A 115,343-nucleotide genomic window follows, 5' to 3' on the forward strand; every position below is an offset into this window, starting at 1 on the left:
CCTCTTACGGCCTATTCTGGTTGACTCTTGTTGGTCTAATAGTAATGCCTAAAATGGGCCTACCAGCAAGCCCAGCAGCATTCATGGGTTGGTACCTACTTCTATGGGGCATCTTTACAGGCTTCATGTTCATCGGTTCTCTATGCTACCCAGTAGCGAAGCAAGTAGTATTCGGTTCACTAACTATCTTGTTCTTCCTGCTTGCAGCTCGTGATTTCACTGGTAACCAACTGATCGGTACTATCGCTGGTTTCGAAGGTATCTTCTGTGGCGCTTCTGCTATCTACTTCGCAATGGCACAAGTAATCAACAACGAATACGGCCGCACAGTACTGCCAATCGGTGAGAAGAAAGCACCTCAAATGGCAACACAAGAAATCGCTGCATAATCTCGCGTTTCTTAGACATATAAAAAAAGGGTTAGCCATGGCTAACCCTTTTTTGCATTTGCTCTAAAGAAAAACAAAATCTAGAGCAACTTATCGTTCAAAAGCTGTAATTGAAAGCCTTACGCTGAAGGCTGTTCTACTGGCTTGCTATCTGCCACTTCAGCTTCTGGCGACTTACCCGTCTTACGCTTGTACTTCTCTTCCCAGTAAGTTGCACCTTTGATGCCTAGTTTTACAGGGTTGAATGTGTACTCGGTTACGCCTTTACTCTGTTGCTCCTCGTAGTCAGCCAAAGCGTTAAGCGCAGGCTTAGAGATGAAGAAGATGATCAGAATACCAACGATGTTTAACCACGCCATTAAGCCTACGCCAACGTCACCCATTGCCCATGCAAGGTTCGCTGCTTTGACCGTGCCGTAGAAAACCGCAGCGATCATGATAAGTTTAAGCGCAAACATCATCCCTGGGATTTTTATGGTGCGTCGCAGGTAAGCAATGTTCGTTTCTGCAATGTAGTAGTAAGCAAGAATTGTTGTAAATGCGAAGAAGAATAAAGCAAATGCGATGAATGGTTTACCAACACCCGGTAGTGCACTTTCAATCGCTAGCTGTGTAAATACAGGACCATTCGCGCTCACGTTTTCAGCAAGGTTTTGCACAAGGAATACACCCTCAGTCCCGCCATGTACATTGTAAGCGCCAGTAATGATGATCATGAATGCCGTAGCAGAACAAACCAGCAGTGTATCGATATAGATAGAGAATGATTGAACCAAGCCTTGCTGAGCTGGGTGATCAACACTTGCTGCTGCTGCGGCGTGGGGACCTGTACCTTGACCCGCTTCGTTTGAGTAAACACCACGTTTTACACCCCAACCAATCGCAGCGCCGAAGCCAGCCATAGGTGTGAATGCATCACCAACAATCATAGAGAACACAACAGGTACTTGGTCAATATTGAGTAGGATGATAATGAAGGCGATGATGATGTAAGCCAATGCCATGAATGGAACAACGATTTGCGTGAAGTTCGCAATACGCTTAACGCCACCAAAGATGATGAAACCAAGGATAATTGAGACAACGGTACCAGTGAAGATTTTAGCGAAGCTGAATGTACCGACAGCTGTTTCTATCATTGCACCTGAACCAAATGCAGCTTCTACCGCATTGCCAATGCTGTTTGACTGGACACCTGGGAGTAAAATACCACAAGCAAAAATCGTCGCGATTGCAAAGATCCATGCGTACCACTTCTGACCCATCGCTTTCTCGATGTAGTAAGCCGGGCCACCACGGAACTGACCTTCGTCCTCTTCTTTGTAGATTTGCGCTAGCGTTGATTCTGCAAACGCAGTCGCAGCACCAAAGAAGGCTACAACCCACATCCAGAATACTGCACCAGGACCACCGAAACCGATAGCTGCAGCAACACCTGCAATGTTGCCAGTACCTACACGGCCAGATAACGAAACAGCAAGTGCTTGGAAAGAGGAGATACCTTTAGTAGAGCTTTTACCTGATAATAATAAGCGCCACATTTCGAAAAAATGACGGATTTGTACAAATCGAGTCATGACCGAGTAGAACAAGCCTGCGCCTAAACATAGATAGATAAGCACTGGGCTCCAGATTATTCCATTCAAAAAATCAACGAATGACTGCATGAGTTTTTTCCCTGTTAGTTTTACTTGTGATTGTTTTTCGAACAACACAATACTTCACTTGTAACTCAATTGTTAAACTATTTATCTATGGGTTAAGATTACTGTGATACAAAGCAACTTCTTGGTAGTAATTGTTAATTTTTATCGCTTTTTATGATGGGGTGAGTTGATTTTTTTGATGCAACTGTATGTTTTTCTTTGTATTCATAGATGTGTTGAAAGAGTGATTGCTCTATATCTTATGTCAATCATTACTGGGTCGGGGTTGAAAGAAGCGCAATAAAATGGGTGGGTATTCTGTGACTGGCTTACATCAAAAGCTATGTGTGGTTAGTTCTTATGTTGCATTAAAGTTACGAATGAGTGCGTCGGGTTAGGACTTTTTTGATTGCTGAACAATCAAGCAATCAGGGCAAGATAGGTGAAGGTGACCGTTGTTTACTGCTATTTCTCAGCTGTACTAGGCTGCGTTCACTTTTCAAGACAAACGTCAGCCTAGTAAATGATGAATAACGATAGTGGTAATCGTGAAGGTTTTGGGAGAGGCCTAATTAGAGCTTAATCATTTTGAAGCGAATTACCGAGCAGAAGAACGGTCGGAATCAAGCTCAGAGTTTTGTTGTGATTCCCATCTAGCGACTTCAGCATCAAGCTCTGCAATCTTCTCAGCCATTAACGCATGGCAGTGATTCGCCAGTTCTCTTGCGTCACTCAGCTTGTATCCAGATACATCAATAGGCTCAAGCATTTCGGTAATCACAATGCCGTTGTTTAGTCGGTTAAAGTCGATTTTGTTGTGAGTGGTGCTCGTGCACATCGGGGTGATAGGTACACCCGCCTCAATCGCCATTCGGAAAGCGCCCGTTTTGAACGGCAATAGCCCGCGCCCTTTACTACGTGTTCCCTCTGGGTAAACCCACACAGAAAGGTCTCGTTGATGAATCGCTTCTGCCACTTGTTTGATCGTATCGCGCGCTTTCGACTTGTCTTCACGGTTGATCAGAATGTTCCCCGTGATCCAATACAGTAGGCCAAAGAAAGGCACTATCAATAAATCACGCTTACCCAAAGAAACGGTACGCGGCCTTAACATTCCTGGGTCAGTGACAAAATCCAACACGCTTTGGTGGTTGGAGATATACACGCTCTTTTCTGGTGTGGGTGCATTCTCTAGACCACGCTGCACCAGTTTTACACCAAGGATCTTCTGTAATTGGTTGAACCAACGACAAAAAAAGTACACATGCTTAGGGTTCTTGGGGCTAAACAAGCAGTAAACAAAAGCAAATAACGTGGTGAAAATAATAAACACCGTAGCCAAGATAATACGAAGAACAGAAAGCAAAATTGACTCCTTACTCACTACAAGAGTGCAGTGATTAAATAGTTTCAGGTATTTGAAGTCTTCACTCTATTTAACTGAAATGCAACAATTAACTGTGTGAGACGTCTTTTTTTAGATCTTTATATAAAACAATGACTAACAAGCAGTCTAGGAGGGGGTTACCGAGCTTACATGTGTTCACTGGTACCTGCTTCTGATGGCCAATATTGCTTATTAGGATCAGACTTGTTTACCCATTCAGGGTTTTGACGGGCTTGTACATAAAGTTGTAGGCCATTATAAGACATAAAAGCCGCAGGACCGCCAAGATGTTCGAAATAGTCAAAATAATCATCTTCAAGCGTGCATAAATGCGCTAAATCTTTGACCTTGTTCGCCAGTGCCCATTGAATCGCAAACACTGGAGCCGTTGAGCCTGCAATCGATATTTCTTCAATATTGGGGTTAAACATCGCATTAGCCTGTTCCAGTAGAATTTCTTGTTGCTCAGATTCTTGCAGCAGCACCTCATCGATGATCGCCAAACGCTTGGTATTTGAGATATTCTTATTCAGCTTTGCAATTCTCAGTGCGTAGCTAAATCTTTCTGATGACACAATATTGACCAGTTCAGACAGCAGTTCTTTGTCTACCCCTGCAGCCTTGGTGAAATAATCGATACAAGAATGGAGTGAAGCATAACGAGTGCCTTCAAACTCAAAGCCACTGGTTTCGTCGAAGGCCTCAATGGCAATGTTATCAAGCGACAAAGGCCAGCCTTGATACTCGACTCGTTGCTTGGCTATTTGATACATCTTCCAAGCGCTGCGCCCAAAGCCACCAAGTGTCGCGCCCGTAAATTCACTGTCTATCAGCTCTTGCTCTGTCCAGTTCTCACCAATACCTAAGTGCTTGGCATACTTATCAATGAGCGCATGCTTTATCTGGTCGCGCACCGCCCAAATCGAAGTTAGGTCTTTGGCATATTTCACACGCGCGCACTCTTTACACGCTGGCAGTGCTATCGGCGCATGACCAACCTTGGCAAAAAGCGAAGCGGTTTTAGGAAACTCAACTGTGTGATTAGAAGGCTCACCACAAAACCAACAGGTGTGGCGTAGGTTGAATGGGATGTCTATGTAGGGGTATTGAGTCATTGAACGTCTATCGCTGAGTGTTGAGGTTGGGAGCATTCCGGTAAAACAATTATCTCTGTTCGGGTGTCGCCTTGCATCTGGTTTGTTTCACTTTTCCACCGAGTTTGATTTTAGGCGCTTGTTATTAGAATGGGTTGGTGGAGATATGTTTATATAAAACAGCGACTAATGATGAATGTGGATGGGAGTGGCTGAACCGATATGTGCAGCTAGTAATCTTGTTAGGTCACTATTACTATGGAGTTAGACTCCTTACTCCGATAGCGCATATGTCTTCATCGATTCCTTTTTACGATAAAAATGCCCACACACTTTGCCAGCAGTACCATTCTGTTGCTTTTGAAGCTGTTCATAAAAGCTGGCAAGCTTATTGGCCTTTAGAGGGCGATAAGGTACTAGATGTTGGGGCGGGATGTGGCCGTGATGCGTTATGGATGCAAAAGGCTGGTGCGGAAGTTATCGCGATAGAACCCAGTGCGTCATTACGCGAGCTGGGCTCAGAATATACTGGGCCAGATGTTACATGGTTGGATGATTCACTCCCATCCTTGAGTCGAACTGAAAACCTTGGAATGCGTTTTGACCTGATACTAGTAAGTGCTGTGTGGATGCACCTTGCACCGTCATATCGAGAGCGAGCATTCAGAAAGTTATCTAACTTACTCGCTCCAAATGGCAAATTAGTGATTACGCTACGTCACGGAGAGTTTCATGACGACCGAGAGGGCTATGAAGTCTCGGTTGAAGAGCTTGAGCGTTTATCGAAGAACAGTGCTTTGTTGGTGCGTCATGTCGATGATAGCCAAGACACCTTGAAGCGCAGTGAGGTTTGGTGGCAAACCGTAGTGATGACCTTGCCAGATGACGGATCGGGTGACTTAAACAAGGTGCGCCACATTATTGTGAATGACAATAAGTCGGCCACATACAAATTGGCTCTGTTAAGAACCTTGCTGCGAATCGCAGATGCCCATTCAGGTGCTGTGATTGATCGAACCGATGGCAAAATATCTCTACCAGTGGGTTTGGTTGCTCTGTATTGGGTTAGGCAATTTAAGCGTCTCATTGATATCGATATAGAAGGCGTTGGGATTCAGCAAAATAGCAACACGAGTAAAGGCCTAGGCTTTGTAAAAGACGATGGCTGGAACAAACTCAAGCACCTCAGTGCCGATGATTTAGCGATAGGCACTCTGTTTATTGGTGATGAAGCCAAAGCATTGCAGAAGTTGTTTTCACAGACGATCAGCACCATTAAATCGGGTCCTGTAACCTTTATTTATCAAGGTACCAAAGAAAATAAGTTGTTTGAGATACTCCCACCTCAACAGCGACGAAAGAGTCGAGAATCACTAGTTATCGACAGTGAATTCTTAGCAAGCTTTGGTTACTTCACACTGGATGAAAGCTTATGGGAATGTTTCAGAATCTATCACTCTTGGATTGAGCCGCTAGTCGTGAATCAATGGGTGATGGAGATGCAGCGTTTTGAGTTAAATCGACAGCGCAACATATCACTTCAGACCTATCACGACTGCTTAGTCTGGATTGACCGAAATCACGACACTCGTGACGTACGTAAAAGAGTTGAGCAACTTAGATCTGAACATGCAGACATTGTCAGCGTTTGGAGTGGAAAATCGTTAAAAAATGAGTATCACGTTGATCACTGTCTGCCTTTTGCTTACTGGCCGAATAACGATAAATGGAACCTCTTTCCAACCACAAGCAAAGAGAACTTAAGTAAAAGTGACAAGGTGCCTACCGCTGAAAAACTTCGCGCGTCTAAAACTCGTATTCTCAAATGGTGGCAATTGGCGTGGAGTGATTCGGCTCATTTTGAACAGCAATTCTTTTCTGAAGCGGTTCTTTCTTTACCTAATATTCCCCAACAATGTCGAGACTTTGAAGAGGTGTTTGATGCAATGGGTCTGCAGGTACGCGGTGTGAAAAGTCGACTGCTAATCAATGAGTGGCATTGAGCGTCATGCTTACCCGCTAATTTAACCCTTTAAGTAACGGTAGAGTAAAAATGAAATACATCGGAATTGATGGCTGTAAGGCGGGTTGGATCGCTTGGATTGTCTCTGATAATCAAGCGCCAGTTTTCAAAGTAGTAAAGGCACTTGATGAGTTAGTGAGTGATCTTATCGGTTCAAAGGCGCTTATCGACATGCCGATTGGTTTTAGTGATGCGCAGGCTCCAGATCGTTTATGCGACAAAGCAGCAAGGCGTTTTCTAACCAGCAAACGTGGTTCTTCGGTGTTTCCGGTTCCGTGTCGTGAGGCGGTTTACCAAACCGATTACATCGCGGCGTGCAATGCCAATGTGCAGCAGCTTGGTAAGAAGTTCTCTAAGCAAACTTGGGGTATTGTTCCAAAAATCCGAGAGCTAGATAAACTCATCGGTGATCACCCACATTTATCGATCAGAGAGTCTCACCCTGAGGTGGTGTTTGCGGCCTTAAAAGGAGAACCGCTTACCTTTTCTAAGCGAACCCAAGAGGGCAAAAAAGAAAGGCTTTCGATTATTCAGCAAATCGCCCCGCAATGGTGTGAGGCTGTGGCGTTAGCTATCTCAAACACCAAGCGTAAAGATGTCGCGATAGATGACATTTATGACGCATTTATAATGATGCTGATTGCTTATCACGCTCCAACATTGTCGTGCTTGCCTGAGCTTTCTGAGCTTGGCGGAAAGGCGGATAAGGATAAGAATGGTCGAGTTCGCGAAATCGTTTATTGGAACAAAGTGCACTAGCGAAGTATGCGCTCTGTTAGGTGAGTGTGTTATTTTCCACTCCCTATCTTTTTACTCTTGATGTTTTTGAGCCTTGAAATGAAACGTTTAATTGTTGGTTTGCTGGTAACTTTGAGTAGTGCGGCGAGTTACGGCCAAGTAGCACCTGTGTCCCAATGGCAATGTGACATGATGAAAAAGAACAAGGTATTGAGTATCGGAGCACCTGTTGGCTGTGAGCGTCTATCCAAAGTGGACTTTGATTTCATTAACTTTAAAGGCGAAACGCAGCAGGGGAATATGATTGTGCTTGATGTTATCGCCCCTTCTGTTGAACAACTCTTTTTAGAACTTAAACAGCGTAACTTCCCACTGCATTCTGCGCGTCTAATGCGTGAGTTCAACGGTGATGATAACGCCTCGATGGAAGCGAACAACAGCAGTGCGTTTAATGCTCGGCCTATCATTGGTGGGGGAGGTTGGTCGAAGCATGCATACGGTGTGGCAATCGACATCAACCCAGTTCAAAACCCTTTCTTAGCGTTCGGTAGTAACGGAACCATCACGGTCAAGCCCTCACAATCGGCGACTAGCTATGTGAACAGAACACGTTTTCGTGCTCGCAATACCATTGAACGCCGAGGCATGGCGGAGGATGTGGTCGAGTTGTTTGCACATCATGGTTTTATGATCTGGGGAGGGGATTGGAATTCCCCAATCGATACTCAGCATTTCGAAGTGGGATCAAGGAAGTTCGTCAATCAACTGCTCTCTAAACCCAAACCAGAAGCCAAAGTATTATTTGAGCGTTACGTCGAAACTTACCGCCAATGCTTTAATAAAAATAAAGGTGAGGGTGTAGAAAAAGCTCGTGCTGTCTGTGCAAAGAAAACAGTCGGGACTTTTTAGTGCTATGTTTATTTAGAACCGTTTGTGTTTTAGCAAGTTAATCTCGCTTCAATGGTATTTTGAATCGCTAAGGTCAACGCGCATCGTTGGCCTTTATATTATCTTTTCAATTTGAACACTGAGTATCCAAAAGTTATTGAGTATCTGTTATTCAATAATTGATGAAATGATGCGATGCAAAGTCATCGGTTTGTCATTGAAAAAGTCATAGCGTAAACGTTATGTGAGAACCATTGCTGGTGGGGGAACTTCTTGCTTTTTCACCAGTATTATTAGTGAACTGATCACAACGGACTAACTAATGAAAAAGATCCCTTTGACTCTAACTCTTTTAAGTTCTCTATTTTTGTCACAATATTCTTTGGCTACAGACACCTCTCACACCACGCAAAACCCGAGTTACGAACTTGATGGTAGAGTGGTCTTAGGGCGAACTGAGAATGTGTACTTCTCTGGCGTTCAAGGACTAAAAGACGTCCCTTTCATGGGTAAAATCGACACCGGTGCAGAAACCACTTCGATGCATGCTGAAGATATTCATGTGAGAAGTCTCCATGCCGACTACAAGAATCTCAAAGATGAAGAGTTGATGGCGGCATTGGTCGAAGAGACTCGGAGCAACAGAGCTCTTCACTACAGTGATTGGGATGGCAGCCACTTTGCAAAGTATCAGGCGATCGTTTCTTTTAAGGTGCAAAACCCGCGGAATGGAGAGAAAGTAAAGGTTGAGGCCCCTTTAGAGCGTGTCAGTGTTATACGTAGCCGCACTAGCAGTAAGTCTTTGCTTCGTCCGACGGTGAAGATGTCCCTGACCATCGCTAATCAAGAACTAAAAACAGACGTTAACCTCACGGATAGAAGCCATTTCTCTGCACCTGTATTAATCGGTAAATCCTTCCTAGCCGACAACGCGTTGGTGTTCGCTGGCTATGATTATTTGCAAGAGCAAGAGAACGCAACGGTGGTTGGTCGTAAAGAGGTGGTGTCTATATCGGGCATGCCAATGAATGCGACCTTCTCTTTAAAAAACCGCTACAGCACCCTATATGCAAAAAATATTGATGTAGACAAAAAACACAGCGAAGTCACGTTTGATATCGTCGGTAACACTGGCAAGCAAAAAGAGGTGACATTACCGTTAGTTCGTATGCTAAGTGTGAGCGGAAATCAGAGGCCTCTTGTGTATGTACCAGTTCAACTCGATGAGAATACCACTAAAGATGTGCTTGTTTATTTGAGCGAGCATTCAGGCGATACTTCTCAGTTAAAGGTGGGGACGAATACCGCCAGCGAACTCTTTATGATTGATACCAATGCTGAGAATTTGCTCTCACAAGGTTCATCGAGTTTTAGCAATGTGGTTGAAGCGGGTTCCCCAATGATTATCTCACCGGAAGAGGACATCACACTTGATGGGTTCTCGCTAAAGGCTGTGGCTTCTTTTACTGTAAACACGCCTCTATTGAAGGTGGACAGCTTTGAGATTGTCGGCAAGGGTAAAGATGAATCGGTTGAGTTTTACCTAACTGACGCGAGTGGTGAACAACAGAAGGTCACAAAACCAATCATTAAAAAGCTCAAGGTGGGAGATGATACTCGCCCAGTAGTTCGTGGTGAGTTCTTGGCTTCTGGCAAGGTTCGCACACAAGAGTTTGCCATCGATGTATTGGACAGTGATGAAAAACAACCTTATTTCATTCTAGGTAAGAAAATGGCGAAAGAGGGGGTTTACGTAAACACGCGCTCTGACTATCTACTAAAAGCAGAGCCTCTGTTTAAAGTTGGGCACATTGAAGTGGTCGAAGTGTACGGCATGACATTCCCTGCCAAGCTAGACACAGGTGCTGATGTGAGCTCTATGAACGCGGTGAACATCAAGCGATTTAAGAAAGATGGCCAAGACATGGTGACCTTTACTTATCAAAATAACCAAGGAGATAAGCAAGAGTTCACCAAGCCAGTTATTGATGTGATGCGTATTAAAGCGAAGAAAGGCGAAAAGGTAAACATTCGTCCTGTCGTAGAAATGAAAGTGAAGTTAGGCGACTTAGAGAAAGAGGTGAGAGTGAACCTTCAAGACCGCTCTCGCTTTGAATACAGCATGATTCTAGGTAAGAACTTCCTGAAGCATGGCGTAGTAGTAAGTAGTGATGAAGATTACGTACTAGGGAAAATGGAATAACGGCCTAACCTATTAAAAGCGAAATAGGGATGTTCTGAACGGCCACACATTTCAGTAAAGGGATGTGTGGCTTTTTGTTATGTGGTGACTTGTTGGGTGTTTTGTATCTAACTCGTTGCTCTGTTAGTTGAGATAACTTGAACCTTTCTATTCAACAACTCTTGGGTGGAACTAAAATTCTTTTCGAAGCTTAAAATCGAGTTAGAAAGTTCAGTATTGGCAAAAGTCGAGAGCATCTCGCTTAATTCAAGCTTTGAGCCCGTGCGGTTTTGTTCTCTCTCATTAGGGTTTATCAGCACCACAGCTCTGCCCAGAAAGTCTCCCTTTTTTCCTGACTCATTCTCGCGACTGTTCTCGATCCAATTTATCGACGAGTGATTTGGTATTGGTTGGATGCTATTGGACATAGATTACTTAGACTCTTAAATCCGAGCTTTGAAACTTAGATGGCAAAGCTTCCATGGTTACATGGGCCGATAACAAGTCTTCCCAAGATTCACTTTGTGTAAGTATTTCAGCTAATGAATCTTCAAACAGCTCATAATCGAGTGACTCTGCTTGAAGCAGTCTATTCAAACATAGCTTGTGCCTGTGGTTATCTAAACTAAAAAACAGCTGATGTTCAGACCAGTGATAGTTAAATGCGACAAAAGAGCGGTAAAGATCAGGGGTTACAATTTGTAGATCAACGATCTCAGCTTCCAATTGAAGTGTCCCTGTTGTTGGGTGAAAGATTACATGTACTCTTATGTTGTCATCAAAAGCCAACCCCAATTCGTCTTCGATCAACTCTAATCTCGGTAACCCTATATGATGAGCAAATTTAAGTAAAACCTCATCTACGATTTGGCGCGCAGACATAGAAGTCATCCTTTTTTTTATTTAAGCTTGAAGTTATGGCAAGTGTGTTTTGTTGTTTATCAATATTAGTTGGATTTTTTTATATAAACGTTTTTTATTGATGAATTAGGGCTTATTAGCTGTGTTTCTTATAACAAAGTTTAATATAGTTAGTGCTTGTATAATGAACGACTGTATATTTGGAACTAACATCAAGATTTTTATCAAACTGAATTCAATGTATTTAATTGTCATTCTTATTTTTGAGACTCGTGATTATAATAATTAAAAGAAATACCTATTGATCTTTGATGCATTTTTATAGAACAATCAAGATTGTTATTTTTATTAAAAAGATAAGTTGATTGAGCATACAGTGAAGGTAAATACGTCTTTTTTATTACTAAGTATATTTCTTTTGAGCGCTTGTACTCACACAGGCCATTTAGGAAGTATGTTCAAAAGCGACTCTCAGGCAGCATTGTACGGATGGGTGTCTTTTGATGAGTATGTTGCTCCTGTAAATACTTTGATTGATGTCGATGTGTGCCAAGTGGTTGATGAACAGTGCATTAGTGTTGCAAGGCAAACTTATCATGGAGTTCAGCTACCTGTGCAATACTCTTTTGTTATAGCGCCGATACAAGCAGGTGAGGGGAAAATGAAGATCCGTGCTGTGTTACATTCTCAAGGAGAAATCATAGCTATTAAAGAAGAGGGCTATATGTTTACGCGAGGGAGATTCCATCAGAATTTAAAACTAAAAGCCTACAATAATGAGTAAATTAATCACTTTTATTTTTAAATGTTAATAAAAGTTAACGGTGAGTTAAGCGAAGGAAGGAGGGCTAAACCCTAAATCTTAATTGTAATAATAGAATTAAACTGCCTTCTTTATATGAATATCAGTTGCACTTACTGTAAATTTTATGTTTATATTCCACCCTTAAGAAAAATCGGTTCGATAAAAATGATTTTAAAAACACGCCATTTTCTTAGGGCTTATAATATAAGTGGTTATACTCAGCACTAGTATTTCAACTTTTTCTAATATAATTTAACTTTTTTTCAATTGAGTAGCGCAAGTTATCGTTGAATTTTAGCAAAAGCTTATTAACCTCTCGAGAAAATAAAAATAACACCGAGAGTTCTCTCCAAGATTACGTTTTGCTACCACTGGTGGCTTTTGAGCTATTTGTAATTTATTAGGGGAGCATGGTCGTGCTATCGCACCTATGCTCTTTTCTTGCTTCTTTAATTGACATCGTTCTGATTGCATATCATGTGTAATTTTTCGTGTTGTTGTAAATCAGGCTTTGGTATTTCTCTGGCTCTGTTAGAGAAATTGGGATTATGAAGGGTAGAAAATGGATGTGTTAGGCCAGCTAAATACAGAAAGGGTCAACTCGCTATCGCGAAAAGTCCATAGTACTTGTTACTATGAAAAATACGATGAAGTTTTTCATTCTCGCCAGTCTCATATTGTAGTCGTTCACAATGGGCAATTGAGAGTTCAAACGGGTGACTGTACGCTCGATGTTGCCGCTGGTTGTGGGGTTTACCTTTCTCAAGGGGATTACTTGCTCGAATATACTCCATCAGATGGCCACTATATGGCATCAATGGTTGAATTTGACAACGAACTGGTCAGCCAATTTTTGCAAAAGCATAGTGAATTACTTATGTCGCTGCCAAAAGTTGAGAGCATTCAGTCTGGGTTGTTTCCATTCACTTTGAACATATTGGTAGATCAAGCGTTATCAGGAATTAAGGCGTTAGAGGAGCAGTCTTATCCTGATACTATTATGCGCTTAAAGTACGAGGAAATACTGATCCTACTGCTTCATGGTGATAAAGGAGAGAACCTATATGCATTATTATCACAACTGACTAACAAAACCTCAGACCGACTGCGTCGTTTTATGGAGGTCCATTACCTGAAAGAGTGGAAACTAACGGATTATGCTCAAGAGTTTGGTGCGAGCTTAACGACGTTTAAAGAGCTTTTCAATGAGCATTATGGCGTATCTCCTAGAGCGTGGATCAGTGAGCGTCGCTTGCTGCATGCTCATAAGTTATTGCTCACCAGCAAGATGAGTATTGTCGATGTCGCAATGGAAGCGGGTTTTTCAAGCCAATCTTACTTTACGCAAAGTTATCGACGTCGATTTGGAACGACACCAAGCCGTGTACGTTCTGGGGAAGAACAAGTGCCTATAGCTAAGTGAAATGTCTGACGACTAAAATTTTCTGACTAATTTTGAAAGGCATTAACTGGCGCAAACTCTATAATGATTAGCGTAACAACGAATCAAACTAATACCTCTACTTCCTTCTGGATTGTTCGAAGTAGATGCGGAGAACAACACCGATGAAAAAGCTGCATTGGCGACGCCGTTCGCTTTTTCCTAATAACATTGTGGCGCAAAGGAAGGTCACTGTCTTGCATAGAGGCACAAGATATGAGGGGCTAACCCAATCATCACAAGTGTCTAATGTTGTTAATGTCAATCACCGACAACTTTTAAGTGAAGGAGTTTTGAGTTCTGAGCAATTGTCTTTGCTGCAACGTTTACTTGACCGTAATGTCGTTGATTGTCTATGTGCTAGCCAAGTGGTCAAAATCTATCAAAGGTTTGGTACCTCTCTAGACCGATTCGCAATGCGCCTCTTTCTCGAAGTGGGTGGGCAATTGAGTGATAGTCATGTGTTGAGCTCTTTTGAGCAAAGGCTGGATTATATTAATGGTCGATTGGGGTTCCGTTTCAATTTGGCATTCCCCAAAACGCTGATTCTTTCCATGTATTTAGCCATTAATGAATGGGTTAACCGAAAGACAGATCAGACGATACTGCATGACACCATTAAACTTGAACAACTTATCAATCAACTGGGTATTCAGAAAGAGTATTGGTTGAGACTGTCGGCGGAAGAGAACAGCGCAATTTTCGCAGATCAGCAGTTATCGCTGATTCAGAGGCAGCAGAGTGAGCTGTATGAACAGCTTGATATTCTTAATGAACAACAAAATCAGGTCGTGGAATCCCACCGAACTAGCGTAGAAGAGTGGAAGCCAACGCTGGAAAAACTAAAGGGCCTATCTCAGCACGGCAAAACATCAGATAAGTTTATCTCTGAATGGAAAGGCTGGTGTGCTGAAGCCCGAGTTCAAGCACCTGAGCTTAAAGACGTTTGGGATGCTTGTGACCATGTTTACAGCGATTTGAATGCGGTTGCGAAGATTTGGCAGTGGTTTCAAGACATGCATACCGTGGGTCATGTGGATCACTATTATTTTGATATTCAGAGTAATCAATGCGGTCAAGCGTGTAACCACCTCAGTCAGATTTAAATAGAGCTAAATATGTTAGATCAAATGATGAAATCTCTTGCGGTAACGCTGGGGGTTGGGGATTTTATTACCTCAAATAATGGTTCCTACGATATCGAAGTCGACCAGATGCTGCTTAACATTCGGCAGCATTCATCATGGGTCTTGTGGGAAACCGTTCTCCCCTTTCAGTTTGAACAGCACCTCGATTTCCAAAAAGAGCAGGCACTCAAGCATTGTATGCAGCTCTCTTTGAAGACACTGCGCGATACGAGAAGCACGCTGACGGTTAATGATAACGAACAGTTGATTGTGCAAGGAAAGATGAAAATGGAAAGCGCAACCACAGAAGTATTGTGCACTCAGCTCTCCCAGCATGTGAATTTGGTCGAGCAGTTAAGTGCTGTGTTAGAGCATCAACGCGTCAATTATACCGTCAGCCACAGTATTTGGATTCCATAATGCTTTCCGTTTTAAAAAGACAACTAAGCCGACTAGTTTGGTCTGTTGCATGTACTTTGAGTGTGTTCGCGGTATTGCCTTTACACGCATCAGAGTTGGATTGGCCTGACCAGCCGTTTCGTTACTATGCGGACAACGATTCTTTAAAAGAACTATTGAATAACTTTGGCGCTAACTATCGCGTTTCTGTGTCGGTCAGTGACAAGGTCAATGATCGAGTTAGTGGCCGATTTACTCCAGAAGACCCAGCCGAGTTTCTCGACTACCTAGCACAGGTCTACAACATGATGTGGTATTTCGATGGCGCGGTGTTGCATGTGTACAAAGCGACGGAAACCCGTTCACGACTGCTACAGCTTGAACTTCTGACAGCCCGTGAACTGCGCAGTACTCTGATATCGACAGGGATTTGGGATTCTCGCTATGGTTGGCGTGCGGCAGAGAACAAAGGGTTGGTTTATTTAGCTGGCCCACCTAGATACGTTGATTTGGTTGTGCAAACAGCCGAAGCGCTGGAAAGCCGGTTGGTTCAAAAGTCCAACTCTACTGATGAGCTGTTTGTTGAAATTATTCCTTTGAAATATGCCTCGGCGACAGATAGAGAAATTACTTATCGCGATCAAGGGGTCACGGTGCCGGGCGTAGCTTCAGTACTGAGCAGAGTCTTGTCGGGTGTTCAAACTCAGATAAAGGCGACTAGAGAGGGTGAAGAAACGGATATTAATACGGCTGCAATCACGACGAAGAATGTTTCTGTGCATGGCGGCGCATCAGTAGAGGCTGAGCCTGGATTAAACGCCATTATAGTTCGTGATACACAAGCGCGCTTGCCCTTGTACCGCAAGTTAGTCGCTCAGTTGGATCAGCCACAGTCACGAATCGAAGTTGCACTCTCGATTGTTGATATCAGTGCGAACGATTTGAGTCAATTGGGTGTGGATTGGCGAGCGGGTCTTGACGTAGGCAACAACAGCATTCTTGACATAAAAACCACGGGTGATGTTGATGGTGGCGATGTAACGCTAGGCAGCGGGCAGACTTTCAAATCATTGCTTGATGCGACCAACTTAAATTATCTGTTGGCTCAAGTTCGCTTATTGGAATCTCAAGGCAGTGCTCAAGTTGTGTCTCGACCTACTTTGCTAACTCAGGAAAACGTGGAGGCAGTCTTGAACAACAGCAGCACTTTCTACGTTAAGTTGGTCGGTAGAGAAACGGCAGCCCTTGAAGAGGTGACCTACGGTACTTTACTGCGCATCGTTCCACGCATTGTCGGAGACCGATTTGTTGAAAGGCCCGAAATCAACCTAAGTTTGCATCTTGAGGACGGTGCTCAAATTCCAGATGGTGGTGTTGATGATGTGCCATCTATTCGCAAGACAGAGATCAGTACGCTGGCGACGGTTAAGCAAGGACAAAGCCTGTTAATCGGTGGTGTATACCGTGATGAAGTGAGTCATCAGCTGCGGAAAGTCCCTTTATTGGGAGACATTCCATACCTTGGTGCCTTGTTTCGAAGTACCACTGATACCACCAGAAGAACGGTGCGCATGTTCATTATTGAGCCGAGAATTGTTGTCGATGGCATTGGTGACAACGTGCTTATCGGTAATGAGTATGACTTAAGGCCTAAGCTCGGTGCCTTGAATAATATTTCAAATAACAGTGCAGGTCTGAAATCGGCACTCGCGCTCTACAGTTGTTCATCTCAAGTACAAGCGGAGCGTCATCAGCAAGACCTGTTGTCACAGGGTAAGTCTTCTGTGCTATCGCAATGCGAGCTGCCTTCGGGACAAAAAGGATGGCGAGTGCAAATCAAAGAGTGTGATGGCTCAGATAATCATTGCCTTCGACCATTAGAGGAGAATTAGCCTCAATGCAGCAATGGAAAATTCGTATTCTCTCAGGTGTTCATGCCGGAGTAGAGGTGACCTTACCCAATGACTCATTGGTTTTGGGGAGCGATGACTTTACCGCCGATCTCGTATTAACCGATTCAGACATCAAGGGGAGTCACCTTGTATTGGTATGCAATGGCGATAGCGTTTTACTGCGTGACTGTGAAGACGTTTCGATCAATAACGAAAGAGTTACGGTTGACGCTGATGGGTTGGAATTATCACGCAACGCTTTGGTTTCGGTTGGTCGCTTAACGTTTGCGGTAGGACACCTTGAAGACAACTTGGTGAGCGATATCGCGAGGGAAACCACAGATAAACAATCAGTATCGATCAGCCATAAAGCGTCATCAGGTTGGAAGAGAACGTTTTTGCTCGGCTTGATGTGTAGCTTGATCCCAAGCGTGATATTTGCCGGTGTTTGGTATAGCCAAATCCGAGCCAGCGACAGCGATACCATCACGGCAGCAGAGCCCATCGTTTTAGTTCGCAATATTCTCAGCGAATTGAAACTCGATGATGTGCGGGTTGAATGGAATGCAACAGTAAGGCAGGCGGTACTGGAAGGATACGTCGAGGATAGAACCGCAAAACTGCAGCTATTGGGAAGAATTGACGCGCTTGGGCTCAACTACAAAAGTGACCTGCGAACCATGGAAGAGATTCGTCGCGGTGTACGCTTTATCTTACGTAACCTCGGTTATCACCAAGTTAAAATTGAGAATGGTGAAGAGACTGGCACGCTGCTCCTAACGGGGTACATTGATGACGCGAGCCGTTGGAGCCAAGTCGAGCAGATATTAGAACGTGATGTCCCAGGACTAGTCGCTTGGAAGGTCGAATTGCAAAGAGCGGGAGCCTATATGGATACGCTCAAAACATTGCTTGAAAAAGCAGAGTTACTAAAGAAAGTTCAGCTAGCGACAAGTGACGATCGTATCGAAGTACGGGGTGAGTTGGACGATATCGAGACCACTCGATTCTATGGGGTTACGAGGGATTTCCGTGAGCAGTATGGCGAGAAACCTTACTTGGTTTTGAAGTCCATTCCGAAAGTAAGCAAGGGAACCAACATCGATTTTCCGTTTCGAAGCGTGAATTTCGGTCAAGTCCCTTATGTGATCCTTACGGACAATGTTCGTTATATGGTAGGGGCTCGAACCCCTCAAGGATATCGCATTTCTAGCGTCACCCCAGCAGGAATTGAGCTGGTGAAAGGCGGGCGAGTGATCACGATCAATCTAGGGTATGAAGGTGGAAATACCAATGACAAATCTTGAACAACTACTACAAAGCGACTCGGGGCAGGAACAGAAAGAGGCCATTATTCTCAAGTTCAAGCAAGCGCAATCTGCGGTTAAGCGCCAGCTTGATTTAGGCTGTACACCCCATGAATATCAGTTGCTACTCAAACAGCATGAAGCCTATCAAGCGGCCTTAGCTGTGATTGAAACTGTCGAATGCAATAAATAAACAAGAGGCAATACCTATGTCATTTTATGATCCGAGTAATAGTGTTTATCTCGATGATGTTAAAGCGAAACTAGAAGAACAAGCAAAGGCAGCAAATGAGGCCGTGAACGTAGCGATCAAAAACTTAGAATCCAACGCTGATGACCCATCAAAGCTGGCTGAATTGCAGCATACTATCAACAAATGGTCAGTGATTTATAACATCAATGCGACCACAACTCGCGCAATTAAGGATGTGATGCAGTCGATTCTACAGAAGGTGTAGGTTATGGAAAAAGACATGCGTTTGCTGCTGGCCGAAACGGCTTTGATGGCAACCGGTATACATCGCCATGAAGAGGCAGAGACGATTGCATCTTGCCTCGAATCCCAAAGGGGTACTGAGGAGGTCGTTGCAATGATTCGCTCTATGAGTTTGATGAACCGCGGTCGCTACGAAGAGGCTCATCGCTTGCTTGAACCAGTTTGCGAAGACTCTACTGATTTAGTCTGCTTAGCGGCTCTCGCTGCTGGTAAAGCAGGGTTAGCGAACAAAGCTGAATCTTGGCTGGCGATTGCTTCAAAAGGCAGTGAGGAAAGCCAAGCGTTTACTGCGAGCTTCTCTCAGGATATCAGGAACCTTTAATGAAGGTTGAAAACAACTCGCTCAACTATGTGCTAAGTCAGGTTCAGCAGCCAGCCAGAGTTGCTCCGCTCGAGGCACACAAGATGAGCCGTTTGATGAGTGAAAGTGCATCTGACAGCAGTTCATCAAACAAGAGTGCATCGCCAGTGCAAAAAACTACAGACATAGTCTCTCAATCTGAGGCCAAAGTGACGGTAATTAAAGAGTGGTATGAGGTGCTCAAGAGTTCCGGAAACTTCAGCTCAACGGCACTTAACCGCTCACTTGACGGAGTGCTTACTTCTTCAAGCGATCAGAAAGAAGCGTTGTGGTATGCACTTAACCAGGAAAGAAGCGCAAAAGGCACCGATAAAGCGTCACCAGAATTACTGGCTTCACTCGAACAAGAATTATTGGGCAGTTTTTCTGGACGTTTACTAGCAGATCCTCCAAAAGACCGTGAGGAGCTAAAAGTGTTGCTGTCTGAGCATTTCTCTCTCAGTGCGCAAAAGGAACAAGCACTTTGGCATAGCTGGGCCGAGTTGAAAGAGACTTCTGATCAACAGTCATTGTTAGACCTAGTACGGGAAGAGTTGAGTTTTGTTATACAAATCAACTCGATGGTCAAAAACATGCTGACTTACAGCCACAAACTAGATCTTTCATAGGAACGCAGATGATTAATACGCAGTACACCGAAGTCATACAGACGAATCTAGAGCAAGTGCAAGATGCACAAGCTCAGGATGGGCTTAGTGAACGTTTCGAGCAAGCGATGTCGGTCCCGGAAGGAAACAATGGCTTGGAAGGTGGTTTGTTAGAAAACATTAGCGAACTGAAAAATACCATCGATAACGCAAAAAGCAGTTTAGCTGACAGCATGAAAATTGTGGGCGACGATCCTGCTCAGCTTTTGCAAATGCAATGGGCGTTGACTCGAATTACCTTTCAAGAGGAGCTGATCGCCAAGACGGTAGGTAAAACGACGCAAAACGTAGAAACACTGTTGAAGGCACAGTAGCGATGATGAAAGTAAAAGCCATGATGAAAGCAATAGTCATGACAAAGGTAGTAGTTGCAATGAGGTCAGTCACCACAAGAAAAAAAATGCGTGCAGTAAGCATGTTACTGGTTCTATTTTTGGTGGGGTGTCAGACCGAACTTTACACCGGCGTGAGCCAGAAAGAAGGCAACGAAATGTTGTCAATCTTACTTTCTGAAGGCGTCGTCGCCACCAAAGAACCAGATAAAGACAACACCGTCAAGTTGATGGTGGATAAGGCACAAATAGCGTTCGCGGTTGACGCGCTTAAGCGCAAAGGTTATCCAAGAGAGCAGTTCTCGACACTGAAAGAAGTCTTCCCCAAAGACGATCTGATTTCTTCTCCGCTTGCCGAGCGAGCCAGACTTATTTACGCGAAATCGCAAGAGTTGTCGTCCACACTGTCACAAATTGACGGCGTGCTAGTCGCTCGCGTCCACGTTGTACTTGAAGACCAAAACCTTCGTCCTGGTGAGCGCCCAACGCCGGCATCGGCATCTGTTTTTATCAAGCATGCCGCCGATGTCGCGTTGGATTCTTATATCCCACAAATAAAACTATTAGTGAATAACAGCATTGAAGGGCTGAACTACGACCGTATTAGTGTGGTTATGGTGCCATCTTCGGAAGTACGCGTGATATCTCAAGATAATCAATTCGAAAGCATTCTGTCGATTCAAGTGACCAAAGACACGGCAAGCCATCTGATTGCTATCCTTGTTTTCTTGGTACTGCTGATCATTGGCTCTAACGCAGCAACGTTTGCTTGGTGCCGCAGGAACGTGAAACGTGGTTAATTCCGAAACGCCAGTCTCCCAAATTCAGCATCAGTTTAACTATTGCCCTTGCAGCTACATTGACGAAAGTTGGATAACGGAAAAACAGTCTTGGTTGTTAAAACTCCAAGGCTGGAGAAACCAAGCGGCCATCAATAAGTGGTGTATTGAAGACTGGGAGTTATCGCCAATTACAGATCATGCTTTTAATCATCCATACAACAGTTTGGCTTTGCTGCCTGTTGAGGCAACAGATCGACTGCTGTTGATGATTGGCGGAATCATGCATTGCCAAGCGATGCGCCAAGTGGTACTAAAGCAACCTAAACAATGTCTTAATCAGGTTTTTGGGGTGGATGAAACGCGTTTTTTGATCCAACAAGGGCCGATGATGATTTCCAACTGGCCCAGAGGGTGGCAAAAGCCACTGCCAAACAGCCTCGATGAAAAAAGCTTTGAAAAGACAGCCCGAGAGCTAGGGTATTTATGGATCAAGTTCTTATTGGCAAAGTCACCATCAGAGTTAGTGCAACGATGGCAGTTCAAGCTCGAACGTCAACTGACGTTGGCGGATCATAGTGCAGATTGGTTGGATGACACGCATCGCGATCTCGCATATCGACTTATCAAGAAAATCGCAAAACAGGTAATTCCTCAATGGTTTCATTTGTTGAAATAAAAACCGACAACTTGCAATTGGCACCGGGCTTAAAAGTGCTTAAAGCAAAGGACTATGTGAGTTACTTAGATTCACAGCATCTGGTTGAGGCAGCGCACTCAAAAGCAGAAAGCATCATTGCCAAAGCGGATGAAGCCTATGAGTTAGAGAGGCAGCGAGGTTATCAGGATGGCATCGATCAAGCGAAGATCGAGAACGCTGAAACCATGCTGGCAACGCTGGCTCGATGTAACGAATACTATTTGCAGGTCGAGCATAAAATGACAGGCGTTGTGCTCGATGCCGTTAGAAAGATCATCAACAGCTTTGATGATGTGGATACTACGGCAAGTGTCGTGAGAGAGGCGCTCCAGCTTGTCAGTAACCAAAAGCAAGTGATTCTGCATGTACACCCAGATCAGGTTACTGAAGTTCGGGAGAAAGTGTCTTCCATACTCAGTGATTTCCCAGAGGTGGGGTACGTTGAAGTCATTGCCGATGCGCGTTTAAAAAACGGCGGCTGCATATTGGAGACAGAGGTCGGTATTATTGACGCGAGTATCGACGGTCAACTGCAAGCGCTTAAGCAAGCTATTACTAAGCAATTGAGTGAACGCCAACAGATACAGCCTTAACGCGTTTATTTTTGCTCACCGAAAGTCCAGCCATGCTGGGCTTTTTTATTTCCAGTGGTTGGCTATTTCCAGACTTAGCATCAATTTTCTATCACATAAATGCAGATGACAGTTGTGAGCGCTAACCGATAAAAGGTGTCCTAAAAACTTCTGGCCAAAAGTGATATATGGCGAATGCCCTTGCGCTTATCGTTTTGACTACTCAATACGAAAAGGGTCCTCGCAATGAACAAAGAAGAAATCATAAACAACTGGCTGTCTAATTTATCTGGCGGGCAATGGCAGCTTTTGAATGGTCAATGCAACTTGGTTGGCGAAGATGGCATGCATTACGCCACGATTTTCAATTATGAAAACCGCATGGTGGTCATGTTCCCCTTGTCACCAGCCAAACAGCCAGAGGGAGGAATATCACCCTCCAAACTGCTGGCGCTGAATTCTCACCCTGATGTTGTCGGCATTGCGTCGTTCTCGTTAGCCGCAGACAACACCACTGTTGTACTTAATTTTGCATTGCCGGATGAGTCAGTGGTGAATAGCGACCTCAATATCTTTTGGCAAAATGCACTCAGTTTACGCAGTGCTTTGTTTGATGCGATCACTGAATCCACTGCGGGGTGATCGATGCAAACAACGATCAGAACAGACGGCGCGGCAAGCACTGCGGCTTTGCTGTCCCCGCAGCAGACAACAAGCGCGGCTAATATCTCTTTAAGTCAGGTTTCATCGGTCTCCGTTTCCTTAGTCGGCAATCAACCGCCGCTGAACACGCAACCAGCCCCGATGCCACCATTGCGTCAGGCCGAGGAAGAGTTTAATCACGCCATCATGCGTGCTGCCCAGTATGAAGGCAGCATTGAAAATTTAGTCCGAGACAAGGTAAATGCGCAGTTTCCAGCAACCTCTGACGCGGTGAAAAACCAGATAGTCGCTCAGTCGGTGGAAAAGATTGCAGAAGCCAACCAAGCATTTGAGTTTAACCATTTGGGCAATGATCTGCTGGAGAGCCCAGCAGTTGAGTACATGTCCCAATCGTTTTTGCGTCGGATTCTAGAAAACGTAGCGATCGCTCAAGCGAAAGATTCTTCAGTGCCACTAGCAAAGACAAATGAAGACGCCGGCATCGGTTTTCTGGACGGCTGGAGTGATGATGACGCTAAGTGGGCAGAACAGCTCAACAGCGTACTCAAGGACCCTAAAGCCAATGCTCGGGTACTGACCACATTAGCTTATAGCCATTTGAGGGTATTTCGTGATCCTTCACGACTTAAGCTGATGGGCGATGCCGTGAATCAGCCGCTGCTGAATGCTAAGGAAGCAAACCAAAGGCTGAACATTTTCCACTTACATGGTGCAGGGGCGCAGCCAGAGATCTCGACACCGACCACAACCCAGCCCCACGGTTGGGCATGGCTTAAGTATGCCGATTGGAATACAAGTGAAGCGCTCGGCAACAAAACCGGCAATGACTTTATCGGCAGTCGTCAAAATGGCGACCCTCACAAAGGGACCGGATTCAAGTTTCAAGGAATGCAAGAGGCTATGAAGCCTGCGGCTTATCACAACGACGCCGCTGCTTTAAAAGAGCGTTCAGAACATGAGTCCGGCTATGGTGGTTTCGTTATCAATGACAAAACGTTAACCACGATTGGCCACGATAAACCAACTTCGGTTAATTGGCGCCAACAGAACATGGATAAGAAGTTACCTATGTTTGCGGGGCCATCCAGTACCACCTCTTTTATGTACGAAGTGGCGCGCCTTCTCAAAATGCCCGCTTCTGAAGCGCAAGCCTTTCGAGCCTTGCTGTTGGGGTGGATGATTCAGCCGCGAGATCACAGCTTTACAGAGATCATGGGAGCATTGGATGCTTATGCAATGGAGCACAATGATCACGGCGCTGCGACAGTAGACAGTGATGGTATGATGGCGTGGCAAGCCCGTGAGACGGGCAATTGGCTTGGTGCTTATGAGGGGCTGATAACCCAAGACATCGACTTACCCGGTATGGAAGCCAAGACAATCACACTAAATGGACAAGAGATTCATTTACCTGCGATTGAACCGGTGAAAATGAGTGTTGAGGAGTTCGATCATTCTGTCACTCAAGGGAAAGGCTACCCATCACAATATGCAGGGAGTGAGTATCTTGATGTACTGGCGCAGGCCGTGCAGAGTGATCAAGAAGCAGACGATACCTTTGGTCTGGCTTCAGAGAAAATTCACTACGCTGCGCAAAATATGAATGACTTGAAGTTATACAATACCGAGCAGCGAACCATGCCGGAATTGCCTGAGCGAAAACCGTCAGGGCAACCATTTATCGATGGTGTTAAAGCGGAAGCATTAGGTAACTGGTTGGAGGGGCAGTCTCCCGCGCAATACCAACAGCTTCTTGGTAATGCTGCGTCTTTGTTGGCGGAATCTTCACAGGAAGGATCGCTAAGTAATGTTTTTCGTTATGGTGAGCGTAATGACGTGTGGGAAACTTTTCGTACGGTAGATAAGTCGAACATGCTTGACGCTCAGTTGGTGTTAAAAAACAAACCTGATCATCAAGATGCGTTGGCCTTTTTAAAGGATGTCGCGAGTAGTAAAACCACATCAACTGAACGTCAACAAGCGGTATTAGAAGCTATTGGTGATGATGCAAATAACCAAGCGACGCTGATTAACGCTATGCTGCTGGCGACGACTCGATTCTATACAGGGAATGGCGCCAATATTATCAACCCGGGCTACGGCGACTTTGCTCCACCGAAGAACGAGAGTGAAATGGAGATGCGTCTTCAATCGTTTCTAAAACGTAAACAATACACTAGTTCTGCTGAACGAGCGCAGGCGAAGAAAGAGTATCGCCAGAACGTGGATATGTTACAGGCTGCGATAGACTCTCCAATGTTTGAACGATACTCCGGTAAAGTTTGGCATGGCTGTCACACCAGTGTTGCCGATGCGGTGTTAGAGAAGGGAACCGGTTTTCAGTTTCCTGGCTTTATGAGTACAACGCGTGCTCCAGACGTGGCACAAAGTTACATGGCGAAAGGTGCGCTTTTGGTTATCAACCCGGCGCCAGACATTGGGGTTAATATTGAGCCCATCAGTAGAGGGGAAGGTGAGAGAGAAATCTTGGTTCCTGCAGGGACGTCTTTTAATGTTGAACAAAGCTATACCTTACACTTGGAAAAAGGTTACCCGCCTTCAGCCAATACGACGGTGAAAAAGCGAATTTACGATAAAGAAGTGGCTATGGGGCGTCGCCAACCTAATGTGACCATACGCATAACGACGCCAGAGATGGAGAAAGTGGGCTTAAGTGGTCAAAGCGATCCAAAAGGAGAGGCGGAGCTTGCTGACCTGATTGATCATATCAAGAAAAACCCCTCGAACATGGAAGAGCAAACCAAAGTTGTGGTATTGAGCCGAGAGTCCAGTGCACTAAGCGCCAATACAGCGAATGCGGATAAAGCGGCAACAGAAGCCTTTAAACCAATGTACTCTGGTGGCTTTGTTTAGCCAAGAAGCTTAACCACTTAAGTTAGTCTAGCCAACTTGTAAAGCTCAGCACATCATGCTGAGCTTTTTTATCATCATGTGCCTTAATATAAACGGCTTAAAATGAAAAAAAGCCGACCATATCTAGCATATTCCCCCATCTGTATTCAGCATAATAACCACACCAGCCAACACTTTGCGATTATCTAAACCGCAGAGATGTAAATACTAATAAATACAAAATAGGAATGTAAATCAGATGGTCAACGGATTTATATCGACTCTTCTAAACGACTTTGCAAAGCGTTGCCAAATGGAAACGCTGGAATTTGATGAAGAAGGCTGTTGCCAATTAATTCTTGATAACGAAGTAGCAATTACACTTCGCTCAAGTGAAGAGAAGTTGACGCTTATTGGCTTAATTTCAGGTGAGAAACCGCATCCCGATGTTTATTTTAAGCACATGAAAGCAGCATTAACAAAAGATGAGCCCTACGTATGTTGGGATGAAGATGCTGGCTACATCGGTTTTATTCACATTCATCAGATAATGTTAACCGAGACATATTTTGAAACGTCGATTGCTCAATTTGTTGATTGGTTAAAGCTGTCAGCAAGCCCGCAGGAGCAAGTGGCGCAAGAACAGAAACAAACACGGACAATAGATACGGCACAATTTGCCACATTAAGGGTATAAATAATGATTAGTTTTGGAAACGTAAGCGCACTTCAAGCGGCACTTCCGGAAGCGCGAAAAGATATTCTCAATGAAGGTAAACTCAATGTTGGTGGCAAGGAATATAAGGTCGATGCAAATACTCAGCAGTTTGTTCGTTCAAACCCAAGTAATAATGCAGTCGCTCAATTCTTTGAAGCAACAGGTAAGCTATTTAGAGAAGGCAACACAGACTCAGTAGCTAAAGCGATGACAAAATCGGTATTCGACAATGCGCTAGGACAAGCTGAGCGTTTGAAATCCAGCTCTTCAGTAGAGCATGGCCAGATGTTTTTTAAAGATGCTAGTTTAAAAACGCCAGTCGATGTATTGAATGCTTTTAGTCGACTTGATGCTCAAACTATTCAATCTTATGGTGGCGAGCTTAACCAATTGGCTGATCTTGCTATGTCTGAGTTACTGCTTGATACGGAACCTGCCAAAAGCCTAAATACACAAATTGGTGAAGATGCGACCAAGGCGTTAGCTGGTCGTGTCGTGAAAGCCTTCGGTGGTGGTGCTATGGGGGTGAAGAATAATCCGAAGGTTGCTTCTGGGTTAGATATTATTCTTGCCGCTGAAGTTAAGAACTTAAAAGCGGCGCAAACGCATATAGAAGCCCTAGCAAACAAGGACTTGAGCGCTGATATCTATTCTGAAACTTTAGCTGAAACGAAATTTAATAAAACCGGTACAACTGATAATGTCGAACGTGCAACGGCGTGGATCGTTAACGCGTCGAACTCGGAAGGAAATGATGCTGACAAAATGGCTGCACTTTTGAAGGAGTATGCAACGAATGGTAAAGATCTATTAAACATGGAAAATCTAAAAGAGCTTCATGCTCGATTGGTTCCAAATATTGATAGAGATTATCGAGGTCCAAGTATTTCAGAAAGCACGTTACCTTCAAGCATCGGCGGTGAGAGCATGCTTAAGCAACACGTTGAAGTCTTTTTGAAAGAGAACCCAGTAGCAGATAAAGATTTAGGCAAAAACCTGTTTGCAAGTGTTATTGGTTACCATGGCTTTACAGATGGTAATGGACGTATGGGGCGTACTTTATATGCCATCGCTGAATTAAGAAATGATTCATTTACTCCTCTTGCCATGACTGCTGAAAACAACTTACACGGTATTAAGTAAGTATCCAAAAAATAAAAAGAGCGACTTTCGTCGCTCTTTTTATAGGTCTGTCGGCCTTTATTGAAAGCTGAGTAAATTAGCGACCTTTAGTTTTTCATATTCTCAAGCATATAGTTGAGTACGTCATCGTTGTCGTTAATGAGGTTCTCGATTACATCAAGGTGGTCTCTTTTTCGAGCGAGGTAAATGCGACACTCTTGCTCAGCATCAAGCACTTTGGCGTGATATTCCTTTGTTTGTCGGAAGAACTCAGGCGTGTCGAGTTCTGGGACAATCAAGTGCAACGGCGCCAATTCCTCTTCTGAAGGAAAATCATTAAGCAGTGGACTCACCCTCTCCGATGATTCATTGGTCATCTGAATGTTATCGTTCACGAAGCTGTTCACAAGTGGTCGAATATCAAAAAGGCCAGCAATTGAAAAAACATCTTTGAGTTTCTCTTTGCCTTCTGCTTCTGCTCCAAATTGTTCCCAATCTGTTTTATGGAGCATGGATACAAGTTGGCCGCCAGCCGAGTGGCCTACTAAGTAGACTGCGGGAGAATTATTCTCGACTGCGAGTGATAAGATTTCTTTAACGGCAAGCTGCATTTGCTTAAGGATGGACTCCATTGGCGCACCGTTTTTCCAGTCTTGAGCCATTCGGTAACTTGGCATGTAAACCGTAAAACCATTTTGATTGAAAGGTTGTGCGATAAACCCAAATTGTTCTTTTGAAAACCATTGCCACCACCCGCCATGTATGTAGATAACCATAGGTGCATCTTTGGCAAGCCCCTTTGGCTTGTAGATATCTATTTTTCCAGAAAACTCGCCTTCTCCATATGCCATCTCGGTAAGTCCTGTTTCCAGGTTTGTTCGATAACGCTCACTTTGCTGGCTAGTAAATTCTATGTGTTTCGGTAACAAATCATCCGTGGGTAATCTATTGGTCCATAACGTCGGATTGTATTGTTCATCTGCTATCTCTCGTGAGAAGTATTGTGCAATTGAGCTTGTGCTTGTTTTGTTCACTATTTTGTCCTCTTCGGTTGCTTTAGGACATTATTAATGATTTTATTGGTGTGAAAAAGATTGGTAATTTAGTACGGACTGTTTAATTTTTATAAACTATGAACAAGTATATGCGTCATATGATCATCTTCACGAGAGTTGTGGAGACGGGATCTATTACTGCGGCTGCACGCGAATTAAAGGTGGGTAAATCCGTTGTTAGTCAACATTTGAGAGCTTTGGAGGAGGCGTTAGGTGTTTTGTTACTCAAACGCTCCACTCGCCAACAATTGCTTACGCCTATGGGAATAGAGTTTTTTGAACGGTGTAAAAACATTAGTGAGCTTGTTGATGAGGCATGGGATATTGCAAGGATCAGCCAAATTGAGCCAAAAGGAATGGTTAAGATTAGTTCACCCCACGCGTTGATCGAGCCAGTGATATCACCGGCAGTTGGGCATTTAGTCAGTATCTACTCTGAATTAGTTCCTACGATTCTAGCCAATGACGGCAGCGTGGACTTATTTGAAACGGCGGCTGATCTCGCGATTCATGTCGGTGAGCTGCCATCAAGTGAGTACAGACAAAGAAGGATAGGTAGTTTAAAGAAAGTGCTTTGTGCAAGCCCTTCATATATTCAGAATCATGATCTCAGCATCGCGAAACTTATTAAGGATCCGTCTCAGTTGCTCGCCTGCGATTATGTGGCGAATATCTGGGAGGGGAAATCTATTCGATATACTTTACAACACTCGTCCAGTGGTGAGCGAATAGAAGTGTCGCTGGAAGCGAATCGCTTTAATGATTCGGTTCATTCGGTTATCTCTATGGTCAAAGCGGGAGCTGGTATAGCATTAATTCCTGAATTTATGTTCGAAAGCCTCAGACGCAAAGGAGAATTAGAGAACATTTTTCCTGGGTATACGCTTCCCAAGATTCCTATTTATGCTGTTCATAATTACGCAAAAACGCCTCCGCTCAATGTCAAAATGTGCACCGATTTCATTGAACGACAGCTTAGAAATCTTAACTCTTCAGAAGATGCCTAATCGTTTTCTGAACCGCTTAGATCTATCGATTCCATTCTACTTTGTTAGCACACAGTTCTTTTTTGTACTGTGTGCTCTCTGAGCATGATGCACATGATTGTGAGAGAGTTATACTCGCGATTCCTCAGCCTGCTCAAGAGACGCGACCCAACGCAGGATCTCAGCGGTGGCTTCAATAAGATCGCCTGGAATGTACTGGTTTAACTGACCATCGGCATAAAGAGCACGTGCGAGTGGTACTTTTTGCATCACAGGGATGCCTTCTTCGTGGGCTATCGCGATCATACGTTTTGCCATCGCATCGGTTTCTTTAAGGGTTATCACAGGCAGCGGCGTTTCGCCTTTTTTGTAGTACAAACCAATCGCGATGTGGGTTGGGTTCGTGACCAACACATTCGAACGTTTAACGTTATCTCTTTGGTTCGAAGTTTGCAGCTCTTGGTGCAACTGACGACGCTTACTCTTGATTTCCGGGCTGCCTTCCATCTCTTTATATTCGCGTTTGACCTCGTCTTTAGTCATCTTCAGTTGCTTGGTGTGGTCGAATTTTTGGTATGCGTAATCGGCAGCTGCAATCACAATAAAGCCGACGGAAGAGATGATCATGAGTTGTTTCACTAATACGCCGGTGATGGTCGGTACACACTCTAATCCGCATGTCGGGATTTGCAGTAGCGTGTTTAAGTTGCCCCGCAGAGTGACCCAAATAATGCAGGAAAGGAGCGACACTTTAAGAATCGATTTAATAAACTCAATGATGCTCTTTAGCGAGAAAATTCGTTTTGCCCCTTCGACAGGGTTGATCTTTTTGATATCTGGTTTGACGGATTCACCACTAAACAGCAAGCCGAATTGCCCCATGTTCGACATGATGGCGATCAATGCCGTCACTATCAGGATCGGTGCCAGCAAGTAAACCATTTCTTTGGCGATGGCGACGGCTACGTCAAGCAACGCATCCTGAAACCCTTGATAAGCCAACTCACTCGGCAACAAAAGTAGGGCAGAGATGTGCGACATATAGTAGTCAGCAAAGGCAAATAAGACGGCAATTAGGGCTAGGATTAACGCCGAGGAGACGACTTCCTGACTTTTAGCGACTTGCCCTTTTTGCCGGGCATCCCGAAGTTTTTTCGGGGTGGGGAGTTCTGTTTTTTCTCCGCTCATTGCTCTTCCTGTCTGTTATTACCAAATGGTATTGAGCTGTTCTCTGAACAGTACGATTTCAGAGAAAAGGGCTTGAAAGTGACCCATCATCAATGCCAAATAAACAATCAATAGCACGCTGGCAATGGCACTTTTGATCGGCATGGCCAAAGAGAAAACGTTCAGCTGTGGGGCGAATCGGCTAATCAGTGCGAGTCCAAACTCTGCAAGGAACATGGCCAAAACCAAAGGTGCAGACATCAAAACGCCAAGCCACATAAGTTGCTCGAACTGAGCATAGAAAAAGTGCACCCATTCCTCAGTGACGGTTGGGAAAAAACTAATCACAGGCCACGACGAATAGCTGTTAAACAGCGCATAAATAAAAGCGACAAAGCCACCGCCGGAGAAGAACAAGGTGATCAGGGTTTGGGTCAATAGCACAGCCGTTGGCGTTGACTGAGAGCCGAGAGTGGGGTTAAACATACTTGCCATCGCAGCACCACGTTGGTTATCCACTAGAAATCCAGCCGCCTCAATAGCCCAAAAAGGGATTGCTGCAACAAAGCCAATCAGCATACCCAATAGTACCTCTTTGCCTAAGATGACCATCAACCAAATCCCGTCCGTTTCTGCGGGCAGGTCTTGTTGGTTGATCATTGGGAAGATAAACAGCGCAAGCGAACACAAAACACCATTTCTTACCAAGGTGCCACCGAGAGTTTGTTTGTTTAAGATCGGCAAAAATATAAAGCAAGCCATTAACCTAGGGAGCGTCAAGCTGTATAGGAACAGGGCTTGGTGCAAATCATCGTAACTCATCGTATTTGCGGGATTTTATCTAAGGTCAAGGTAGCAAATGAATGCAGTTCGGCGCCCAGCCATTGTGTGGTAACAAATAGGGTTATGATGACGGCGATCAGTTTGACGACAAAGCCTAACGTCTGTTCTTGTACTTGTGTTAGCGCTTGGACGAGAGAGACCAAGGTACCGACAAGTGCCGCAACCAAAATCGGCGGCAGCGACAAGAACAGAACAAGCGTTAGAGCCTGAGTGGTAAAGTGGATGATTTCAGCCGGATTCATGCTTCTCTCCTCATTATCCGTAACTGAGCACTAGGCCATGGGTCAATTTGGTCCAACCGTCTAGCAACACAAAGAGCAGCAGTTTGAATGGCAGTGAGATGGTCATTGGCGAGACCATCATCATGCCCATGGCCAGCAAGATGTTGGATACGATCAGATCGATAGCGATGAATGGCAGGTACAACAGGAAGCCAATCTCAAACGCTCTCGTTAGCTCACTCACGGTAAAGGCGGGGAGCAACAACAATAAGCTGTCTGACTCCAAACGGTCGACGTACTTTTGTGGCCACAAGGTTCTTGCTGCATCGGTAAAAAAGACCGATTCAGTTTCACGGATGTGCTTTTTCAAGAACTCACGGTACGGCTGCAATCCACTCTCGATTAAACCTTCGATGCTCTCCGAATCTTCAAGTGAGATTTCGTGCTGGGTCACGTAGTCATAGGTTTCAAACCCCACTGGCGCCATAATGAAGATCGACAGAATGATCGCCAATCCATACAAGGCCATATTGGGTGGAATCTGTTGTACACCTAATGCGTTTCTTAGCAGAGAGAAAACCACGGCCAGTTTAACGAAGGAGGTCGCCATCATTGCAATGAAAGGAATCAAAGCGAGAAGGGCGAGTGTAACGATGAGGTTCAGTTCATCAGGTAACTGGATCATGCTGGCTCCTGACTGCCGCCAAACAGTTCGAGAACGCGGACACCCAAGCGTTCATTAATGTTCACTAGTTCGCACTCACCAATGATTTTGCCGTTTGCTCGCATAGTGACTGGGTTAGAAATTGGCTGGTTAAGCTCAAAGGTAAAACCCGGTTGCAGCGCGTTAAGCTGTTCTAAAGTAATGGTTTGCTGACCAACATCGAAAGTCAGTTCAATTGGCAATTGCTGGTGGTCGGTCAGTGCTTCAGAGCTGTTGATATCGTTCATATTGGTTTCTTTTTCTTGGATATGGAGTGTCGTATTGTCGAGTTGGCATCGCCAAAGGTTGTGATTGGAGACCTGAAGCAGCACTTTGTGTTGCGCGATGTAGCAATCGTCGAAAAACACCACATCGCCAAGTTCAAGTTGCTCAAATTGACTGAGCGCCAAACGTGTTTTGCCAAAGCTCAACCAGAAGGGCAGTGCGATGTTTTGGCTCAGGTAAGAGGGCGCTTGTGGCAGAGTGTCAATCAACACATCCCGACCTTCGTGGACCCACAGGCTAAGAGAGACATCATCACGATTGATGGTGAGCATCAACACGTTTTCTTCTGATGCGGGCTGCTCATGAACTTGCAGCTTGCTCAATACCGGAAGTTGTCCAAATAAGCGCTTAATCATGTCGGTGTAGGGCTCAATTTGGCTACTGAGCAACGCCAATTGCAAAGAGTTTGGCAGTGATTCAAATGCCGTCGAGTCAAGAATGCCGTGCAACCATTGCTGTAATTGCGCACCGCTGAAATCGATTTGAATGGTTTGTCCGCCAATGAGTAGCGTTAAACGATAGCCAGAAAACTCCGGCTTTTGGCCAAGCGTGACCGATAAGCTATTGCTCTGACTATCTTGAAAGTGACACTGTTTTGCGCACAGTTGATTACTGAGCGCGATGCTTGAAAGCTCGACCTTCGGGAAATCTAATATCATCATTCGTCCTCAGGCTTCCATTCATCGTAAATGCTGCGTTGTTGTCGCGAACGTTGTTGGTCTTGTTGTTGATTCATCTGTTCGCTGACTGCGATCCGAATCGGTTGGTCGATGCCTAAACGTTGCAGACGCTCGATCAACTCTTGCTTAGCCGTTTGGTTGATCAGCGAAAGAGCGTGCTCTTGCTTAATCAGCACGCTGTAGCCAGAACTGTCTTGCTTGATGGAGATCTCGCCACCTTTTAATTGGCCTTCATTTAGAAGAAGGCGAACTTCTCTCTCGTTTGCTGAAGGAAGAGACACGTAGATCTTGTCGACTAACTTATTAATCAATTCGCTTACGTCTTGAGCTCTATTCTGGAGCCCGTGTGTCTCTACGTTTTTCAGGATAATGTCGCCTTGCGCTGTTGCTTGGCTTAGGTTGGGCATCGGATGAAGCTTAGCGTCCGACTCAGAACTTGGATGACGCAGATCGATGTGCTTCACTGCTTTAACCTTCTCTTCAAGCGCGGACAATGCGGCTTTCAAGTCGATAATTTTCGAGTCCACAATAGTAGCAGCGTCTTTTGCCGTAGGGTCGAGTTTATGAGCTGCTGCATCTAACTTATGCAGTTGGCCTTGCTGCACACTCTGCACGGTCTCTCTCTCAGAGAGAGCATGACTTGGCTTTTCTGGATGCAGACCAGCGTCTGACTTTTCATTAGCAGGTTGATCTTTCAAGTTTTCAGGGTGTTCTTGGCCACCGTCGAGCTGCTCTTTCCCCGCCTCAGGGATAGCACTGCTGGCCTTGCCTTTGTGCTTCATGCTATCGAGCTTGTCTGCGTTCAATACAGCAGCGAATAAACGAGAAGTCTCTGACTCATGTTCGCTTTCTGCTTGCGTTGGCTTAAGCGCATTCTTAAAGCGAGATTCAAGCTCTTCTGAGACTTGGTTGACCGGCCTCTGTTGAATCTGTTGCGGATGTTCAGTTGTGTTTGGATGATCGTTTTTGACTCGCATCTTTACCTTCTATGAAACAACAACGTTGCGGAACTCTTCTTGTTCGAGCTCTTCTTGATACTGCGCTTGGCGTGCTTGCTCAGCGATTTCTTGTTCGTTTAATTGAATGAATTTTTCTTTGGTTTTATGGGCGGCCAGAGCGTCTTGCTTTCTTTCCTTGAGTCGCTGGTTCTCTTGTTCCAATGCCTTTTTTTCTTCTGCGACTCGTTGTTTTAAGTCGGCCTCTCTTTCCCTTAACAGCGCGATTTCTTGCCGCAATATTTCAAGTTCTTTTAGAACGACGGTTTTCTGTTTGGCTTTCGCAAAGCGCCGTTCTTCTTCCTCTTCGCGCCATTGACGATAGTCAACGACAGACTGTTCCGCCTTTCGGAGTGAGGCTCGTGCGTTATTGACTCGATACTCTTGTTGCTGAACCGCGCGATCGGCACGGTCGGCACGAATTTTTTTTATCTCTAGCAGTCGCTCGATCATAGGCCTGCAAGTCCTCGCAGCTGCGTGACGCTCTCACCGAGCTCACTTGGCTCGTGCGTACCTTGGCGCAAGAACGCTCCTATATCATCTCCCTGTGCGATGGCCATATCCGCGCGACTGTCGGCACCGTGTTGGTATTCACCAATTTTGATCAAAAGTTCGACTTCTTCATATTTAGCCAGCATTTCACGCATGTGAGCCGCGGACGCTTGATGAGTTTTATCGACGATTTGGTTCATTACACGACTGGCTGAGCGAAGCACATCAATGGCTGGGTAGTGGTTCATCGCCGCCAATTTACGAGAAAGAATGATGTGGCCATCGAGTATCGAACGCGTTTCATCGGCGACCGGCTCCGTCATATCGTCACCTTCCACAAGTACGGTATAAAGCGCGGTGATGGAGCCTTTGTCTGATTGACCTGCACGTTCCATCAGTTTTGGTAGCGCGGCAAAAACAGAAGGCGGATAGCCCCGTCGTGTTGGTGGCTCGCCAGCGGCCAAGCCGATTTCACGCTGAGCTCGAGCAAAACGCGTCACCGAATCCATCAGCAGCAGGACTCGTTTACCTTGGTCGCGAAAGTACTCGGCGATAGAGGTCGCGACGAACGCCGCTTTGGCACGTTCCATTGCTGGCCTGTCAGAGGTTGCGACAACAAGTACTGACTTTGCCATACCTTCTTCCCCAAGGTCGTGCTCGATAAATTCTCTTACTTCACGACCCCTTTCACCGATGAGGGCAAGCACGGTTACATCGACATCGGCAGAGCGAATAAGCTTGGCAAGCAGGGTACTTTTACCACCGCCCGCTGCGGCAAAAATGCCCATCCTTTGTCCTTCACCACAGGTGAGCAATCCGTCGATAGAACGCACGCCCATCGAAATCGGTTTTTCAATCAGCTTTCGCTGCATTGGTGGTGGCGCATCGCGGTAAACCGGATACCAAGCGCTCGGCTCAGTGCTTTGAGAACCATCGAATGGGCGGCCTAGACCATCAAGAGTTTTCCCTAAAAGGTGATCGCCAACACCGACTTCGTGCATTTTTCCAAGCGGGCTCACTTCGGTATTGGATGAAATTCCAAACATGTTGCCAAGTGGAGTAAGCAACGCATGGTGTTGCTCAAAACCCACCACCTCCGCAAGCAGCGACAAGGTTTGATCTGGATTACGTAGCTCACAAAGCTCGCCGACACGAACACCAGGCACAACGGCTTTGATGATAGTGCCAGTAACCTGAGTCACACGACCGCGGATTTGGATCAAACGCGTTTGCTTGATGGCTGATTGTTGAGTTTCGGTGATGTATGAGAAGTCGTTCAATTTAAGAAAACATGCAATAACTGATGCTGGGAGAATAGAAAGGATGACGCCGTTTTTATAGTGACTATTGGTCGGGAGTTTTTAGAAAACTTAAAACGCCCTAAAAAAACACGTCTGATTTTGACAGCCTAATAAAAATGCAATTCCTATAATTCGCTCATATTGTAGGAAGGAGTGCAAATCAATGAGCACTATCAATAGCCAAATTTTTACGGGCAACAAATTTGACGCGCCAATTAGAAGTAACCTCGAGTCTTCCCGCACGGGAGCCTCAGTCAATGGTAACTACCGAGGTGAAACTGTCCGCGTACACAATGCAACTCAGTCGCTGTTTGATGCAATGGAAGAGCTGACGGCGTTAGGTTCAGAAAAAGCAGAAAAAGATCTCACGAAACGCAAAGTAAAAGACGGCAGTATTCGCGTAAATGAAGCGCACGAGCTGGTTTCTGACTACCTAAGAAAAGTGCCTGATCTTGAGAAGAACCAAAAGATCAAAGACCTTGCTACCAAAATGGCAAGCGGTAACTTATCAACGATTGCTCAGTTACAGGCGTACCTCAACGGATTCTCTGAAGAGAAGAGCCATCAGTACCTAGCGCTACAAGCAGTAAAAAAGTTCCTCGGAGCCAATTCAGAAAGTAAGAATCTACTAGCGCTGATAGACCAAGCCATTCTGACCTTTGAGCAGAATCCGGACTCTTGGGCTCAGATTGATACTGAAATTCGTGTTTCAAGCTTCGCGGATGAATACAGCCAAGAGCAAGGCTTTAGCAGTTTGCATCAATTGCGTGGCTTCTATCGCGACACGGTACACAGCTACCAAGGTTTAGGCTCAGCATACAAGGATGTGGTGGAGCGTTTTGGTGCAAAAGAGGTCTCCACGGCGGTCGACTTTATGTTGCAGGGGATGAGCGCAGATTTGAGCGTTCAAGGTAGCAATATTGACTCCGTTAAGCTTCAGCTTCTGATGTCCGATATGCAAAAACTTAAGACGTTGAATACGCTTCAAGACCAAGTTAGTAACCTCTACCAGATGTTCAAACCTCAGCAGGCAAACTATGGCTTATCAAGTTACTGATTTAATGTCAGACGTCATCGTTTTGGTTGAGCAGCGTTGGGTGGGAAGTGCCGAGATATGGAACCTAGTGAACGCCATGGAGTTGGCGTCCACGGAGAGAAAAATCAGCTTTTTTAGGGAACTTCACAAACTTATTCGCCATATTCCAATTGATGTATTTAACGATGAAGAACAGCGACAAAACCTAATACAAGCTGTGCAAAAAGCGCTTGATGAAGCGATTGATTTAGAAGAAGAGGAAATGTGGGACGATGAATTGGATTGATGCATCTGTGGATGATTTTTGCCGAGGAATGGGACTTGAAGCGGTAGACTTCTCGTCAGCAGGACGTGTTCAACTGAGTTTCGAACAGAGCGGCACTCTACACGTTGAGAGGCATCAGGACTGCCTGTTTCTCATGCTGGCGAAACCGCTGCATTGGCACCAATCAAACGAGCCGATTAAAAAGGCGTTGAGTTTTTGCCATTCAGGTCAAGGCTGGCCATTCGTCATAAAGAGCGGTTTACTGGATGAACAGACACTGGTCTTCTCTGCACAAATTGAAGGGGATGAAGTGACTCTACCAACCATCGAGCAAGCGTTCGCTCTACTGGTTCGTTTACATAAAGATGTGGCGGATTCATGAGCCGTATTAGTACATTAAACGTCGGTATTGAAGGCTTTACTCACGTTTCACTTGAGCAGGTTGAAAGCGGCTTCCCACAGCGTTTCCAGTTGTTGCCTGACGGTCAAGCCATCGCAACTCACTTAGAGAAACTGTACGAGCTTCGCCCCTCTGAGCAGTACCTGGTGTCACTGGCCAAGCCAAAATTGACACATTCGGAGCTACTTCGCCCGGACAAGTACCGTCAACAGTTTGATACCACTCAGCAGCGGCTTCAGGAATTGGCACAGAAAAATGGCTCTCATGCGCTCAATCAGGCTGTGAAAACATTGCAAAGTACTCAATTAGACCAACGTTATCTCACTATGGCGTTGAATCTACTAATTCAGGTTTAAAAAGCCCATGTTGAAGACAAAAGACGTGGAGCTTTTGCTTATCCACGCCGCACTCCAAGTTCAATATCAAAAGCCGGAACAAGCGATTATCTTGCTTGATGCACTGCTGGAAATCGAACCTCAGCATCAGGAAGCTCGCCAAACATTAGCGGTAGCATGCCTCAATTCAGGCAGATACACGCGTTCAATTGAGCTGTGCGAAAGATTATTGGAAAGCGAACACTCAAATAAAGCGGGCTTGTGGTTTTGCCTAAGCCAAGCTCGCTGGAAAGAACAGGATGTTGAAGGTGCCCGCCGAGCACATCGACATTATCTACAATCTCTAAATAGTGAATCAAATGAATAAGTTGATTGATACTCTAAACAAAGTCGGACAGCGTAAAGACATCATGCTTGCCGTGATGCTACTTGCGATCGTCTTTATGATGATCTTGCCTCTACCTACGGCACTAGTGGACGTTTTGATCGGTACCAACATGAGCATTGCGGTCGTCTTGTTGATGTTGGCTATCTACATCACTACACCACTGGAATTTTCTGCATTTCCAGCAGTGCTTTTGATCACCACCTTGTTTCGTTTGTCACTTTCTATTACGACAACGCGACTTATCCTGCTGCAAGGTGATGCAGGCCAGATCGTATACACCTTCGGTAACTTCGTCGTCGGCGGTAACTTGGTAGTAGGTATTGTTGTTTTCCTTATCATCACCATTGTTCAATTTATGGTGATCACCAAAGGTTCTGAAAGGGTTGCAGAAGTCAGCGCTCGGTTCTCTCTTGACGCGATGCCGGGTAAGCAGATGAGTATCGATGGCGATATGCGTGCTGGAGTTATTGATGTTCATGAGGCGCGTCACCGCCGTTCATTGATCGAAAAAGAAAGCCAAATGTATGGCTCGATGGATGGCGCGATGAAGTTCGTTAAAGGCGACTCAATCGCGGGCCTGATTATCATAGTGGTAAACATTCTCGGTGGTGTAACTATTGGGGTGACTCAAAAGGGCATGTCTGCCTCTGAGGCACTTGAATTGTTCGCAGTCCTGACCGTTGGTGATGGTCTGGTGTCGCAGATCCCGGCACTGTTTATCGCTATCACGGCTGGCATCATCGTTACTCGTGTCTCAAATGAGGATTCTTCTGACCTAGGTTCAGATATTGGTGGACAAGTGACCGCTCAGCCAAGAGCTTTGTTGGTTGGTGGTGTTCTGCTGATTTTGTTTGCTCTTATTCCGGGCTTCCCGAAGATTACCTTCTTAATTCTTGCTGCTGTTGTTGGCGGTGGTGGTTTCTTCTTATCCTACCAACAAAAGAAACAAAGCGAATCCGACAGCTCTGACTTGCCTAGCTTCGTTGCCCAAGGTGCTGGTTCGCCAGCCGCTAAGCCCAATAAACCGACGCCATCTCGCAATAGCAAAGGCAAGCTGGGTGAGCAAGAAGAGTTTGCGATGACAGTACCGCTGCTCATCGACTTGGATTCTCGCTTGCAAGAAAGTTTAGAGGCCGTGGCTCTCAACGATGAGCTTGCGCGTGTCAGACGTGCACTTTATCTCGATCTCGGTGTCCCGTTCCCCGGTATTCACTTACGTTTCAACGAGGGAATGAGTAACGGCGAGTATTTAATTCAATTGCAAGAAGTGCCGGTCGCTCGTGGTCGAATTGAAAGCGAGAAACTGCTGGTAACAGAAGGTAATGAACAGATCGATTTACTGGGCGTACCTTATGAAAAAGATGACGATTTTCTGCCGGGTATTACGAGTCTTTGGGTTGACCAAAGTCATTATGAAAAACTCCAAAACAGTCATGTGGGCTTTCTGACCCCTGATCGCATTCTGACTTATCACTTGTCTCACGTTCTGAAAGAGTACGCGCAAGACTTTATCGGTATTCAAGAAACCCGCTACCTGCTGGAACAAATGGAAGGTAGCTATTCCGAACTAGTAAAAGAAGCGCAGCGTATTGTGCCTTTGCAAAAGATGACGGAAATTCTGCAGCGTTTGGTTTCTGAAGACATTTCTATTCGTAATTTACGAGTGATCTTAGAAGCCATGGTTGAGTGGGGCCAGAAAGAGAAAGACGTGGTACAGCTAACTGAATATATCCGTTCAAGCTTGAAGCGCTATATCTGCTACAAGTACGCCAGCGGTCAAAACATGCTACCAGCTTATCTATTAGATCAAAGCTTGGAAGATACGATTCGTAATGGCATTCGTCAGACTTCTGCAGGCAGTTACTTGGCGCTTGACCCCTCTGTCACTCAACAATTTGTCAGCGACGTTAAGCAAACCATTGGTGATTTAAGTCGCATGCCAAATAAACCTGTGCTGGTGGTGTCGATGGATGTGCGCCGTTACGTGCGCAAACTGATCGAGTCTGAATACTACGAATTGCCAGTGTTGTCGTTCCAAGAGCTGACACAACAAATCAATATTCAACCGCTTGGCAGGGTAGGTATGTGATGAAATGCCTTCTCACTCAGTCTCTAGTGGCGTCAGGCATCGAAGTGACGCCCTACTTTTGGCAGAAAAGTACTATCTTACTTGGTCATCGTTATGAATGTGATGGGATGGAGCTGGTCTTCCGTGTCGAAGAGGGCGAAATCATCATTGTACTGCTGCGAAGAACCAGCCCGAACCAAGGTCTAGGCAACCCTTTCTCCGCGCTATTTGTGCTCGCAGAACATGCCATCCGTTTGTATCCGCTCGACTGGACTATTCGTGGCAACGTTGATGTATTGCGAGGTAGTAACATGAGCAGCCAACGGTTAGCACAATTCTACTTACGAGCCTGCGGCGCGAGCCATGATCAACAAGAGGATTGGTATTTCTTGCGCCTTAGTGATTACCGACCTTTGAGAAAGAGAAAAATTTAAAAACTCTCGACTGTTACTGACAGCATCCCAAAGATGCTTCGCTTTAAGATAGGACACAAGATGAAGCAACCCTTTACTGAAACCATTGAAAACGCGGAACTTGCTATTCGCAATGCTGAAGACAGAACTGATGTATTCAATGAACTACTCGAAGGATTAGGCGTTGGTCCGGTAGCAGGCAATATTCTGCTCGATGGGTTAAATGCTTCGCCCCAATTGATGAAACAAGCAGAGCACGAGCTGCTTGAAGAAGTACAACGCCGCAGACAACAACAGCATCAGCCACAAGCCACGACCACTAAAGGCATTAGGCGCAAGCGACCGACCATGATGCGTGGCATGGTGATCTAGAGGTTTTTACATGACGGATATGACAACCATGAACTCCATCAAAGGAGTTCTCAATACAACAGCCAATCGTGATTCTCAGATCGCATTCCAGCAGGGTTTGGTTAAGACCTTTTCTCCCATTCTGAGTGATGCCCATATCGATGCGAATCAATTAGAGTCATTGATTCGCCAATTACCTATTGTCGTAGGGCGCACGGAACAAGAAAGCTTGAGTCTTTATGCAGATTCATTGGACACACTGTTAAAGAAGCAGGAGGCCTTTACTGGGACTGCTGCCACTGAGACTACTGCGCATTGGATGCGGTCACTGCAACAACAAGCGTTGAATGGCCAGATTGCACCTAAAGAAGTGGAAATGGGCGTTAATACTACGCTCGCGCATCAATTTCAATCTTGGTTTAGCACACTACTAAAAGATAAGGTCGACAGTTCACTTTCGACCTATTTTATCGCTGATTTCCGCTTGGGGAGCCAGAGTAACCAAGCACTGCAAATTGAAGCTTTGAATACGAGTGATCTTAAAGCAGCAATGGCAGAGATTAGCTCGCTTGTAAATACACTGGCGGTGCAGATGAGTACCAGTGAGGTTCGTGAGAATGCTATTCCGTTCTTGCGAAATGCCTTTGCTAATCTTGGTTCAGTCAACCTCAATGAGCTTAAGAACTCAGATTACTTTTTAACGGAAGAAAGCTTTAGAGCCGCGGTTACCTCTCAGCTGGTTGCCTCTTTCAATAGCATTGGGATCACCATCAGCACCGATGATGCAAAGACATTGGCGAACAAGATTGCTTGGATTCCTGGCATGTCTAAGCAGGAGCTTACCGATGCGATTAATAGCTTAGCGATACAACTAAAAGGACAGTTTGAAAATGCCTACGGTGCAGAGGGTGTCAAACAATTAAAAGCCATTTTGGATTTAGAAGTTGACAGAATTAACGCAAATCCCAATGCGATCACTTTACCAAGTTTGTTTTCTAATATTGCGATTGCACTTATTAACACTCAGATCGATAAGTTCTTTAACGATCTACTTGCTATCCAGGTAACTCAAACGACACCAGAACAGCTTGAGCGTATCAAGCAAAATACCGAGCAAGATATTCGTTTTCTTTTCGAGAAAATAGTTGCCGGAAAAGATATCGGAACCGATTTTGTCACACGTCATCAAAAAATGATGGAGAACCTTTATAAGCTCAGTGAGCGTTTAGCAAAAATCACAGCACAGGAAGTTGATAGTAAAGAAGTAAATGCTGAGCATGCATTGACTGCTCGCGATTTATTGGCAGTTATTGAGTCGAGTATCGGTGATCGCTTTGATGAACGCGTGTTATTTGCCTTAAATGAGCGCCGCGTAGACCGTCTTGAAAAGCGTAATATTTTGAAAGGTGAACTGGAAAACTTAACGATGGAGTTAAGAATTTTTGGTGCCATACAGTCGAAGATACACTCAAAACAAAGTGCAAAAGAAAAATATGAACCAGGGAATACGAGTTTCCAAGCAAGTGACTTTGGCTACGACAGTGAAGCATCTTTTAAGGCCTCTCCCGAGTATGCATATTTGACAAATAATAAGTTCGAAAACCACAAAGACTTTCTGACAAAACAAGGCGTTTCAGTAGCAGCCGATAGTTTTGAGGGCGATCAATTGGCAAGTTTCTCTAATTCAGTAAGTGATCAGTCCAAGGTCAAAAACGATACAGTTCAACTAAAAACGACCGAGCTCAGTGATATCAGCTCTCAATACAATGCAACCGTTGAGGCGATGAACAAATTTGTTCAGAAGTACCACAGTATTTTACAAGAAATCCTACGAGCCCTTTGAGGATAAATAACCATGACTACACAAAACGCGCCAACCGATCTATCTCAAATGCAAGCAGAGGAGCTTCTTTCCTTTTTGGAAGAGGGAGGTACGCTAAAAATGCTGCACGATGTATCGGCAGACACCATTGAGCAAATTTACGCGGTTGGATATAACTTTTTCCAGTCAGGCAAACTAGAGCAGGCCGCAAAGGTATTTCAGCTGCTTAGTATGCTTGATCATTATCAAGCGCGATTTTTCATTGGTTTGGGTGCGGCTCGTCAGGAACTAGGTGAGTACCTGCAGGCGCTTGATGCCTACAGCTACGCTGCGCTTATGGACATTAATGATCCACGCCCGCCTTTCCACTCTGCAGAATGTCATCTCAAACTTGAGCAACTGACGGAAGCAGAGAGTGGGTTTTACAGCGCGAAGGAGATGTCTGCTGGTAAACCAGAGTATGCAGACTTGCATCAACGAGCAGGCATCATGTTAGAAGCGGTGAGAAACAAGAGGAGTAACTAGAATATGAGTTCTATTGCACTTAACCGCATTCAGAATCAGGTATTTATGCCTGATTCTGACCAAACTACGTTAAACAAGGTTGGCAAGACAGCTGCTCATGCATCGCCGTCAGTAACCCTTGAAAACGTACAAGGTAAAGGTGTTGAAGCATTGAACGCCGGCAAGGTAAAAGTTCAGCTTGATGCACCGAATGCCGCTGTCAGCGATCAGGTGAACGACCTGACGCTGAAGGCCATTGCACAGCTACAAAAAATTGTAGACTCGATAGCTGGTGGCTTACATGCTGTTGCTGACAGCACTGGATCACTAGCTGTGAGAATAATTGCAGGCTCAGTGGACGACTTTGAGATTGAGCTGGCTGCTATCGCAGACAAAATTAAGAGTGCTCAAAACAAGCTTAAAATGCAGGAAGTCAAAGTAGCTCAAGAAAAACATAAGCTTGAGATGTCAGAAAACCAGGAGAAGATCAAAGAATCTGAGGCCGCGGCAAAAGAAGCACAAAAGTCGGGCTTAGCTTCTAAGATTTTCGGTTGGGTCAGCGCTGTAGCTTCTATTGTTGTTGGCTCCATCATGGTCGCAACTGGGATCGGTGCTGTTGCTGGCGCGTTAATGATCGCGGGCGGTGTGATGGGTGCTGTCAATATGACTTTGCAAGAGCCTGCTGTTCAGGAGGCGATGAAAGAGGCTGGAATTAATGTCAATGTGCTGAGTAAAGTCGTCATGGCGTTTGAGATTGCGACTGCTGTCATTGGTGCTGTTGTCACATTTGGTGGTTCTGCCGCTGCGGGTGTTGCCAAGTTGGCTGCTAAGAGTGCAAGCCAAATTGCACAGAAAGTCACTGATATCGCCACAAAAGCATCCGCCAGTATCACAAAGTTTGCTGATTGGGGGTCGAAAGCCACAACGACAACTGCAAAAGCGATCCGTTTTGGTGCTGAGGGTGCCGACATCACTGTCAATGTCGGTAAAGCTGCCACGGATAGCGTTCATGGGACAAACAACGCGCGTTTGACCAACATTCAGGCGGACATTACAGAGTTAAGGGCTGAGATGACACTGAGCCAAGCGGTGCTTGACAAACTGAAACAAGAAATTTCCAAGTTGATGGAAGGTTTCCAAGAACTAATGAACGTCATCATGCAAATGGTCCTAGCTAAAGGCGAAACAATGAAAACGCTGACGAATCGCCCTACAAATGTTTAAGGAATAATTATGATAGAAAATATTAGTAATACTGGACACGCAGCTCTTCATGGTTTGGGCGAACTTGACAGAACCAGCCATACTGAGAAAACCCCTGAAACCAAAATCGAAGCAGGTGCAATCCGCGCTAGTGCTGAAAGCAAAGTGACGAATGCGAATCACTACCAATTAGATGGCCCAAAAGCGCCAGCTATTGGAGACCAAGCTATCGCGGTAGCAAAATTGATGGATGAGTTGGCCTCAACAACAAACCTGTTAATGCAAATAACAGAAAACGCATTGGCAGGCAAAGACGTGGCTAAGTCCTCGTCAGAGGCTATTTCTCAGTCACTCTCTCTTATCGCTTTGCTGTATGAAGTATCCAAATTAACCCGTGACCAGCAAGTACAGCAACGTGAAATTGCGGTCGAGGCAAATGTAGCTAGTATCAAGAGCCAAGCAGAAGAGTTAAATAGTGCGGCAAAGGCGATGCTCGCAATGGCTATCGTATCAGGTGTTCTTGCGGGAGCAACAGCAATCGTTGGTGCGATTGGTTCTTTTAGAACAGGTCGAGAACTGAGTTCTGAAGTCGCCCATAACAAGGTTTTGCAGACTCAAAAAGCAGGCTTTGAGCAAGCTGAAGAGCTAATGGCTAGTGGTAATATGTCGACGAAATATCAGGACCAAGTGAGAAAAGCATATGCAGCCGCTAAAGAAAATATTGCTGATACGTCGAGCTCTTTAACCAGCACCGGACGTAAATTTGAAAAGATGGCAGGATCCAATCAGGCGAGAAATGCCGTACTTCAAGCTTTAGGTCAAATGGGGAACTCAGCAGCAAGCGTAGAGCAAACGAAAGCTCAAGCTCGAAGCAAAGAGGATGAAGTATTGGCAACTCGTGCCCAATCAGATAAACAAAAAGCAGACGAATACATTGGTTTCCAAGAGGGTCTGTTAAAAGAGCTACGCGAGCTTTTCCGTTCGATTGCTGATAGTCAAACTCAAGCATGGCGAGCATCCACTCCAACGGTGTAATCGCGTATCAGACATCATATTGTTATTTGTGTTTGGTTAAATCTAGATTAAAGGCAAACAAAAAGGGCCAACTCTTTCGAGTTGGCCCTTTCCAAACGTTGGTGGAGCTGGCGGGAGTTGAACCCGCGTCCAAAAACTATTCATCATTGGTACTACATGCTTAGTCGATCTTTAATTTCACCAGTAACCTGCGAACCGACACGCTAGTTAAAGGCTAACCTGAATTATAATTCGCGCTTTTCCTCTCAGGTGGGAGAAGCCACGCTAGCTTGTTTGGGTTTGATCTCTTGTTGGTCCCCGTCTTACGAGCGGAAGCTAGGGCAAGAGAGCTCTGAGCAGGTTATTAAGCTGCTAGTGCGTAGTTTTCGTCGTTTGCGACTATTTTTTTGCGGCTTTTTACGTGGCCAACCGCCCCACGGCATGCACCTCAGACTTCAAAATTCCTGTCGAATCCTAAATCAGCCCCAAGTGTTATTGCATAGTACCAGAAAAGCTTACACTGTCTAGCACTGTGCGTTTAAGTGCTTAAAATTAGCGCAAATTACTCTTCATAATTCGTGCTTTATCTCTCGCCCAATCTTTTTCTTTCATATCAGTACGTTTATCGTGCAGCTTTTTACCCTTCGCTACGCCGATCTTAATCTTCGCCCAAGAGCGAGACCAGTAAAGTGCGGTTGCGACAAGTGTCATGCCTTCACGGTTAATACGACCGAATAGGTTATCGAGCTCTTTTCTCGACATTAGGAGTTTACGGACACGTGTTGGGTTCGCCACGATATGAGTACTCGCTTGAGTAAGCGGAGTGATCGTCATACCACTAATGAATGCTTCGCCATCACGGATGTAAACGTAGCTTTCTGCGATATTGGTTTTGCCTTCACGTAGGGATTTTACTTCCCAGCCTTGTAGCTCAAGCCCCGCTTCTATTTCATCGTCGATGAAATATTCGTGGCGAGCTTTCTTATTAAGCGCAATGGTATTACTACCGGCTTTTGATTTTGATTTATTCTTTGCCATAATGGCCTCATTATACGGATTGCGCGAAAGATGGGGAATCCTTTTTATTTGCGCTCTGGCTCAATACCATTAAAATTGTGGTTTGTTTAATGTAACGCTGTCTTTAACAGGAGTCTATATGCCAAAGGTTACTCGTTCAGCATTAGTATCATTTAGTGCTGACCAGATGTTTGACTTGGTCAATGATGTTGCTCGTTATCCTGAGTTTTTGCCAGGGTGTTCTGGTTCTCGTGTAATAGAGTTTTCAGATTCAGCAATGGTGGCTTCGGTTGATGTTTCTAAAGCCGGTATTAGCAAAACATTTACAACGTCTAACCGTTTAGCGGATGGCGTTGAGATCTTAATGGAGCTGGTGGACGGCCCATTCAAGAAACTGCAAGGCGGTTGGTATTTTACTCCATTGGATGATCAAGCCTGTAAGGTCGAGCTTAAGTTAGAGTTTGAATTTTCTAGCCGAATGATTGAAATGGCATTTGGTAAGATTTTCAATGAGCTAACGACCAACATGGTGAGCGCATTCACTCAACGAGCGAAACAGGTTTACTAAACCATGACTATTGAATCAGATATGATCCACGTAGAAGTTGTGTTTGCACTTCCGCATGAACAGCGTGTGTTTACTTTGGTCGTTAATAAGAATGCAACCGTTGAAGAAATTATTGCGCAGTCTGGTGTTTTGGAACTGTACCCAGAGATCGACTTAGCGAAAAACAAGGTTGGCGTGTTCAGCCGTAACGTGAAGTTAGATGCAACGGTTCGTGATAAAGACCGTATCGAAATTTACCGTGCACTATTGGCCGATCCAAAAGAGATTCGACGTAAACGTGCCGAACAAGCAAAAGCCGCTGCTACTAAATAGCATCGAAAAGCGTATTCAATTCACAGAGAGCTCGCCAAATCGGCGAGCTTTTTTGTGTCAGTGAGTGAGATTTGGTGGGTTAATTTGTAAGCAAATATTAAAAAGCCTGCTCATTGAGCAGGCTTTTAAGCTTCTTGATTGAGAGCTTGTCTACTGAAAGCTAGCGAAGGCTTTCGAAGAACTCATCACTGGCTTCAAAATCACCGTTGATCGTAACTAGGGTGCCAGTAGCATCAAAGTTCACGACGAGGTTTTTCTGAATTGGGTCTTCGTGACCTTTTTGGTGGTGGTAAATGTAGTACCACGTATCTGGGTAGCCATTTTCGATAAGCATAGGTGAGCCCATAACGTAACGAACTTGTGTTTTTGTCATGCCAAACTTGAGCTGGTCGACAGCTTCTTGTTCAACATAGTTACCCTGATTGATGTCAATTCGATAAACCAACTTCTCTAGTAGAGAGCAACCGGTCAACATTGTTAGTGCAAGTGGAACTGCAACTAACCACTTTTTAATTCGCATAGTTTGAGATCTTTCTTCGCTAAAATACTGCCTGATAATAAACAAGCTCCAGCAAGAAGTAAAAAGCTCCTTGCGCTTTGAGCTTGTTATGACTGGCAATTTTGAATTTAGTTGCAAAATTACCAATATTTTTCGTTAAATTATCAGAAAGTTGCTGAAGATTTAATCTAAGCTGCGACTAATAACTCTTTTGCGTTGGCAAGGGTCGACTCGGTAATTTGGCTGCCACCAAGCAGTCGAGCCAGCTCTGAAACGCGTTGTTGCTCATCAAGTGTGTGCATTTGGGTTTCGGTTTTACCTGATTTCGTGTTCTTTGCCACAAACAGCTGTTGGTGACCGCAACCGGCAACTTGAGGTAAGTGAGTCACACACATTACCTGAGTTGATTCGCCCAGCTTACGCAGCATCTTGCCGACTACAGCAGCGGTTGGGCCACTGATACCCACATCCACTTCATCGAAAATCAGACTTGGTGTATCGACTTTTTGCGCGGTGATCACTTGAATCGCTAATGAGATGCGTGATAGCTCACCACCGGACGCCACTTTAGCGATTGGTTGCATCGGCTGGCCTGGGTTGGTAGACACAATAAAGGTCACGTTATCCATACCCAATGGTGAAGGGTGAGTGTTGGTGTTGTTTACTTCAATCGCAAACTGAGCTTTTTCCATGCTGAGCTCGTGCATGCTTTGCGTGATCAGCTTGTTTAGCTCTTTCGCGTAACGAACGCGAGATTTATGCAGCTTCTCAGACTTTGCTACGAATGATTGGTATTGGTTTTCAACGTCATTCGCTAACTCTTCAAGCTTTTCATCAGAGCAATCCAATGCTTCAACTTGCTGTAGTAAGTCTTGGTGGTGTTTATACAGCTCTTCAGGCAATACGTGGTGTTTACGTGCCATCGACATCACTTTAGAGAAGCGCTCTTCAACGTAAGCCATGCGACCTGGATCTACGTCGATGCTATCAAGATAAGTTCTTAGCTCGCTGTTGGTCTCTTCAATCTGAATAATGGCCTCAGACAGCATATCTGGTAGTTCAGCAAGTCGCTCGTCTAATTCTGCTAGTTGAATTAGGGAGTGATTGGCCGATTGCAGAATACCAAGCGCATTAACTTCTTCACCTTCGTAAATAAGCTCGATAGCTTGCCGGCAGGTTGAGGCCAATTCTCCGCTATTGGCGAGGCGCTTATGCTCTTGTTCGAGCTCTTCATATTCTTCCTCCCCAATAGATAACTCGTTCAACTCTTTGATTTGGTATTCAAGAAGTTGTTTCTGAGCTTGGTTTTGTTGGCTGTTTTCACGTAACTCTTTTAGGTGGTTGTCTGCTTGGCGCCAAGTTTGATAAGCGTTACGTGTCGATTTCAATAGGTTTAAATGGCCCGCGTATTGGTCAAGCATTGCCATTTGGTAGTCGCTTTTCATCAGCTGGTGATGCGCGTGCTGGCCATGAATGTTGATCAGCAGTTGTCCCAGGGATTTCAATTGTGAAAGAGGAACCGGGCTACCGTTAATGAATGCACGAGAGCGACCTTCTTTAGAGATGGTTCTGCGCAGGATGCACTCAGTGCCGTCTAGAAGTTCGTTATCTTCTAACCATCGAGTTGCGTGCAGATTGTTTTCAAGTAAAAATGCGGCACTGACTTCGGTTTTTTCTTCACCTTGTCTAACCATTCCTGCATCGGATCTCCCTCCAAGACACAAACCCAAAGCATCGATTGCAATCGATTTACCCGCACCAGTCTCCCCGGTGATTGTTGTCATGCCTTTAGAAAGTTCTAGCTGTAAAGACTTAACAATAGCGAAATTATTAACACTTAAATGAGCCAGCATTTTTATTTACCTGTATAACTGAACAATACTGTATATAAGTTCAGTATATACTGTTTCTTTATACAGTAAAGCCGACAGGTGAAAATTTTTTGTGAGTTCGATCAAATCAAACTTCGTTTGTAGGTGCCTGATATTGATGTCTATTTGCAAAAAGATATTCCAGATATCTCGCCCCTCAGTTCTGGAATGACGGAGCGGTTGAGAGGAATTGTTCGTAGTCGTCATTCTCTAGAGCGACGAAGTAGCGGAGTTGAGAATCTCTTTGGTAATAAAAAAGGCTAACGAATATCGTCAGCCTTTGAAATTTTCGGTTGTTACTAGTGCCGTTGAGTTAGAACAGCTTACTCGACCAGCCCAGTTTGTTACGTAGGACATGGTAGTAATTGTAGTCTTTTGGATGGATCAGCTTGAGCACATTTGGGCTTTGGTAAATGTGGATCTCGTCGCCTGGAGATACAGGTAGCGAGATTTGACCATCGCAACTGACTTCTTGAGTGCCGCGGTTATCAGGCGATACGATCAATTTAATGTGGCGTTTCCCATCGACGACAAGCGGTCGGCTTGAAAGCGTGTGCGGGAACATAGGTACCAAAGAGATGGCATTCAAGCTCGATGACAAAATGGGGCCGCCGCCAGAGAGCGAGTAGGCGGTAGAGCCTGTTGGTGTCGACACGATCAAACCATCAGAACGCTGCGAGAAAGCGAAGTTGTCGTCGATGTACACTTCAAACTCGATCATGTGCGCGACTTGGCCGGGGTGAAGGACCGCTTCGTTAAGTGCTGCATTGTGGCTTTTTATTTGGCCATGGCGGTGGATCTCTGTTTCAAGTAGGAAGCGTTCTTCTTCCATGAATTCACCTTTGAGAACATCAGTTAGCGCGCGCTGGAAGTTTTCTGGGTTGAGATCGGTCAGGAAGCCAAGGTTACCTCTGTTCACACCAATCACTGAAATATCGAAACGAGATAAGATTCGAGCGGCGCCGAGCATGTTTCCGTCGCCACCGACTACAATGGCGAGATCGGCGCGTTTACCTAAGTCGACCAGGCTAGAAAAATGTTCTTTTGGGATATCGTCTAAAATACTGGCGAGTCTGTCATCAACAAACACTTGATAACCCTCAGCACTCAACCACTGATAGAGTTCTCTATGAGTCTGAATTGCTTGCTGATCTCTAGGTTTACCAATAATGGCGATCACTTCAAATGGCTTTTTCATAAGGTTTCCAAACGAATTAGGCTTGAATCAAAATTCTTCATCCCCATAATAAAGGCAAGTTGAACGTCTATGCGAGTGTTTTATATCAATTTGAGGCGCAAACCCGCCTGTCACTTGCATTGGAAACGAATTCTGGAGATATCATGAGCAACGAAGAAAACAAAGTAACCGAAGAAGAACTAGATCAGATCATTGCTGAAGCAGAAAAAGTTGAAGAAGCTGAACTGAACGCAGACGCGGCTGATGAGCAGGAAGCAAAGATTGCTCAACTAGAAGCGGCATTGCTAGCTAGCGAAACTAAAGTGAAAGAGCAGCAAGATTCTGTTCTTCGCGCTAAAGCTGAAGTTGAAAATATGCGTCGCCGTAGCGAGCAAGAAATTGATAAAGCGCGTAAATTCGCTTTGAACAAGTTTGCTGAAGGCCTACTGCCGGTTATCGACAACCTTGAGCGTGCAATGCAAGCTGCAGACGCTGAAAACGAAGTGGTTAAGTCACTATACGAAGGTGTTGAGCTTACGCACAAAACATTCGTAGACACAGTTGCTAAGTTCGGTCTAAAAGAGATCAACCCAGAAGGTGAAGCGTTCAACCCTGAATTCCACCAAGCGATGTCTATCCAAGAAAGCCCAGATCACGAATCAAACACGGTTATGTTCGTGATGCAAAAAGGCTACGAGCTAAACGGTCGTGTAGTTCGTCCTGCAATGGTAATGGTTGCTAAGTAATTGAGTGGTGCTTGCATAGCGAAAGGTTCGACCTTTTACTGATCAAGCAAGCTGCAGTTACAACATAATTCACTAGTTGATGTGAAATAAGAAGAGAGGCTTACGCCTCTCTTTTTTTATGTCTACCACTTGAGAGTCCACGTAAATGGTTCGTCAAACTGCATTGAGGATGTCGTTCTTTTTATTTCATACAGAACAGCGGTTTAGAGTTTTATGTTATGAAACTGGTTGTTAATAAGAAAATGTTTTGATGTCACACTTGTGATATTTTTGTAAACAAATACTTTTAATTGTTATCTTTGTATGTAAAATCCACTGCCATATAGCGATATTACTCGCATATATAACTATAAAAGTACAAATTTTAAACACAACAGACTGGAGAAGAACGATGGATAAATCGCTCTCAAGTAAGATTTTTGTTGGCCTGTTTGTCGGCCTGATTATTGGTACTGCTATTCAGTACCTATTCAGCGGAATCGCTATTTTTGACACTTACCTACTTGGTGCTGCAGAAGGCGCTGGTGGTATGTTCGTATCACTTATCAAGTTGCTGGTAGTGCCTCTTGTATATGTATCTATAGTTTGCGGTATCGTTGAACTAAAAGATATCCGTTCATTTGGTCGTCTTGGTGGTAAAACCTTTGGTCTTTACATTATTAACACCATCATCGCGATCTCTGCTGCTCTAACGATTGGTCTTATTTTCCAACCTGGTGCGGGTGCAAACCTAGCAGGTACAGTTTCTGAGACGATTGCACTTACAACAACAGAAACCCCAGACATCTTCTCTCTTGTTGTGAACATCGTTCCTAGCAACCCAGTACAAGCATTCGCAAGCGGCGATATGCTACAAATCATCTTCATGGCGATTCTGACTGGTCTTGCTATTCAAGCGCTTGATTCTCGTGGTGGCCCAGCTATCAAGACGTTCAAGATGGCTAACGAAATCATGATGAAGCTTATCGGCCTAGTAATGAGCCTAGCGCCATACGGTGTATTCGCTCTGATGATTCAACTAGGTGCAACGCTAGATGCAAACACGCTAATGTCAGTAGCTGGCTACGTAGCGCTTGTTGTTGCAATGCTTGTGTTCTGGATCTTCTTCTTCTACCCAATGATGGTGGGTTCATTCACTGGTATTTCTCCAAAGCAGTTCCTACGTGCAACTCGTGAGCAAGTTCTATTCTCACTATCTACTGCAAGTTCGAACGCGACTATCCCAGTAACAATGCGCACTCTTACTGACAAGCTAAACGTATCTAAGTCAGTAGCGGGCTTCGGTGTACCACTAGGTGCAACAATGAACATGTCTGGTGTATCTATCTACATCGCACTAGCAACTATGTTCGTAGCAAACGCATTTGGTCAGCCAATCAACACTGCTGATATCTTCACTCTAGGTCTAACTATCTTGCTACTGTCTATCGGTGCTGGTGGTGTTCCAGGTGGCGGTGTAGTAATGGTAGGTGTTCTATTACACCAACTAGGTCTACCACCAGAAGGTCTAGCTATCGTTGCTGCTGTTGACCGTATCTGTGACATGTTCTGTACTTCTTCAAACGTAGTGGGTGACACAGCGGTAAACACTATCGTTGCTAAATCTGAAAACGAAATTGGCTTTGAAGCAGACGAAGAAGTTGAACTGAAGAAAGCAGAAGCTTAATTAAAAGTTCTTCCTTTTATAGACAATGTTTATGTAGAAAGTCTTGATTGAAAACGGAGCCAAAGTGGCTCCGTTTTTTATTGGATGACAAAGATAGATATTATTTGGGGTGCTGTGGGGCAGCGCGGTTGTGTTGAGCTTTTTCTTAGCGTTGATCGTTAGCCATAAGGCTTGTACAGCAATACCAGATGTTATCTACAAAAGGTACAAAGGGGCTTTTGAATCGAATTACGGGTTTATTAGTGTGTTAATGATATGCATTCTTACCTAATCATTCTTTTTATTAAAATAAATGTAAAAAAATCCGTTTTTACCCTTGAAAAGGTATCGTGAGCCCTTATCTATGGTGCATACGAAAGCAAATTGTATTTGCACTTTAATTTTGTGTATTAGGGTTGAATCTCTAATTACCACCCCCACATCAGTGGGTATAGCAAAAACTTAATAGAATATATTTCGGAGATAGCCTGATGGGTAAAATCATTGGTATTGATTTAGGTACTACTAACTCTTGTGTTGCTGTTCTTGACGGCGACAAACCACGCGTAATCGAAAATGCTGAAGGCGAACGTACAACAGCATCAGTAATCGCATACACAGAAGGCGAGACGCTAGTTGGTCAACCTGCAAAACGTCAAGCTGTTACTAACCCTCAAAACACACTGTTCGCTATCAAGCGTCTAATCGGTCGTCGTTTTGAAGATGAAGAAGTTCAACGCGATATCGAAATCATGCCTTTCAACATTGTTAAGGCTGACAACGGTGATGCATGGGTAGAAGCGCAAGGCCAAAAAATGGCTGCCCCTCAGGTATCTGCTGAAGTTCTTAAGAAAATGAAGAAAACAGCTGAAGACTTCCTAGGCGAAGAAGTAACTGGCGCAGTTGTAACTGTTCCTGCTTACTTTAACGATGCTCAACGTCAAGCAACTAAAGATGCTGGTCGTATCGCTGGTCTAGATGTTAAACGTATCATCAACGAACCAACTGCTGCTGCTCTAGCTTACGGTCTAGACAAGCAAGGCGGTGATCGCACTATCGCTGTATACGACCTTGGTGGTGGTACGTTCGATATCTCTATCATCGAAATCGATGAAGTAGAAGGCGAGAAGACTTTCGAAGTTCTTTCAACTAACGGTGACACTCACCTTGGTGGTGAAGATTTCGATAACCGCATGATCAACTACCTAGTAGATGAGTTCAAGAAAGAGCAAGGTATCGACCTTAAAACTGATCCACTAGCAATGCAGCGTGTTAAAGAAGCAGCAGAAAAAGCGAAAATCGAGCTTTCTTCTACTACTCAAACTGACGTAAACCTACCTTACGTTACTGCTGATGCGACTGGTCCTAAGCACATGAACATCAAAGTGACTCGTGCGAAGCTTGAGTCTCTAGTTGAAGACCTAGTACAACGTTCTCTTGAGCCTCTAAAAGTTGCTCTAGCGGATGCTGACCTATCTGTAGGCGAAATCACTGACGTTATCCTAGTTGGTGGTCAAACTCGTATGCCTATGGTTCAAGCTAAAGTTGCTGAGTTCTTCGGTAAAGAAGCTCGTAAAGACGTAAACCCTGACGAAGCAGTAGCAATGGGTGCTGCAGTTCAAGGTGGTGTACTAGCTGGTGACGTTAAAGACGTACTACTTCTAGACGTTACTCCTCTATCTTTCGGTATCGAAACGATGGGCGGCGTAATGACTAAGCTAATCGAGAAAAACACAACTATCCCAACAAAAGCGGATCAAGTGTTCTCTACAGCTGAAGACAACCAAAGCGCGGTAACTATCCACGTACTACAAGGTGAGCGTAAGCAAGCGACTTACAACAAGTCTCTTGGTCAGTTCAACCTAGAAGGTATCCAACCAGCACCACGTGGCATGCCACAAATCGAAGTAACTTTCGACCTAGATGCTGACGGTATCCTAAACGTATCTGCGAAAGATAAAGCGACTGGTAAAGAACAGAAGATCACTATCCAAGCATCAGGCGGTCTGTCTGAGGAAGAGATCGAAGCAATGGTACAAGAAGCAGAAGCTAACAAAGAAGCGGACAAGAAGTTCGAAGAGCTAGTAACTGCACGTAACCAAGCTGACCAAATGATTCACGGTACTAAGAAGCAAGTAGAAGAAGCTGGTGAAGCTCTACCTGCAGACGAGAAAGAGAAGATCGAAGCAGCTATCGCGGCACTAGAAGAAGTTAAGTCTGGTGACGACAAAGAAGCTATCGACGCTAAAGTTCAAGAACTTATGCAAGCAGCTCAGAAGCTAATGGAAATTGCTCAACAACAAGCTCAAGCACAGCAAGCTGGCGCTGAAGCGGGTGAGCAACCTAAGCAAGACGACGATGTTGTTGACGCAGAATTCGAAGAAGTTAAAGACGACAAAAAATAATTTCGTCGCAGAGTAGCTTAATTTCATGTTAGAAATTGAGCTATCTGCTTAGAGATTACGCAGTCTCAATTACTTATTAGTGCGGGCGTCAGAGGAAACTCTTACGCCCGTATATTTGTATTTAAGCTTGTCAATCTAGATAATGGCTCTCGAATCTCGAATCTCGAATCTCGAATCTCGAATCTCGAATCTCGAATCTCGAATCTCGAACCTTTATCTAGATTGATACACAGACTACTGAAGTTACTTTTCGGTAGTAGCAATTATTTTGGTGACCTAGAACATGTCAAAACGTGATTTTTACGAAGTATTAGGCGTAAGCCGCGATGCATCAGAGCGCGATATTAAAAAAGCGTACAAGCGCTTAGCAATGAAATTCCACCCGGACCGTAACCAGGGTGATGAGAGCGCAGCGGACAAATTTAAAGAAGTAAAAGTAGCGTACGAGATCCTAACCGATCCTCAAAAGAAAGCAGCTTACGACCAATACGGCCATGCAGCTTTTGAACAAGGCGGTATGGGGGGCGGCGGCGGTTTCGGCGGCGGTCAAGGTGACTTCGGCGATATCTTCGGTGACGTATTTGGCGACATCTTCGGCGGCGGTCGTCGTGGTGGCGGTCAACAACGTGCACAACGTGGTTCAGACCTACGTTACAACATGGAACTGACTCTTGAAGAAGCGGTTCGTGGTGTATCTAAAGAGATTGAAGTACCAACACTGGTTGAATGTGACACTTGTGATGGTAGCGGCGCGAAGAAAGGTACTTCTGCGCAAACTTGTGGCACTTGTCATGGTCACGGCCAAGTACAAATGCGTCAAGGTTTCTTCGCGGTTCAACAGACTTGTCCTACTTGTAACGGTAAAGGCAAGATCATCAAAGACCCATGTAACTCTTGTCATGGTCAAGGTCGTAAGCAGAAGACGAAAACACTTAACGTTAAGATCCCGGCTGGTGTTGATACTGGCGACCGCATTCGTCTATCTGGCGAGGGTGAAGCGGGAGAGCAAGGCGCTCCAGCTGGTGACCTGTACGTACAAGTTCACGTAAAAGAGCACAACATCTTCGAACGTGATGGCAACAACCTTTACTGCGAAGTACCAGTAAGCTTCTCTATGGCAGCTCTAGGTGGTGAAGTTGAAGTTCCAACACTGGATGGTCGTGTGAACCTTAAAGTGCCAGAAGAGACACAAACGGGCCGTATGTTCCGTATGCGTGGCAAAGGTGTGAAAGGCGTTCGTGGCGGCGGTGTGGGTGACCTAATCGTTAAGCTAGTGGTTGAGACGCCAGTTAAGCTAAGCTCTCGTCAGAAAGAACTTCTACGTGAGTTTGAAGAGACATGTGGCGGCGAAGCGGCAAGCAAGCATAAGCCTAAGTCTGAAGGTTTCTTCAGTGGCGTTAAAAATTTCTTCGATGACCTAACTAAGTAATTAGGTTTTTGAAATATTGAGTTATCGATACTTTAACTTAATGACGAAAATAGAAAGCCTGCTCATGTAGCAGGCTTTTTTGTGTCTGTAGAAAAGAGAAAAGAGAAAAGAGAAAAGAGGTGACACATTAGCTTGATTGTCTTGCCTCGTTATTTCCAACACGCTTCTGGCTCTGAGACGCCAGAGTGGTGTAGCTCCAAAATATCAGTCGTTGAGTCTAAGCAGTCATCGTTTGTCTGTGGGGCGTGCGGCTCAGCTTGAATAGTATAGGTGGTGCTGCTTGCTGAGATAGCGAGCGTGTATCGGCTCGTATTGGTATCGCAAAAACTGCATGTACCGGCGGAAATAATCCCTTGCGCTGCGGATGCATAGTCACCCGTATATAGGGTTTCCACCTCTAATTGTATCTTGGTCATGTCGGTCAACGCGGTGACACGATGTGCTTTCATAACATGGTTGGTGTAACTTGGGTAGGCAATTGCCCCGATTATTCCCACGATGACCACAGCCAGCAATAACTCGATCAATGTCATCCCTCTCATACTTGTGTTGTTGCTGTTGCATATATTTTTTCGAATCATCGCGAGTAGTTTCCTTTCATAGCTTAGTACATTCTTCTCCGGTGGTAGCATCGCTGCAAGATTAAATACGGGTACGCACTGAATTACATAGGAGTTTGGGAAATGACTCGCGGGTTTACTTTATTAGAGGTGTTAATTACGGTATCGGTACTGTCGATACTGATAGCGACGGCTGCCCCGAGTTTTAGTTCGGTGACTCAATCCGTCAAGATGCAGCGGTTGGCTGGGGAGCTCAACGGTTTCTTAATTCAAGCTAAGTCTGAATCGGTGAAAAGGAATCAGGATCTCTGGGTGCATTTTTCTACCGCAAAAAATGAAGTGCAATCGACTGGTGATTGGACGGTAAGGTTGAAGCCGACTGAAGATCTCACTGGAGAAACTTTGCTGCAGTTGTCGGGCGAACCATTTCGCGATGTCTCGTTTTCTCACAATTACACAGGGGAAAGGATCAGCTTTGAGAGTGTCAGGGGGAGACCTGCCAGAGGCACGATCTATATTTCTCCCAATAGATCTTCAACCGACCGTTTATTGATTAAATTATCTAGCCCTCCCGGGCGTATAAAAGTGTGTGGTGAGTCGAGTGCGCAGTATGGTTATGATGCGTGTTAAACCTGTCGTGGTAGGGCTCAGTAAGCAACAAGGCACTTCATTGGTTGAGTTAATGGTGGCCTCTGTGATTGGTATCTTCGCTATCTCGATTATCGGCAGTGTTTTTATTGCAGGACAGAGAATGGCCAAGGACAAAGGCATTGAGTTACTGCTGCTACAAAACCTAACCAGCACCATGCAAGTGATGAAAGAAGACATCCAACGAGCGGGTTACGACGGCTCAAACGGATACTCAATCAAGTTGTCTGGTGCAAGCAATACGATTCAAGTGAGTGGTGGTGTTGCGGTCGGCTTTGTTTATTTCAGAGAGGCTTCGAGCGACAATAAAAACCACCGCAATATTGTTTACCAAAAAAACGGTACCAAGCTGCAAATATGTGAGAAGGGCATCACAGTATCTGAGGCGATCCCCACGTTTGAACAGGTTACTGGCTGCTATTCATTGTTTGATGACACCATTATGGATGTCGATGAGTTCAATATTATGTCTCGGGTATTAGAGCAGAACTCGATAAAGAGCACGCTCACGGATATCAGTATAACTGCATCAATTACAACTGCTGCGGTGACCAAGTCAGTGTCTGTTTCTATTAAGCAGAGGAATTGGCAATGAGGAGATATGCAAAGCAGCATGGCGTAGTGACATTGTTGATTACATCGGTGCTTTTGCTTGGAGCCTTAGTCGTGACGTTAGGCTCCTATCGAAGCATTTTCCATCAGATGAAAGTGGCTCAAAATGAAGTTCAAGGCAGGCAAGCACATTGGCGATCGGAAGGTGGACTGGAGTGTACTTACGCATATCTACTTGAATTGGATAAAAATGTTGCCGACATTCAAGGTGCTAGTACTCGCCCAGCAGACTTTGTAGACTGGTGCTCTCCTTATCAAAATCAGCCTCAAATAGATGTGTCGATTACTGCTAGTTCTAGTACATATTTGGTGACGTCTTCTTCGAACACTAACTCCCTTTATAAGACGATAAGAGAACACTCCCTGTTGGGCATGGGAGCAATCCAGTCGACAGGACCAATAGAGATAGTTGGTACGTTAAGTCTCAAACCAACAGCGAAAGAGGAGCCAATCAGTGGTAATGAATATGAGTGTGTCAGTGTCTCTTTTGCTGACCTGTTTACTTATCAATATGATGCTACTCACGGTGATCCAGGGCTGGTGTTGGGGTTAGAAGTCCTTAATCCTACTGCTGATGGGCCCTTTTCTGGTTTCGATGGTGTTTGTCATAGCGACTATAAAACAGAGATCCCGAAAGGCACTTCCGGCAGTTCCTATTCGATCTATGCCCCTGATTATTATCAAGGAACTAACCCACTGCCATTCAAAAAAGACTTCAATCCAGATCCTAATATGAATCCGTTTTACACCTTCTTTGGTATGGCTAGAACGGAACAAAACATTCTCGACCTGTCGCAAGATACGGACCTGTTTAAGCATGTTCAGCTATTGAATGCGACGGAGTGTGGCCCTGAGATCATGGACCATTTTACGATAGGCCAAACCAAAGGGTTGTGGATTGAAGGTAACTGTCACGTCAATGCGGCGGTAGCAGCTGCAAATAACCCCTCTCAACTTCTCGTGATTCAAGATGGTGTGCTCGCACTGAATGGCGCCATGACCTATAGCGGGGTGATTTATCACTTGGTTGATTACCAAAAGAGCCATGTGAAAACGCGAGTCGATAACTTCTGGAACTCGCTTGCGGCTAACAACGTGTTTGCGCCTTTTATCAAACACATCGATGAGGCTAGCGTGATTAAAAAGAGTGTCGGGATTCAGTTTGCCTCTGGTTTACCTTCTGGTGGCCTTATCTTCGATTCTCCCTTGGGAGTGACGACCATTGTGGGGAATATGGACATGGATTTCGATGCGGATTCGAACCCAAGTGACCCGCCTTCAACGTACCAATGGCATCGAGGTTCGTGGAATGATTTCTAATAATTCTGGCTTCAGTTTACTAGAGGTACTTATCTCTTTTCTGCTGATTGGCGTTGCGTCGTTAGGGCTGGTTAAATTACAGGTGTACGCGGAACAAAAGTCGGATCATGCGCTCCAGAGTGTCGAAGCTTTGCATTTTGCAGAAAGGCAGATGGAGTTTTATCGAACTCGCGCGCTCAATGTTAGTGGTGCGGTAGGGCTTATTCCCTTTGAGGAACTAAATCAGTCGAGCTACTGTCTCAACATCGCGAGTTCAGATCCGTTCTCCGGTTTGTCGGGTTCTGCATATTCAATGACATGTGAAGTTACTAATGCGAGCGGAGCCTTATCTGGTGCCCTCAAAAACATTATTGTCACAGTTGCATGGCAAGATCGTATGAATCGTACGCAAAGTATTTACCTCGAAACTATGCTCTCGAAATACAGTGAGTTTGACTAATCCCTGAGCAAACGTTTACTGCATGCCAAGTCTTACGCCACTCCTTTTACAGACAATTTTCACTCCTCGGACATTGTTTAATTACTGGTTAAACTCATGTGTATGGAATAGTGTTTTTTTGTTTTTATATTGTTGTAGTTGTATGGTATTTTTGCAAAATATGTCTCCATTTATGAAACTTAGGATGGAATCTTGTGCTTTTTATGGGGGCTTTTAATAGAATATGTGTTGTACCAATAGGCCGTAGTAAAAACTTATATTAGGCCTAAACAAACAACATCACATATGGAGTTACAATGAGTAACCAAGCCGTAAAAAAAGCACCATCGACTGACAAGATCAGTGGAATGGATCGCTTTCTAAACTTCATTGAACGCGCCGGCAACAAAATTCCAGATCCAGCAATCCTGTTCTTCTGGGCTCTAGTTATCGTATGGGTAGCATCTGCACTTTTGTCGAATCTTTCATTCGATCTAATCAACCCTCAAACGGGTGCTGCTCTAGAAGTAAATAACCTACTGACTGGTGAAGCGCTGGCTCGCTTCCTAGCGAATATGGTTACTACGTTCACAGGCTTCGCACCACTAGGCATCGTACTTGTTGCTATGCTAGGTGTTGGCGTTGCAGACTCTTCAGGCTTCATTACTACTGGCCTTAAGAAGATGCTGAACTTCACGCCAGCTAAGCTACTTACGCCAATGCTAATCTTGGTTGCTATCGTGTCTCATACAGCAGCTGATGCAGGTTACGTTCTAGTAATCCCTCTTGGCGGTATCATCTTCCATGCTGCGGGTCGCCACCCTCTAGCGGGTATTGCAGCAGCATTTGCTGGTGTATCAGGTGGTTTCTCTGCGAACTTCATTCCTTCAGGTATCGACCCGCTACTCGCTGGCTTCACGCAAACAGCGGCAAACGTTCTTGACCCTGAATACGTGATTAACCCTCTAGCGAACATCTTTTTTACTGGCCTATCTTCAGTTCTTATTGTTGCTATCGGTTGGTACGTAACTGAGAAGATCATCGAACCTCGCCTAGCGAACACGCCAGTTGATGAAGATGCTGAAGAAGCACCTGATCTAGGTTCGTTCACTGCAATTGAATCAAAAGCATTCAAATACGCAGGTTGGGCAATGGTTGCTGGTATTGGTCTGCTTGTTGCAGCTCTAATCCCTGAGAACTCTGCATTGCGTTCTCCTGAAGGTGAGCTAACAGCATTCTCTGCACCAGTTATGAAGTCTATCGTTCCTCTGATCTTCATCCTGTTCATCATCCCAGGTATCGTTTACGGCCGTGTAGCGGGTACTTTCAAGAACAGCAATGACGTAATCAAGGCGATGTCTGAGACAATGGCTACGATGGGCGCGTACATTGTAATGTCGTTCTTCTGTGCACAGTTCCTATCGGCATTCGGTCAATCAAACATTGGTACTATGCTGGCACTTTACGGTGCTGAAGGCCTGAAAGCGATGGACCTTCCTGGTGAAGCGACAATCGTTGGTATGATTCTACTAACGGCTTCAGTTAACCTTCTTGTTGGTTCAGCTTCGGCTAAGTGGGCTCTTATCGGTCCAATCCTAGTTCCAATGCTAATGGTTGTAGGTATCTCTCCTGAGCTATCTCAAGCGGCTTACCGTGTTGGTGACTCAGTGTCTAACATCATCTCCCCACTAATGGTGTTCTTCCCACTGGTTGTTGTTTACTGCCAACGCTACGTTAAGTCTACAGGTATCGGTACTCTAGCTTCTCTAATGATGCCATTCTCGATTGCAATGCTAATCGGTTGGTCTATCTTCCTGCTAGCTTACTGGGCTCTTGGTGTCCCACTAGGTATCCAAGCACCTTACACTTATACAATGTAAGATTGAACTAAGCAAAATTAAGCTTTATTCATTACTAAGCCCGCACCGAAATGTGCGGGCTTTTTCTATTATTTAGATAGAGATAAAGATATAGTTAGAATTAATAACTAACCTCTATTATCTAGCAGGTGGTTATTGTTCATCACCTCTTTGTTGTCCATCATCACTAAGATTAGGTATGCTTCACCGCATACCTTTTTTGTTTCTATTGTTTGTTTTTGGAGTCCCCTTTGTCAGACCATCAATTCACCCCTCAAGATGAAATCTTCATGCGACGTGCCATCGAAGTGGCCAAAAAAGCTGAGAGTGAGGGAGAGGTACCCGTCGGTGCTGTGCTGGTAAAAGATGGTGAGATTATCTCTGAAGGGTGGAACCGTTCGATTGGTAGCCATGACGCAACAGCGCATGCTGAAGTGGAAACCTTGCGTAAAGCGGGGCAAGTTCTGGAAAATTATCGACTGCTTGATACCACCTTGTATGTCACGCTTGAGCCATGTCCTATGTGTGCGGGTGCCTTGTTACACAGCCGAGTGAAGCGCATTGTTTTTGGCGCGCCAGATCTAAAAGCAGGTGCGGCAGGGACGGTGTTGAATTTGTTTGAAAGCCAAGCTTCTTTCCATTATGCCGATGTTGAGCACGGGTTATTAGAAGACGAGTGTCGCGAGCAACTACAGGCGTTTTTTAAGCGTCGTCGAAAAGAGATAAAAGAGAAGCGAAAGCAAGAGCGTCTGTTGGAAGAGAAGCAGCTGGAAGCTGACAAGGCTCGTAAAAAGAAATAGCCTTTAGTCTAAGGCACTCTCATCGTTAGAGTGCCAAACAAACTTATTGGCCTTAGTGTTTACTCGGCAAGCATCTGCATGAAAGCACGGTTACGCCAAATGATCTTCTTCTTATTATTTGAAAGCATACGCTTACGACGGTTTGCAGCAACGGTCTTATCAAGGCGTTTCGATTTCAGTTTCTTCATCATTTCAATGATTTCCTATTGGTCGTCTGAGTGTGTCGTTTGGACTAACGACTTAATTATAGTGTGATTCGTCTGTTTGTTCTGTCGCGTAGAAGCTGACTTAGAAGAGCAATTCTATTCTTAAGCCTCTAACTTCGGCCAATGGTCTAGCCAAACAGAACGTTAATCTTGATTGTGGTGTGTCGTTATAAGGTGCAATTGTTACTGTAATATGACACTGCCTTTTATCCACACCACTCCTTTGTGTAAGGGATAGAAAGCGCAATAAAAAAGAGCAATACTGGAAGGCATTGCTCTTTTGGTTTCTAGTTCGAAGACTCAGAACCGCTAACTGTTGATTCTGCAGCGCTGATGCTGGAGTCAGCCCCAGAAGTCTCTAAAGGTGGAATAACGCTCAATCCTTCAAGACTCTCTTCTTGTTCTTTATTACGTTTATTAACATGGCCGATGATGCTTTGGTAATAACGGCGAATGTTCTCTACGTAGTTTCTAGCTTCATCACCACGTGCATAACCATAACGAGTTTGACTGAAGTATTTCTTCTGTCTCAGTAGAGGCAGCCTGTCTTTTACATCACCCCAAGCATCAGGGTCTCCGCCTTGCGCTTTGGTTAAGCGGCGTGCATCCATCATGTGTCCGTAACCGACGTTGTATGAAGCAAGCGCAAACCAGATCTTTTCGTGTTGTTTGATTGAATCTGGTACTCGGTTAACGATACGACGCAGGTATTCAACGCCACCTTGTACCGACTGTTTAGGGTCGAGACGGTTAGTCACACCAACGCTCTTCGCTGTCGGCAGTGTCAGCATCATCATGCCACGAACACCAGTTGGTGAGCGTGCGACTGGGTTCCAGTGCGACTCTTGATATGCCAGTGCGGCAATCAAACGCCAGTCAAACTCTTGCGAATACTTCTGAAACAGTAGCGACCATTTTGGTAGCTTGCTGTCTAGTGCGCGGATAAAGGCACGAGTATCAACGTAGTCAAAAGTGCCAATGTGACCAATGTACTTTTCTTCTAGCAAAGCAAGTTGACCAGACTGTTTTAGATTGCCGAAGAACTCAATCAGCAATGCGTAAAGGCTTTCATCTTCAGACTTCTCTAAGTACCAAGAGATAGGCTGGTCTTCCGTTAGCTCAAACGCCAGCGCTACGTCTGGGTATAGGCGTTGTGCCAGCGACAGCTCGATTGAGTCGGCAACCGTGAATAGGCGCTCGCCTGTTGATACTTCTTTTAGCAAGTCATTGATATCAGCATCTCTAACTGCTTCGTAGATGAAGTCTTGGTGTGTGTTCTGTAATTGCTTAAGTGTTGGTTCAAAGTGCGAGTCTTTGACCACAACTAAAGAGGGCGTCAGAGTCTCCTTATGTGACGCGTCTTGTGATTCAGCTTGCGCTTTGATGAATTTAGTCTGGCGCTCGTTCTCAAACTTGATCAGTTGATCTAGGTTTCTTGGACGCCATTGGCCTTTTTTGTACACCACCTGTTGGCTTACATAGTAATAAGCAGGCGCTACACGATAAGCACGAGTCAGCTTGTTATTTTGCGTTAACCCCGTAGCGATAAGGTCGATCTCGCCTTTATTTAGAGCTGGGAATAGGCCCGATAGACGGTAAGCCGGTTTAACCTCAAGCTTAACCCCCAGTTCTTGTGCAAACTCACGAGCCAATTCGTAATCGAGGCCAGAAGGGCCATCAGGACCAATGTAATAGGAGAGTTGGTTATTCAGAGTACCGACACGAAGCACGCCACGCTCTCGTATCTGCTCGAGGACACTTTTAGGTTCAGATTCAATCTGGCATGCGGTTAGCCCAAACAGAGCGATACCCAGCAGAAAGAACTTAGACGAAAAGATGAGAGAAAATTTAGGCATCAAAATGAAATCTCGAAAAGTGGAAGCCCCTTTATACCAAACCCCGCCAGACTGGCAAAGCAGGTTTCTTTAAACAGATGTAAAAGTGGTGATAAATGCAGCAAAAACACCATTTGCTCAGAAACATGAAAAAAATCACGCAAACGGTTGCCTTTGGTGTTACGTCACAAAAAAAAATGCTTTATAATGCGCTCGCATTGAAGAGGTGGAATCGGCATAGGTTTTTAAACCTTCGGGAATAGCTTCGAAGAGAACAGTTAGGTTTTTCCTTTAACCCACTGAATTTATTCCAATATCACCTTAATCAACTGCATAAGAGACCTAAGCACATGAGAATTTTGCGTGGCTCCCCAGCTCTATCTGAGTTTCGTGTTAACAAGCTTTTAGAGCTTTGTCGTGAATTAAGCTTACCTGTAACAGGTATTTACGCTGAGTTTGCTCACTTTGCTGATTTAATAGCAGACCTAGACGCGTCTGAAGTTGAGAAGCTAGAAAAGCTACTGACTTACGGTCCAACGATTGAAGAGCATGAACCTGAAGGTTTACTGCTGCTTGCTACTCCTCGTCCAGGTACTATTTCTCCTTGGTCTTCAAAGTCGACAGACATCGCTCACAACTGTGGTCTTGATAAAGTCGTTCGCCTTGAGCGCGGTACCGCTTTTTACATCGAGACATCAACAGAACTTTCTGAGCTTCAACTGGTTGAACTGAAAGCGATTCTTCACGATCGTATGATGGAAGTGGTTTTCACTGACTTCGAATCTGCGGCAGCATTGTTCACCGTTGCTGAACCGGCACCTTATGCGGAAGTTGATCTTCTTACAGGTGGCCGTAAAGCGCTTGAAGAAGCAAACGTTACCCTAGGTCTCGCTCTTGCAGAAGATGAGATTGATTACCTACTTGAAAGCTTTGTAACCAAGCTCGAACGTAACCCGACTGATATCGAGCTAATGATGTTTGCACAAGCGAACTCAGAGCACTGTCGTCACAAGATCTTCAACGCTGACTGGACTATCGACGGCGTTATGCAAGAAAAATCTCTGTTTAAAATGATCAAAAATACGTTTGAAGTGACACCTGATAACGTACTTTCTGCTTATAAAGATAACGCGGCTGTTATGACGGGCTCTGAAGTAGGTCGCTTCTTCCCAGATCCTAAAACTCGCCAGTACAACTACCACCAAGAGAAAACACACATCTTGATGAAAGTTGAGACGCACAACCACCCAACAGCTATCTCTCCATGGCCGGGCGCATCAACAGGTTCAGGCGGTGAAATCCGTGATGAAGGCGCAACAGGTATCGGTGGTAAGCCAAAAGCTGGTCTTGTGGCATTCTCTGTATCTAACCTTAAGATCCCGAACTTTGTTCAACCTTGGGAAACTGACTTCGGTAAGCCAAGCCGTATCGTTAATGCTTTGGACATCATGCTTGAAGGTCCTCTTGGTGGCGCCGCATTCAACAACGAATTCGGTCGTCCAAACCTACTAGGTTACTTCCGTACTTACGAAGAGAAAGTAAACTCTCACGCAGGTGAAGAAGTTCGTGGTTACCACAAGCCAATCATGCTGGCTGGTGGCCTAGGTAACATCCGTGACGAGCACGTTCAGAAGAAAGAGATCCCAGTAGGTGCAAGCCTAATCGTTCTAGGTGGTCCTGCAATGAACATTGGCCTTGGTGGCGGTGCGGCATCTTCAATGGATTCTGGTTCTTCTTCTGAAGATCTTGACTTCGCTTCGGTACAACGTGAAAACCCAGAGATGGAGCGTCGTTGTCAGGAAGTGATCGACCGTTGTTGGCAGTTAGGTGATGCGAACCCAATCGCATTCATCCACGATGTGGGCGCGGGCGGTATTTCAAATGCACTTCCTGAACTCGTTGACGATGGCGAGCGTGGTGGTATCTTCAACCTGCGTGACGTGCCAAACGATGAGCCGGGTATGAGTCCACTAGAGATCTGGTGTAACGAGTCTCAAGAACGCTACGTAATGGCGGTTGCAGACAAAGACATGGCAACGTTCGACGCTATTTGTAAACGTGAACGCGCACCTTACGCAGTGGTTGGTAAAGCTACTGAAGAGCGTGAACTGAAACTTGAAGATTCACACTTCGACAACACGCCAATCGACATGCCGATGGACATCCTATTAGGTAAAACACCTAAGATGCACCGTGACGCAAAAACGCTAAAAGCGAACAACCCAGCGATTGACCGTTCTGGTATCGAAATGAACGAAGCAGTTGACCGTGTTCTTCGCCTACCAACTGTCGCAGAGAAAACATTCCTTATTACTATCGGTGACCGCTCGGTAACTGGCCTTGTTGCTCGTGACCAAATGGTTGGCCCATGGCAGGTTCCTGTTGCTAACTGTGCGGTAACGGCAGCAAGTTACGACTCTTACCACGGTGAAGCGATGTCTCTTGGCGAGCGTACGCCAGTAGCTCTACTAGACTTCGGCGCATCTGCTCGTCTAGCGGTTGGTGAAGCAATCACAAACATCGCAGCGACTAACATCGGCGATATCAAACACATTAAACTGTCGGCTAACTGGATGTCTCCAGCGGGTCACCCAGGTGAAGATGCAGGTCTTTACGAAGCGGTGAAAGCCGTTGGTGAAGAGCTATGTCCAGCACTGGGTCTAACTATCCCTGTGGGTAAAGATTCAATGTCGATGAAGACGAAGTGGGAAGAGAACGGCGAACAGAAAGAAGTAACGTCTCCGCTATCTCTTGTTATCACTGCATTTGCTCGTGTTGAAGATGTTCGTAAGACGATTACGCCTCAACTTCGCACCCCTGATAACCTTGAAGGACTAGGCGACACTTCACTAGTTCTTATCGACCTAGGTAACGGCAAAAATCGTCTAGGAGCAACGGCACTGGCGCAAGTTTACAAGCAGCTTGGTGATAAGCCTGCAGACGTAGACAACGCAGCACAACTGAAAGGTTTCTACGAAGGCGTTCAAGCACTGGTTGCTAACGATCAAGTTGTGGCTTACCACGATAAAGGCGATGGTGGTCTATTCGTTACTCTTGCTGAGATGGCATTCGCAGGTCACTGTGGTGTTAATGCTGATATTGCAGCTTTAGGCGAAGATACTCTAGCTGCACTATTCAATGAAGAGCTAGGTGCGGTAATCCAAGTTCGTAACGACGACCTAGACGCTGTTCTTTCAACTCTTGCAGCAAACGGCCTAGAAGCGTGTTCACACGTAATCGGTTCTGTTGAAGCATCTGATGAGCTAGTGATTAAGTCTGGTGAGTCTGTCGTGATTGAACGTAACCGTACTGAATTACGTACTATCTGGGCTGAGACTACGCATAAGATGCAAGGTCTACGTGATAACCCAGTTTGTGCTGACCAAGAGCATGAAGCGAAGAAAGACAACTCAGATCCAGGTCTGAACGTGAAACTGAGCTTCGACGTAAACGAAGACATCGCAGCACCTTTCATTAACACTGGTGCTAAACCTAAGATGGCGATTCTACGTGAGCAGGGTGTTAACTCTCATGTTGAAATGGCAGCAGCATTTGATCGTGCAGGCTTCGAAGCGACAGATATTCACATGAGCGACATCCTTACTGGTCAAGCGGTACTTGATGAGTACAACGGCCTTGTAGCATGTGGTGGCTTCTCTTACGGTGACGTACTGGGCGCTGGTGAAGGTTGGGCTAAGTCGGTTCTATTTAATGACTCGACTCGTGAGCAATTTGAAAACTTCTTCAAGCGTGAAGATACCTTCTCTCTAGGTGTATGTAACGGTTGTCAGATGCTGTCTAACCTGCGTGAGCTTATTCCTGGTGCTGAGTACTGGCCACGTTTTGTTCGTAATGAATCTGAGCGTTTCGAAGCACGTTTCAGCCTAGTTGAAGTTCAGAAATCAGATTCTGTATTCTTCAACGGCATGGAAGGCTCTCGTATGCCTATCGCTGTTTCTCACGGTGAAGGCCGCGTAGAAGTACGTGACAACGACCACCTAAACGCGATTGAAAACTCAAGTACGGTTGCTCTACGTTATGTTGATAACCACGGTAACCCAACGCAGCAATACCCGAATAACCCGAACGGTTCGCCAAACGCTATCACAGGTTTAACAACGACGGATGGCCGCGTGACTATCATGATGCCTCACCCAGAGCGTGTATTCCGCACAGTCGCTAACTCTTGGTCTCCAGAAGGTTGGGGCGAGAATGGTGCTTGGATGCGTATGTTCCAAAACGCACGCAAGAACGTGGGTTAATCGTGCCGCGTTAATCTAGATTCTGTTAAGCAAAAATGAAAAGCGCAGATCGAAAGGTCTGCGCTTTTCATTTCATTTGGTCAGTATGTTTGAAGGTTGCTCAATAATTAATTGTTATTATGAACGAGGAAATTGTTTTTTATCATTAGATCTATTTACTCTCAGAGTGGATGACATCACTCCGGTTCAAATAATTGAATTGCTTGCTTCGTTTGGTAAGGCAATTTTTGATAAAGACTCAGTCAGCTCCTCCTCCAATTTATCAAGTAGAGCGTACCTTTTTGAGTAAAGGTTACGCTTACTTCTTTTTAAATGGGTCAGGTCTTTGCGTTCTAATTTAACTGGAATCTGATAAAAGAACTTATTTACTTTTTGTCCGCCCATCTCTTCCCACAAAGAGTCATAATCACTGCTAATAGCCCCTCTTTTTGAACCCAAGTATCGCAAAGCTTGATATACATGGCCTTTATTTGATACTGCGATCACTTTGTTCACTTCAAAATACCTAGCAAACATTAAGCTCAAATTGAGCATTAGAGCTTTAGGGCGAAGGCCGTGAAGTGTTCGAGTTATTTCTTTAATCTTAATCTGACTATCAATGACATGACGGTTGGTTCCTTGTAAGCAACCTATGTGTAACACTCTGTCATTTCCTTCTTCAGAGAGGTTACATGTAATTGAATATATGGTCTGGCCAGAATGCAATTCTACAAGCTTAATGCCAATAGATCCCTCTCTTGACTCTCCAGGATAAAGCTCGATCGTGTAAGGTTGACCATGCCGATCTTTGAAGGTTGTTATCTCGAATGGTTTTTCATAAAGGTTTATAACCTTACTATTAAACTTGTCAGTTAAAATTTGAAAATGCGATCGTATCAGATCTAGCCTCTGGGTGGATGAGAAACTAGGAGAGATGAATGGTTTTAATGGCTTTTCAAAGAGCTTGTAGTCGTTTTCAAAGATTGCTGTTAGTTTTTTATCCTTCTGTAAATCGTACACTCCTTGAGTCACTTGGCGATTGAGCAACCCCCACATAACAAATCGAATGTTTTTACGAAGGTAGTCCACTCCATAACAATGCGGATGAACTTTCTTTGATAGATCGTGGAGTTTTTTTAAACTGTGCATGAGAATTTTGTTCGAAATGAGTGGATCAATTGAGATGATTATATAAAACAATAAAACACTGTTCAAAATATCATGGCCATTTAGTTATGTGTTAGCAGGGAATTTGACCCTCTGAGCTGTTTCTGCCATGTGTCACAGGATAAGATGAATTTGTTAGAAAGTGTGTATGTTAGGGGATTAAGGGGCGACATACTTTTGGATACTAGCAAAAGAATGAAGAAAGCCGCTGGATTTCACCCCAGCGGCTTCGTATTTTCTATCATCTAATGCTTGATTAGTTGTTGCTGTGTAGCTCGTTGTTCAGTTCAACAGCAGACTTGTTCGCTAGACACTCAATTTGACCAGTGATCGAGTTGCGACGGAACAGCAGATCAGAAACGCCAGCTAGGTCGCGAGCTTTAATAATTTCTACTTCGTTGCCGTCTTTATCTAGCATGCGAACTTTTGTACCAGCCGTTACATATAGACCAGACTCAACGGTACAACGGTCGCCCATTGGGAAGCCAAGACCAGCGTTTGCGCCCAGTAGGCAGTTTTCGCCGATAGAGATAACCATAGTACCGCCACCAGACAGAGTACCCATGATAGAAGCGCCGCCGCCGATGTCTGAACCGTTACCTACAACAACACCTGCAGAAATACGACCTTCAACCATGCTTACGCCAGTTGTGCCCGCGTTGAAGTTGATGAAACCTTCGTGCATAACCGTTGTACCTTCACCCACATGTGCGCCAAGACGAACACGAGAAGTGTCAGCAATACGAATACCTGTTGGTACCACGTAATCAACCATTTTAGGGAACTTATCTACGCAATCTACAGACAGAGTACGACCTGCAAGACGAGCTTCGATTTGACGATCCGCTAGTTCAGGAAGATCGATTGGGCCTTCGTTTGTCCATGCGATGTTGTGCAGTAGACCGAAGATGCCGTCTAGTACAGTACCGTGCGGCTGAACTAGGCGGTTAGAGATAAGTTGTAGCTTAAGGAAGCCTTCAGCAACAGATGCTGGCTTCTCGTCAGTCGCAAGAACAACAAGAATAAGTGGCTGTTCAGACGCAGCTGCTTTTTCTGCGAAAGATGCGTTTGCTGCGTCGTCGTTTGCTAAGAATGCTTTCGCTAGTTTTGCGCTTTGTGCAGCAGAGATTTCGATAGCTTGGTTGCCTTCAGTGTAACCTGCTACTTCACCAACAGCCGCTACTAGAGCGTCGCTTGGGTTTAGAAGGGGGCTAGGGAAGAACGCTTCAATGATTTTATTGTCGCGGTTTGTGGTTGCCGTACCGAAGGCTAGTGAAAAGAAAGCCATGTTGAATCTCCATGTGTTGAGTCTTGATTTTGCTATTTCATAACAGCGGCTCGAATAACCAGCGCTGTCGTTAGCAAAGTTAATTTAATTGCGTTCATCATAAAGAGAGCGCCCTCGTTATGAAAGGGCGCATCGGGATAAAGTCTGTAAAATGATATTGCTTGTCTTTTGAGAGATATTTTTCTGCGATGAGAAAACGCTGCAGATCAATACAAATGGTGGATATATGAGTCAATATTCCCTTCGAATGACTATTTAAACAAACAGTGCTTTATGAGCTTGCTCGATACCTTCAATCAACATCTGCATACCGATAACTGCCAGTATCAAACCCATCATTCGAGTAATCACGTTCAGTGCGCTTGGCCCTACGGCTTTCACGAAGCGTTCGCCAAACACAAACAATACGTAAGTTAAGGTACACAACAGACCAAACGCAATGATGGTGATGATGGTTTCATAGATGCCCTCAGTGCTAGCAAAGTTCATCGCGGTGGCAATTGTCCCCGGACCTGCCAATATCGGCATGGCCAGTGGCGAGACCGCGATACTCAGCGCTGCATCTTGTTGGGCATCTGAGTTGACTTTCTCTTTCGCCTTTGAATGTGTCGATTCACCTTGTAGCATGTGAAAGCCAATCAAGAAGACCAAAATACCACCTGTGATGCGCAGGGCATAAAGCGTGATACCAAAAAGGTCGAAGATCAACTTGCCAGAAATGGCAAACGTACTGACGATGATAAATGCGATAAACACTGAGCGGAACGCGATCGACTTAACTGTCTCCCTGTCGTTGTCGCCTGTTAAACCAAGAAAGATCGGCGTATTGGCGATAGGGTTCATGATGGCGAAAAATCCCATGAACACGGTGATGGTATGAATGATGAGCTCTTTCATATTATTCCTTTAAAAAGATGCAGTTAAATACACGTGTTGAATAAGAATAGATACTAGAGCAAGTGTGAATAAAAAACAGCCAACATAGGGCTGGCTGTATAGTTTTAGTGATGGGAGTAGAGTTTTGACTGTGTTGGTGTCGATTTTTCAACTAGCGCCTCGGCTTGATCCGCTAAATGCTGACAGTCACTTCTATCATTATGCGTTTTGAGATTCGCTTACCGCGACAGCCAGTGCAACCGTAGCACCTACCATTGGGTTGTTACCCATGCCGATGAAACCCATCATAGCAACGTGAGCAGGAACTGAAGAGCTACCTGCAAACTGAGCGTCTGCGTGCATTCTGCCCATGGTGTCTGTCATGCCGTAAGATGCAGGGCCTGCAGCAACGTTGTCTGGGTGTAAAGTTCGACCTGTACCGCCGCCTGAAGCGACTGAGAAGTAAAGTAGGCCTTGACGAGAACGCTCTGCTTTGTAGATACCCGCAACAGGGTGTTGGAAGCGTGTTGGGTTGGTTGAGTTACCCGTAATGCTCACATCCACCTCTTCTCTGTGCATGATTGCTACACCTTCACGAACATCATCGGCGCCGTAGCACAGGATCTCGCCACGAGGTCCCTGTGAAAAACGGCGACGTTCTGTTTCAATGAGTTCACCGGTTTGATAGTCGTATTGAGTGCGCACGTAAGTGAAGCCATTGATGCGTGAGATTAAGTACGCCGCATCTTTACCTAAACCATTTAGGATAACTTTTAATGGATTTTTACGTGATTTATTGACGTTTAATGCGATTTTAATTGCGCCTTCAGCGGCAGCAAAAGACTCGTGACCTGCAAGAAAAGCAAAGCAGTGACTCTCTTCATTCAGAAGACGAGCAGCAAGCGCACCATGACCAATACCTACTTGACGTTGCTCGGCAACACTACCGGGTTTTGTGAATGCTTGGAGGCCTTCACCGATGATGTTGGCTGCTTGTTCAGCGTTGCTTGCTTTATGGAATAGAGCCATGGCTGTACCTAAAGTATATGCATTGGCTGCGCTTTCAAAAGCAATTGGTTGAGTGTCCATCACCAATGTTTTTGGGTCTACATTGTGGGCTTTACAGTATTGCTCAGCTTGCGCCAAAGAGTCGAAGTTCATTTCTGCCAAAGCGCGAGTTACTGATTCATTAAATTGAGTGTTCATAATATCTTTCCTCTAAATTGGCAAAAATTACTGTTGGCGTGGGTTAATCGTGGTCACAGCTTCATCGAAGCGACCATAAGTCCCTGTAGCAAGGTCAGCCGCTTCATTGGCTGGCACACCTTGATTAATCGCCTTCATCATTTTTCCGAGGTTGAGATACTCGTAACCAATTACTTCGCTGTGGTCATCAAGTGCAAGCTTGGTCACATAGCCCTCTGCGAGTTCTAGGTAACGGACGCCTTTTGCTGCGGTTGAGTAGCTAGTACCAACTTGGCTGCGCTGGGTTTGACCTAAGTCCTCCAATGCAGCACCGATTTCTAGGCCGCCTTCAGAGAAAGCAGATTGAGTTCGGCCGTAAACAAACTGTAGGAAGATTTCGCGCATCGCGACGTTAATCGCGTCACACACTAAGTCAGTATTAAGTGCTTCTAGAATGGTTTTTCCGGTGAGGATTTCAGCGGCCATCGCGGCAGATTGCGTCATGCCTGAGCAGCCGATAGTTTCAATGAGTGCTTCTTCGATGATGCCGTTTTTCACGTTAAGAGTCAGTTTTGCCGCGCCCTGTTGTGGTGCACAAGTGCCAACACCGTGGCTTAAACCTGAGATAGCGATAACATCTTTTGGACTAACCATAGCGCCTTCAACTGGGATTGGAGCCGAGTTGTGAAGGTCACCCCTTTGAATAGGGCACATGGATTGAATTTCTGAAGAGTAATGCATAATGTTTTCTCACTAATAAAGTCGTATTGACCTAAGGCGTTGAGAAAACAGGACGTGTTGGAAGAGGTGCGGCTAAGTCACTACAGATCTTGAGTATCGATAATCCAAAGGAGTAATGGAACTTGGTCTTAATAGACGCAGCCCATTTCAAAATGGAGGAGTAGCGATACATCCAACAGTATTACCTGTTTTCGATTCTGTAGGAGTCATTAGCACGGTTCAAAAGAACGGGCGGTTGAAGCAAAAGCTTAGGTGGAACCCCATCACCTGATGGTCATAGGATAGATCTTTATCACACTTTTGTGCAAGCGAATGTTTAGAGTGATTTCGACTATAAACAAGCATCAGTATATTTCGATAAGTATAAAAAAACGCCAATGACTGCCTCTGATTAGAGGTGTTATTGGCGTTTTTTAGAAAGTTTCAGCTAATTAAGCTGCATCTTCTTCTGCGTCTTCAACCGCTTCAAGCTTCTTCGCTTTTTTCGGAGCTGGTTTACGCTTCGCACCTAATGCGTAAAGAACTTCTTCTTTGTTCTTGGCTAGGTACATTGCAAGTTCTTCTTGCTTGCCTTCATTTTCAACTAAATCGCTTTTGCCTAACAGTTCAAAAAGCTCATCAGCCATATCCAGCATTTTGTCGTATGCGTCAGCTTCGGCTTTAGAGGTAAAAGTCATTTTCTCTTCTCCGTTGCGTTCCACCACGTACTTGACGATAACAGCCATGGTTAATCCTCTAAGTTTGATAAATTTTACTGGCTTTTTATACAGTTTCTGAGTGTCTAAGTCTAGCAACATACCTTTGAATGAGAGATACATTCAATTAAGCGAATACTTATTATACGCGGAGGTGCGTAATATTTTTATGACTGATGGAAATGCAAAATCATCCCTTTATCATTTTTAGCTATTACTAGCATTTACTTTACACTTGTTGTTATAACGTCGTTAGTTAAATGTGAACGCATGTTCTGGATTACTAAACATACTAACACTAATCATAATAGTAGACTGAAAACCCCTAAAAGCAGTTAAGTGTGTAAGAACATAATGATAAGAAAAGTAACAAGAAAAGCCGTAACAGCACCAACGCCGATGGCTGGCTTAGCTCTTGGTATTGCAAGTCTAGGCTGGTGTTGGGAGAACATCGCTGAACTCAATGGGTATGGGCAGTGGTTAAGTGCAGCTGTTGCGAGTGTTTTATTGGTGATTTTGGCAATTAAGTTTCTTTTTCATAATCATGTATTGAGAAAAGAGCTTGCGCACCCGGTTGCAGGTAGTGTTGTTCCGACTTTTGCCATGGGAACTATGGTTGTTTCAAATTCTGTCGGTCAATTTTATAGTACATTCGGAGATGTGCTTTGGTTAATTGCGGTAGCGTTACATGTTTTGTTTTTGATAAGTTTTGTTTGTCATAGAGTAAGAGATTTTGAACTCCATCAATTGGTTCCTGGGTGGTTTGTTCCACCGGTTGGAATCATCGCAGCAGGACTCTCTTTTTCTGGTAACTCCACAATAGAACCAGTTGCATATGGAGCTCTTGTTTTTGGTATGGTATCTCAAGCTGTGATGTTACCAATAATGATTTACCGTTTTATGTTTACACATGAAATCCCAGATACAGCAAAGCCTACAATTGCGATTATGGCTGCTCCAGCAAGTGTATCGTTAGCTGGCTACCTGACGGTGGTATCCTCACCCTCACCAGTCATTATTGCTTTACTATTTGGAATTGCAGTATTGATGACTGTCATTATTTATCTCGCGTTGTTTAAATTATTGAGGTTACCCTTTAGTCCCGGTTATGCTGCATTTACCTTTCCTACGGTAATCAGTGCTACAGCGCTCTTTAAAACAGCCGATTGGATGGCAAAAAATGGGTTAGAGGCTAATTATGTTCAACAAGTTAACGGTATGGCAAGTATAGAGCTGCTTGTCGCGACCCTAGTTGTTGGTTATGTGACTTTTAAGTACGTCAACCATCTTATAATTCAACCGTTTAGGGTTAAGTTGGGCTGTCTTTAGACGACTTTCGCAGCGAGATTATTTTCTAACCCTTCTCGTAAAATCAAATACGGTTAATTTGTCATTTTTAGAAATCGTTACAGATGCTCCTGATTTTAGTATCTAAGATTCATTAGTCTTTCCAACTTTGGCAGAATTCAATAAAGGTTCGAAGGAGTGGACTTTGATATTTTTCCTTGTGGATTAAAACCCAAAAACGACGTTTCATATCTAGTGGTATGTTTAGCATTTTTACGCGACCATCTTGAATTGCAGGCTGTGTGGACAGGCGTGATAAGCAAGCTAATCCAAGCCCCGCTGATACCGAGTTGATAAGAGCTTCAGTGGTATTAAGTTGAAAAGCCTCTTGCCAGTTCTCTAAGCGTGGGGCGATGGTCCGCATAAAGAATTCTCGGGAGCCAGAGCCTCCTTCTCTCAGAATCCATTCTGTGTTTTCGAGCTCACTTAAATTAGTCAGCCCGCCGTGAAAGTGAGGATAATCCGGTGGGCAGATCACACACATTTCATCTTCAATGAATTGTGTGGAGTCTAGTTCTGGGTGCATGGTTTTACCCTCAATGAGAGCAATATCGAGTTCGTATGCGATCAACATGTCACAAATCTGCGCGGAATTTGAGATGAACAAGCTTTGTGAGCGATGATTCGTTTTAGAACGGAAGTCGCTTAGTAGGTAAGGAGCGACTTGGTTACCAATTGTATCGCTAGCACCAATACGTAATTGCCCCGATAGAGTTTGCTCGTCGTCGAATACATTTTGAATATTTTGAGCTCGGCTGAGTAGTTCATCCGCCAAGGGCAGAAGCCTCTGCCCTTCTTGATTGAGAATTAAGCGGTTGTTTACTCGATCAAATAAATGATGGCCAATTTGTTTCTCTAGCTCGGATAGCGCCACACTTACTGCAGCTTTAGATAGGAACAGACTAGCTGATGCTTCAGTTAGTGTTTTGTGCTGAGTGATCGTAGTAAATACTTTCAGTTGTTTAAGAGAGATATGACTAGGCATGATATTCCGTTAATTAAATTTGAACGTTGGTTTTAAATAATTAGATATATTAGAACGAAGTGCAAGAGTAACATCCCCTTAAAGACAGTTAGCCGAGATTTGAGGTCGTGATGATAAAAAGCGTAAAAGAAAAAATAACAGGAGCTCCAACACCCATGGCAGGGTTAGCACTAGCAATCGCAAGCTTAGGTTGGTGCTGGGATGGTGTTTTAGTCGCACAAGGTATTTTGCACACTCCTGGTTTAGTGCAGTGGATCAGTGCGGGTATTGCGGCAGTATTACTTCTTGTTTTAGCTGTGAAGTTTCTGATTCATGACCATCTATTGCGTGAAGACCTTGCTCACCCAGTGGTGGGTAGTGTGGTTCCAACATTGGCGATGGGCTGCATGGTGGTATCAGCATCTTTAGCGCCGATTTCTCAATTCCTTCAAGAAGCGATGTGGCTAGCGGCGGTTGCTTTACATGTTGTGTTCTTAGTGAGCTTTTTGTACCACAGAGTAAATCAGTTTGAGATTCACCATATGGTGCCAAGCTGGTTCGTACCGCCAATCGGTATCATTGTGGCAGACGTTTCTTTCTCGGGTAATCCAGTTTTAGAGCCTGTAGCGAACGCGACTTTGGTATTCGGATTATTGGTTTACGCTGTGATGCTACCACTGATGGTTTACCGTCTGATCTTCTCTCACGAAGTGCCAGATGCAGCAAAACCAACGATTGCGATTATGGCAGCACCAGCCAGCCTATCTTTGGCGGGTTACTTAACCGTTACTGCTAGCCCTTCACCAGTGATTATTGGTTTGTTATTTGGTATTGCGGTGTTGATGACGTTTATTATCTACATGGCGTTTTTCAAACTACTTCGTTTACCATTTAGCCCTGGCTATGCAGCGTTTACCTTCCCAATAGTGATTGGTGCAACCGCCTTGTTTAAATTAGCTGCGTGGATGCAAGCACAAGACATTGAAGCGCATTACGTTAATCAAGTATTTGGCCTTGCATACCTTGAACTGATTGTGGCTACTTTGGTGGTAGGTTATGTCGCTGTTCGTTACTACATGAACTACAAACCTCATCGCGTTTTGGGTGCGGTAGCCGATAGATTGTAAAGGGCAATAGTTCAAAAGATAAACGGACCTTTAGCTTTCGGTATTTCATAAGCTTATATTCCTAAATCAAACTCAGTACTTATGCTAATCTGGCAGTATATTGTGGCAAGATTAGCGTGAGTGCACTTTGTTTACTGTTTACCATTCCAATAAAGTTGATACTTTAAAAATTCTTCTCGTTCACTTGATCAAAAGTGACCCTTTAGCCAATCCTTTCGAAAAAGAGCAGATCTTGGTTCAGAGCCCGGGTATGTCTCAATGGCTTAAGATGGAACTCGCCAAAGAGTTTGGTGTAGCAGCAAATATCGATTTTCCTCTTCCAGCAACCTTCATTTGGGATATGTTTACCCAAGTGCTTCCTGACGTACCGAAACGCAGTGCTTTTAACAAAGAAGCAATGACGTGGAAGCTGATGAGTTTGCTACCCGCGAAACTTGACCACCCTGATTTCTTACCCCTACAGCGCTATCTTGAAAACGACGAAGATGGCTCTAAGTTGTATCAATTAGCCGAGAAAATTGCCGATATCTTCGATGGCTACTTGGTATATCGCCCTGAATGGATGGCGATGTGGGAAGCGGGAGAGCCCGTTGCAGAATTGATTGATAGTGAAGGGCAACAAGAGCACCCTTGGCAGCCAATTTTGTGGAAGGCACTCTACGAGCAAACACTGTCTCAAGGCCAATCAAAATATCACCGTGGTAACTTGTATCATGACTTCATTGAAGCGTTAGCTAACCAACAAGGGCAATTACAACACTTGCCTAAACGTCTATTTGTGTTTGGTATTTCGTCACTGCCTCCTCGCTACATGGATGCCTTGAAAGCGCTTGGCGAAAAGATTGATGTTCACCTGATGTTTACCAACCCTTGCCAACATTACTGGGGTGATATTCGTGACCGTAAATACTTGGCAAGAGTAGAAGCGCAGCGTCGTAAGCAGTTTGCTCTGGTTGATGGCTTGCCTCAGCTAGAAGGTGAAGTCTCGCCATTGAAAGATGGTATTGAAGCCAATGTCGAAGATGAGCTGCATACTAGCCAAGCAGTAGGCAATAGCTTACTCGCATCCATGGGTAAGCTAGGCAGAGACAATTTGTTCTTGCTGTCTCAATCAGAAAGCGAAGAGCATGAATTCTTTATTGATGTCGAGAGAGACAGTCTGCTGCATCAACTGCAAGCCGATATTCTTGAGTTAGAAGAACACCAAGACGATCACATCTTAGATTCAAGTAGCCATAAACAGGTGGTTGAGTTGGGCGATCGTTCGTTGACGGTACATGCTTGTCACAGCCCAATGCGTGAAGTTGAAGTTCTTCATGATCAGCTGCTAGCAATGTTTGACGCTGACTCGACATTAAAGCCACGCGACATCATCGTTATGGTGGCAGACATCAATGCTTACAGCCCTGCGATTCAGGCGGTATTTGGTAATGCTCCGGGTGAGCGTTATATCCCTTACTCGATCTCGGATCGAACGGCAGACCAAGAGAGCCCGATTCTGACCGCGTTCATGCAGTTGGTCGCGCTACCAAACACGCGTTGCTTAGCTTCTGAACTTCTAGAGCTACTAGAAATCCCAGCGATGATGGCACGCTTTGGTATTGATGAATTTCAATTTGAGCAAGCCAAGCAGTGGGTTGAAGAAGCAGGTATCCGTTGGGGTGTCGATTCTTTTACCGCAACCGAGTTTGATTTGCCTGCGACGGAGCAAAATACCTGGCTATTTGGTATCCAGCGCATGCTACTGGGCTATGCGATGTCGGATTCTGCAGGTTTGTTTGAAACCGAACATTCTCCAATTGCTGCTTATAACGAAGTTCAGGGCATTAACGCCGAACTTGCGGGTAAATTAGCGCATTTTATTGATCGTATTGCCCATTACCGTCAACGCCTTGCTGAGACGCAATCCATTGATATGTGGCGTGAAACCTTGCTGCAAATGATTGATGCTTTCTTCGCGGTTGAGCTCGAAGGCGAGGTGGTGCTTAAATCGATTCGTGATGCACTTTCTCAATTGAATGAACAGCTTGATGATGCCTTGTACGAACAAGAGCTATCGCCAAGCATCATCTATCAGTACTTAAACAATAAACTGTCGGGCGCGCGTATCAGTCAGCGTTTCTTAGCGGGGCAAGTGAACTTCTGTACCCTGATGCCGATGCGTTCTATCCCGTTCAAAACTGTTTGTCTATTAGGTATGAATGATGGAGTTTACCCTCGTTCAATGCCGCCAGAAGGTTTTGATTTGATGAACGGACGTACTCGACCTGGTGACCGTTCTCGTCGAGATGATGACCGCTACCTATTCTTAGAGGCGATGTTGTCGGCGCAAGAGTGTTTGTACATCAGTTATGTCGGCCGTTCGATTCAAGATAATACTGAACGAGTGCCGTCGGTATTGGTTTCAGAGTTGATTGAGTACTGTCAGCAGAACTACTGCCTAAGTGAAGATAAAGCGCTACCAAGTGATGATTCTGGTATCAAGCTGACTCAAGCAATCAGCTTTGAGCACACCATGACGCCGTTCAGCCCGGCAGCCTTTATACAAGGTGATGAAAGTCATGTATTGAGCTACGCCAAAGAGTGGCTTCCTGCGGCTAACCGTTCTGGTGAGCGCAGTGGTGAATTCAATCGCGCGTTGGATGACTTCTTGCTTGGTGCGACTTATCCGTTAGAACTCGACTTGGTTGAGCTGCAGCGTTTCTGGCGCTTGCCGGTGCAATATTTCTTTAATCGCCGTCTCAAAGTCGTGTTTGAGCCACCGCTTCCGGTCATGGAAGACGATGAGCCATTCGTGCTTAATGGCTTAGAGAGCTTCCAGCTTAAAGATGCGTTGCTCCAAGTACTACTCGATCACCCTGAAGGGGCAGATGAAGCGGTTCGCTTGTTTGTTTCTGAACAAAAGGCACAAGGTCGCTTACCGGTTGGCGCTTTTGGTGATATCGAGTTTGAAACCAACCGTGTTCAAGCGGAAGATTTAGCCAAAGAGATTCGATTTGTAAGTGGGCAGCCACAGCAAGATCTCGAGGTAAATATTGAATTTGACGTGTTAGGTGAGGGTAAACCGGTTCGTTTGATGGGTTGGCTGACTCAAAATTATCAATCAGGCTTAGTACGCTTCCGTAGCGGTAAAATTCGTTCGCAAGACTACTTGGCTGCATGGATTGATCACTTGTGTTGCGCAGTGATGGGACACGGTAAAACGACTCACATTATTGGCTACGACAGAAAAGAAGGCGTGGTGCACCAAACGCTACAACCTATCGGCGATACGCAGCAGGCGAAGAGTTTATTGGCTGAGTTAGTGCGACTGTTTTATCAAGGTATGACTGCACCACTCCCGTATTTCCCGAAAACCGCCTTGGCCGGCGTTGAAGCGGGTTTTAGCCGCGGTAAGTGGGTCGATGATGAAGAGAAGTCGCTCAAGAAAATGGCCGATACTTTTAATGACAGCTTCGCTTTTACTGGCGAAGGGCGAGATACCTACATCTCACGTATTTGGCCTAAGTGGGATGATGTGCTGGCTGCTGAGTCGCGTATGTATTCGACGCTTGTGTTACAGGCGGCAAGGTTGGCGGCTGCCGATCTGAAAGATCAGGAGTAAGTGACGGTGATCGACAAGATCAACCGCATTTGGGCAGAGTCAATGAAAGGCGAAAGAGAGTCGCTGGCAAGCGTTTGGAGTGTCTGCTTTTCTAGAGAAGGGAAGCAAGGTACAGGAAATAAAGTGGCCGCCAGTAAATCATTATAGTGTAGGGCGTTCGCTGTACGGCCACAGGTCAGAGGGACCATTATTCTGTGGTTCTAAGTAGGCAATGAGTATAAGACTCGAATCGCGCTCTTGAACTCGTGGGCGCATAGTAGCGAGGCGATCCGAATTGATCCGTGAGAGAGATCGCACTAACTATTAACAAATCAGCGTAGGACGTAAATTGAATGACGTTTTCCACGCTAGGTCACATTTGTAACAACATATTTATCAGAAGGCAGTAAGGCATGACGACCACAAGCAGTGTTCAGGTAATTGCTCCACAGACACTCAATACCATGACGTTTCCACTTCATGGCGCGCGTTTAATTGAAGCATCGGCGGGTACAGGTAAAACATTTACCATCGCTGGCTTGTACTTACGCCTACTGCTCGGACACGGCACGGCAGCACCACAAGGCGAGCTCGCGGAAGCTACCCGACATCACGAGCCGCTCACTGTAGATCAAATCCTAGTAGTGACTTTTACCGAAGCAGCAACCGCAGAGCTGCGAGATCGTATCCGTGCTCGAATCCATGATGCGCGCATTGCGTTTTCTCGCGGGCAAAGTGACGACCCAGTGATTGCTCCTTTGCTGCAAGAGATCGAAGACCATGCTGGCGCTGCGAAAACACTGCTCAATGCCGAAAGGCAAATGGACGAAGCGGCAGTCTACACCATTCACGGCTTCTGTCAGCGTATGTTGACTCAAAATGCTTTCGAGTCTGGCAGCCGATTTGATAATGAGTTTGTGACAGATGAAAGCCATCTTAAAGCGCAAGTGGTAGCCGACTATTGGCGTAAGCAGTTTTATCCGCTACCGATTCAACTGGCTGGTGAGGTTCGTAATATCTGGGGTTCACCGGCTGCACTATTAGCAGACGTCAATCGTTATCTGACGGGCTCTCCATTGAAGCTAACCGTCGATGTGATGTCTAGTGATTTGCAAACCCTGCACAACCAAAACTTAGATAAAGTGAAGCAACTTAAAGCGCTGTGGTGTGAATCCGAAGCGGACTTTTTGGCTTTGATCTCTGCTTCGGATGTGAACAAACGTAGCTACACCAAGAAGTCTCTGCCAACATGGTTAGAAGCGGTGACAGCATGGGCGCAGAGCGATACTCATGATTACCAATATCCAGACAAGTTAGAAAAGTTCTCTCAAGCCACGTTAATTGAAAAAACACCGAAAGGCACTGCACCTCAGCACGCTGTTTTCGAAGCGATTGAAGATTTTTTAAATAACCCAGCCGATTTGAAGGCTCCGCTATTGGCGCACGCGATTACCCATTGTCGAACTATGTTAGCCAAGGCAAAACAGCAGAAGCAGTGGTTGTCATTTGATGACCTACTGACTCAGTTATCTGCATCTATTGATGTCGATGAGCAATCATTGCTGGTGGAAAGAATTCGTACACTCTACCCGGTTGCGATGATCGATGAATTCCAAGATACAGATCCACTGCAATACAGTATTTTTAGCCGAATCTATCTCGATAATCCGCAGTGCGGTTTGTTTATGATCGGTGATCCTAAGCAGGCTATTTATGGCTTCCGTGGCGCAGATATCTTTACCTATATTAAGGCGAGAAACCAAGTTAGTGCTCACTACACCTTAGGCACTAACTGGCGTTCGAGTGCTGATATGGTGAGTGCAGTAAACCAAGTGTTTATGAACTCGGACAGTCCGTTTATCTATGATCAAGACATTCCATTTTTGCCCGTTGCTGCCAGTCCATCGGCTGATAAGCGCCAATGGGTGATGAACGGAGAAACTCAGCATGCACTCACCTTTTGGCTGCAAGAGGCTGAAGACAAGCCGTTGCCAAAGGGCGAATATCACAAGGCAATGGCTGAGGCGACGGCGAGTCAAATTCAAACCATTCTGACCGCTTCTCAAAACCAACAAGCCTATTTTGATAACGGCAAAAAACAACATGCCGTGAATGCGGGCGATATTGCTGTCTTGGTTAGAACCGGCAGTGAAGGTCGTCTGATCAAGAATGCACTCTCTGAACAAGGCATTGCAAGTGTGTATTTGTCTAACCGAGACAGTGTATTCACCAGCTTGATTGCGCAAGATATTCAACGCTTGCTACAAGCGGTGCTGACACCTGAAAACGACCGTGCATTGCGCGCGAGTCTAGCCTCCGAGTTGTTTGCTCTCGATGCCGCATCATTGGATGAACTCAATAACGATGAAGTGGTGTGGGAAAACGTGGTTAATGAGTTTCGAGAGTATCGTAAGTTGTGGCTCCAGCGTGGCGTGTTACCAATGCTGCGCAGCGTGATTAGCAAGCGACATCTCGCGGAACGCTTGCTGGAAGAAGAAAATGGTGAGCGCTCACTTACTGATTTGATGCACATAGGTGAATTGCTGCAGCAGGCAAGACAAGAGCTCGACAGCGACTACGGCTTGTTACGTTGGTTGGCAGAAGCGATTTCCGATGCTCAAAATGGTTTAGGCGGCAGCGAAGACGACATTCAGCGTCTTGAATCAGAGAGAAACTTGGTTCAAATCGTTACCATTCACAAGTCGAAAGGCTTGGAATATGACTTAGTATTCTTGCCATTTGTTGCGAGTTACCGAGAGGCGAGCGAAGGCAAATTCTACGACCATGATTCAGACACCACAGTACTTGATATTACCGGTAGTGATAGTGCCTTAGCCCAAGCGGATAAAGAGCGACTCGCGGAAGACCTGCGTTTGATTTATGTAGCGCTGACTCGTGCCGTTTATGGCTGTTTCATTGGTATGGCGCCACTGCGTAAAGGGCGTTCAACTAAAGAGCCGACCGGTGTTCATTTAAGTGCGATGGGTTATTTGGTTCAAAACGGTCAAGAGCAAGGTATTGCCGAATTGCATCAGGCTCTTGCAGCCATTGAGAGTAAGAACTCAAGTGTCCTGCTAGCCGAAACACCAACCGCGCATGAGCAAGTGTTTGTACAAACAGAGCAAGTGAGTGAAGACTTACATGCTAATGAACTCAAGGCTTCAATCGACAGGGCTTGGCGTATCACCAGTTATTCGGGGCTTGTAAAGCAAGGCAGTCACGGTGCGAGTCATGACGTGACCATTGAGGTGTCTGGTTTTGATATTGACTCGGCTGATGAGCAGGATGAGTCTGAGTTGATTGAACCTGAACGCTCTATTTTTACGTTCCCTCGTGGTGCTCGCCCGGGTACTTTCTTACACACCTTGTTTGAGGAGGTTGAATTTACCGAGCCAGCAGCCAGCGAACACAACACGCAAGTAATCACTCACTTATTAGAATCAGAGCAATACGAATTAGAGTGGCTACCTGTGCTTCAGCAACTGGTCGATACCGTTCTTAACACCACGTTAGATGGCAAGAACTTAAAACTAAGCGAGAAAGATTCAACACAACGCTTAGTTGAGATGGAGTTCTTACTACCAATCGAAGTATTGGCCGCATCTGAACTTAATCAAACCATTCAATATCACGATCCGTTATCGGCAAAAGCGGGCGACTTAGGTTTCCAAACCGTGCAAGGCATGTTGAAAGGCTTCATCGATTTGGTGTTCGAGCATCAAGGTAAATACTATGTACTCGACTGGAAATCGAATCACTTAGGAGATGATGTTGCTGTCTACCACGGTGATGCATTGAAATCGGCGATGGCCGACCACCGCTATGATTTGCAATATCAGATCTATGCATTGGCGTTGCACCGTTTCTTGCGTAGTCGTGTAGCCAATTACAGCTACGAGCAACATTTTGGTGGCGTGTACTATTTGTTCTTACGAGGAATGGACGGCCAATCTCAGCAAGGTATTTTCTCCGCTAAACCAACGCTGGCTTTACTTGATGAAATGGATCAATTGATTGACGGAAAAGTGATAGACAGACGTTCAGCACAATTGAATGACGATGAAACTGGACAGATGGGACTTTTATAATGACAACAACGACCACTAATACCAGCATAGATACTGCGAACACAGCAAAGCCAATTTCACTTATTCCTGAGCAACTTATGGATGTACTCCAGTTTCTTGCGGATAAGGGTTCTATTCGTCAGTTGGATTATCAATTTGCTCGTTTTATTACTCAGCAAGCCACGAGTGACTCTCAAGAGATCGGCTTTCTTGCTGGGGTAGTGAGCCATGAATTAGGCAAAGGACACATTTGTACTCAGCTGATACAGCAGCATACGACTGGCCAAGAACAAACGGTAGATCTAGCCCAGTTACTTGGGTTGTACGGTGAAACGGCTCTGCAATTGAATCAAAAGTTGTTAGGTATTGATTGGTTGGCGGTACTTCAATCGTCCAATTTGGTTGGATCAACCAATGACTGTGTTAAGCCGCTGATGTTTGACGGGCAGCGTGTCTACTTACAGCGTTACTGGAACTACGAGGTTGTGCTGGCAGACACGTTAAACCGTTTAAGTAAGCCGGTAGAGTTCAATATTGAACAGAAAAAGGCGCTGACGGAAACCCTCAATCAGCTCTTTGCGCGCAGCTATCACTTTCTGTTTAACGCCTTAGCCAAGGCTGAAGCAAACCAACAAACGTCTCAGGTACTGCGCCAACAGCTGGTGTGTGATCATCTTGATATCGTCGATGAGCAATCTCTGAATTGGTGGGCAATTGACCAAGCGATCGTCCAAGCTAAGCAGGTAACGGACTTAGGTGTTCTAGACGGTTTAGTACCGCTATCAGCATGTTTGAACTGGCAAAAAGCGGCGGCAGCGGTGGCACTGAGTCGTCGTTTTGCGGTGATTTCCGGAGGGCCGGGAACCGGTAAGACGACCACGGTAACCAAGTTATTGTCGGCGATGGTCGAGCAATCATTAAGCCAAGGCAAAACACCAACGATTAAGCTCGTTGCACCAACGGGTAAAGCGGCGGCGCGTTTAACTGAATCAATTGGTAAAGCGATTGAGCAACTGCCTTTAGCGCCTGAAGTAAAAGCAAACATACCAACGGAATCGAGCACTTTGCACCGCTTACTTGGCGCGATTCCCAACCGTGCTGAGTTTAGACACAACCGACGTAATCCACTTCATCTTGATATCTTGGTGGTGGATGAAGCATCGATGGTCGATCTGTCGATGATGTATAAGCTGGTGGATGCACTTCCTGCACACGCAAGGCTTATCTTATTGGGAGATAAAGACCAACTGGCTTCCGTTGAGGCAGGTGCTGTGCTCGGTGATATCTGTTCGTTCAACTCTGCTGGTTATAGCAATGCGCAAGGCAACTTGATTGCGGAGATGACAGGTTTTGATGCGATAGCCAATACACAGCAGGCAAAAGCGGTAGCTGTTAACCCTCCAGCGATTGCAGACAGTCTGTGTATGCTGCAGAAGAGTTACCGTTTCGATGCCCGCTCTGGTATCGGTCAGTTGTCCAAAGCAATCAATAACGGCTCTGCGAATCAAGTAGACCAAGTGTTTGCCAAAGGTTTTGGTGATATCGAAAATCACCCTCTATCGAGCGACAGCTATAACTTGATGCTACGTACTTTAGTCAATGAGTATGGTGCGTACCTCAATCGAATGAATGTGCCATTGGAAGAGCTAGAAACTCAAGAAGCGAGAGCCAAATCGGTACTCGATTTGTTCAGCCAATGCCGACTACTGTGCTCTATTCGTGAAGGTGATTTTGGTGTTAATGGCCTCAACCACAGAATTGAAAGAGCGCTTGCCGCAAGGCGTTTAGTGAATCCACATAATGATGAATTGTGGTATCACGGGCGACCGGTGATGGTAACGCGTAACGATCATGGATTGGGGTTATACAATGGTGATATCGGTATCTGTATGCTTGAATCGGATCCAAGCCAACCCGGCTCAACCCCTCGTTTGAAGGTGTATTTTGAATTACCTGATGGCAGTGTGAAAGCTGTACTACCAAGTCGAGTGCCTGATCATGAAACGGCTTATGCGATGACAATTCACAAATCCCAAGGTAGTGAATTTGATTTGACCTTAATGATTCTGCCACCAGATTTCAGCCCAATTTTGACACGAGAGCTTATTTACACTGGGATTACGCGTGCGAAGAAACGACTAATGATGTTCAGTGATACGAACGTATTGAAGCGTGGAATTAAGGTGAAAACAGAGCGAGTGAGTGGCTTAGGAAGTCGCTTAACTCATTAGAAATAAATGAGATATTTTTACAAAGCAACCATCCCTGGTTGCTTTGATCGCGCTAGGAATCAGTGCCTAAAAACGCTCGAGTAAACGATATGTGGTTTATCTTGTATTTTGCTTGGCAATTCAAAATAAATTCTTTTAGATTCTCGCTCACAGGGAACACGCAGTGTACGTCTAACCCTTCTAAGAATTGGTTATCAGCCATATCCCAAAAACTTTGCAGCGAGTTACAAACAATGGTTCTCATATCAATGTTGCTCTTTTTGCTGTTTATATCAACGACCAGAGCATCAAGCGCCTGTTGATCGTTAACGGGTATAGCAATCCGTGCAGTAACCACTTCGATTCGCTCAAATGATTTGTGTCATAGGGAAGTCGAGGTGGTCATTCCAATAAAAACATTTGTTATTTTGTTAAAGCGACCAAATTCTAAACAATTTTGTTTGTGAGTGAAAGTGCATACCTAATAAATCTCACATAGAAAACGATTACATTTGCAATTGTTTTTCCTTTGAACTGAGATTTTAGTCCAAAACTTTATTTACACATTTAACGCTAAGATTTTTGAGTTCCGTTGATAGTTGTAAAGGCCCTGTTTTTTCATCGGTAGCTCATCAACTCCAATCTCGTAAAACCCTTGTTCACGGAACCAATGCAGGCTATGTGTAGTTAAAACGAAAATTTGGTCGATATCACGAGACTTTGATTGATGACGCATATAGTCCAGTAATATTTGCCCGCGGTTGCCATCACGATAATCAGGATGAATAGCCACACAAGCCATCTCCGCCATATGATCTTCCGGGTATGCGTAAAGCGCTGCGCAACCGATAATCAGTCCATCTTTTTCGATAATGGTAAATCGGTGGATTTCTTGCTCTAGCTGTTCTCGAGAGCGGCGCACTAAGATACCTTGTTCTTCAAGAGGGCGAATAAGGTCAAAGATACCGCCAATGTCGTCAATCTGAGCTTGTCTTACTTGCTCGGCACTCGCCATCACCACTTGGGTTCCAATACCGTCGAAAGAGAACAGTTCTTGGATCAGGGCGCCATCCACTTTGTAGCTGATTAAGTGGCAACGAGGTACGCCTGCACGACAAGCAGAAATTGCTCCTTTTAGGAAGCGCATGGTCCCGCTGCTCATATCTTCAACTGGATTCTGACTTTCGGTTAAGCGTTCAAGAATCTGTTTAGCATCTTTAGGAAAGAGCTCGGCGAGCACATTGCCGTTTTGGTCTGTTACTCCTTGCTCTGAGCAAAAGCCAATAAGCTTTTCGGCTTTTAAGCGAATCGCTACCTGGGTTGCGACCTCTTCTGAGAGTAGGTTAAAGCTTTCGCCTGTAACGGAGCTGGCAATCGGGCCAAGCAACACGATAGAACCTTGGTCGAGCGTTCGATTAATCCCTTCAATATCGATTCGACGAATACGTCCGCTATGGCAATAGTCGGTACCATCATCCACACCCAATGGCTGTGCTGTAATGAAGTTGCCACTCATCACGTTAAGTTGAGTGCCCGCCATTGGCGTGTTGTTTAAGCTCATTGAAAGACGTGCGGTAATAGCTAGTTGAAGCTGTCCAGCAGCCTGCATAGCCACACCTAGGGCATATTCATCGGTTACTCTAATATTCTTATGATAGGGCGTGTGGCAATCTTGTTTCTCCAGTAGCTGGTTGATCTGTGGTCTTGCACCGTGAACGAGAACAATCTTTACTCCAAGGCTGTGGAGCAGAGCGATATCACTAATTATGTTACCAAAGTTCTTATCGGCAACGGCTTCGCCTCCCAACATTATGACCATGGTTTTGCCACGGTGTGCGTTTACATAGGGGGTTGATTGTCTAAAGCCTTTTACTAGCGCTGTACTTCTTAGTTTCACAGAATAAATCCAAATTGTTTATTTATTCGATAATTTAGCATTTAAATTCAAACTCAAAAAGAATATTTTTGGAATAAAGCGCAAACAATTCTCATCTAGGCTTCTTTATATAAAGTGTCTCAGTGTAGAATGCGCACAGCATCTTCATGAGTAGTAACCGAATGCCACAAGCTTCAGCAAAAAAGAATAAAATCCATGAGATTACTAAAGACCTCTACAGTGAGGCTGAACAGCGCAATCAATCTCCATTGAAGCGCAAGATCATAGAGCGTTGCCTGATGGTGCTGGCTCTTGTCGGTTCGTTTGCTGTCGTATCGCTTTATGGTGATGTCATCACTCGTTTGCAGGAGGCTGCAACGCCAAATCATCTGCTTTATGGCACTTGGATTGAGCAAGATGTGGCTCATTATGCAACGGATGAGTTTGTATTGAATGCCAATGGAGTGTCTGTCGCTGGATCTATTATCGCGACCAGTTTTGAATTTGACGGCAACTACTTCGAATATACAGCGGGAGATAAGACGTACCGCTTCCGAATGACCAATTCTGACAACACAGAAATGACGCTGGATTCAGAGAGTCATTACAATCCCGTCTTTCGTTTAAAAGGCCACACAGATAACTCCGTCCGATAGGTTATCTTCTTGTAAACTCTTACAAACTAAGATTGTGTTATCTGATCGTTTTTGTCATCCTCGATGCATAGAATTTTTAGGATGACTCTTGTGATTAAAAAATGGCTTCCCCTTGTCGCTGCCTCTGTTTTATTTGGCTGTGCTCAACCCACCGATCTCGCTCAACAACACCTTGATGATGAATTTCCTCGCACCTTAAATAAGGTCGATGTAGTGGAGTCTAATAAACCAAGAGACTACACGGCATTTGCTGAGCAAGCTGAGATGGTTGTGTCTCGATCACCGTCGATGGCGAAAATCTACGAGCCACTATACAAGCAACTTAATGAGTGGGCGATGCTAAGTGGTGACCCAAGTGAACTCGCAAACTTTGGGGTTCAAACGGCTCAGCTTGGTGGTGGAGATAAGCAAGGAAATGTGCTTTTCACCGGCTATTTCTCTCCAGTAATGGAACTGCGCCATGAAGCGAATGAAGAGTACCGTTACCCGGTTTATGGCCTTCCGGAATGCGATAAAGAGTGTCCAACCCGTGAAGAGATCTACAATGGTGCTTTAGATGGTCAAGGACTTGAACTTGGCTACGCTGCTAACCGTATCGACCCGTTTATGATGGAAGTACAAGGCAGCGGTTTCGTGCACTTTGGTGATGACGATACCTTGCAGTATTTTGCTTACGCAGGAAAAAACAACAAAGCTTACGTGAGCATTGGTCGTGTGTTGATCGAGCGAGACTTGGTTCCCCGCGAAAAGATGTCGTTGAAAGCGATCAAAGAGTGGGTGTTGGCGAATGACCCTGAAGTCGTTAAAGAGCTGTTAGAACAAAACCCATCTTTCGTTTTCTTTGAAGCAAGAGATGACCTATCGGTAATGGGCAGCGCAGGCATCCCTCTATTACCAATGGCTGCAGTTGCAGGTGATCGCTCTATCTTACCAATGGGAACGCCGATTCTTGCAGAAGTACCGCTGCTAAATGCCGATGGTACTTGGAGCGGGGCACACCAACTAAGACTGTTACTAGTTTTAGATACGGGTGGTGCGGTTAAGCAAAACCACTTGGATCTTTATCACGGTATGGGACCACGTGCAGGTACTGAAGCGGGCCACTACAAGCATTTTGGTCGAGTGTGGAAATTGGGCTTAGATGGCAGTGCGACTGAAGCGCCTTGGGCTTTACCACCTGAAAAGGTTGAGTAAACGACAATAAAATAGGGCATTGAAAGCGAATAGCTAATCCCCTAGACTTTTTATTCAAGAGTGCGTATAAAACGCACTCTTTTCTTTTTCTCAGAAATAAATTGGCGGCAACAATGCGTGAATTGACCACTCCAGCTTCAGAAAACTATGACCAACGATTCGGTGGCACTCGTCGCCTGTATGGTAATAGTGAAGTCGATATACTTAGAGCGGCACATGTGTGTGTGATCGGTATTGGTGGCGTTGGTTCATGGGCGGTTGAAGCGCTTGCTCGTACTGGCGTGGGTGAGCTGACATTGATCGATATGGATGATGTGTGTGTTACGAATATTAACCGTCAGATTCATGCAATGTCAGGCACGGTGGGTAAGAGCAAAATCGAAGTGATGGCCGAGCGTGTTAAGCTGATTAACCCTGAGTGTAAAGTTAACCTGATCGACGATTTTATTGGTCCTGGTAACCAGGCTGAATACCTGTCGCAAGAGTTCGATTTTGTGCTGGATGCGATCGATAGCATGAAGGCTAAGGCTTCGCTATTGGCGTATTGCCGCAGTAACAAAATTAAGGTGATCACCACTGGTGGCGCGGGTGGTCAAATCGACCCAACGCAAATTAAAGTGGCCGATTTGACTAAAACGATTCAAGATCCATTGGCGAAGAAACTGAAAGATACGCTGCGTCGTCATCATAACTTCCCTAAGAATCCTGCGCGTAAGTTTGGCATCGATTGTGTGTTCTCGACCGAGCAGCTTAAATACCCACAAGCTGATGGTAGCGTATGCGCGGCGAAAGCGACAGCAGAAGGACCAAAACGTATGGATTGCGCGACCGGTTTTGGTGCTGCAACCGTGGTAACCGCGACTTTTGGATTTGTTGCTGTTTCGCGTATTGTAGAAAAGATCATTCAAAAGCACAGTAAGTAACTCGTTACTGTACGCCTAATAAGAATTTACTGGATATAAAAATGATGTCATTCCCGAGCTCTCCATTTGGTAAAGAAATTACTAGTGATGATATTGTCGCAAAAATGCAGGCTTTCAACGGTTGGGAAGACCGTTACCGTCAAGTGATTCAATGGGGTAAGAAACTGCCAGTAATGCCTGATGAACTGAAAAGTGAGCAGGTAGTGGTATCTGGTTGTGAGAGCCAAGTGTGGTTAGTTTCGCAGAACATCGACGGTGTTTGGTACTTTTGTGCCGACTCAGACGCACGTATTGTACGCGGACTTATTGCGTTAGTAATGGCGGCATATGACGGTAAAACATCAGAGCAAGTTCAAGCGTTTGATATCGATGGCTACTTCGACGAGATTGGCTTGATTACGCATTTGAGCCCTTCAAGAGGAAACGGACTTAAAGCGATTGTTGAGCAGATCAAGAATCTCGCTAGCTCGTAACTGTCCCAATACTTTTTCACAATAATGCTTTAAAGAGATTCCAGATACTTTGTTCCTAAGTTCTGGAATGACGATTTCTAACTGTATTTCGTCATCCCCTAAAGCGACGAAGGGGCATAATAAGGAATCTCGTTTGGATAGTATTGCTATTAGAGATTCCAGATACTTCGTTCCTCAGTTCTGGAATGATGAATTCTAACGGTGTTTCGTCATGCCCTAAAGTGACGAAGGAGCGTAATAGGGAATCTCGCCATCCCTTAAAGCATATCAACGGCTTTTTCTATCGCCGCTACGAGCTTTTCAACATCATCCATGTTGTTGTAAATACCAAATGAAATTCGAACCGTTCCTTTCACTCCAAGTGCATCCATTAATGGGTGTGCACAGTGGTGACCAGCGCGAACGGCAATACCTTGTTGGTCGAGTAACGTCGCAATATCTTGATGGTGAACGCCATCCATGACAAAAGTAATTACGCTCGAATTGGGCTTATAACCAAGTATTTGGATGTCGTCCAATTGACTGAGTGTTTGATAAGTTTTGTGTTGTAGCTGGTGGATATGATCTTCCACGTCTTGTTGTTCAAACTGATGTAACCACTCGATTGCTGAACTTAAAGCGATAGCACCTGCCACGTTTGGTGTACCGGCTTCGAACTTACCAGGTAATTCAGAAAACGTGGTGCCAGAAAAAGAGACCCGTTCGACCATTTTGCCACCGCCGTGCCATGGCGGCATCGCTTCAAGCAATTCCAGTTTGCCGTAAAGTACGCCAATCCCTGCTGGAGCATAGAGTTTATGCCCAGAGAATACGTAGAAGTCTGCGCCCAAAGTGGCAACATCCACAGGTTCATGAACGATACCTTGTGCGCCATCGACGACAACCACGGCGTTCATCTCATGTACCTTTTCGATAACGTGCTCAATCGGTTGGCGAGAACCCGTCACATTGGTTATCTGAGCCAGAGCAACAATCTTGGTTCGCTTCGTTAACAGTGTATCAAAAGCAGCAAGGTCGAATTCGCAGTCAGATGTCATCGGGATTTTGATGACCTTAGCACCGGTTTGTTCTGCCACGATTTGCCAAGGGACGATGTTGGCGTGGTGCTCCATTTCGCTCACCAGAATTTCATCGCCTGATTGAAGGGTGTTTCTAGCGTAAGTTTGAGCGATAAGGTTGAGTGCTTCGGTGGCACCGCGAGTCCAGATAATCTCTTTCGATGAGGTAGCGCCAATAAACTGAGCAACCTTGTCTCTAGCGGCTTCAAATTGGCTGGTGGCGAGCGCGGTTAAGCTGTGACTACCACGATGAACATTGGCATTCTGCTTGGAGTAATACTGGCTAATGGCATCAATAACTACCTGAGGTTTTTGTGTGGTTGCCGCGCTATCTAAGTAAATCAGTGGTTGCTGATTGATGGTTTGTGATAGCGCAGGGAACTGCTCTCGGATGTGATTGATATCAAGCATCTATTCTTACCTAAATCTTGGAAATTGGTGCCAGCGTTATGCTGAGCGGTATCATTATTTTATCGCGACTTGAAGACTAGCGCAGGTTAATCTTGCTTTTTCCAGCTACTTTCTTTTTCTTTGACTTGCGTGAAGAGTGTTTGGTTAACGGGAACGTCGATTTTATGCTTATGTGCTGTCTTTATTAGAAAGCCTGTAATGAAATCTACCTCGGTCTTTCTTTGATAGAACATATCTTGTTTCATAGAGGAGTTATTCTTTGTCGTCGCTTGAATAACGTTGTTGACGCTAGTTTCCAATTCGTCGAACGAGCAACTAATGCCCTCTGCCTGCATAACTTGCGTCAGCTCTTCAATGATTGCGGTTAGAGTATTACCAAAGCGTGGTTCGGACAGCTCTCCATTCTTGATTTGCTCAAGGCCAGTTAACGGGTTGATTGCACAATTGATCGCGAGTTTGGTCCACAAGGCGGTATTTAATTCTGGGTTCCAGGTGACGTCAGGTAATGCGTGATTAAGGACATCGACTAAGAAGGCGCATTTCTTTCCATTTTGATTAAAAGCCCCTAACTGAGTTTGACCTGCACCTGTGTGAATCACATGATTGCGGTCGGGTTTGAATGCTGCTTGAGTGGTGGTCGCTAATATAACTGGATGAGTATTAACTTGATCAGCTATTGCATCGACAGCGCCCATGCCGTTGTGCATGAATATTAAGATAGCATCGGCGTCGATATATTGAAGCAGTGGCGTGATAGCATCTTTTACTTGCCAAGCCTTGACCGTGACGAGCACTAAGTCACTCGTTGATAGCTTTTCGATATTGTTGTTACTGAAGGAAATCGAAGCTTGTTCGTCAAGAGATAGATCAACAGAGGGATCAGAAGAGCGATTCCACAAAGACACATTATGACCAGCTTGAATCAGTTTTATCGCCCATAAAGCGCCAATCGCTCCGGGGCCTACAATAGTGATGTTCACAGCAATACCGAGATAAGAAAGTAATCCTGCAAGGATAGCGAGGCAGTAAATGAAAGCAACAAAAATGGCACCCGAGGGTGCCATTTAGGAAACTTTCTTAGCAGTTCGATTAGAACTTGTAAGTTACTGCAACGTAGTGTGCAAAGCCAGTAGTCTTATTCCCAGCACTATCTTTGATGCCGTAAACGTCTTTGTAGCCTTTTAGGCCGTAACCTACTGCGAATTGATCTGAATGCCAGTAAAGACCATTAAACATTACACCGCCGTTGCTCGCTGTAGAGTATTTCTCTTCCATACCGAATTGGTAATCGATGTAACCTTGGTAAGAGATGAATGAACCGTTCTCGAAGAAGTAGAATGGCTTGAACCAGTTAGTGGAGATTTGGAAGCCGTTCCAGTCTTTTTCGTTAGAATCGTAGTTACCATAAAGGTTAAGGCCGATTTTGCCTAACCAAGGAACCATTACGTCAGAACCTAGACCGATTTTTTGTTGGTTTACACCAAATGTTTTATCAGTTGTATTTACGCCATCCCAAGTCATTTCAGAAGCTACGTATAGCTCTTGTACTGGACCGAAAGAAAGGTCTTTACCTGTCAAGCCATCTAGAGACATACGAGGCGCAAATTTCATGAACATTTTTGCTTGCTCGTCAGCTTTGTCACTGCCTTTGTCTGAAGTTAGGTTGAATACATCAACGTAACCGTATAGATCAAAAATTCCTGAACGACCACCAAATTCCATCTCTAAGTAGTCGTGAGATGATTCGCCAGGAAGCTCATCGAAAGCACCCATTAGGTTAAATTGAAGCCACTTGTAATCGTTTTTGTGGATGTCGCCGTCAGAATAATCTGCTGCCATTACTGGAGCAGAAGTCGCTGCAAGTAGGCCAAGAGTTAAAAGTGATTTACGCATAATGGAACTCTCTATGTTTAAAATAAGTAACCCGCTAATCCGTGCGTGTTTGTGTGTCCGAATGCCGAGCATCATAGCGATTTTGTTCTCAAATAAAAGTGAGATAGAGTGAAAATTGCAATTATTAAAGTGAGATGGATCACACTAATGATCTAAATGATGGAACTTTAAGGTGATAGTGCATATTTGTGCATATCTTAATTCTATTGATTTTGTGAAATTTGATTATTTTGTGTATTAATTGGTGAATTGGTGCCCTAAGCAAACGATTATACTAAATTGAGTGATATGCATGTCAAAATCAACAGTATTCCTTTCTATGTGGTTTTCTCTCTAAAAGTAGATAAATCTGTCCTCATACCAACCCACTCCCTGATCTATTTTTAACCAACTTCGTAATGGTGGTGGCATCAATTGATGAGCAACCGGTGTGACGAGCGATAACCTTTGAACTTTTTTGACTTGTTTCGATCACCGAGGATTTTAAGACGGTTCCCTACACGAAACACAGAGAGAGTGTTTTAAGATTTTTACTGAGCGTATCTATTGTGTGACGAACCGGTCTAACGTTTTGGAGAGAATACTGATGAAATATTCACCACTGTTAGCTGTCGCTGTGTCAGCGCTATTCATTGTTGGGTGTGATGATGACGATGAGCCTACAACGCAGCTTCAAGCCGTTCATGCATCTCCCGATGCCCCGTTAGCTAACGTACTAATAGACAATCAACCCCTCTGGAGTAGCGTAGACTACGCGCAGGCTTCTGGATACTTGTCGGTTAATCAGGGACAGACATCTGTGCAAGTCGATGTCCAACTTTCCGGAGACGCAGTAGCAACGGTTATCCCGCAAAGCCAATTCGATTTGAGTGGGGATCTTGACTACACCATTATGGTGGTCGGGGATGCCGATGGCTCTAACAATCCTGTGGAAGCCTTAGTTGTGACTCGACCTGCTGAGGGCACAGCAACGAGTTCAACGTTAGATGTACAAGTCGTTCATGCAGCCACGGGTGTTGGCGATGTAAACCTGTATGTGACAGGACCGAGCGATCCATTGGGTGCTCCATTCGGCACCTTAAGTTATAAAGACTTTACCGGTGTTCAAAATATTCCTGCAGGTCAATACCGTGTGAGACTGGAAACGGTCAGTGGTAATGCTATCGCGTTTGATTCAGGAGAGATCACTCTATCCGCTGGTAGCGAACTGACGATTGCTGCTGTGCCGAGAGCTGATTCTAATAGCGCCTCACCTGTGAAGTTAATGGTTATGGACGGTAGTGGCTCCTCGTTAATTTACGATATGGCAGAAACGGCGGAAGTAAGAGTCGGGCATTTAGTCGATGGAGCACCTGACGTCGATGTTTATGTAAACGCGGCTAAGTTTGCTCCTCTTGAGGGCTTAATGTTTAAAGAGGTTCGTGGCTTCTTAGATTTAGTAGCAGACAGTTATGAGATTGATATTTACGAAACGGGGACAACGTCTCCAACATTTATCGATGTTGATGGACTAGCTGTATTCGCGGGGATGGATTACAGCATTTATGCGGTAGGTACAGTGAGTCCGCTAAACTTAGAGCCATTAGTCGTTCCTGAAAACCGTCGTCCGGTGGCAACCAGCGCGGTTCTCAACATTACGCATGCAGCTGCTAATCCAATTGCGGCATCTGTAGACATCTACTTAACAGAAAATGTAGGTATCGCTGGAAGTACGCCAGCGCTGAGTGATGTGAAGTTTAAAGATTATGCGAATGGTATCTATGTTGCGGCTGGGTCTTACTTTGTGACCATTACTGTCGCGGGCCAACCGTCGGTTGTTGCAATTGACTCTGTCCCAGCAACCCTGGCTGATGGTGTAGTTTATCAAGTTGTGGCGATAGATGATTCGGCTGGTACTGGCTTCAACCTTATCGTGAGTGACACAACAGACTAGCGCTTACGAAACCAAAGTAACAAAGTAAAAGACGGTAGCGTGATGCTACCCTCTTTTTATTCTGTTTTCTTTGTCTGTTACTCGTGGTTGCTTTTCGCTTTTTCTAGTAAATTTGTGAAAAAGTGGCGCAGCGAATAGAGCATGATCAAACTTGGAATCACCATGAGTGCTGTCAATATAAAGAAGGTTGGCCAATCATTGAGGTAATCAACCAGCTCACCACTGAAGGAAGCTAAAGTGGTACGGCCTAAATTCCCTAAAGAGGCAAGTAGAGCATATTGAGTCGCTGAAAATGCCTGTCCAGTTACTGCCGTCAAAAAAGAAACGAAGGCTACAGTTGAAAAAGCAGCAGTAAAGTTGTCAACCATAAGAGTGGCAACAAATAACTGTTCATTCGGGCCCACATGAGCGATCCAAGCAAACATTAAATTACTTGATGCCATCGCGACTCCGCCAATCATCAGCCCACGAACAATACCAAATTTTACATTGACCATGCTGCCAATTAGCGTAAACAACATGGTCAGTCCCCAGCCTACTAACTTTGAGTAGTAGCCAATCTGTTCATTGGAAAAACCCACCTCTTTGTAAAACGTAATCGACATTCTCCCTAAGAAAGCTTCACCTATTTTAAAGAGGAAAACAAAGAGTATTAAAGTGAGAGCGACTCTCACTCCATTGCGTTTAAAGAAATCCAGGAAAGGTTCTACGGTCGTAACCGTTAGCCAGGCCAAAATGGGGTTTCCTAAAAGTCGGTTGTGACGGATCTCCGCTTCTGCTTGTAGGTTACTACGTTTGGTCTTAGGCTCCACGACTAATAATGTGAACATCATGAGAACGACTACGATCCCAGCCATGCCGTAGTAAACACCATTCCAACCGATTGAATCTGCATTAATAAAGGCAAGGTAACCAGGTAGAGAGTAGCCAGTCCACCAACCAACTACAGCCATTGCAGAGGCTTGTGGTAGTTTTGAAGCTTCTGATTTTGGGAAGGTATCGATACGAAATGCATCAATCGCGATGTCTTGAGTGGCTGAGGCAATGGCAATAGTGAGCGCTAACATTGAGGTAAACGCCAAATTTTCAGCAGGATTGACGCCAGCAATGAATAAGGTGCTAACTAAGACAATAGATTGGCAGAAAAATATCCAGCTACGTCGTTGCCCTAAAATCGCGTGTAGCACCGGTAATTTGACTCGGTCTACCAGAGGTGCCCACAAAAAATTAATGGCGTATACGGCAAATACACTACCAAAGTAACCAATTGCTGCACGGGTTAAACCTGCGTCTTTAAGCCAGCCAGACATGTTGGAGCCAATAAGAACCCACGGGAAGCCGCTTGAGCAGCCGAGCATGAACACCCACAGTAAGCGCTTATCGAGGTAGCTGCGGAAAGTTTGCATCCAGGAAAGAGAGGAAGTGCCTGATGACATAGAGTGTCCTTGTATAGAAAAACGCCCTTAAGAAGTAAGGGCGTTGCTTTAGATTACTTTAGAAGAGTCACTTTCGTGATGATAATTGGATCAACAGGAATGTCTGCCATGCGTCCCATTCGCTTAGTTGGAATGGTTGCCATCTTTTGAATAACGTCAAAGCCTTCGGTTACTTTACCAAATACAGCATAACCCGGGTTGCCGCCTTTCGCGTTTAGGAAATCGTTGTCTGCATAGTTAATGTAGAACTGACGAGTTGCAGAGTTTGGTGCGTTAGTACGAGCCATTGCGATGGTCGCTGTGTCATTTTTCAGACCATTGCTACCTTCATTTTTGATCGGAGCATACGTTGCTTGTTGCTGCATGTCTTTATTGAAGCCGCCACCTTGCGCCATAAAACCAGGAATAACACGGTGGAAGATAGTGCCTTCGTAACTACCGTCTGCTACGTATTTAAGAAAGTTCTCAGAACTAATTGGTGCTTGCTCTTGGTTTAGCTCGATTGTGAAGTTACCTAGCGTAGTTTCCACATTCACTTTAGGGCCAGCCCACACGCTCACGCTCACTAAAATGAGTGCGATAGAAGATAGAATACGGCCCATTAGAAACGTTCCTTCATGTAAGTTTGCAGTTCTTGATCATTGGCGATCTCTTTAAGCACTAAGTCGATAACATCGTTAAGTACCATTGCGATATCGTCGTTTGATGCGCTTAATGCACCAGTGCGAGTTGCTGTACCATTGAATGTCTTAACCAGTTTACCTTCTGGTGTTTCAGCCGTAACTTCAAGCGTTATTTTACCGTCCATTTGGTTTTCCATAATGGTGTGTTCTACGGTAACTAAAGCTTCTTGAATCTCTAAAACAACAGAGTTTTCGCTGTTTACGCTGGCACGAAAGCCTTGAGACTCAAATTGCTGTGCGATAGCGTTTTCTAGAGAAATACGCATGTTCTGCTTAGCATGAATTGGCTGAATGTTAGCTCGGCCGCTATCAACAAGTGCAACATACTGAGCAGCACGAACATCTTTACTGGTTAGTGTGTAGGTTTTGCCTTGCACTAGGTTGCTAGAGCTTAGTGAAGCTTCTGGCATTACATTGATCTGTTCTTGCTGAGGGGCTGAACATGCTGTCAAAGCCATGATAGAAGCAGCCAAAATCAGTTTTTTCATTCCGTTATCCTTTCTAAATTCACACCAGAAGCTCGGTATTTTAAATTCTTATAAAGCAGTTTACTGCCTATTTGTTAAAATTAGCAGGTTCTCTTGTTGCTTGTAATATCTCAAATTTTTGGTTTAGTTCAAGCGTTTCAACGTTCGCTTCACCAAATAATCTTGCTAGTTTGACATCGTATCCGAGGTGTCGGTTGCCAATAACAATTAATTTGCCTCCATTGCTAAGAACATGCTTTGCATCACAGAACATTTGCCATGCAATGTGATCGGTAATCGCTTGTTGTTGATGGAATGGAGGGTTACACAAAACTAGGTATGTGCTGTTTTTCTTAAAACCGTCCAAACAGTTGTTAGCAATGAACTGGAAGTTGCCTTCTTCCCCAAGGTTATCTTTTACATTTTGACGCGCTGATTCTACGGCCATAAAGCTTTCATCGACACATGTAATACGAGCTTGTGGATTCAGTTGACCAGCTTTAACGCTCAGTACACCGTTACCACAACCAAGATCGATGATATGACGTAATTCCGGATCTTGAGGGATATGCTCCAGCATATAGCGAGCGCCCTGATCAAGTGCTTCCCCTGAGTAAACATTTGGTAAATTTTTCAGGCGGATATCTTCACCATCAACGTCCCACTCAACGAATGGTTCAACTTTGTGAATAGGCTGACAGTTTGGAGATGAGAACACCAAACGGTGCTTTTTCTTCGCCAGTGATGTTTTGGTTTCACCTAAGTACTTTTCAAACAAATTCAGCGTTGATGTGTGAATATCTTTTACCTTGTTGACGCCAATCACTTGGCAACCTTCTGGCAAAGCTTGGCGCAATTGGCTTAGTTGCCACACCAAATGGCGGTTAGTTTTTGGCAGCTGCATCAGTACCAGATCAATACCGTGAGGGATATCATCCATGGTGTTTAAAAAGTTGACGCGATTGCACTGATTACGCTGTAAGTTTTTCAGGGCGCCACGATGAGAGATAAACGAGTCGCTCATCATGGTCACATCGTGATCTTTGGAGAACCAAGCGGATAGGGCACCAAAGCTGTCGTTTAAGATCAGAATGTGTTTGCCAGATTCAAGGTTCATCTCTTCAACATGGTTAATAATGTATTCGTCGCCCGCATCCCAAGCTTGAAGCGTTTCATTTGAACGTTTAGGGAAACGATGTAAGGTCAAAGTTCTATCGTGAAGGGTAAGTTCAGTTTTCATTACTTGGGATACTTATATGAGAAATAACAAAGATATTGTCTCAAATGCGGGCTGAACAAGATAGGGAAAACTCGATTAAACCTATGCTGTTCGTTATTAAATACTCAGACAGCCGCCTTGTTAGGGTTTATACTGACCCCACAGATAATGCCAATCCGTTATTAAGGAATCATAATGATCCAAGAAGTTATCGAAACAAAATTGCACAATGAGTTTTCACCAAGTCACTTAAATGTGATTAATGAGAGTTATATGCACAATGTTCCGGCTGGTTCTGAGAGTCATTTTAAGGTGATTGTTGTGAGCGATGCGTTTGAAGGCTTGCGTCTTATTGCTCGTCATCGAGCGGTAAATAAAGCACTTTCAGAAGAGCTAGCGAACAATATTCACGCTTTATCTATTCACACTTATACAAAAGATGAATGGTTGAAGCAGCTAGATAACGTGCCAGACAGCCCAATGTGTATGGGTGGGGGTAAGTAATAGATTTGATACATATAAAAAGAGGTGGCTATGCCGCCTTTTTTATCGCCTAAATTGTCTGTTTTTTGCCGTTATATCACTCAAATTGATGGTAAATCAAACGTCTAAAATCACCTACAATGAGTAATGTTTTTATTAACAGTGTTTCAACATAACTCATAAAATATTAGTTTGTGACAGAGTGTTAATCTCTTGTTTAAAACATCTTTTAAAAGCCAATTTATCTGTGCGGCTCGTCAAATTTATACATATTTATGAGTCCATATGCTTCAATTCTCACCAAATAAACGTGCTATTCAAGTTATTGGTCATGGCATCAAGATGCCAAAAAATGCTAGAATACGGCACCTGATAAATCTCACATGATTTGTGTGAGAATTTTATTAAGATAATGTTGCGATTTTGGTATCTCAAATTTACCAAAACCGGACACTGTAATGTCGTGTCTAAGGGCGATTTTAAAACGTCCTGAATTTACGCAATTAAAAGAATCTTTTTCCCGATAAAGTAGTGCAAGTGCGTATGATTACAATAAAGAAGGGTTTGGATCTTCCTATCGCAGGAACTCCATCCCAGGTGATTAATGATGGTAAGTCCATCACTAAAGTCGCCTTGCTTGGCGAAGAGTACGTTGGTATGCGTCCTACGATGCATGCTCGCGTTGGTGATGAAGTGAAGAAAGGCCAAGTTCTTTTTGCAGATAAAAAGAACCCAGGTGTTGTATTTACTTCTCCAGCAAGCGGTAAAGTTATTGAAGTGAACCGTGGTGCTAAGCGTGTTCTTCAATCTCTAGTGATTGAAGTAGCAGGCAATGAGCAAATCACGTTCAATAGCTATGAAGCTAACCAACTAGCAGGTCTTGACCGTGATACGGTTAAAGCTCAGTTAGTTGAGTCTGGTTCATGGACCGCATTGCGAACTCGTCCGTTCAGCAAGGTTCCAGCAATTGATTCTGAAACTCAGGCTATTTTCGTAACTGCTATGGATACAAATCCGCTAGCAGCTGAGCCAGAATTAATCATTAACGAGCAGTCTGATGCTTTCGTTGCTGGTTTAGATATTCTTTCAACTCTGACTAACGGTAAAGTGTACGTTTGTAAAAAAGGTACTAGCTTACCTCGTTCAGCTCAGTCTAACGTTGAAGAACATGTTTTTGATGGCCCACACCCTGCAGGTCTTGCAGGTACGCATATGCATTACCTATACCCGGTAAATGCAGAAAATGTAGCGTGGAGCATTAACTACCAAGATGTTATCGCATTCGGTAAGCTTTTCCTTACTGGTGAGCTATACACTGATCGTGTTGTTTCTCTGGCTGGTCCAGTAGTGAACAACCCGCGTCTAGTTCGTACTCAAATTGGTGCTAGCCTTGAAGAGTTGACAGACAGCGAGCTAATGCCAGGCGAAGTTCGTGTGATTTCTGGTTCTGTACTAACGGGTACACAAGCAACTGGTCCACATGCTTACCTTGGTCGCTACCATCAGCAAGTTTCTGTTCTACGTGAAGGTCGTGATAAAGAGCTATTCGGCTGGGCTATGCCTGGTAAGAACAAGTTCTCTGTTACTCGTTCATACCTTGGTCACCTGTTTAAAGGTCAGTTGTTCAACATGACAACGACTACAAACGGTAGTGATCGCTCAATGGTTCCAATCGGTAACTACGAGCGCGTAATGCCTCTAGATATGGAGCCTACATTGCTGCTTCGTGATCTATGTGCAGGCGACGTTGATAGTGCACAAGCACTAGGTGCGCTAGAGCTAGATGAAGAAGATTTGGCATTGTGTACCTTTGTATGTCCAGGTAAGTACGAGTATGGTCAACTACTTCGTGAATGCCTAGATACGATTGAGAAGGAAGGGTAATTTTCATGGGCCTTAAAAAGTATCTTGAAGATATCGAGCATCATTTTGAACCAGGTGGTAAACACGAGAAGTGGTTCGCGCTTTACGAAGCAGCGGCTACTGTGTTTTACACGCCAGGTCTTATCACAAAGAAAAGCTCGCACGTTCGTGATAGCGTTGACTTAAAACGTATCATGATCATGGTTTGGTTCGCGGTATTCCCAGCAATGTTTTGGGGTATGTACAATGCGGGTGGCCAAGCTATCGCTGCACTTAACCACATGTACGCAGGCGCTGAACTAGCATCTGTAATCGATGGTAACTGGCACTACTGGCTGACTCAAATGCTTGGCGCCTCCTTAGGAGCCGATGCTGGTGTTGGCAGTAAAATGCTACTTGGTGCGACTTACTTCCTACCTATCTACGCAACGGTATTTATCGTTGGTGGTTTCTGGGAAGTTCTGTTCTGTATGGTGCGTAAGCACGAAGTTAACGAAGGTTTCTTTGTAACTTCTATCCTGTTCGCACTTATCGTTCCGCCAACACTTCCTCTATGGCAAGCAGCTCTAGGTATTACCTTCGGTGTTGTTGTTGCTAAAGAGATCTTTGGTGGTACAGGTCGTAACTTCCTAAACCCTGCACTTGCTGGCCGTGCGTTCCTATTCTTTGCATACCCTGCACAGATTTCAGGTGACGTAGTTTGGACCGCTGCGGATGGTTTCTCTGGTGCAACTGCGCTTAGCCAATGGGCTCAGGGCGGCGGTAGCGCACTAGTGAACACAGTATCTGGTGAAGCAATCACTTGGATGGATGCGTTCATTGGTAACATCCCAGGCTCTATCGGTGAAGTATCGACTCTAGCACTTATGATTGGTGCAGCGATGATCGTTTACATGCGTATCGCTTCATGGCGCATCATTGCGGGTGTAATGATCGGTATGATCGCTGTGTCTACGCTATTCAATGTGATCGGTTCTGATACTAACGCAATGTTCAGCATGCCTTGGCACTGGCATCTAGTTCTAGGTGGCTTCGCATTCGGTATGTTCTTTATGGCGACAGACCCTGTATCAGCTTCATTTACCAACAAAGGTAAGTGGTGGTACGGCATCCTAATCGGCGCAATGTGTGTAATGATCCGTGTAGTTAACCCTGCATATCCAGAAGGCATGATGCTTGCGATTCTATTCGCAAACCTATTTGCTCCCCTGTTTGACCACGTTGTAATCGAGAAGAACATTAAGCGGAGACTAGCTCGCTATGGCAAGTAATAACGATAGCATTAAAAAGACGCTGTTTGTTGTTATCGCATTGAGCCTAGTGTGCTCAATCATCGTTTCAACAGCTGCAGTTGTTCTTAAACCAAAGCAACAAAATAACGCGGTTCTGGATCAACAAACAAAGATCCTAGAAGTTGCGGGTGTTGACCTTGAAGGTAACATCCCAGCACTGTACGCAGAGAACATCGAACCTCGTCTGGTTGATTTCGCTACTGGTGATTTCGTTGACGGTGATGCTTCTGCATACGACCAACGTAAAGCAGCTAAAGATCCGGCTCAGTCAATCAAGCTTTCAGCTGAAGATGACATTGCTAAGATCCTTCGTCGTGCTAATACAGGTACTGTTTACCTAGTGAAAGACGGTGCTGAAACTACTAAAGTTATCATCCCTGTTCACGGTAACGGTCTATGGTCAATGATGTATGCATTCGTTGCAGTAGAAACTGATGGTAATACAGTTTCTGGTATCACTTACTACGAGCAAGGTGAAACTCCTGGACTTGGTGGTGAAGTCGAGAACCCAACTTGGCGTGCTCAATTCGTTGGTAAGAAATTATTCGACGAAAACCACAAGCCAGCTATCAAGGTAGTTAAAGGTGGTGCTCCTGAAGGTACTGAGCACGGTGTTGATGGTCTTTCTGGTGCAACACTGACCAGTGTTGGCGTTCAACATACATTTGACTTCTGGTTAGGTGATATGGGCTTTGGTCCATTCCTAGCAAAAGTTCGTGACGGAGGTCTGAACTAATGTCTAGTGCAAAAGAAATTAAAAAGAGCATTTTAGCGCCAGTATTGGATAACAACCCAATCGCGCTACAGGTTCTTGGTGTGTGTTCTGCTCTGGCGGTAACCACTAAGCTAGAAACAGCATTTGTTATGACTATCGCGGTAATGTTTGTTACTGCTCTGTCTAACTTCTTCGTTTCTCTAATCCGTAACCACATTCCTAACAGTGTGCGTATCATCGTTCAGATGGCAATTATCGCATCATTGGTAATCGTGGTAGACCAAGTGCTAAAAGCATACTTGTATGATATCTCTAAGCAGTTATCTGTATTCGTAGGCCTAATCATCACTAACTGTATTGTTATGGGTCGAGCTGAAGCATTCGCTATGAAATCTGCACCAATCCCGTCTTTCATCGACGGTATTGGTAACGGTCTTGGTTACGGTTTCGTTCTTATCACTGTTGGTTTCTTCCGTGAGCTTCTAGGCTCTGGCAAACTATTTGGTATGGAAGTACTACCTCTAGTGAGCAACGGTGGTTGGTATCAGCCAAACGGCTTGATGCTTCTAGCACCTTCTGCATTCTTCCTAATTGGTTTCTTGATTTGGGCTATTCGTACGTTCAAGCCTGAGCAAGTAGAAGCGAAGGGGTAAGGTAGTCATGGAACATTATATTAGCCTACTAGTTAAATCGATTTTCATCGAAAACATGGCACTTTCTTTCTTCTTGGGTATGTGTACATTCCTAGCTGTATCTAAGAAAGTGAAAACGTCTTTTGGTCTTGGTGTTGCGGTAGTTGTTGTACTTACAATCGCTGTTCCTGTAAACAACCTTGTTTACACAAACATCCTGAAAGAAAACGCGCTCGTTGAAGGTGTCGATTTAAGTTTCCTTAACTTCATCGCATTTATCGGTGTTATCGCGGCACTTGTACAAATCCTAGAGATGGTCCTAGACCGTTTCTTCCCACCCTTGTACAACGCACTAGGTATCTTCCTTCCACTGATCACAGTTAACTGTGCAATCTTTGGTGGTGTATCTTTCATGGTAACTCGTGACTACAACTTTGCTGAATCTGTTGTTTACGGCTTCGGTTCTGGTGTGGGTTGGATGTTAGCTATCGTTGCTCTTGCGGGTATCCGTGAGAAGATGAAGTACTCTGACGTACCTCCAGGTCTACGTGGCCTTGGTATCACGTTCATTACTGTTGGTCTGATGGCGTTAGGCTTTATGTCTTTCTCTGGTGTTCAACTGTAGGGTAAGCACCCAGTAATAAGGAATAACAAATGCAAAGCATTATTCTTGGCGTAGCGATGTTTACCATTATTGTATTGGCTCTAGTGCTAGTGATTCTATTCGCTAAATCTAAGCTGGTACCATCAGGTGACATCACTATTTCAGTAAACGGCGACCCTGAAAAGGCGATCGTTACTCAACCTGGTAGCAAGCTACTTGGTGCCCTAGCTGGCGCTGGTATCTTCGTATCTTCTGCTTGTGGTGGCGGTGGCTCTTGTGGTCAGTGTCGTGTAAAAGTTAAGTCTGGCGGTGGCGACATCCTACCAACTGAACTTGATCACATCACAAAAGGCGAAGCTCGCGAAGGCGAACGTCTTGCATGTCAAGTTGCTATGAAAACTGACATGGAGATTGAACTAGACGAAGATATCTTTGGTGTTAAAAAGTGGGAATGTACTGTTATCTCGAATAACAACGAAGCTACTTTCATCAAAGAACTTGCACTAGCAATCCCTGAAGGTGAAGAAGTACCGTTCCGCGCGGGTGGTTACATTCAGATTGAAGCTGAACCACATCACGTGAAATACGCAGATTACGATATTCCTGAGGAATACCGTGGTGACTGGGATAAGTTCAACCTATTCCGTTACGAGTCTATCGTTAAAGAGCATTCAATCCGTGCTTACTCAATGGCTTCATACCCAGAAGAGAAAGGCATCATTAAGTTGAACGTTCGTATCGCGACTCCGCCGCCAAACAACCCAGACGTAGCTCCAGGTGTGATGTCTTCATACATCTGGTCTCTTAAACCTGGTGATAAGTGTACTATTTCTGGTCCATTTGGTGAGTTCTTCGCTAAAGACACTGACAACGAAATGGTATTCATCGGTGGTGGTGCAGGTATGGCGCCTATGCGTTCTCATATCTTCGACCAACTTAAGCGTCTTAAGTCTACTCGTAAGATGTCTTACTGGTACGGCGCACGTTCTAAGCGTGAGATGTTCTACATTGAAGATTTCGACGGCCTAGCGGCTGCAAATGAAAACTTCGTGTGGCACTGTGCACTGTCTGATCCTCAACCAGAGGACAACTGGGACGGCTATACTGGTTTCATCCACAATGTACTGTACGAAAACTACCTGAAGGATCACGAAGCTCCTGAAGATTGTGAGTACTATATGTGTGGTCCACCGATGATGAACGCTGCTGTTATCGGCATGCTGAAAGATCTTGGTGTAGAAGATGAAAATATCCTACTAGATGACTTTGGTGGTTAATCCACTTAAGTGATTGATATTATGGCTGACTCCTACGAGTCAGCCATTTGTTTTTCTACGACAGCTTTTGACAACATACTGGCTTATATAAGAAAGAGTAAGGCATTCAAAATACCTATTTTTACTCTTATTTTTCCTTATATAAATCCTCAACATTAGACAGGAGTAAGCAAGTGAGAATTTGGCTTGTTGCGTTAACTTCTTTGATTTTTCTTGCGGGCTGCGAGCAGTCAAGAGAACAGGTGCATTTGAGTGGCCCTACGATGGGCACGAGTTACAATATTAAATACATCAATGGTGATGAATTTCCTGAGTCTAATGAAGTTCATACTGAAATTGATCGTCTACTTGAAGAAGTAAACGATCAGATGTCGACGTACCGTGACGATTCAGAGTTGAGCCGCTTTAACCAATACAAAGGTGCTGACGCATTCGAAGTGTCTGAGCAAACAGCAACAGTTGTGAAAGAAGCGATTCGTTTGAACGGTCTTACTGAAGGAGCACTGGATGTAACGGTTGGCCCATTAGTTAACTTATGGGGCTTTGGTCCTGAAGCTCGCCCAGAAGTTGTGCCATCTGATGAAGAACTGGCGGCTCGCAAGGCTAAGGTCGGTATTCATCACCTTAGTGTTGAAGGCAATATGTTGAAGAAAGACCTGCCTAACCTGTATGTCGATCTGTCAACCATTGCGAAAGGCTGGGGCGTTGATGTAGTCGCAGATTACCTAGATTCTATTGGTATCCACAATTACATGGTTGAAGTCGGCGGCGAAATTCGCCTGAAAGGTTTGAACCGTGAGAATGTAGGCTGGCGCATCGCAATCGAAAAACCGAGTGTTGATGAGCGTAATATCCAAGAGATCATCGAACCGGGTGACATGGCTATCGCAACCTCTGGTGATTACCGTAACTATTTTGAACGTGATGGTGTTCGTTACTCACACATCATCAACCCTGAAACAGGAAAGCCTCTTCATCACAAAGTGGTTTCTGTAACAGTTTTAAACTCGTCTTCAATGACTGCAGACGGCTTATCTACAGGCCTTATGGTCTTAGGTGAAGAGAAAGGAATGGAAGTCGCAAACCAACATAACATCCCAGTGTTCATGGTGGTAAAAACAGCAGATGGCTTTAAAGAGGTTGCTTCTGAAGCATTTAAGCCATACTTAGGTAAATAAGGTAAGCGAGATAATTATGAACACATTTCTAATTACATTTGGTGTTTTTCTAGCTGTGATTACAGCGATGTCGATTGGCTACATCATTCAAAAGAAAGTAGTTAAAGGTAGCTGTGGCGGCTTAGGTGCTGTTGGTATTGATAAAGTATGTAACTGCCCAGAGCCTTGTGATGCACGTAAGAAGCGTGAAGCTCGTGAAGCTTACCGCGAAGAAAAACTGGCTGAGCGTCAGCAAAAAGAAGCAGCTTGGAATAAAGATCGTATTGCTTAGTTTCTATGGACGATTAGATATTTATATTCCCCAAATAAAGATTAAGCTATTTAATAGTAAATTTATTTGGGGAGATCGTTTGTTAAAAATTCAATATTAAATAAATCTTTTTTAAGTTTATCTGTTGGAAGTTAATCTATTTTTCGTTATCTAGTTGAAAATTGTTACGTGCGAAGATGACTTGGTTTTTACCTTGTTGTTTCGCGGTATAAAGTAATTTATCTGCTGCTTTGATCTGCTTATCTAAAGGAGCCTGAAGATCAGTCGCTCCAATACTTACGCTCACTTTGATTTTGTTTGAATTATGACAAACCTCATAGTCTTCAATAGCACTTCTCATTGATTCTAATGCTTCTACAAATTGTACGAATGGTCCACTTGTTAAAATACAAAACTCCTCGCCACCAAAACGAACGGTGAGATCGTTTGTAAAAAAATTCTTAATTATTCTTCCAACCTCAATCAATACAGCGTCACCTGCATCATGCCCATAAGTGTCATTTACGTTTTTAAAGAGATCAATATCCATCATTGCAATACTTCTTTTTGAGGGTATTGTAGGGAGTTGGCTGAACATGTAGCGGCGGTTCCATAGTCCTGTGAGAGCATCCTCGTTAGCATGGCGAAGTAGTTCATTAGTAGCCTCTTTCATATCAAGGATTTGGTGGATACGGCAGAAAAACTCCTCTTGATTGAAAGGTTTGTAAAGAAAGTCATTGGCACCAGCCTTGAGAAATCGAGCTGTTAAGGTGCGATCGTCACTTCCAGAAAGCCCGAGAATTGCGAGTTGGTTACGATCATGGTTCTTACGGATTTCGTGAGTCATTGAAATACCATCTTTGTTTGGCATATCATGATCAGTAACAATAAAAGTAATATCGTTATTTTTATTGAGAACCCTTAATGCGTGGGCACCATCTTCCGCTTCTATTGTTTGAATATATTGGTGTTCAAGGAGTTGAACGATATATCGCCGTACGACTGTAGAATCATCCACAACCAGAGCTTTGTGGTTTCGATTATTTGAAATCCGTTTAATTAATGGAAGTAAATAACTGACAGGGGAAAAGTTGTCTTTTAGGATGTAGTCTATAACCCCCTTCGCTAGAACTGCTTCCCTAAGTGTATTGTTGAATATGCGTGTGAGTACAATAATCTTCTGTTGATAGCTGAGTACAACATCGATAATTTCGCCGTCTTGACCATCAGGTAAACAGTAATCCAAGACAGTGCATAAAAAGTTTGTTTCTCGTTCTAAAATAATTTTAGCTTCTGCGACAGATTGAGCAGTTTCAACATCGTAGCCTGCATTATTCAACTGTTGGTACAAGTAGTTTCTGAATGTTCGACTATCCTCTACTACCAGTATCTTTTCTTTCAAAATTGATTCCTACTTGCACACTATATTTATCATTAATAATAATATCAGAATACGGATAATTATTGAAAATTATCATGGTTAGTTGGGTTGGAGGCTATTTAAAATCGAGTAATCATTGAGTATACTGTTTTTATATACAGTTTCGAGGTTGAATTACTGGTTGATGTGTAGTGCGGACCAAGAGAAAGTGAGAAAAATAATCCATGTCGATATGGACTGTTTTTACGCGGCTGTAGAAATGCGAGATAACCCGGCTTACCGTAATCGACCGTTAGCCGTAGGCGGGCATGAAAAGCAGCGTGGTGTGCTCAGCACATGCAATTATGAAGCGCGTAAGTTTGGTGTTCGTTCGGCCATGCCGACAGCTAAAGCGCTACAACTCTGCCCTAACTTGTTAGTTGTGCCGGGAAGAATGTCGGTTTATGTCGAGATCTCTAAAAAGATCCGTGAGATTTTCTCTCGGTATACTTCGGTGATCGAGCCTTTGTCGTTGGATGAAGCATTTCTTGATGTGACCGACTCAAAGCAGTGTCATGGCTCTGCAACACTTATCGCTGAATCGATTCGTCGTGATATTTGGAATGAACTCAATCTAACAGCGTCTGCCGGTATTGCTCCTATAAAGTTTTTGGCGAAAGTGGCTTCTGATATGAATAAACCTAACGGGCAATTTGTTATCCCTCCACAAGACGTGCAAGCGGTAATCGATGAACTACCACTTGAGAAGATCCCCGGCGTCGGCAAGGTGAGCATTGAAAAGCTTCACCAAGCGGGGTTTTTTATCTGCAAGGATATAAAAGAGTGTGACTATCGCGACCTACTACTTAAATTCGGTCGTCAGGGCGCCTCACTGTGGAAGCGCAGCCATGGTATCGATGAGCGAGGAGTTATTGTCGAACGCGAGCGAAAATCTGTTGGGGTTGAGCGAACCTTTACCCAAAACATATCGACTTACGCTGAGTGTTGGCAGGTGATAGAAGACAAGCTGTTTCCTGAACTTGAAACTCGATTGGAAAAAGCGAGCCCAAGCAAAGCGATCATCAAGCAAGGTATTAAGCTTAAATTCGCTGATTTCCAGCAAACTACAATTGAGCACATTCATGCTTCTCTAGACCGCGAGCACTTTAAAGAGCTGTTAAGTGAAATACTTAAAAGGCAGCAAGGGCGAGAGATACGCTTACTAGGTTTAAGTGTGATGTTGCAGCCCAAAGACCAAATGCGTCAGCTGAGCTTTTTCTAAATACAGAGGTTGGCGAGTGCTTTTCATAAAAACCGACTCAGCTTTGTGGCTTAGTCGGTTTTTATCGTTTAGAGTTATCTTGGAAGCTGTTTTACGCGCGCTAAGGTGTCGGCGAAAGGTTGTTGCTCTAACTTTCCGTAGCCTGCCATTTTGCTTGCTTTAAGTTTGGTCGAAAGTGGTGTGGCTATTCCAGAAAGAAAACGAGTGATGGCTTCATCGGTTATCAGTTGTTGGCTTGCAGAAATAAACTCATGAATCCATGACATGACTGTCTCATCATCGACTAATTCAACATCAACGCTTGGCAAGGTTGCTACTTGACCGCGGCATACGGAGCAGTGACCGCAGGCTTTTGGCGATTCGTTGTCTGCAAAGTAGCTTGCTAGGCGCGAGCTTAGGCAGGAGTCAGCCTCAAAGAATCTCAGCATTTGATTAAGACGATTTATCTCGCTGTTCTCTTTTGCTTTAAACAAGTCAGTGAGTCGCTCAGACAACTGCATCATCTCTTCAGAAGTATTGTGGATCGCGTAAACATCGGTGATCTGTTTACTTTCGAGTTCAATCCAGCCCTGCTCATTAAAGTAATCGATAGCAGCAATTACGCGTTGACGATCAGCTTGGAAGTGAGTCCAAAGTGCTTCGAAGTCAACCTGGCACCAAACTCTCGCTTGCGGAGAACACTGGAAGATCGCTTCAACAAAGTTACGACGCTCGCCTTGGAATTGCTCGCAGATCTGCTGTTTAGGGCGAATTAACTTAAATTTGTAGTCCGCAAAGTAGCTGTACTTCGGCTCAATCACGCCTTCAATTTCGAGGTA

107 protein-coding genes, 1 other RNA gene, 1 pseudogene and 1 riboswitch (2 of these 110 cut by a window edge) are annotated in these 115,343 nt (G+C 44.7%); of the genes and pseudogenes, 69 read left to right on the forward strand and 40 right to left on the reverse strand.

Annotation, left to right across the window (positions count from 1 at the left end; genetic code table 11):
- On the forward strand, positions 1-389 hold the 3' portion of the coding sequence (locus A3712_RS05650) for an acetate uptake transporter (RefSeq protein ID WP_063522643.1). The gene continues 205 nt to the left of window position 1, outside the view; only the last 389 of its 594 coding nucleotides appear in the window; its start codon lies off the left edge, out of view; it ends in the stop codon at positions 387-389.
- Between the two features lie 119 nt (positions 390-508).
- Here A3712_RS05650 and A3712_RS05655 read toward each other — a convergent pair whose 3' ends face one another.
- The 3 genes from A3712_RS05655 to A3712_RS05665 all read right to left on the reverse strand — a co-directional run bounded on the left by A3712_RS05655 (position 509) and on the right by A3712_RS05665 (position 4,537).
- A complete protein-coding gene (locus tag A3712_RS05655; protein ID WP_063522644.1) occupies positions 509-2,056 on the reverse strand; it encodes an alanine/glycine:cation symporter family protein in 1,548 nt (515 codons plus the stop codon).
- Between the two features lie 577 nt (positions 2,057-2,633).
- Complete coding sequence (locus A3712_RS05660; RefSeq protein ID WP_063522645.1) at positions 2,634-3,401, reverse strand: 1-acylglycerol-3-phosphate O-acyltransferase; 768 nt, start codon at positions 3,399-3,401, stop codon at positions 2,634-2,636.
- 167 nt (positions 3,402-3,568) lie between these two features.
- A complete protein-coding gene (locus tag A3712_RS05665) occupies positions 3,569-4,537 on the reverse strand; it encodes a hypothetical protein (protein ID WP_063522646.1) in 969 nt (322 codons plus the stop codon).
- Between the two features lie 269 nt (positions 4,538-4,806).
- Here A3712_RS05665 and A3712_RS05670 point away from each other — a divergent pair, with 269 nt between their 5' ends.
- From A3712_RS05670 to A3712_RS05685, 4 genes are all read left to right on the forward strand, one after another.
- Positions 4,807-6,519 carry a class I SAM-dependent methyltransferase gene (locus tag A3712_RS05670; protein WP_063522647.1) on the forward strand — a complete coding sequence of 571 codons (1,713 nt, stop codon included), beginning with the start codon at positions 4,807-4,809 and terminating at the stop codon, positions 6,517-6,519.
- Positions 6,520-6,569: 50 nt separating this feature from the next.
- Positions 6,570-7,298 carry a DUF429 domain-containing protein gene (locus tag A3712_RS05675; RefSeq protein ID WP_063522648.1) on the forward strand — a complete coding sequence of 243 codons (729 nt, stop codon included), beginning with the start codon at positions 6,570-6,572 and terminating at the stop codon, positions 7,296-7,298.
- 78 nt (positions 7,299-7,376) lie between these two features.
- Positions 7,377-8,186, forward strand: coding sequence for a M15 family metallopeptidase (locus tag A3712_RS05680; RefSeq protein ID WP_063522649.1), 810 nt, complete (start codon positions 7,377-7,379; stop codon positions 8,184-8,186).
- A 301-nt stretch (positions 8,187-8,487) separates the two neighbouring features.
- Positions 8,488-10,368 carry an ATP-dependent zinc protease family protein gene (locus tag A3712_RS05685; RefSeq protein ID WP_063522650.1) on the forward strand — a complete coding sequence of 627 codons (1,881 nt, stop codon included), beginning with the start codon at positions 8,488-8,490 and terminating at the stop codon, positions 10,366-10,368.
- Between the two features lie 107 nt (positions 10,369-10,475).
- Here the strand turns inward: A3712_RS05685 and exsE2 are convergent, their stop codons facing one another.
- Together exsE2 and A3712_RS05695 are read right to left on the reverse strand one after the other, a co-directional pair.
- Positions 10,476-10,775: a T3SS regulon translocated regulator ExsE2 gene (gene exsE2 / locus A3712_RS05690; RefSeq protein ID WP_063522651.1), complete on the reverse strand. Its 300-nt coding sequence runs from the start codon at positions 10,773-10,775 to the stop codon at positions 10,476-10,478.
- A 7-nt stretch (positions 10,776-10,782) separates the two neighbouring features.
- The gene (locus A3712_RS05695; RefSeq protein ID WP_063522652.1) at positions 10,783-11,229 is read right to left on the reverse strand and encodes a CesT family type III secretion system chaperone; all 447 of its coding nucleotides are present in this window, start codon (positions 11,227-11,229) and stop codon (positions 10,783-10,785) included.
- Between the two features lie 355 nt (positions 11,230-11,584).
- Here A3712_RS05695 and A3712_RS05700 point away from each other — a divergent pair, with 355 nt between their 5' ends.
- The 18 genes from A3712_RS05700 to A3712_RS05785 all read left to right on the forward strand — a co-directional run bounded on the left by A3712_RS05700 (position 11,585) and on the right by A3712_RS05785 (position 27,443).
- Positions 11,585-11,992, forward strand: coding sequence for a YscW family type III secretion system pilotin (locus tag A3712_RS05700; RefSeq protein WP_063522653.1), 408 nt, complete (start codon positions 11,585-11,587; stop codon positions 11,990-11,992).
- A gap of 583 nt (positions 11,993-12,575) precedes the next feature.
- The gene (locus A3712_RS05705) at positions 12,576-13,436 is read left to right on the forward strand and encodes a helix-turn-helix transcriptional regulator (protein WP_063522654.1); all 861 of its coding nucleotides are present in this window, start codon (positions 12,576-12,578) and stop codon (positions 13,434-13,436) included.
- A 143-nt stretch (positions 13,437-13,579) separates the two neighbouring features.
- Entirely contained in the window at positions 13,580-14,560 is a 981-nt protein-coding gene (locus A3712_RS05710; RefSeq protein ID WP_063522655.1) for a T3SS regulon anti-activator ExsD domain-containing protein, read from the forward strand.
- Between the two features lie 12 nt (positions 14,561-14,572).
- Complete coding sequence (locus A3712_RS05715; RefSeq protein ID WP_063522656.1) at positions 14,573-15,001, forward strand: YscB family type III secretion system chaperone; 429 nt, start codon at positions 14,573-14,575, stop codon at positions 14,999-15,001.
- A complete protein-coding gene (gene sctC / locus A3712_RS05720; protein ID WP_063522657.1) occupies positions 15,001-16,872 on the forward strand; it encodes a type III secretion system outer membrane ring subunit SctC in 1,872 nt (623 codons plus the stop codon). Before A3712_RS05715 ends, sctC begins: the two co-directional genes overlap by 1 nt.
- Positions 16,873-16,877: 5 nt before the next feature.
- Positions 16,878-18,179 (forward strand): type III secretion system inner membrane ring subunit SctD, encoded by a 1,302-nt coding sequence (gene sctD / locus A3712_RS05725; RefSeq protein ID WP_063522658.1) that lies wholly within the window; start codon positions 16,878-16,880, stop codon positions 18,177-18,179.
- The gene (locus A3712_RS05730; protein ID WP_017107480.1) at positions 18,166-18,372 is read left to right on the forward strand and encodes an EscE/YscE/SsaE family type III secretion system needle protein co-chaperone; all 207 of its coding nucleotides are present in this window, start codon (positions 18,166-18,168) and stop codon (positions 18,370-18,372) included. The genes sctD and A3712_RS05730 overlap by 14 nt, the downstream gene beginning before the upstream one ends.
- A 16-nt stretch (positions 18,373-18,388) precedes the next feature.
- Positions 18,389-18,637, forward strand: a complete 249-nt coding sequence (gene sctF / locus A3712_RS05735; protein ID WP_017107479.1) for a type III secretion system needle filament subunit SctF — start codon at positions 18,389-18,391, stop codon at positions 18,635-18,637.
- Between the two features lie 3 nt (positions 18,638-18,640).
- Complete coding sequence (locus tag A3712_RS05740; protein WP_063522659.1) at positions 18,641-18,997, forward strand: YscG family type III secretion system chaperone; 357 nt, start codon at positions 18,641-18,643, stop codon at positions 18,995-18,997.
- Complete coding sequence (locus A3712_RS05745; protein ID WP_063522660.1) at positions 18,997-19,644, forward strand: YopR family T3SS polymerization control protein; 648 nt, start codon at positions 18,997-18,999, stop codon at positions 19,642-19,644. Before A3712_RS05740 ends, A3712_RS05745 begins: the two co-directional genes overlap by 1 nt.
- Positions 19,645-19,652: 8 nt before the next feature.
- Positions 19,653-19,997, forward strand: coding sequence for a type III secretion system inner rod subunit SctI (gene sctI / locus A3712_RS05750; protein WP_063522661.1), 345 nt, complete (start codon positions 19,653-19,655; stop codon positions 19,995-19,997).
- A gap of 59 nt (positions 19,998-20,056) precedes the next feature.
- On the forward strand, positions 20,057-20,815 hold the full coding sequence (gene sctJ, locus A3712_RS05755; RefSeq protein WP_157618709.1) for a type III secretion system inner membrane ring lipoprotein SctJ: 759 nt from the start codon (positions 20,057-20,059) through the stop codon (positions 20,813-20,815).
- Positions 20,808-21,473 (forward strand): SctK family type III secretion system sorting platform protein VscK, encoded by a 666-nt coding sequence (gene vscK, locus A3712_RS05760; RefSeq protein ID WP_063522662.1) that lies wholly within the window; start codon positions 20,808-20,810, stop codon positions 21,471-21,473. The genes sctJ and vscK overlap by 8 nt, the downstream gene beginning before the upstream one ends.
- Entirely contained in the window at positions 21,452-22,087 is a 636-nt protein-coding gene (locus A3712_RS05765) for an HrpE/YscL family type III secretion apparatus protein (protein ID WP_063522663.1), read from the forward strand. The genes vscK and A3712_RS05765 overlap by 22 nt, the downstream gene beginning before the upstream one ends.
- A gap of 225 nt (positions 22,088-22,312) precedes the next feature.
- Positions 22,313-22,708, forward strand: a complete 396-nt coding sequence (locus A3712_RS05770; RefSeq protein ID WP_063522664.1) for a hypothetical protein — start codon at positions 22,313-22,315, stop codon at positions 22,706-22,708.
- A 3-nt stretch (positions 22,709-22,711) separates the two neighbouring features.
- Positions 22,712-25,603 carry an ADP-ribosyltransferase gene (locus A3712_RS05775; RefSeq protein WP_063522665.1) on the forward strand — a complete coding sequence of 964 codons (2,892 nt, stop codon included), beginning with the start codon at positions 22,712-22,714 and terminating at the stop codon, positions 25,601-25,603.
- 238 nt (positions 25,604-25,841) lie between these two features.
- On the forward strand, positions 25,842-26,279 hold the full coding sequence (locus A3712_RS05780; RefSeq protein WP_063522666.1) for a CesT family type III secretion system chaperone: 438 nt from the start codon (positions 25,842-25,844) through the stop codon (positions 26,277-26,279).
- Between the two features lie 3 nt (positions 26,280-26,282).
- Positions 26,283-27,443 (forward strand): VopS family T3SS effector adenosine monophosphate-protein transferase, encoded by a 1,161-nt coding sequence (locus A3712_RS05785; protein WP_063522667.1) that lies wholly within the window; start codon positions 26,283-26,285, stop codon positions 27,441-27,443.
- Between the two features lie 86 nt (positions 27,444-27,529).
- Here A3712_RS05785 and A3712_RS05790 read toward each other — a convergent pair whose 3' ends face one another.
- The gene (locus tag A3712_RS05790) at positions 27,530-28,456 is read right to left on the reverse strand and encodes an alpha/beta hydrolase (protein ID WP_063522668.1); all 927 of its coding nucleotides are present in this window, start codon (positions 28,454-28,456) and stop codon (positions 27,530-27,532) included.
- Between the two features lie 110 nt (positions 28,457-28,566).
- Between A3712_RS05790 and A3712_RS05795 the strand changes: the two genes are divergently transcribed.
- Positions 28,567-29,484 (forward strand): LysR family transcriptional regulator, encoded by a 918-nt coding sequence (locus A3712_RS05795; protein ID WP_063522669.1) that lies wholly within the window; start codon positions 28,567-28,569, stop codon positions 29,482-29,484.
- Positions 29,485-29,592: 108 nt separating this feature from the next.
- Here A3712_RS05795 and sctU read toward each other — a convergent pair whose 3' ends face one another.
- The 8 genes from sctU to sctN are packed head-to-tail and all read right to left on the reverse strand — an operon-like array spanning position 29,593 to position 36,129.
- Positions 29,593-30,651: a type III secretion system export apparatus subunit SctU gene (gene sctU / locus A3712_RS05800; RefSeq protein ID WP_063522670.1), complete on the reverse strand. Its 1,059-nt coding sequence runs from the start codon at positions 30,649-30,651 to the stop codon at positions 29,593-29,595.
- An 18-nt stretch (positions 30,652-30,669) separates the two neighbouring features.
- The gene (gene sctT / locus A3712_RS05805; RefSeq protein ID WP_063522671.1) at positions 30,670-31,452 is read right to left on the reverse strand and encodes a type III secretion system export apparatus subunit SctT; all 783 of its coding nucleotides are present in this window, start codon (positions 31,450-31,452) and stop codon (positions 30,670-30,672) included.
- The gene (vscS, locus tag A3712_RS05810) at positions 31,449-31,715 is read right to left on the reverse strand and encodes a SctS family type III secretion system export apparatus subunit VscS (protein WP_005426136.1); all 267 of its coding nucleotides are present in this window, start codon (positions 31,713-31,715) and stop codon (positions 31,449-31,451) included. The genes sctT and vscS overlap by 4 nt, the downstream gene beginning before the upstream one ends.
- Before the next feature lie 13 nt (positions 31,716-31,728).
- Positions 31,729-32,379: a SctR family type III secretion system export apparatus subunit VscR gene (vscR, locus tag A3712_RS05815; RefSeq protein ID WP_005426130.1), complete on the reverse strand. Its 651-nt coding sequence runs from the start codon at positions 32,377-32,379 to the stop codon at positions 31,729-31,731.
- Entirely contained in the window at positions 32,376-33,341 is a 966-nt protein-coding gene (sctQ, locus tag A3712_RS05820; RefSeq protein ID WP_063522749.1) for a type III secretion system cytoplasmic ring protein SctQ, read from the reverse strand. The genes vscR and sctQ overlap by 4 nt, the downstream gene beginning before the upstream one ends.
- Entirely contained in the window at positions 33,341-34,339 is a 999-nt protein-coding gene (locus A3712_RS05825; protein ID WP_063522672.1) for a type III secretion system needle length determinant, read from the reverse strand. Before A3712_RS05825 ends, sctQ begins: the two co-directional genes overlap by 1 nt.
- 9 nt (positions 34,340-34,348) lie before the next feature.
- The gene (sctO, locus tag A3712_RS05830; RefSeq protein ID WP_063522673.1) at positions 34,349-34,810 is read right to left on the reverse strand and encodes a type III secretion system stalk subunit SctO; all 462 of its coding nucleotides are present in this window, start codon (positions 34,808-34,810) and stop codon (positions 34,349-34,351) included.
- The gene (gene sctN / locus A3712_RS05835; protein WP_063522674.1) at positions 34,807-36,129 is read right to left on the reverse strand and encodes a type III secretion system ATPase SctN; all 1,323 of its coding nucleotides are present in this window, start codon (positions 36,127-36,129) and stop codon (positions 34,807-34,809) included. Before sctN ends, sctO begins: the two co-directional genes overlap by 4 nt.
- Positions 36,130-36,313: 184 nt before the next feature.
- On the opposite strand from sctN, the gene sctW reads away from it, so the two are divergent.
- From sctW to vopD, 12 genes are read left to right on the forward strand one after another with little or no spacing between them, the layout of a single operon-like run.
- The gene (gene sctW, locus A3712_RS05840) at positions 36,314-37,207 is read left to right on the forward strand and encodes a type III secretion system gatekeeper subunit SctW (protein WP_063522675.1); all 894 of its coding nucleotides are present in this window, start codon (positions 36,314-36,316) and stop codon (positions 37,205-37,207) included.
- Positions 37,188-37,472, forward strand: a complete 285-nt coding sequence (locus A3712_RS05845) for a TyeA family type III secretion system gatekeeper subunit (RefSeq protein WP_063522676.1) — start codon at positions 37,188-37,190, stop codon at positions 37,470-37,472. Before sctW ends, A3712_RS05845 begins: the two co-directional genes overlap by 20 nt.
- Positions 37,459-37,833, forward strand: coding sequence for a type III secretion chaperone SycN (gene sycN, locus A3712_RS05850; RefSeq protein WP_063522677.1), 375 nt, complete (start codon positions 37,459-37,461; stop codon positions 37,831-37,833). The genes A3712_RS05845 and sycN overlap by 14 nt, the downstream gene beginning before the upstream one ends.
- The gene (gene vscX, locus A3712_RS05855; protein ID WP_063522678.1) at positions 37,830-38,207 is read left to right on the forward strand and encodes a type III secretion system protein VscX; all 378 of its coding nucleotides are present in this window, start codon (positions 37,830-37,832) and stop codon (positions 38,205-38,207) included. The genes sycN and vscX overlap by 4 nt, the downstream gene beginning before the upstream one ends.
- A 7-nt stretch (positions 38,208-38,214) precedes the next feature.
- Positions 38,215-38,553 carry a type III secretion system chaperone VscY gene (gene vscY / locus A3712_RS05860; RefSeq protein WP_063522679.1) on the forward strand — a complete coding sequence of 113 codons (339 nt, stop codon included), beginning with the start codon at positions 38,215-38,217 and terminating at the stop codon, positions 38,551-38,553.
- Complete coding sequence (gene vcrD, locus A3712_RS05865) at positions 38,537-40,663, forward strand: SctV family type III secretion system export apparatus subunit VcrD (RefSeq protein ID WP_157618708.1); 2,127 nt, start codon at positions 38,537-38,539, stop codon at positions 40,661-40,663. Before vscY ends, vcrD begins: the two co-directional genes overlap by 17 nt.
- The gene (locus A3712_RS05870) at positions 40,663-41,076 is read left to right on the forward strand and encodes an LcrR family type III secretion system chaperone (RefSeq protein ID WP_063522681.1); all 414 of its coding nucleotides are present in this window, start codon (positions 40,663-40,665) and stop codon (positions 41,074-41,076) included. The genes vcrD and A3712_RS05870 overlap by 1 nt, the downstream gene beginning before the upstream one ends.
- Before the next feature lie 60 nt (positions 41,077-41,136).
- Positions 41,137-41,427, forward strand: coding sequence for an LcrG family type III secretion system chaperone (locus tag A3712_RS05875; protein ID WP_063522682.1), 291 nt, complete (start codon positions 41,137-41,139; stop codon positions 41,425-41,427).
- A 10-nt stretch (positions 41,428-41,437) separates the two neighbouring features.
- Positions 41,438-43,249 carry a virulence-associated V antigen gene (locus A3712_RS05880; protein ID WP_063522683.1) on the forward strand — a complete coding sequence of 604 codons (1,812 nt, stop codon included), beginning with the start codon at positions 41,438-41,440 and terminating at the stop codon, positions 43,247-43,249.
- A 12-nt stretch (positions 43,250-43,261) separates the two neighbouring features.
- Positions 43,262-43,753: a SycD/LcrH family type III secretion system chaperone gene (locus A3712_RS05885; RefSeq protein WP_063522684.1), complete on the forward strand. Its 492-nt coding sequence runs from the start codon at positions 43,262-43,264 to the stop codon at positions 43,751-43,753.
- A 3-nt stretch (positions 43,754-43,756) separates the two neighbouring features.
- Positions 43,757-44,956: a type III secretion system translocon subunit SctE gene (sctE, locus tag A3712_RS05890; protein WP_063522685.1), complete on the forward strand. Its 1,200-nt coding sequence runs from the start codon at positions 43,757-43,759 to the stop codon at positions 44,954-44,956.
- A gap of 9 nt (positions 44,957-44,965) precedes the next feature.
- Positions 44,966-45,970, forward strand: coding sequence for a type III secretion system translocon subunit VopD (vopD, locus tag A3712_RS05895; RefSeq protein WP_063522686.1), 1,005 nt, complete (start codon positions 44,966-44,968; stop codon positions 45,968-45,970).
- Between the two features lie 99 nt (positions 45,971-46,069).
- On the opposite strand, the gene ssrA is transcribed toward vopD, so the two are convergent.
- Together ssrA and smpB are read right to left on the reverse strand one after the other, a co-directional pair.
- Positions 46,070-46,436: a transfer-messenger RNA gene (ssrA, locus tag A3712_RS05900) on the reverse strand.
- A gap of 65 nt (positions 46,437-46,501) precedes the next feature.
- Positions 46,502-46,987: an SsrA-binding protein SmpB gene (gene smpB, locus A3712_RS05905; RefSeq protein ID WP_004737567.1), complete on the reverse strand. Its 486-nt coding sequence runs from the start codon at positions 46,985-46,987 to the stop codon at positions 46,502-46,504.
- A gap of 118 nt (positions 46,988-47,105) precedes the next feature.
- On the opposite strand from smpB, the gene A3712_RS05910 reads away from it, so the two are divergent.
- Both A3712_RS05910 and A3712_RS05915 read left to right on the forward strand, forming a co-directional pair.
- A complete protein-coding gene (locus tag A3712_RS05910; protein WP_063522687.1) occupies positions 47,106-47,534 on the forward strand; it encodes an SRPBCC family protein in 429 nt (142 codons plus the stop codon).
- Positions 47,535-47,537: 3 nt separating this feature from the next.
- Complete coding sequence (locus A3712_RS05915; protein WP_063522688.1) at positions 47,538-47,846, forward strand: RnfH family protein; 309 nt, start codon at positions 47,538-47,540, stop codon at positions 47,844-47,846.
- Between the two features lie 160 nt (positions 47,847-48,006).
- Here the strand turns inward: A3712_RS05915 and bamE are convergent, their stop codons facing one another.
- From bamE to nadK, 3 genes are all read right to left on the reverse strand, one after another.
- Positions 48,007-48,366: an outer membrane protein assembly factor BamE gene (gene bamE, locus A3712_RS05920; protein ID WP_004735159.1), complete on the reverse strand. Its 360-nt coding sequence runs from the start codon at positions 48,364-48,366 to the stop codon at positions 48,007-48,009.
- A 167-nt stretch (positions 48,367-48,533) separates the two neighbouring features.
- The gene (gene recN, locus A3712_RS05925) at positions 48,534-50,198 is read right to left on the reverse strand and encodes a DNA repair protein RecN (RefSeq protein WP_063522689.1); all 1,665 of its coding nucleotides are present in this window, start codon (positions 50,196-50,198) and stop codon (positions 48,534-48,536) included.
- Positions 50,199-50,529: 331 nt separating this feature from the next.
- Entirely contained in the window at positions 50,530-51,414 is an 885-nt protein-coding gene (gene nadK / locus A3712_RS05930; protein ID WP_063522690.1) for an NAD(+) kinase, read from the reverse strand.
- A gap of 143 nt (positions 51,415-51,557) precedes the next feature.
- On the opposite strand from nadK, the gene grpE reads away from it, so the two are divergent.
- From grpE to dnaJ, 4 genes are all read left to right on the forward strand, one after another.
- Positions 51,558-52,139: a nucleotide exchange factor GrpE gene (gene grpE, locus A3712_RS05935; protein ID WP_063522691.1), complete on the forward strand. Its 582-nt coding sequence runs from the start codon at positions 51,558-51,560 to the stop codon at positions 52,137-52,139.
- A gap of 391 nt (positions 52,140-52,530) precedes the next feature.
- Positions 52,531-53,805 (forward strand): dicarboxylate/amino acid:cation symporter, encoded by a 1,275-nt coding sequence (locus A3712_RS05940; RefSeq protein ID WP_063522692.1) that lies wholly within the window; start codon positions 52,531-52,533, stop codon positions 53,803-53,805.
- Positions 53,806-54,275: 470 nt separating this feature from the next.
- The gene (gene dnaK, locus A3712_RS05945) at positions 54,276-56,189 is read left to right on the forward strand and encodes a molecular chaperone DnaK (protein ID WP_004737576.1); all 1,914 of its coding nucleotides are present in this window, start codon (positions 54,276-54,278) and stop codon (positions 56,187-56,189) included.
- A gap of 283 nt (positions 56,190-56,472) precedes the next feature.
- Positions 56,473-57,618, forward strand: coding sequence for a molecular chaperone DnaJ (gene dnaJ, locus A3712_RS05950; protein ID WP_063522693.1), 1,146 nt, complete (start codon positions 56,473-56,475; stop codon positions 57,616-57,618).
- A gap of 149 nt (positions 57,619-57,767) precedes the next feature.
- On the opposite strand, the gene A3712_RS05955 is transcribed toward dnaJ, so the two are convergent.
- The gene (locus A3712_RS05955) at positions 57,768-58,199 is read right to left on the reverse strand and encodes a type IV pilin protein (RefSeq protein WP_082856183.1); all 432 of its coding nucleotides are present in this window, start codon (positions 58,197-58,199) and stop codon (positions 57,768-57,770) included.
- A gap of 102 nt (positions 58,200-58,301) precedes the next feature.
- On the opposite strand from A3712_RS05955, the gene A3712_RS05960 reads away from it, so the two are divergent.
- The 6 genes and pseudogenes from A3712_RS05960 (at position 58,302) to tadA (ending at position 63,835) form a co-directional block, all read left to right on the forward strand.
- A complete protein-coding gene (locus A3712_RS05960; RefSeq protein ID WP_063522695.1) occupies positions 58,302-58,808 on the forward strand; it encodes a GspH/FimT family pseudopilin in 507 nt (168 codons plus the stop codon).
- Positions 58,789-59,421, forward strand: a complete 633-nt coding sequence (locus A3712_RS05965) for a PilW family protein (RefSeq protein ID WP_082856184.1) — start codon at positions 58,789-58,791, stop codon at positions 59,419-59,421. The genes A3712_RS05960 and A3712_RS05965 overlap by 20 nt, the downstream gene beginning before the upstream one ends.
- A complete protein-coding gene (locus A3712_RS05970; protein ID WP_063522696.1) occupies positions 59,418-60,758 on the forward strand; it encodes a hypothetical protein in 1,341 nt (446 codons plus the stop codon). Before A3712_RS05965 ends, A3712_RS05970 begins: the two co-directional genes overlap by 4 nt.
- Positions 60,748-61,197: a type IV pilus modification PilV family protein gene (locus A3712_RS05975; RefSeq protein WP_063522697.1), complete on the forward strand. Its 450-nt coding sequence runs from the start codon at positions 60,748-60,750 to the stop codon at positions 61,195-61,197. The genes A3712_RS05970 and A3712_RS05975 overlap by 11 nt, the downstream gene beginning before the upstream one ends.
- A gap of 296 nt (positions 61,198-61,493) precedes the next feature.
- Positions 61,494-63,056, forward strand: a complete 1,563-nt coding sequence (locus A3712_RS05980; protein WP_063522698.1) for an AbgT family transporter — start codon at positions 61,494-61,496, stop codon at positions 63,054-63,056.
- A 178-nt stretch (positions 63,057-63,234) separates the two neighbouring features.
- Positions 63,235-63,835 (forward strand): annotated as a pseudogene (gene tadA / locus A3712_RS05985) (tRNA adenosine(34) deaminase TadA).
- 59 nt (positions 63,836-63,894) lie between these two features.
- Here tadA and A3712_RS28610 read toward each other — a convergent pair.
- Together A3712_RS28610 and mltF are read right to left on the reverse strand one after the other, a co-directional pair.
- Positions 63,895-64,026, reverse strand: coding sequence for a hypothetical protein (locus A3712_RS28610; protein ID WP_004737586.1), 132 nt, complete (start codon positions 64,024-64,026; stop codon positions 63,895-63,897).
- Between the two features lie 302 nt (positions 64,027-64,328).
- Complete coding sequence (gene mltF, locus A3712_RS05990; protein WP_063522700.1) at positions 64,329-65,897, reverse strand: membrane-bound lytic murein transglycosylase MltF; 1,569 nt, start codon at positions 65,895-65,897, stop codon at positions 64,329-64,331.
- Between the two features lie 329 nt (positions 65,898-66,226).
- On the opposite strand from mltF, the gene purL reads away from it, so the two are divergent.
- The gene (purL, locus tag A3712_RS05995) at positions 66,227-70,138 is read left to right on the forward strand and encodes a phosphoribosylformylglycinamidine synthase (RefSeq protein WP_063522701.1); all 3,912 of its coding nucleotides are present in this window, start codon (positions 66,227-66,229) and stop codon (positions 70,136-70,138) included.
- Between the two features lie 186 nt (positions 70,139-70,324).
- On the opposite strand, the gene A3712_RS06000 is transcribed toward purL, so the two are convergent.
- The 6 genes from A3712_RS06000 to A3712_RS06025 form a co-directional block, all read right to left on the reverse strand.
- Positions 70,325-71,266 (reverse strand): VirK/YbjX family protein, encoded by a 942-nt coding sequence (locus tag A3712_RS06000; protein WP_063522702.1) that lies wholly within the window; start codon positions 71,264-71,266, stop codon positions 70,325-70,327.
- A gap of 274 nt (positions 71,267-71,540) precedes the next feature.
- On the reverse strand, positions 71,541-72,572 hold the full coding sequence (gene dapD, locus A3712_RS06005) for a 2,3,4,5-tetrahydropyridine-2,6-dicarboxylate N-succinyltransferase (RefSeq protein ID WP_063522703.1): 1,032 nt from the start codon (positions 72,570-72,572) through the stop codon (positions 71,541-71,543).
- A 255-nt stretch (positions 72,573-72,827) separates the two neighbouring features.
- Entirely contained in the window at positions 72,828-73,469 is a 642-nt protein-coding gene (locus A3712_RS06010) for a MarC family protein (protein WP_008223835.1), read from the reverse strand.
- 198 nt (positions 73,470-73,667) lie between these two features.
- Entirely contained in the window at positions 73,668-74,657 is a 990-nt protein-coding gene (locus A3712_RS06015; protein WP_063522704.1) for a GGGtGRT protein, read from the reverse strand.
- A gap of 24 nt (positions 74,658-74,681) precedes the next feature.
- A complete protein-coding gene (locus A3712_RS06020) occupies positions 74,682-75,374 on the reverse strand; it encodes an iron-sulfur cluster assembly scaffold protein (RefSeq protein ID WP_017071044.1) in 693 nt (230 codons plus the stop codon).
- Between the two features lie 193 nt (positions 75,375-75,567).
- Positions 75,568-75,651, reverse strand: a riboswitch (Fluoride riboswitch).
- A gap of 154 nt (positions 75,652-75,805) precedes the next feature.
- Positions 75,806-76,099, reverse strand: coding sequence for a YebG family protein (locus A3712_RS06025; RefSeq protein WP_063522751.1), 294 nt, complete (start codon positions 76,097-76,099; stop codon positions 75,806-75,808).
- A gap of 324 nt (positions 76,100-76,423) precedes the next feature.
- Between A3712_RS06025 and A3712_RS06030 the strand changes: the two genes are divergently transcribed.
- Positions 76,424-77,398 (forward strand): TDT family transporter, encoded by a 975-nt coding sequence (locus tag A3712_RS06030; RefSeq protein WP_063522705.1) that lies wholly within the window; start codon positions 76,424-76,426, stop codon positions 77,396-77,398.
- Between the two features lie 112 nt (positions 77,399-77,510).
- Here the strand turns inward: A3712_RS06030 and A3712_RS06035 are convergent, their stop codons facing one another.
- Positions 77,511-78,401 (reverse strand): LysR family transcriptional regulator, encoded by an 891-nt coding sequence (locus tag A3712_RS06035; RefSeq protein WP_063522706.1) that lies wholly within the window; start codon positions 78,399-78,401, stop codon positions 77,511-77,513.
- Between the two features lie 155 nt (positions 78,402-78,556).
- On the opposite strand from A3712_RS06035, the gene A3712_RS06040 reads away from it, so the two are divergent.
- The 4 genes from A3712_RS06040 (at position 78,557) to recD (ending at position 89,388) form a co-directional block, all read left to right on the forward strand.
- A complete protein-coding gene (locus tag A3712_RS06040) occupies positions 78,557-79,507 on the forward strand; it encodes a TDT family transporter (RefSeq protein ID WP_082856185.1) in 951 nt (316 codons plus the stop codon).
- Positions 79,508-79,634: 127 nt separating this feature from the next.
- The gene (recC, locus tag A3712_RS06045; RefSeq protein ID WP_063522708.1) at positions 79,635-83,111 is read left to right on the forward strand and encodes an exodeoxyribonuclease V subunit gamma; all 3,477 of its coding nucleotides are present in this window, start codon (positions 79,635-79,637) and stop codon (positions 83,109-83,111) included.
- A gap of 392 nt (positions 83,112-83,503) precedes the next feature.
- A complete protein-coding gene (recB, locus tag A3712_RS06050; RefSeq protein WP_063522709.1) occupies positions 83,504-87,178 on the forward strand; it encodes an exodeoxyribonuclease V subunit beta in 3,675 nt (1,224 codons plus the stop codon).
- Positions 87,178-89,388 carry an exodeoxyribonuclease V subunit alpha gene (gene recD, locus A3712_RS06055; RefSeq protein ID WP_063522710.1) on the forward strand — a complete coding sequence of 737 codons (2,211 nt, stop codon included), beginning with the start codon at positions 87,178-87,180 and terminating at the stop codon, positions 89,386-89,388. The genes recB and recD overlap by 1 nt, the downstream gene beginning before the upstream one ends.
- A gap of 52 nt (positions 89,389-89,440) precedes the next feature.
- On the opposite strand, the gene A3712_RS06060 is transcribed toward recD, so the two are convergent.
- Positions 89,441-89,632 carry a hypothetical protein gene (locus A3712_RS06060; protein ID WP_008223046.1) on the reverse strand — a complete coding sequence of 64 codons (192 nt, stop codon included), beginning with the start codon at positions 89,630-89,632 and terminating at the stop codon, positions 89,441-89,443.
- 294 nt (positions 89,633-89,926) lie between these two features.
- A complete protein-coding gene (gene argA, locus A3712_RS06065) occupies positions 89,927-91,264 on the reverse strand; it encodes an amino-acid N-acetyltransferase (RefSeq protein ID WP_063522711.1) in 1,338 nt (445 codons plus the stop codon).
- Positions 91,265-91,425: 161 nt separating this feature from the next.
- Here argA and A3712_RS06070 point away from each other — a divergent pair, with 161 nt between their 5' ends.
- The 4 genes from A3712_RS06070 to csdE all read left to right on the forward strand — a co-directional run bounded on the left by A3712_RS06070 (position 91,426) and on the right by csdE (position 94,489).
- Positions 91,426-91,899, forward strand: a complete 474-nt coding sequence (locus tag A3712_RS06070; RefSeq protein WP_063522712.1) for a DUF2850 domain-containing protein — start codon at positions 91,426-91,428, stop codon at positions 91,897-91,899.
- A gap of 81 nt (positions 91,900-91,980) precedes the next feature.
- The gene (mltA, locus tag A3712_RS06075; RefSeq protein ID WP_063522713.1) at positions 91,981-93,093 is read left to right on the forward strand and encodes a murein transglycosylase A; all 1,113 of its coding nucleotides are present in this window, start codon (positions 91,981-91,983) and stop codon (positions 93,091-93,093) included.
- Between the two features lie 113 nt (positions 93,094-93,206).
- On the forward strand, positions 93,207-94,016 hold the full coding sequence (gene tcdA / locus A3712_RS06080) for a tRNA cyclic N6-threonylcarbamoyladenosine(37) synthase TcdA (RefSeq protein ID WP_063522714.1): 810 nt from the start codon (positions 93,207-93,209) through the stop codon (positions 94,014-94,016).
- 41 nt (positions 94,017-94,057) lie between these two features.
- Positions 94,058-94,489, forward strand: a complete 432-nt coding sequence (csdE, locus tag A3712_RS06085; protein ID WP_063522715.1) for a cysteine desulfurase sulfur acceptor subunit CsdE — start codon at positions 94,058-94,060, stop codon at positions 94,487-94,489.
- 257 nt (positions 94,490-94,746) lie between these two features.
- On the opposite strand, the gene csdA is transcribed toward csdE, so the two are convergent.
- From csdA to A3712_RS06100, 3 genes are all read right to left on the reverse strand, one after another.
- The gene (gene csdA / locus A3712_RS06090) at positions 94,747-95,958 is read right to left on the reverse strand and encodes a cysteine desulfurase CsdA (protein WP_063522716.1); all 1,212 of its coding nucleotides are present in this window, start codon (positions 95,956-95,958) and stop codon (positions 94,747-94,749) included.
- 86 nt (positions 95,959-96,044) lie between these two features.
- Positions 96,045-96,938, reverse strand: coding sequence for a 2-dehydropantoate 2-reductase (gene panE, locus A3712_RS06095; protein ID WP_063522752.1), 894 nt, complete (start codon positions 96,936-96,938; stop codon positions 96,045-96,047).
- 109 nt (positions 96,939-97,047) lie between these two features.
- On the reverse strand, positions 97,048-97,851 hold the full coding sequence (locus A3712_RS06100) for a nucleoside-specific channel-forming Tsx family protein (RefSeq protein WP_063522717.1): 804 nt from the start codon (positions 97,849-97,851) through the stop codon (positions 97,048-97,050).
- 586 nt (positions 97,852-98,437) lie between these two features.
- Here A3712_RS06100 and A3712_RS06105 point away from each other — a divergent pair.
- Positions 98,438-99,784: a DUF4397 domain-containing protein gene (locus tag A3712_RS06105; protein WP_063522718.1), complete on the forward strand. Its 1,347-nt coding sequence runs from the start codon at positions 98,438-98,440 to the stop codon at positions 99,782-99,784.
- A 77-nt stretch (positions 99,785-99,861) separates the two neighbouring features.
- Here the strand turns inward: A3712_RS06105 and A3712_RS06110 are convergent, their stop codons facing one another.
- The 4 genes from A3712_RS06110 to A3712_RS06125 all read right to left on the reverse strand — a co-directional run bounded on the left by A3712_RS06110 (position 99,862) and on the right by A3712_RS06125 (position 103,610).
- The gene (locus A3712_RS06110; protein ID WP_063522719.1) at positions 99,862-101,220 is read right to left on the reverse strand and encodes an AmpG family muropeptide MFS transporter; all 1,359 of its coding nucleotides are present in this window, start codon (positions 101,218-101,220) and stop codon (positions 99,862-99,864) included.
- A gap of 53 nt (positions 101,221-101,273) precedes the next feature.
- A complete protein-coding gene (locus A3712_RS06115) occupies positions 101,274-101,822 on the reverse strand; it encodes a peptidylprolyl isomerase (protein WP_063522720.1) in 549 nt (182 codons plus the stop codon).
- On the reverse strand, positions 101,822-102,391 hold the full coding sequence (locus A3712_RS06120; protein ID WP_063522721.1) for a YajG family lipoprotein: 570 nt from the start codon (positions 102,389-102,391) through the stop codon (positions 101,822-101,824). The genes A3712_RS06115 and A3712_RS06120 overlap by 1 nt, the downstream gene beginning before the upstream one ends.
- A gap of 67 nt (positions 102,392-102,458) precedes the next feature.
- Positions 102,459-103,610: a methyltransferase gene (locus A3712_RS06125; RefSeq protein WP_063522722.1), complete on the reverse strand. Its 1,152-nt coding sequence runs from the start codon at positions 103,608-103,610 to the stop codon at positions 102,459-102,461.
- Positions 103,611-103,784: 174 nt separating this feature from the next.
- Here A3712_RS06125 and bolA point away from each other — a divergent pair, with 174 nt between their 5' ends.
- From bolA to nqrM, 9 genes are all read left to right on the forward strand, one after another.
- Positions 103,785-104,093 carry a transcriptional regulator BolA gene (gene bolA / locus A3712_RS06130; protein ID WP_004737616.1) on the forward strand — a complete coding sequence of 103 codons (309 nt, stop codon included), beginning with the start codon at positions 103,785-103,787 and terminating at the stop codon, positions 104,091-104,093.
- 522 nt (positions 104,094-104,615) lie between these two features.
- Positions 104,616-105,956 carry a Na(+)-translocating NADH-quinone reductase subunit A gene (locus tag A3712_RS06135; protein ID WP_063522723.1) on the forward strand — a complete coding sequence of 447 codons (1,341 nt, stop codon included), beginning with the start codon at positions 104,616-104,618 and terminating at the stop codon, positions 105,954-105,956.
- A 5-nt stretch (positions 105,957-105,961) separates the two neighbouring features.
- Complete coding sequence (locus tag A3712_RS06140) at positions 105,962-107,206, forward strand: NADH:ubiquinone reductase (Na(+)-transporting) subunit B (RefSeq protein WP_063522724.1); 1,245 nt, start codon at positions 105,962-105,964, stop codon at positions 107,204-107,206.
- Positions 107,196-107,963, forward strand: coding sequence for a Na(+)-translocating NADH-quinone reductase subunit C (locus A3712_RS06145; protein WP_063522725.1), 768 nt, complete (start codon positions 107,196-107,198; stop codon positions 107,961-107,963). Before A3712_RS06140 ends, A3712_RS06145 begins: the two co-directional genes overlap by 11 nt.
- Positions 107,963-108,595, forward strand: a complete 633-nt coding sequence (locus A3712_RS06150) for an NADH:ubiquinone reductase (Na(+)-transporting) subunit D (protein WP_004737620.1) — start codon at positions 107,963-107,965, stop codon at positions 108,593-108,595. Before A3712_RS06145 ends, A3712_RS06150 begins: the two co-directional genes overlap by 1 nt.
- 7 nt (positions 108,596-108,602) lie before the next feature.
- Complete coding sequence (gene nqrE / locus A3712_RS06155; protein WP_004737621.1) at positions 108,603-109,199, forward strand: NADH:ubiquinone reductase (Na(+)-transporting) subunit E; 597 nt, start codon at positions 108,603-108,605, stop codon at positions 109,197-109,199.
- 29 nt (positions 109,200-109,228) lie between these two features.
- On the forward strand, positions 109,229-110,455 hold the full coding sequence (nqrF, locus tag A3712_RS06160) for an NADH:ubiquinone reductase (Na(+)-transporting) subunit F (RefSeq protein WP_063522726.1): 1,227 nt from the start codon (positions 109,229-109,231) through the stop codon (positions 110,453-110,455).
- Between the two features lie 173 nt (positions 110,456-110,628).
- A complete protein-coding gene (locus A3712_RS06165; protein ID WP_063522727.1) occupies positions 110,629-111,633 on the forward strand; it encodes an FAD:protein FMN transferase in 1,005 nt (334 codons plus the stop codon).
- A gap of 16 nt (positions 111,634-111,649) precedes the next feature.
- Positions 111,650-111,904: a (Na+)-NQR maturation NqrM gene (nqrM, locus tag A3712_RS06170; protein WP_004737624.1), complete on the forward strand. Its 255-nt coding sequence runs from the start codon at positions 111,650-111,652 to the stop codon at positions 111,902-111,904.
- A 136-nt stretch (positions 111,905-112,040) separates the two neighbouring features.
- On the opposite strand, the gene A3712_RS06175 is transcribed toward nqrM, so the two are convergent.
- On the reverse strand, positions 112,041-113,285 hold the full coding sequence (locus A3712_RS06175; protein WP_063522728.1) for a diguanylate cyclase: 1,245 nt from the start codon (positions 113,283-113,285) through the stop codon (positions 112,041-112,043).
- 163 nt (positions 113,286-113,448) lie between these two features.
- On the opposite strand from A3712_RS06175, the gene dinB reads away from it, so the two are divergent.
- A complete protein-coding gene (gene dinB, locus A3712_RS06180) occupies positions 113,449-114,525 on the forward strand; it encodes a DNA polymerase IV (RefSeq protein ID WP_063522729.1) in 1,077 nt (358 codons plus the stop codon).
- 74 nt (positions 114,526-114,599) lie between these two features.
- Here the strand turns inward: dinB and A3712_RS06185 are convergent, their stop codons facing one another.
- Positions 114,600-115,343: the 3' end of a RecQ family ATP-dependent DNA helicase gene (locus A3712_RS06185; protein ID WP_063522753.1), read on the reverse strand. The gene runs 1,191 nt beyond the window's last position; 744 of the gene's 1,935 nt are visible here — the last part of the coding sequence; the start codon falls outside the window, past its right edge — the gene reads right to left on this strand; it ends in the stop codon at positions 114,600-114,602.

The organism is Vibrio sp. HI00D65 (assembly GCF_001635455.1).
In the GTDB taxonomy this organism is placed as follows: Bacteria; Pseudomonadota; Gammaproteobacteria; order Enterobacterales; family Vibrionaceae; genus Vibrio.

Excerpts from the sequence above, each read along its gene's own strand:
- A3712_RS05655 (WP_063522644.1), bottom strand. The coding sequence starts at position 2,056 with ATGCAGTCATTCGTTGATTTTTTGAATGGAATAATCTGGAGCCCAGTG.
- A3712_RS05665 (WP_063522646.1), bottom strand. The coding sequence starts at position 4,537 with ATGACTCAATACCCCTACATAGACATCCCATTCAACCTACGCCACACC.
- A3712_RS05670 (WP_063522647.1), top strand. The coding sequence starts at position 4,807 with ATGTCTTCATCGATTCCTTTTTACGATAAAAATGCCCACACACTTTGC.
- A3712_RS05675 (WP_063522648.1), top strand. The coding sequence starts at position 6,570 with ATGAAATACATCGGAATTGATGGCTGTAAGGCGGGTTGGATCGCTTGG.
- A3712_RS05680 (WP_063522649.1), top strand. The coding sequence starts at position 7,377 with ATGAAACGTTTAATTGTTGGTTTGCTGGTAACTTTGAGTAGTGCGGCG.
- A3712_RS05685 (WP_063522650.1), top strand. The coding sequence starts at position 8,488 with ATGAAAAAGATCCCTTTGACTCTAACTCTTTTAAGTTCTCTATTTTTG.
- exsE2 (WP_063522651.1), bottom strand. The coding sequence starts at position 10,775 with ATGTCCAATAGCATCCAACCAATACCAAATCACTCGTCGATAAATTGG.
- A3712_RS05695 (WP_063522652.1), bottom strand. The coding sequence starts at position 11,229 with ATGTCTGCGCGCCAAATCGTAGATGAGGTTTTACTTAAATTTGCTCAT.
- A3712_RS05705 (WP_063522654.1), top strand. The coding sequence starts at position 12,576 with ATGGATGTGTTAGGCCAGCTAAATACAGAAAGGGTCAACTCGCTATCG.
- A3712_RS05710 (WP_063522655.1), top strand. The coding sequence starts at position 13,580 with ATGAAAAAGCTGCATTGGCGACGCCGTTCGCTTTTTCCTAATAACATT.
- A3712_RS05715 (WP_063522656.1), top strand. The coding sequence starts at position 14,573 with ATGTTAGATCAAATGATGAAATCTCTTGCGGTAACGCTGGGGGTTGGG.
- sctC (WP_063522657.1), top strand. The coding sequence starts at position 15,001 with ATGCTTTCCGTTTTAAAAAGACAACTAAGCCGACTAGTTTGGTCTGTT.
- sctD (WP_063522658.1), top strand. The coding sequence starts at position 16,878 with ATGCAGCAATGGAAAATTCGTATTCTCTCAGGTGTTCATGCCGGAGTA.
- A3712_RS05730 (WP_017107480.1), top strand. The coding sequence starts at position 18,166 with ATGACAAATCTTGAACAACTACTACAAAGCGACTCGGGGCAGGAACAG.
- sctF (WP_017107479.1), top strand. The coding sequence starts at position 18,389 with ATGTCATTTTATGATCCGAGTAATAGTGTTTATCTCGATGATGTTAAA.
- A3712_RS05740 (WP_063522659.1), top strand. The coding sequence starts at position 18,641 with ATGGAAAAAGACATGCGTTTGCTGCTGGCCGAAACGGCTTTGATGGCA.
- A3712_RS05745 (WP_063522660.1), top strand. The coding sequence starts at position 18,997 with ATGAAGGTTGAAAACAACTCGCTCAACTATGTGCTAAGTCAGGTTCAG.
- sctI (WP_063522661.1), top strand. The coding sequence starts at position 19,653 with ATGATTAATACGCAGTACACCGAAGTCATACAGACGAATCTAGAGCAA.
- sctJ (WP_157618709.1), top strand. The coding sequence starts at position 20,057 with ATGAGGTCAGTCACCACAAGAAAAAAAATGCGTGCAGTAAGCATGTTA.
- A3712_RS05765 (WP_063522663.1), top strand. The coding sequence starts at position 21,452 with ATGGTTTCATTTGTTGAAATAAAAACCGACAACTTGCAATTGGCACCG.
- A3712_RS05770 (WP_063522664.1), top strand. The coding sequence starts at position 22,313 with ATGAACAAAGAAGAAATCATAAACAACTGGCTGTCTAATTTATCTGGC.
- A3712_RS05775 (WP_063522665.1), top strand. The coding sequence starts at position 22,712 with ATGCAAACAACGATCAGAACAGACGGCGCGGCAAGCACTGCGGCTTTG.
- A3712_RS05780 (WP_063522666.1), top strand. The coding sequence starts at position 25,842 with ATGGTCAACGGATTTATATCGACTCTTCTAAACGACTTTGCAAAGCGT.
- A3712_RS05785 (WP_063522667.1), top strand. The coding sequence starts at position 26,283 with ATGATTAGTTTTGGAAACGTAAGCGCACTTCAAGCGGCACTTCCGGAA.
- A3712_RS05795 (WP_063522669.1), top strand. The coding sequence starts at position 28,567 with ATGCGTCATATGATCATCTTCACGAGAGTTGTGGAGACGGGATCTATT.
- sctU (WP_063522670.1), bottom strand. The coding sequence starts at position 30,651 with ATGAGCGGAGAAAAAACAGAACTCCCCACCCCGAAAAAACTTCGGGAT.
- sctT (WP_063522671.1), bottom strand. The coding sequence starts at position 31,452 with ATGAGTTACGATGATTTGCACCAAGCCCTGTTCCTATACAGCTTGACG.
- vscS (WP_005426136.1), bottom strand. The coding sequence starts at position 31,715 with ATGAATCCGGCTGAAATCATCCACTTTACCACTCAGGCTCTAACGCTT.
- vscR (WP_005426130.1), bottom strand. The coding sequence starts at position 32,379 with ATGATCCAGTTACCTGATGAACTGAACCTCATCGTTACACTCGCCCTT.
- sctQ (WP_063522749.1), bottom strand. The coding sequence starts at position 33,341 with ATGATATTAGATTTCCCGAAGGTCGAGCTTTCAAGCATCGCGCTCAGT.
- A3712_RS05825 (WP_063522672.1), bottom strand. The coding sequence starts at position 34,339 with ATGCGAGTCAAAAACGATCATCCAAACACAACTGAACATCCGCAACAG.
- sctO (WP_063522673.1), bottom strand. The coding sequence starts at position 34,810 with ATGATCGAGCGACTGCTAGAGATAAAAAAAATTCGTGCCGACCGTGCC.
- sctW (WP_063522675.1), top strand. The coding sequence starts at position 36,314 with ATGAGCACTATCAATAGCCAAATTTTTACGGGCAACAAATTTGACGCG.
- A3712_RS05845 (WP_063522676.1), top strand. The coding sequence starts at position 37,188 with ATGGCTTATCAAGTTACTGATTTAATGTCAGACGTCATCGTTTTGGTT.
- sycN (WP_063522677.1), top strand. The coding sequence starts at position 37,459 with ATGAATTGGATTGATGCATCTGTGGATGATTTTTGCCGAGGAATGGGA.
- vscX (WP_063522678.1), top strand. The coding sequence starts at position 37,830 with ATGAGCCGTATTAGTACATTAAACGTCGGTATTGAAGGCTTTACTCAC.
- vscY (WP_063522679.1), top strand. The coding sequence starts at position 38,215 with ATGTTGAAGACAAAAGACGTGGAGCTTTTGCTTATCCACGCCGCACTC.
- A3712_RS05870 (WP_063522681.1), top strand. The coding sequence starts at position 40,663 with ATGAAATGCCTTCTCACTCAGTCTCTAGTGGCGTCAGGCATCGAAGTG.
- A3712_RS05875 (WP_063522682.1), top strand. The coding sequence starts at position 41,137 with ATGAAGCAACCCTTTACTGAAACCATTGAAAACGCGGAACTTGCTATT.
- A3712_RS05880 (WP_063522683.1), top strand. The coding sequence starts at position 41,438 with ATGACGGATATGACAACCATGAACTCCATCAAAGGAGTTCTCAATACA.
- A3712_RS05885 (WP_063522684.1), top strand. The coding sequence starts at position 43,262 with ATGACTACACAAAACGCGCCAACCGATCTATCTCAAATGCAAGCAGAG.
- sctE (WP_063522685.1), top strand. The coding sequence starts at position 43,757 with ATGAGTTCTATTGCACTTAACCGCATTCAGAATCAGGTATTTATGCCT.
- vopD (WP_063522686.1), top strand. The coding sequence starts at position 44,966 with ATGATAGAAAATATTAGTAATACTGGACACGCAGCTCTTCATGGTTTG.
- smpB (WP_004737567.1), bottom strand. The coding sequence starts at position 46,987 with ATGGCAAAGAATAAATCAAAATCAAAAGCCGGTAGTAATACCATTGCG.
- A3712_RS05910 (WP_063522687.1), top strand. The coding sequence starts at position 47,106 with ATGCCAAAGGTTACTCGTTCAGCATTAGTATCATTTAGTGCTGACCAG.
- A3712_RS05915 (WP_063522688.1), top strand. The coding sequence starts at position 47,538 with ATGACTATTGAATCAGATATGATCCACGTAGAAGTTGTGTTTGCACTT.
- bamE (WP_004735159.1), bottom strand. The coding sequence starts at position 48,366 with ATGCGAATTAAAAAGTGGTTAGTTGCAGTTCCACTTGCACTAACAATG.
- recN (WP_063522689.1), bottom strand. The coding sequence starts at position 50,198 with ATGCTGGCTCATTTAAGTGTTAATAATTTCGCTATTGTTAAGTCTTTA.
- nadK (WP_063522690.1), bottom strand. The coding sequence starts at position 51,414 with ATGAAAAAGCCATTTGAAGTGATCGCCATTATTGGTAAACCTAGAGAT.
- grpE (WP_063522691.1), top strand. The coding sequence starts at position 51,558 with ATGAGCAACGAAGAAAACAAAGTAACCGAAGAAGAACTAGATCAGATC.
- A3712_RS05940 (WP_063522692.1), top strand. The coding sequence starts at position 52,531 with ATGGATAAATCGCTCTCAAGTAAGATTTTTGTTGGCCTGTTTGTCGGC.
- dnaK (WP_004737576.1), top strand. The coding sequence starts at position 54,276 with ATGGGTAAAATCATTGGTATTGATTTAGGTACTACTAACTCTTGTGTT.
- dnaJ (WP_063522693.1), top strand. The coding sequence starts at position 56,473 with ATGTCAAAACGTGATTTTTACGAAGTATTAGGCGTAAGCCGCGATGCA.
- A3712_RS05955 (WP_082856183.1), bottom strand. The coding sequence starts at position 58,199 with ATGATTCGAAAAAATATATGCAACAGCAACAACACAAGTATGAGAGGG.
- A3712_RS05960 (WP_063522695.1), top strand. The coding sequence starts at position 58,302 with ATGACTCGCGGGTTTACTTTATTAGAGGTGTTAATTACGGTATCGGTA.
- A3712_RS05965 (WP_082856184.1), top strand. The coding sequence starts at position 58,789 with ATGGTTATGATGCGTGTTAAACCTGTCGTGGTAGGGCTCAGTAAGCAA.
- A3712_RS05970 (WP_063522696.1), top strand. The coding sequence starts at position 59,418 with ATGAGGAGATATGCAAAGCAGCATGGCGTAGTGACATTGTTGATTACA.
- A3712_RS05975 (WP_063522697.1), top strand. The coding sequence starts at position 60,748 with ATGATTTCTAATAATTCTGGCTTCAGTTTACTAGAGGTACTTATCTCT.
- A3712_RS05980 (WP_063522698.1), top strand. The coding sequence starts at position 61,494 with ATGAGTAACCAAGCCGTAAAAAAAGCACCATCGACTGACAAGATCAGT.
- A3712_RS28610 (WP_004737586.1), bottom strand. The coding sequence starts at position 64,026 with ATGATGAAGAAACTGAAATCGAAACGCCTTGATAAGACCGTTGCTGCA.
- mltF (WP_063522700.1), bottom strand. The coding sequence starts at position 65,897 with ATGCCTAAATTTTCTCTCATCTTTTCGTCTAAGTTCTTTCTGCTGGGT.
- purL (WP_063522701.1), top strand. The coding sequence starts at position 66,227 with ATGAGAATTTTGCGTGGCTCCCCAGCTCTATCTGAGTTTCGTGTTAAC.
- A3712_RS06000 (WP_063522702.1), bottom strand. The coding sequence starts at position 71,266 with ATGCACAGTTTAAAAAAACTCCACGATCTATCAAAGAAAGTTCATCCG.
- dapD (WP_063522703.1), bottom strand. The coding sequence starts at position 72,572 with ATGGCTTTCTTTTCACTAGCCTTCGGTACGGCAACCACAAACCGCGAC.
- A3712_RS06010 (WP_008223835.1), bottom strand. The coding sequence starts at position 73,469 with ATGAAAGAGCTCATCATTCATACCATCACCGTGTTCATGGGATTTTTC.
- A3712_RS06020 (WP_017071044.1), bottom strand. The coding sequence starts at position 75,374 with ATGCATTACTCTTCAGAAATTCAATCCATGTGCCCTATTCAAAGGGGT.
- A3712_RS06025 (WP_063522751.1), bottom strand. The coding sequence starts at position 76,099 with ATGGCTGTTATCGTCAAGTACGTGGTGGAACGCAACGGAGAAGAGAAA.
- A3712_RS06030 (WP_063522705.1), top strand. The coding sequence starts at position 76,424 with ATGATAAGAAAAGTAACAAGAAAAGCCGTAACAGCACCAACGCCGATG.
- A3712_RS06035 (WP_063522706.1), bottom strand. The coding sequence starts at position 78,401 with ATGCCTAGTCATATCTCTCTTAAACAACTGAAAGTATTTACTACGATC.
- A3712_RS06040 (WP_082856185.1), top strand. The coding sequence starts at position 78,557 with ATGGCAGGGTTAGCACTAGCAATCGCAAGCTTAGGTTGGTGCTGGGAT.
- recB (WP_063522709.1), top strand. The coding sequence starts at position 83,504 with ATGACGACCACAAGCAGTGTTCAGGTAATTGCTCCACAGACACTCAAT.
- recD (WP_063522710.1), top strand. The coding sequence starts at position 87,178 with ATGACAACAACGACCACTAATACCAGCATAGATACTGCGAACACAGCA.
- A3712_RS06060 (WP_008223046.1), bottom strand. The coding sequence starts at position 89,632 with ATGAGAACCATTGTTTGTAACTCGCTGCAAAGTTTTTGGGATATGGCT.
- A3712_RS06070 (WP_063522712.1), top strand. The coding sequence starts at position 91,426 with ATGCCACAAGCTTCAGCAAAAAAGAATAAAATCCATGAGATTACTAAA.
- mltA (WP_063522713.1), top strand. The coding sequence starts at position 91,981 with ATGACTCTTGTGATTAAAAAATGGCTTCCCCTTGTCGCTGCCTCTGTT.
- tcdA (WP_063522714.1), top strand. The coding sequence starts at position 93,207 with ATGCGTGAATTGACCACTCCAGCTTCAGAAAACTATGACCAACGATTC.
- csdE (WP_063522715.1), top strand. The coding sequence starts at position 94,058 with ATGATGTCATTCCCGAGCTCTCCATTTGGTAAAGAAATTACTAGTGAT.
- csdA (WP_063522716.1), bottom strand. The coding sequence starts at position 95,958 with ATGCTTGATATCAATCACATCCGAGAGCAGTTCCCTGCGCTATCACAA.
- A3712_RS06100 (WP_063522717.1), bottom strand. The coding sequence starts at position 97,851 with ATGCGTAAATCACTTTTAACTCTTGGCCTACTTGCAGCGACTTCTGCT.
- A3712_RS06105 (WP_063522718.1), top strand. The coding sequence starts at position 98,438 with ATGAAATATTCACCACTGTTAGCTGTCGCTGTGTCAGCGCTATTCATT.
- A3712_RS06110 (WP_063522719.1), bottom strand. The coding sequence starts at position 101,220 with ATGTCATCAGGCACTTCCTCTCTTTCCTGGATGCAAACTTTCCGCAGC.
- A3712_RS06115 (WP_063522720.1), bottom strand. The coding sequence starts at position 101,822 with ATGGGCCGTATTCTATCTTCTATCGCACTCATTTTAGTGAGCGTGAGC.
- A3712_RS06120 (WP_063522721.1), bottom strand. The coding sequence starts at position 102,391 with ATGAAAAAACTGATTTTGGCTGCTTCTATCATGGCTTTGACAGCATGT.
- A3712_RS06125 (WP_063522722.1), bottom strand. The coding sequence starts at position 103,610 with ATGAAAACTGAACTTACCCTTCACGATAGAACTTTGACCTTACATCGT.
- bolA (WP_004737616.1), top strand. The coding sequence starts at position 103,785 with ATGATCCAAGAAGTTATCGAAACAAAATTGCACAATGAGTTTTCACCA.
- A3712_RS06135 (WP_063522723.1), top strand. The coding sequence starts at position 104,616 with ATGATTACAATAAAGAAGGGTTTGGATCTTCCTATCGCAGGAACTCCA.
- A3712_RS06140 (WP_063522724.1), top strand. The coding sequence starts at position 105,962 with ATGGGCCTTAAAAAGTATCTTGAAGATATCGAGCATCATTTTGAACCA.
- A3712_RS06145 (WP_063522725.1), top strand. The coding sequence starts at position 107,196 with ATGGCAAGTAATAACGATAGCATTAAAAAGACGCTGTTTGTTGTTATC.
- A3712_RS06150 (WP_004737620.1), top strand. The coding sequence starts at position 107,963 with ATGTCTAGTGCAAAAGAAATTAAAAAGAGCATTTTAGCGCCAGTATTG.
- nqrE (WP_004737621.1), top strand. The coding sequence starts at position 108,603 with ATGGAACATTATATTAGCCTACTAGTTAAATCGATTTTCATCGAAAAC.
- nqrF (WP_063522726.1), top strand. The coding sequence starts at position 109,229 with ATGCAAAGCATTATTCTTGGCGTAGCGATGTTTACCATTATTGTATTG.
- nqrM (WP_004737624.1), top strand. The coding sequence starts at position 111,650 with ATGAACACATTTCTAATTACATTTGGTGTTTTTCTAGCTGTGATTACA.
- dinB (WP_063522729.1), top strand. The coding sequence starts at position 113,449 with ATGTGTAGTGCGGACCAAGAGAAAGTGAGAAAAATAATCCATGTCGAT.